Genomic DNA, 112,958 nt, shown 5'->3' on the forward strand with positions numbered 1-112,958 from the left:
AGCAGGTTGCCATCATCGGCGGTGGCGTTATCGGGATGGCCAGTGCCTATGCGCTGGTTCGGGCCGGGCATCAGGTGACCCTGGTCGAGAGGCAGACGCAGCCCGGCCTGGAAACCAGCTTCGCTAATGGCGGCCAGCTCAGCTATCGCTATGTGTCACCGCTGCCGGACGCCGGCGTGCCGCTCAAGGCCATCGCCTGGATGCTGCAGGGCGCCAGCGCACCGCTACAGCTCCGTCCTCGCCTGTCGTCCGAGCAGTGGCAGTGGTGCCTGAGCTTCCTCGCTGCCTGCCGCCGTTCGGTGAATCGACGCAATGGCGGTCATTTACTGCGCTTGGCGCTCTATAGCCAGGCGGTGCTGCAGCAGTGGCGAGAGCAGGATGGCCTTGACGGCTTTGCCTGGAAGCGCAACGGCAAGCTGGTGGTCTATCGCTCGTCGACCACTTTCGCCGCTGCCGCTGGCAAGATCGCCTCAGGCGATGAGCAACGGGCACTGTCGGTCGACGAGTGCCTGGCGCTGGAGCCCGCGCTCGGCGATGTGGCCGACAAGCTGGCGGGCGGCATCTTCAGCGCCTCCGACGAGACCGCCGACTGTTACCTGTTCTGCCAGGTACTGGAGCAACGCCTGCAAGCCAGCGGCCATTACCGGCGCCTGCACGATCAGGTCACGAATACCCACCGCGAAGGTTCTCGCATCAAGGCATTGAGCCTGGCCAGCGGGTCGGCGTTGGCGGCGGACGAGATCATTCTCGCTGCCGGCAATGGCAGCCAGGCGATCGCCACGCCGCTGGGCATCAAGCTGGGCCTGTACCCGCTGAAGGGTTACAGCCTGTCGCTGCCTGCTGCCAACGGCGCTGGCTGCCCTCGGATCAGCGTGACCGACTTCGATCGCAAGATGGTCTACGCCCGCCTTGGCGGTCAGTTGCGCGTGGCAGCGATGGTCGACATCGGCGCTCGCGACGCCGGCATCGACCCACGGCGCATGCGCGTCCTGCGTGCCCATTGCCAGGACACATTCCCACGCGCGGGTCATTATCCGGATGCGCGCGAGTGGGCCGGCCAGCGCCCGTCCACCGCCACCGGTACGCCGTTGCTCGGCGCCACACCCTACGACAATTTCTGGCTCAACGTCGGCCACGGCAGCCTGGGTTTCACCCTCGCCTGCGCCAGCGGACAGATCCTCGCCGAGCTGATCGGCGGCGCAGCCAGCCCCATCGACCTGACCGGCCTGCGTGCCGGTTGAACCTTGCCCACCCAGAGGAACACCCCATGAGTATCCAGCGTATCGACACCAATCCCCGCCTCAGCGGCGCCGTGGTCCATGGCGGGTTGGTCTACCTGTCCGGCCAGGTGCCCACCGATCGCAGTCTGGACTGCGCCGGGCAGACCCGCGAAGTGCTGGCCAAGATCGACGACCTGTTGGCCCGCGCCGGCACCGACAAGACCCGCCTGCTCAGCGCGCAGATATGGCTGAAAGATATTGCGACAGACTTTACGGCCATCAACGAAGTATGGACCGCCTGGTTGCCGCAAAATGGTGCACCTGCCCGCGCCACCCTACAGGCTCCGCTGGTATCCGCGGATGTCCGGGTGGAAATCATGCTGACCGCCGCCCTCCAGGGCTGACACCGAGACTCCTGGGAGTTTCGTATGCCAACGGCTGCTCATGAAGCAGCAGTACTGAAGGGCAACCGGCGTTGAGCAGGGTTGAGTGGTGTGGCGATAGTCATTGGAGAGGCAAGGCTCGTGGTTTGGGCCGAGTACAACAATCGAGTAGAAGAACAGGACGCATCCCATGAAGAAATTCGCGATTCCCGGTGTAATCACCACCGTGGCAGCGGCGTTGGCCCTGTCCGCCACCAGTTCGCTTAGTCACGCGCAGGAGCGCTTCGTCACCATCGGCACTGGCGGCCAGACAGGCGTCTACTACGTTGCCGGGCAGTCCATCTGTCGCTTCGTCAACCGCCTGGGCACCGACCAGGGCGTGCGTTGCAACGCACCGTCCACCGCTGCCAGCGTGTACAACATCAACGCCCTGCGCACGGGCGAGTTCAACTTTGGTTTCATCCAGTCCGACCACCAGTACAAGGCCATGAACGGCCTGGCGCCGTTCGACAAGCAAGGCCCGATGGAAGAGATGCGCAGCGTGATGTCGATGCAGACCGAGGTGCTGACCATCCTCGCCAGCGTTGCGTCCGGCGTGGAGAGCTTCGATGACCTGGCCGGCAAGCGCGTCAACATCGGCGTACCAGGCTCGGGTAGCCGCGACACCTTCGAAGAGGTCATGCAAGCCAAGGGCTGGACGCGCTCCAGCTTCGCTCTGGCCGCTGAGCTGCGCCCTGCTGAAATGGCATCGGCCATGGCCGATAAACGCCTGGACGTGATGACCTACGTGGTCGGCCACCCCAACGGTGCGATCCAGGAAGGCTTGAGCGTGGTCTCCGGCAAACTGATTCCGGTGCAAGGCCCGGACATCGATAAATTCCTTGAAGAAAAAACCTATTACATCAAGACCGAGGTGCCCGGTGGCCTCTATCCGGGCGTCGACCAGCCGGTACCGTCGCTGGGCGGCAAGGCGCTGCTGGCGGCCAGCAGCAAGACCGATCCGGAGTTGGTCTACCTGGTGGTCAAATCGATCTTCGAAAACTTCGACCGCTTCAAGCGCCTGCACCCGGCCTTCGCCAACCTGGAAGAGAAAGAGATGATCTCCGTCGGCCTGAGTGCACCACTGCACGAAGGTGCCGAGCGTTACTACAAGGAGCGTGGCTGGCTCTGACAGAGCCGCCATCCCGCCTGCTGCGGCCTGCGCCGGGCAGGCGGAGAGACCGCTCGCTGGCGCGAGTGGTGCTCGCGTCACCGAGATTACCGGCCGGTCCTGAAGGGCCGGCCGTTTGATTTGGAGCTGCACCCATGAATCAACAGAGCGCTGCCGAACTCGCTGCCCAGGAAACCGGTGCTCGTTCCCCCGGCGGGGTTATGGCCTGGCTGATCGCTGCTCTTGCCCTGAGCTGGTCGCTGTTCCAGCTATGGCTGGTTTCACCCCTGCCGTTCATTTTCAGTTTTGGCATCTTCAATGATGCCGAAGCCAGAGCCATCCACCTGGCATTCGCCTTGGCCCTGGCCTTTCTGGTCTACCCTGCCTTCAACCGTTCACCGCGCAGCCAGGTGCCTTGGCACGACCTGCTGTTCGCCCTGCTGGCTGGCGCGGCGGTGCTCTACCTGTTCATCTTCTACCGCGAACTCGCTAGCCGGCCAGGCACACCGACCGATCTCGACCTGCTCACCGCGCTGATCGGCATTCCGTTGCTGCTGGAGGCCACCCGGCGCAGCCTTGGCCCTGCGCTGGCGGTGATCGCCCTGGTATTTCTCGTCTACTCCGTCGCCGGCCCCTGGATGCCAGGCATGCTGTCGCATCGCGGTGTGTCCTTGGAAGCGCTGGCCAACCACCAGTGGTTGAGTAGCGAAGGCGTATTCGGCGTCGCATTGGGGGTGTCCACGGCCTTCGTCTTTCTCTTCGTGCTGTTCGGCGCCATGCTCGACCGCGCTGGCGCCGGCCATTACTTCATCCAGCTGGCGTTCTCCATGCTCGGCCACATGCGGGGCGGGCCAGCCAAAGCCTCGGTGATCGGCTCGATGCTGACCAGCCTGATGTCCGGTTCGTCCATCGCCAATGTGGTCACCACCGGCCCCTTCACCATTCCGATGATGAAGAAGGTCGGCTATCCCGGTACCAAGGCCGCCGCCATCGAAGTGGCCGCCTCGACCAATGGCCAGATGATGCCGCCGGTAATGGGCGCTGCGGCCTTCCTGATGATCGAGTATGTCGGCATTCCGTATGTCGAAGTGCTCAAGCACGCCCTGCTGCCAGCGACCATCTCCTACATCACCCTGCTCTGGCTGGTGCACCTGGAGGCCGTCAAGTTGGGCATGGCCGGCCTGCCGCGGCCGACGCCCAAGCCCATTCTGCTGCGTCTGATGACCTTGAGCTTCGGCATCGCCCTGGTCAGCGCCCTGGCTTTGGCCGTGTACTACGGCCTTGGCTGGCTCAAGCCGCTGTTCGGCGACTATGCCAGTTGGGTGATCGCCGGGCTGATCGCCGTCGCCTACCTGGTGCTGATTCGCATTTCTGCCGGGGTCGAACAGCTCGCCGCGGAAGACCCGGAAACCGCCCTGACCCAGTTGCCGGACACTCGCAAGGTGTTCCTCTCCGGCCTGCACTTCCTGCTGCCGATGGTGATCCTGGTCTGGTGCCTGATGGTCGAGCGCCTGTCCCCCGGCCTGTCGGCCTTTTGGGGCGTGCTGTCGCTGATCGCCATCCTCGTCACTCAGCGCCCGCTGCTCAACCTGATGCGCCGCGACCCGCTGCGCCGCGCCGGCACTCTGCGCAATGGTCTGTACGACCTTTACGCCGCACTACAGGCTGGTGCCCGCGGCATGATCGGCATCGGCGTGGCCACCGCCACCGCCGGCATCGTGGTCGGCGCCATCTCGCAGACCGGCGTCGGAATCGTTCTCGCCGACCTGGTGGAAACCCTGTCGATGGGTAACCTGCTGCTGATGCTGGTGCTTACCGGGGTATTTTGCGTGGTGCTGGGCCTCGGCCTGCCGACCACAGCCAACTACATCGTGGTGTCGTCGTTGATGGCACCGGTGATCGTTTCGCTAGGCCAGCAGCATGGTCTAGTGGTGCCGCTGATCGCGGTGCACATGTTCGTTTTCTATTTCGGCTTGCTGGCCGACTCCACGCCTCCGGTGGGGCTTGCCTCGTTCGCGGCAGCGGCGATCGCCAGAGACGACCCGATCAAGACCGGAATCCAGGCTTTCATCTACGACGCACGCAGCATCGTGTGGCCGTTCATGTTCATCTTCAACACTGACCTGTTGCTGATCGACGTGACCGTCACCCAGGGCATAATCACCTTTTTCAGCGCTACGCTGGCGATGCTGGTGTTCGCCTCGGCCACCCAGGGCTGGTTCATCACCCGCAACCGCTGGTTCGAACTGCCGTTGCTGTTACTGATCTCCTTTACCCTGTTCCGCCCGGATTTCTGGCTGGATCGCGTCATCGCGCCTTACCAGGGCGAGCCACCGGCACGTTTCGCCGAAGCGCTGCGCGAGGCTGATCCCGGCGACGATCTGCGCCTGGTAGTGCGTCAGGAAGAAGTGGATGGCAGCACCCGTGACCTGACGGTGATGTTCAAGGTGCCGGACAGCGTGCCCGAAGAGCGGCTGGAGGCCCTGGGCCTGACGTTGTACGAGGAAGGTGAGCGCACCCTGATCGATGCGGTGGGCTTCAGATCGGCAGCCGAGCGCGCCGGCCTGCAGTTCGACCAAGAGGTTCTCGAACTGCAAATGGAAAGCCATCGTCCTCCCAAGGAAATCATGTGGATCCCAGCGGTTCTGCTTCTTGGTCTGTTGGGTTGGCTGCAACTGCGGCGGGCAAAGGCGCAGCAACTGCCGCAGACCCTGTTCTGAGTGAAGGAGACCTCGTGCTGCAGGCCGTGTGAGCAAAGCGAAGCTCGGTCATGCAGCGTTAAGATCCGGCTGTGCTAAGCATCCAGGTGGCGTGTAACCTTACCTGACCGGTCTGCCTACCAGAGGAAACGTATCCATGCTCAGGCTCCATGGTTTTGCCGTCAGCAACTACTACAACATGGTCAAACTCGCCCTGCTGGAGAAGGGTTTGCCGTTCGAGGAAGTGCAGGTCTTCGCCTCCCGCGACGAAGCCTTCCTGGCGATCAGCCCGCGCGGCAAGGTGCCGGTGTTGCAATGCGAGCACGGCTACATCAGTGAAACGTCGGCGATTCTCGAATACATCGAGGCGCTGGGCCAGGGACCGTCGCTGCTGCCCAAGGGGGCCTACGAGCAGGCGCGGGTGCGCGAGCTGGCCAGGCACATCGAGCTGTATATCGAACTGCCGGCGCGCGCCTGTTATGCCCAGGCATTCTTCGGTCTGCAGGTCGACCCGGCGATCCAGGCCAAGACCCGTGAAGAACTGTTGGCCGGTATCGACTCGCTGAAGCGCCTCGGCACCTTCTCGCCCTACGTGGCGGGCGACAGCCTGAGCCTGGCCGACCTGTATTTTCTGTACAGCGTCGACCTTGCTGCCGCCGTGGCTCACAAGGTGTTCGCCATCGACCTGCTGGGCGACTTCCCTCAGGCCAGGGCGCTGCTCGAACGCTTCGCCGAGAACCTCCATGTGCAGCGCATTGCGGCCGACAAGGACGCGTTGATGGGGCCGTTCCTGGCCCACATGAAAGCGCGTTTCGGCGGCTGATCAGCCGGCGGCGAAGCTCGTCAGGGCTTCGCCGGTCAGGCGGTAGCCGATCCACTCGTTCTGCGGCTTGGCGCCGATGGAGTCGTAGAACTCGATGGCCGGCGTGTTCCAGTCCAGCACCGACCATTCGAAGCGACCACAACCGCGCGTCACCGCCAGCTTGGCCAGATGGCGCAGCAGCGCCTTGCCGGCACCGACGCCGCGCTGCTGTGGGGTGACGTAAAGGTCTTCCAGGTACAGGCCGTGCTTGCCCAGCCAGGTCGAGTAATTGAAGAAATACACGGCGTAGCCGATCGGCTCGCCGTTCAGTTCGCAGATCAGCCCGTGGGCCGTGCTGCCTTGACCGAACAGGCTGTTCTCGATGCCGGCGACATCGGTTTTCACCTCGTGCTCGGCCTTCTCGTAGATGGCCAGGTCGGTGATGAAACGCAGGATCAGGGCAGCGTCTTCGCGTACGGCAGGGCGGATGTGGATCGACATGATGGTCTCCTGAATCTATCGGGTTGGCAGCGTGGCCAGAAAATCATTGATGGCCTGGCGTGAAGCGAGGCGTAGGTAAGGGCGATGGGGTGGGGCGTCGCGCATTTCCTCGGCATAACGCGCGCGATACTTGCCGTGACGCGTCCACGACCAGGCCAGAATCGATTGCTCGGGTTTGAGGCTGAACAGGTTGGCCCAGCGTTCGCGGTTGCCGTTCCACAGCTCCTGGCTTTGCAGCAGGCGGCGCAGTGTGCGCCACAGCACCTGGCGCATCACGGCGTGGCGCGGCAGATCCAGCCAGATCACCAGATCCGCCTGTTCGAGAATCTGCGTGCGTACTGCCGAATAGTTGCCTTCCACCACCCAGCCATCGCCTCTGGTGGCTTGCGCCACCGCCTGCCGGAAAGCATCGACCGGCAGGGGCTGCCAGTCGGGTTGGTGGTACAGCGCATCGAGTTCGATATGCCGGTAGCCCAGCTGCAGTGCCAATTGGCGCGACAGTGTGGTCTTCCCCGCCCCGGAGCAGCCGACCACCGAAATACGGCGGCCGGGAACGCTCATCGTGTGGCCAGCAGGTTCTGGCCGCGCGCCACCGCCGCACGCACCTGAGCCGGTGCGGTACCGCCGATGTGGTCACGGGCATTCACCGAGCCTTCCAGAGTCAGCACGGCGAATACGTCCTGCTCGATCTGGTCGCTGAACTGGCGCAGCTCGTCGAGGCTCATTTCGGCCAGGTCCTTGCTGCTGTCGACGCCGTACTTCACCGCATGGCCGACGATCTCGTGGCAGTCACGGAACGGCAGGCCCTTGCGTACGAGGTAGTCGGCCAGGTCGGTGGCGGTGGAGAAACCGCGCAGCGCCGCTTCGCGCATGATGGCGTGCTTGGGTTTGATCGCCGGGATCATGTCGGCGAAGGCGCGCAACGAATCACGCAGGGTGTCGGCGGCGTCGAACAGCGGTTCCTTGTCTTCCTGGTTGTCCTTGTTGTAAGCCAGCGGCTGGCCTTTCATCAGGGTCAACAGGCCGGTCAGGGCGCCGAACACGCGGCCGGTCTTGCCGCGTACCAGCTCGGGTACGTCGGGATTTTTCTTCTGCGGCATGATCGAGGAGCCGGTGCAGAAACGATCCGGCAGATCGATGAACTGAAACTGGGCGCTGGTCCACAGCACCAGCTCTTCGGAGAAGCGCGACAGGTGCATCATCGCCAGCGACGCGGCGGCGCAGAATTCGATGGCGAAGTCGCGATCCGACACGCCGTCCAGGGAATTGCCGCCCACCGCGTCGAAGCCCAGCAGCTCGGCGGTGATCTCGCGCTGTATCGGGTAGGTGGTGCCGGCCAGCGCAGCGCTGCCCAGTGGCATGCGGTTGGTGCGCTTGCGGCAGTCGACCAGGCGCTCGTAGTCACGCGAAAGCATTTCGAACCAGGCCAGCAGATGATGGCCGAAGGTTACCGGCTGGGCGGTTTGCAGGTGGGTGAAGCCGGGCATGATGGTCTCGGCTTCGCGCTCGGCCTGTTCCAGCAGGCCCTGCTGCAGGCGGGTGATTTCGGCCAGGATCAGGTCGATCTCGTCCCGCAGCCACAGGCGGATGTCGGTGGCCACCTGATCGTTGCGCGAGCGGCCGGTGTGCAGCTTCTTGCCGGTCACGCCGATGCGGTCGGTCAGGCGCGCCTCGATGTTCATGTGCACGTCTTCCAGGTCGACGCGCCAGTCGAAGCTGCCCGCTTCGATCTCGTTCTGGATCTGCTTGAGGCCATCGATGATCGCATCGCGTTCGGCGTCGGTCAGTACGCCGACCTTGGCCAGCATGGTGGCGTGGGCGATGGACCCGATGATGTCGTGACGGTACAGGCGCTTGTCGAATTCCACCGAAGCGGTGAAGCGGGCGACGAAGGCGTCGACGGGTTCGCTGAAGCGGCCGCCCCAGGACTGATTGGTTTTTTCTTGGCTCATGAATGTGGCTCGGCTGTAGGCGTGTTCGGACGGATCAAGGCTGCCCGTCATGGCGGAAAAGTGTGCCGATGATAACAGACCCGGCACTCTGCGCAGTGGCCGGCGCGAGTGTCGCCTGGGTCACAGTTTCGTCCCTTCGCCACGCGTTTACGCGGCCTAATTCGCCTGCCTGCCACAGGCTCTCTTGCCCGTTGCGCAGTGCCCGCCGAAACTGCAGCGATGAACGATAAACGCAAGACCTCGACCCCCCAGGCGCCGAACGATTTCTTCGTGCCGGAACTGTGCCAGCCCGAAGCGCTGCTCAGCACCGTGCTGCTCGCAGAACTGCTGGTGCTGGTGCTGGTGCTCGCCGAGCCGATGCTGCCCGGTTTCGACTGGGTGCGCCTGGCGCTGACCTCGCTGTTCGTGCAGTGGATCGTGCTGCTGTCCTCGGCATTGTTGTGCCGGTTCCGGCCGCTGCTCGCCAGGCTGCGGGCGATGTGGGCGGGGGCGGCCTGCAGTGCCCTGGTGGTCGGGCTGACACTGGGCTGTACGGCGGTGGCCGACTACTACGACCTGGGCGGGCCGCTGCCCCATGAGGGTGAGGTCAACCTGTACCTGCGTCATGCGCTGATCAGCCTGATCATGTCGGCCTTGTTGCTGCGCTATTTCTATCTGCAGAGCCAGTGGCGGCGTCAGGAGCAGGCCGAGCTGCGCGCGCGCATCGAATCGCTGCAGGCGCGCATCCGCCCGCACTTCCTGTTCAACAGTTTGAACAGCATCGCGAGCCTGGTTGTCACAGATTCTGCCAGGGCGGAACAAGCGGTGCTGGATCTCTCCGACCTGTTCCGGGCAAGCCTGGCCAAGCCCGGTAGCCTCGTCAGTTGGAGCGAGGAACTGGAACTGGCACAGCGGTACCTGTCGATCGAGCAATATCGGCTTGGCGAACGGCTACAGTTGCAGTGGGACGTCGACGATGTTCCCGCTGACCTGCCGATTCCCCAGCTGACCCTGCAGCCGCTGCTGGAGAACGCTCTGATCTACGGTATCCAGCCACGTATCGAAGGGGGACTGGTGCAGATATCAGCCACATACAACGATGGTGTATTCCATCTCAGCGTCTGCAATCCCTTTGATGAGGGCGGCGCACCCATGGCCTCGCGCGGCACGCACCAGGCGCTGGCCAACATCGATGCGCGGCTTGCGGCACTTTTCGGTTCGCAGGCCAATCTCAGTGTGGAGCGCCGCGATGGCCTTCACTACACCCGTCTACGCTACCCATGTGCAAGACCCATGCAGGAAGCCAGATCATTATGAATGTCTTGATCGTTGATGACGAACCCCTTGCCCGTGAGCGCCTGAGCCGAATGGTGGCCGCGCTGGACGGTTATCGTGTGGTCGAGCCCTCTGCGAGCAATGGCGAAGAGGCGTTGGCGCTCGTGGAGAGCCTCAAGCCCGACGTAGTGCTGCTCGACATCCGCATGCCGGGCCTCGACGGCCTACAGGCCGCCGCCAGGCTCTGCGAGCGTGAGGCGCCGCCAGCGGTGATCTTCTGCACCGCCCATGATGAGTTTGCCGTGGAGGCCTTTCAGGTCAGCGCGGTGGGCTATCTGGTCAAGCCCGTGCGCCCAGAACACCTTGAGGATGCACTGAAAAAAGCCGAGCGCCTGAATCGCGTGCAACTGGCCGCGCTCACCCGACCCGCAGCGGAAAGTGGCGTTGGCCCGCGTAGCCATATCAGTGCGCGGACCCGCAAAGGCATAGAACTGATTCCGCTGGACGACGTGATCTATTTCATCGCCGATCACAAATACGTGACGCTGCGTCACGAGGGCGGCGAGGTACTGCTCGACGAGCCGCTCAAGGCGTTGGAGGACGAGTTCGGCGACCGTTTCGTACGCATCCACCGTAATGCCCTGGTGGCCCGCGAGCGTATCGAGCGCCTGCAGCGCACCCCGCTGGGTCACTTCCAGCTCTATCTCAAGGGGCTCAATGGCGATGCGTTGGTGGTCAGCCGCCGCCACGTTGCGGGTGTGCGGAAGTTGATGAACCAGATCTAGCGAGTCCGTTGCCGCGTCGCGGGCAGTAGGGCGAAGGGTCGCAGCCGGCTTCGGGCCGGCGACCCGCGAGCCTGTTATCATTCGCGGCAACTGGTTTTCTGGAACATGCAAATGCCCCGCGAAATTCGCATCGCCACCCGCAAGAGTGCCCTGGCCCTGTGGCAGGCCGAACACGTCAAGGCTCGCCTCGAACAGGCCCATCCGGGCTTGCGGGTGAGCCTGGTGCCGATGGTCAGCCGTGGCGACAAGTTGCTCGATGCGCCGCTGGCCAAAATTGGTGGCAAAGGCCTGTTCGTCAAGGAACTGGAAACCGCGTTGCTGGAAGACCAGGCCGACATTGCCGTGCATTCGATGAAAGACGTGCCGATGGATTTCCCCGGAGGCCTGGGCCTGTTCTGCATCTGCGAGCGTGAAGACCCGCGCGATGCGTTCGTCTCCAATACCTACGACAGCCTCGACGCGTTGCCGGCCGGCAGCGTAGTCGGCACCTCCAGCCTGCGTCGCCAGGCTCAGCTGCTGGCGCGCCGCCCCGACCTGAAAATCCATTTCCTGCGTGGCAACGTCAACACCCGGCTGGCCAAGCTGGATGCCGGTGAATACGACGCCATCATCCTGGCGGCGGCGGGCCTGATCCGTCTCGGCTTCGAAGACCGCATCCGCGCCTCCATCGGCGTCGAGCACAGCCTGCCGGCTGGTGGGCAGGGCGCGGTGGGTATCGAGTGTCGGGTCGGCGATGCCCAATTGCAGCAACTGCTGGCGCCCCTCAACCACACCGAGACCGCATTGCGCGTGACGGCCGAGCGCGCCATGAACAAGCGCCTCAACGGCGGTTGTCAGGTGCCGATTGCCTGCTATGCGATTCTCGAAGGCGAGCAGCTGTGGCTGCGTGGCCTGGTCGGCGAGCCGGATGGCAGCCGCTTGCTGCGTGCCGAGCAGCGTGGCGCCGCCGAAGACGCCGAGGCGCTTGGCATCGAGGTCGCCGAAGCACTGCTGGCCCAGGGCGCGGGCGAAATCCTCAAAGCCATCTACGGCGAGGCCGCTGCCGAGTGAGTGCCTGGCGCCTGCTGCTGACCCGCCCCGAGCAGGAGTGCCAGGCACTGGCCCAAACGCTCGCCAGTGAAGGCATCCACGGTGCCTGCCTGCCCCTGCTGGGCATCGAGCAATTGCCGGAAACGCCTCAGCACAGTGCGACCATTTGCGACCTGCACCGCTACACGGCAGTGATCGTGGTGAGCAAGCCCGCGGCCCGCTTCGGCCTGGAGCTGCTCGATCGCTATTGGCCGCAGCCGCTCGCCGACCAGCCCTGGTTCAGCGTCGGCGCCGGCACCGGACAGATTCTCGCCGACTACGGCCTGGCGGCGTTCTGGCCGAAACACGGCGATGACAGCGAAGCCCTGCTGGATCTGCCCGAGCTGCAGGCGCCGCTCAAGGATGCGATGTTTCCGCGGGTGCTGATCATCCGCGGTGAAGATGGCCGCACGCTGCTGGCCGAGCGCTTGCAGGCCCAAGGCGTCGAAGTGGACTATCTGCCGGTCTACCGCCGCGTGCTGCCAGCCTACCCTGCCGGTACGCTGCAGCAGCTGATACAGGTGGAACGCTTGAATGGCCTGGTGGTCAGCAGTGGGCAGGGCCTGACGCATCTGCGGCAACTGGCGGCGGATGACTGGCCCACGCTGGCGCAGCTACCCTTGTTCGTGCCCAGCCCGCGCGTCGCCGAAATGGCCCGCGAGCTGGGTGCGGTTGATGTTGTGGATTGCCGTGGTGCCGACACCGCGGCGTTGTTGGCGGCCTTGCGTGCGCAGGCTTCGCCCGACTCTTGAAGCAAAGGATGGATACGTGAGCGAAGCGACTCCCCCCAAAGAGCAGGAACAGCCTGTGCAGACCGCCCCCGAATCGTCCCCAGCCGCTGCCGAGGCCAAACCGGCTGCGCGCGGCTCGGCGATTGCCGCCGTGGCCCTGCTGGTCGGCGCCATCGGTGTCGGCGTCGGTGGCTGGAGTGCCTGGCAATTGCACGCACTGCAGAGCGAAGCGCAGCAGCAGTCCGCTCAGCTCGAGCAGGCGCGCAGTCAGGCCCAGGCGTTGACGCAGCGCACCGAAAGCCTGAATGGCCGTTTCGAGCAACTGCCCAGCGCGCAGGAGCTCGAGGAGCGTCGCCAACTGGTGGCGCAACTGCAGGGTGACCAGCAACTGCTCAATCGCCGCCTGGAAACCGTCCTGGGTGCCAGCCGTCAGGACTGGCGCCTGGCCGAGGCCGAGCACCTGCTGCGTCTGGCCAGCCTGCGCCTGTCGGCGTTGCAGGACATCAACAGTGCCACTGCACTGGTCCAGGCGGCCGATGAAATCCTCCGTGACCAGGACGACCCGGCAGCCTTCGCCGCCCGCGAGCAACTGGCCAAGAGCCTGGAAGCCTTGCGCGCCACCGACAACCCCGATCGCACCGGCCTGTTCCTGCAGCTCGGCGCTTTGCGCGAGCAGGCTTCGCAGCTCAACTCATTGAATCCCAAGTTCGTCGCTGACGGTGGCGTACTTGGCGAGCTGGCGGCCGAAAGTGAACCTGGCACCTGGTGGGGCCAGAGCCTGCACAAGCTCTCCCAGTATTTCCGCCTCGATTTCAACGCCGATCAGAACGTGCGCCCGCTACTGGCCGGGCAGAGCCTGACGCAAGTGCGTCTGGCCCTGAGCCTGGCGCTCGAGCAGGCACAATGGGCCGCGCTGCATGGCCAGACCCAGGTCTATCGGCAGGCGCTGCAGCAGGCAGCCGAGGTGCTGGACGCCAACTTCAATCGTGACAATCCCGACAGCCGCGCCCTGCGCGCCCGCGTCGGCGAACTGGTCGACCAGCCCATCGAGGTCAAGGCGCCTGAGCTCGGCGAATCGCTCAACGCCGTTCAGGCCTATATCGAGCACAAGCAGTCGGCGCGCGAACGCCTCAAGAATGCACCCGGCCAGGACAGTGCGGAGGAGCGCCCATGAAGCGCGTTTACCTGCTGTTACTCACCGTGCTGGTGATCGGCGGGCTGGCGCTGCTGGGCCTGGCCATTTCCGAGCATCAGGGCTACGTACTGTTCGCCTACAAGGGGTTTCGCTACGAATCGACCTTGTGGGCCTTCGTGCTGCTGGTCGTTGCGATCGTCCTGGCGCTATGGCTGCTGCGGATTGTGATTCGAGCATTGCTGGTGTCGGTCGGGCTGATCAACCCCTGGTCGAGACTGCACCGCGAGCGCCGCGTGCGTAGCGCCTCCGAGCACGGTTTCCAGGAGCTCATCGAAGGTCGTTGGAGCAAGGCGCAGACGCACCTGAGCCGCATCGCACGCAACGAGCCGCGGCCCCTGATCCATTACCTGGGCGCCGCCCGTGCCGCTCACAACCTCGAGCATTACCAGGAAAGCGACGCCCTGCTGGAAGAGGCGCTGCAGCGCCAGCCCAACGCCGAGCTGGCGATCGCCCTGACCCACGCCGAGCTACAACTGGCGCGTGGTGAAATCGATGACGCCCAACAAACCCTGCAGGTGATGCACGAACGCCATCCGCACAACCCGCAGGTGCTGCGCCAACTGCAGCAGCTCTATGCAACCCGTGGTGACTGGCAGGCGGTGCTCAAGCTGCTGCCGGTGCTGCGCAAGGAAAAGGCCCTGGCGCCGGCCGAGCTGATGGCGCTGGAGCGACGCGCCTGGCGTGAATACCTGCTCGGCCTGGACTTCAATGAGGCAGGCGATGGCGCGCTGCCGTCGCTGGCCCAGGCCTGGGAGCGCTTGTCTCCCAACTTGCGTGGCGAGCCCGAGCTGCTGGCGGTATATGCCGACCGCCTGCGTGCGCTTGGCGCCGAGCCGGGCGCCGAGGAGTTGCTCAACAAGGCCTTGAACCGCGAGTACGACAGCCGCCTGGCGCGCCTTTACGGCTTGCTGCGTGGCCGTGATCCGGCCAAACAGCTGCAAGCGGCCGAAGGCTGGCTCAAGCAGCATCCCGATGATGCCGGGCTGTTGCTTACCCTGGGCCGCCTGAGCCTGCACAACCAGCTGTGGGGCAAGGCCCGTGATTACTTCGAGGCCAGCCTGACGCTCGAACGCCATCCTGAAACCTGCGCGGAGCTGGCGCGCCTGCTGGCGCAACTGGGCGAAGTGGAGCGCAGTAACCGCTTGTTTCAGGAAGGCTTGAGTCTGCTCGACCGTCGCCTCAGCGGCCAGGCGGTCGTAGCCACCACCGTTGAGCCTGCGCGCACGCCGCCGCTGGGCTGAGCTGCATCCGTGTGCGTCGGCTCGAGGCCGGCGCCGCTTTGATCCCCCTTGAAGGGTGATTAGAGCAGGCATAACCTCAGACGAAATGAGAGGTCGGACTGCACGCAGAATCATGCTAGTGTCCGGACTCGGCTGCACGTTCAAGGATCGACTCGTGGTGCGTTGCCGTCGCTGCCTGCCATGGCCCGCAGCGACTTCCGGCCAGTGGGATGCTGCCAGGTGACCAGCCAACTTCCGATTCGCGGCGAAGACAGGTTGAACGATGGTCTGAGCCCGGATGCCTACAGGACTTAACTCATAAGGGAGCGGATCACCATGCTCGAAAGTTGCCAGAATGCGCAGGAGCGGTGGGGCGGCGTACACCTGATGATCGATCGTTGGCTGCAGGAACGTGCCGAACTGATCAAGACCTACGTGGCCATCGATGACGTGAGCGACAAGGTGGTTATGCAGCGGTTCTGCGAATACCTCGTCGACTACGTCTCCGCCGGACATTTCGAGGTTTACCAGCAGCTCACCGACGAGGCCCGGGCGTTTGGTGACCAGCGTGGTCTCGAGCTGGCCAAGCAGATCTACCCACGAATCGAGGTGATCACCGAAGCGGCCCTGGCCTTCAACGACCGTTGCGATGAAGGCGATTGTGGCGACGTAGACTCGGTGAGCGCCGAGCTCAAGCGCCTGGGGCAGATGCTGCACGAGCGCTTCGAACTCGAGGATTGTCTGATCGAGGTTCTGCACACTGCCCACAAACAGCAGGCCACCGCCGCCGCTGTATGAGCCACGACGCCGCGATCATCCGCGGCGTCGTCGTTTCAGGCCCCCGCCAAGCATGCGCAGGTGCTTGCAAAGCGCCTCTGGCGGGCGCAAATTTCACCCACCTATGTATGGCTTTATCCCATCCGCCTGGAGGCGCGTCATGCCGGCCACAAAAAACCTGAAGAAGAAATCGGTCACCACCCCTTTGCATCTGCTGCAGCAACTGTCCGGAAGCTTGCTCGAGCACCTCGAGAATGCCTGCTCGCAAGCGCTGGTAGACGCTGAAAAGATTCTCGCCAAACTGGAAAAGCAGCGCGGTAGCGCGCAGGAAAAACTGCACAAGGCCCGTGGCAAGCTGCAGTCGGCAGTCGCCGATGGCAAGGCCAAGGCGCAGTCCAAGGCCAAGGCCGCGGTGGATGAGCTGGAAGGCGCGCTCGATGCGCTGCAGGCTCGCCAGACCGAGACCCGCCAGTACATCGTGCAACTCAAGCGCGATGCTCAGGAAAGCCTGAAACTGGCCCAGGGCGTCGGCAAGGTACGTGAGGCCGCCGGCAAAGCCCTGACCAGTCGTGACAAGGCACAGGCCAAGCCGGTTGCCAGCAAGGCTGCAGCCAAGCCAGTGGCTGCCAAACCAGCCGCCAAGGCTGCTGCAAAACCTGCTGCTAGCAAACCTGCGGTCAAAGCCGCAGTGAAACCGGCGGCTCGCGCTGCTGCCAAGCCGGCGACCAAGGCCGCAGCCAAACCCGCAGCCAAACCGGCCACCAAGGCAGCCGCTAAGCCTGCTGCCAAACCAGCCGCTCAAGCTGCCGCGAAACCGGCTAGCGTCAAGCCAGCTGCCAAACCTGCAGCAACCAAGACGGCGGCCAAGCCAGCAGTAGCCAAGTCGGCTGCCAAAGCGGCTGCGAAACCCGCTACCGCCAAGCCAGCGGCCAAGGCCGTCGCGAAGCCAGCTGCCAAGCCGGCTAGCCAGGCCACTGCCAAATCGGCCGCTGCCAAGCCCGCAGCTAAACCGGCTGCCAAGCCAGGTGCCAAAGCTGCCGCCAAGCCTGCCACCCCGGCGGCGGCGAAACCGGCTGCTGCCAAGCCGGCGACCAAGGCTGCCGCCAAACCTGCAGCTGCCAAAGCCGCGGCCAAACCTGCAGCCAAAGCCACGGCTGCAAAGCCGGTGGTCAAGCCTGAAGCCAGCAAGCCTGCCGTTGCATCGGCGAGCGAGCCAGCTCCTGCGTCCACGCCTGCCACCAATGCTGCCAACGGTGCAACGCCGCCAGCCAGCAACTGATCGGCCTCTGAGCCTGCGAGCCTTGCGCTCGCAGGCTCGACCCTCACTCCTTTCGATTATCCGCATGCTCTCGTGCGATCTCCGCGTCGATTAGTATGCGTTTTCTAGTTTTGCCCTTTACGTTGTCTGGTAAGCCTGTGTCGTGCAGGCCATCTCCCAAACCACTGTGAGGTGCACCATGTCGAACGCTACCGTCAGCAAGAAACCACTTGTCTCCGCTCGCCGCTCTGCCCTGGGCGATCAACCGTCGCGAATCAGAAAGTTGTGGCTCGCCGGTCTGGGTGCTTATGCGAAGGTTGGTCAGGAAGGCCTGGAATATTTCCAGACGCTGGTGCACCTGGGGGAGCAAGCGGAACAGCGCGGCAGGAAACAGGTCAATGAACAAGTCGAGGCGGCCAATGGCCAGATCGACGAAGCCAGAAGCAGAGTGTCCGTTGTGAAGAACCAGGTCGCCGCGCGTATCGAAAAGATCGAGCAGGCCTTCGATTCACGCGTGGCTGGCGCACTGAACCGTCTTGGTATTCCCGCCCGACAGGATATCGAAGCCCTGTCTGCTAAGCTGGATGAGCTGAGCGCGTTGCTCGAGCGTGTCGCGCGTACTCAATAAGGAGAGCAGGATGGCTGTCAAAAAGAAAACCGAGAAACAGACCAGCTCGTGGATCGGCGAGGTTGAAAAGTACTCGCGGCAGATCTGGTTGGCAGGCCTGGGCGCATATTCCAAGGTCAGCAAGGACGGCACCAAGCTGTTCGACACGCTGGTCAAGGATGGCGAAAAGGCCGAGAAAGCCGCCAAGAGCAACGTCGATAAGCAGGCCGATGCGGTGAAGTCGTCGGTGGATTCGTCCGTCAGCAGTGCGCGTTCGCGTGTCGACGAGGTGAAGGGCAAGGCGATCGGCAAGTGGAGCGAGCTCGAGGAAGCGTTCGACAAGCGTCTCAACAATGCGATCTCGCGGCTGGGTGTACCGAGCCGCAACGAGGTCAAGGCGCTCAATGACAAGGTCGATCTGCTGACCCGTCAACTGGAGACGCTGACGGGTGTATCCAGCAAATCCACCGCCAAGCCTGCGGTGAAAAAAGCCGCGGCCAAGCCGGCCAGCAAACCGGCGACCGCGAGTAAGGCGCCGGCCAGCAGGGCAGCCAGCACGGCAGCGGTGAAGCCAGCCGCCAAGCCGACTGCGGCTAAACCTGCAGCAGCCAAGAAAGCGCCGGTGAGCAAGGCGGCGGCGAGTAAGCCAGCCTCTGCCGCGAAAACCCCGGCAAAGGCCGCAGCTAAACCAGCTGCCAAGCCCGCGGCCAAACCGGCAGCTAAACCAGCCGCCAAAGCCGCCAGCAAACCAGCGGTGAAGAAACCGGCAGCCAGCAAGGCCACTACGGCACCGGCGGCACCGGTAACCACGCCAGCGGCCTCGACGACGCCGGCCGTGAGCCCCTCGACCTCTTCCGGCACGCAGTCCTGAGTCGGTAAGTCGCCTCTAAAACGCCCGATCCCGTATCGGGCGTTTTCGTTTTCAGCCGGCGCTCTCGTGCAGGTAACTGTGAGCCAGCAGCACAGTGGTGTGGCGCGCTTCGTCCTGCAGATGCGGGGCGACCAGCATCATCACGTGGTAAACCACCAGGCGGCTGTCGGCCGGCTGAGCAACGATACGCTGGTAATCCTGGGCGAACAGCAGGGTCAGCACGATTTGTTCGACCAGCTGCTGCAAGGCCTTGTCCTCACTGATCAGCACCCGCCGGCCCTTTAGATGCGCCAGCAGAGCCGTGAGCGTATGTCGCAGCCTGGCAAGCCAGTGGCGCATGCCGGCGGCCAGCTTGGGCAGGCGTCCGCTGAGGTTGGAGAGATCCTGAAACAGGAAGCGATAGGCCGACATGCCTTCGGCAATCAGGTGCAGGAACAGCCAGTAGTCCTGGGCGTCGAGCTCGGCGTCGTCAGGTGGGGTAAGCAGTGGCGCCAGTGTCGTTTGGAACTGCTCGAAAAGCGCCAGGGTCAGCGGTTCCTTTCCGTGAAAATGGTAATAGAGATTGCCCGGGCTGATGTTCAGTTCATTGGCGATTTCCAGGGTCGAGACGTTGGGTTCACCACGCTCGTTGAACAGCTGCAGGGTCGCAATGAGGATGCGTTCGCGGGTCTTCATGGGGCCGACGCATCCTCACCCATTGCCATGCGCCTGACCGTCAGAGTTGCCCACGGGTCGCCGTCACGTTGTACGGATGCATGACAGCCGGCTGCCGCTCTTCGGCGAGGAACTTCATGATGATGGGCGCCACCACCTCGGCACGGGTCACCAGGAACAGGTGGCCGTCGTCGATCACGTGCAGCTCCGAGTTGGGGATGCGCCAGGCCAGCAGGCGCATGTTGAGCAGGGGGATGATCGGGTCGTCGTCGCCGGCCAGTACCAGGGTCGGTTGGCGGATCTTGTGCAGCCAGTGAATGCTCGTCCAGCCCATGCCGGCGAACAGCTGCCAGTAGTAGCCGAGCTTGCCACCCGAGCGCACCTTGCTGGCGTGGGACAGGGCGAGCTTGGGATCCCGGCGGAAGGCCCCTCCATAGATGTCGGCGGCGATATGCACGCCGTAGGAGGGCTGCAGATAACGGCGCGGGCTGGCCATGCGCCAAAGCACCTTGGGCTTACCCGGAATCATCACCGCGCCTGCCGAGGTCGCGGCCAGCACCAGTTTCTTGCAGCGCTCGGGGTAGTCACGGGCGAACTGCTGCGCCAGGGCGCCGCCCCAGGACACGCCGATGGCGTTGACCTGGCCGTAATCCAGGTAATCGAGCATGCGCGCCGCCAGCTTGGCCAGGCCGGGAAAGCGATAGGGGATGCTTGGCGTGGAGGAGCCGCCGACGCCCGGCACATCGAATGCGATGATTTCCTGGTCCTTGTCCAGAGCGTTGACGAAGGGCATCACCAGTTCCAGGTTGGCGCCGATGCCGTTGAAGATCAGCAGTGGCACCCTGTCCGGGCTGCCGGGGCGCACGGCGGTGCGGATCGTCTGTTGATCCAGGACGATGGTGCGAAACACGAAGGCTGATGACATGTGGCGCCCCTGTCGGTGGTCGTCGCGCGCTTAGCGCTCGTGCACGTAGGTGCCCGGTGCCGCCTCGGCCGCCGGGTAGCGCTTGTTGCCCAGCTTGGCGGGCGCCTTCTTGCTCTCCCCGGAGCGAGCGGTCAGCCATTTCTGCCAGTGCAGCCACCAGGAATCGGCGTGCTTGGTGGCGTCCTCCTGCCAGGCCTTCGGATCGGCCGGCATCTCGGGGTTGGTCATGTAGCGTGCCTTGGGGTTGCCCGGCGGGTTGAGGATGCTCTGGATGTGCCCGCTGCTGGACAGCACGAACTCGCACTGGCCACCGAACAGCCGCGCCGACTTGTAGCAGGACGTCCAGGGCGTGATGTGGTCGTTGCTGCCGGCCACCACGTAGTAGTCACAGGTGACCTGACTGAGGTCGATGGGCGTGCCGCAGACTTCCAGCGCGCCTGCGCGGGTCAGTGGGTTGGTCTGGAACATCTCGATGAATTCGCCGTGCAAGGCGGCGGGCAGGCGGGTGGTGTCGTTGTTCCAGTAAAGAATGTCGAACACCGGCGGCTCGTTGCCGAGCAGGTAGTTGTTGACCCAGTAATTCCAGATCAGGTCGTTGGGGCGCATCCAGGCGAACACCTTGGCCATGTCGCTGCCTTCCAGCACGCCCGCCTGGTAGGAACGGCGCTTGGCCGCTTCCAGGGTCTGCTCGTCGGCGAACAGCGCGTACTGGCTGTCCAGCTGAGTATCCAGCACGCTGACCAGCAGCGTCTGGGCATGTACTTTCTGTTCGCCGATGGCTGCGTAGTGGCCCAGCAGCGAGGCGGTGGTCGCGCCGCCGGAGCAGGCGCCCAGCACGTTGACATCGCTGCTGCCGGTGATCGCGCAGACCACCTCGACGGCTTCCTTGAGCGCTTCGATGTAGGTCGACAGGCCCCATTCGCGCTGGGCCTTGGTCGGGTTGCGCCAGCTGACGATGAAGGTCTGCACCTGACTGCGCAGGAGAAAGCGCGCCAGGCTCTTTTCCGGGGACAGGTCGAATACGTAGTACTTGTTGATCTGCGGGGGCACCACCAGCAGCGGGCGCTTGAAAACCTGCTCGGTGACCGGGGTGTACTGGATCAGCTCCAGCACCTCGTTGCGAAACACCACGGCGCCTTCGGTGGTGGCGACGTTGCGACCCACCTCGAAGGCTTTCATGTCCACCTGGCTGGGCATTCCACCGTTGTTCAGCAGGTCTTTGGCCATGTGCGAAAGACCGTCGAGCAGGCTCTTGCCTCCGGTATCGAAGATGCGTTTGAGCGCTGCCGGGTTGGCCAGGCTGTTACTCGGCGCCATCGCCTCGGTCATCAGGTTGATGATGAAGTGGCCGCGGCTGACGTCCTGCTCGGACAGCGAGCTGTGCTCGACCCAGTCGTGCAACTCCTTGCGCCAGGCCAGGTAGGTTTGCAGGTAGCGGCGATAGAGCGGGTTCTGGCTCCAGGCCGGGTCGTTGAAGCGGCGGTCGTTGTCCTCGGGCTGCAACGTGGACTGGCCGAGCAGCACGTTCTTCATTTCCAGACCGAAGTGGGCGACGTGCCGGGCGCTGTGCAGCGGCTGGCGAATGGCCTGGGTCATTACCAGGCGGGCGGAAGTCAGCAGATCCCTGCCACGTATACCGATGACCGGGTTGACCCCCATGGTGCTCTTGGTGGGTTTGTATTTCAGGTCATCGTTCTGCTTTTCACTCATCGACAACGCTCCCTTTGCCAGCGGCAGGAGGCCATTGATTGCGGGCAATGGCGCTGATTCTGTCGAGGCTTGCGATTGGCAGTGGTAGTGGCGCTTGCGGCATCCAGAGATGGCGGGTGAACCTGAAGTGCTCTGGTTACCCGAGTTTAGACGTTAGCGCAAGATCGGCCAGGCGGGAGCCGCGATCGATGGGGGGTCAGAGCATCAGCCGCACGACCGACTCGTCGGGGTCGCGCGATTGGCCGGCGGCGGCCAGGGCGTCCAGGTAATCACGCCACAGTTCGTCTTGGCGCAGGGCCAGTTGCTGCAGGTAATCCCAGCTGAACAGCCCGCTGTCGTGGCCGTCGTCGAAGGTCAGCTTGAGGGCGTAGTTACCCGCCGGCTCGATACCGACCAGGGCGACGTTGAGTTTGCCGGTTTGCAGAATCGGTTTGCCGTGGCCCTGCACTTCGGCAGAGGGCGAATGCACGCGCAGGAATTCGGCAGGCAAGCGGTAGCTGTCGCTGCCGTAGTGCAGCTCCAGAATGCGCGATGCCTTGTGCAGCTTGATCGAGGTGGGGATGAGCACGGCGGGCTCCAGGCGAATCTGAAAGACTGCGCGGCGAGCGCCGCGCAGTTGCAGGCTATCAGAGAATGTAGCGCGACAGGTCTTCGTCCTGCGCCAGCTCGCCCAGGTGGCTGTTCACGTAAGCCGCGTCGATGCGGATGGTTTCGCCGCCCTGTTGACCGGCCAGATCGCCGGCGCTGAACGACACTTCTTCGAGCAGGCGCTCGAGCAGCGTGTGCAGGCGACGAGCACCGATGTTCTCGGTCTTCTCGTTGACCTGCCAGGCGATCTCGGCGATACGCTTGATGCCCTCGTCGACGAACTCGACGCCCAGGCCCTCGGTCTGCAACAGCGCCACGTACTGCTCGGTAAGCGACGCATGGGGCTCGCTGAGGATGCGCTCGAAGTCTTGCGGGCTCAGCGCCTTGAGCTCGACACGAATCGGCAGGCGGCCCTGCAGCTCCGGCACCAGGTCGCTCGGCTTGCTGAGGTGGAAGGCACCCGAGGCGATGAACAGGATATGGTCGGTCTTGACCATGCCCAGCTTGGTGTTCACGGTGCAGCCCTCGATCAGCGGCAGCAGGTCGCGCTGTACGCCTTCGCGAGACACGTCAGCGCCGCCAGCATTGGCGCGCTTGGCCACCTTGTCGATCTCGTCGATGAACACGATGCCGTGCTGTTCGACGGCTTCCAGGGCCTTGGCCTTGAGCTCTTCCTCGTTGACCAGACGCCCGGCTTCCTCGTCACGCACCAGTTTCAGGGCGTCCTTGACCTTGAGCTTGCGGCTTTTCTTCTTGCCCTTGCCCATATTGGAGAACAGGTTCTGCAACTGGCTGGTCATTTCTTCCATGCCAGGCGGGGTCATGATCTCGATGCCGGCCGGGCTGTCGGCCACTTCGATGTCGATTTCCTTGTCGTCCAGCTGGCCTTCGCGCAGGCGCTTGCGGAAGAGCTGGCGGGTGTTCGAGTCGCTGCTCGACGCTGCTTCCTCGGCGAAGCCGCTGCGTGCCGGTGGCAGCAGGGCATCGAGGATGCGGTCTTCGGCGGCGTCTTCGGCGCGATGGCGCACACGGATGATTTCCTGCTCGCGCAGCATCTTCAGCGCGGCATCGGCGAGGTCGCGGATGATCGACTCGACGTCACGGCCGACATAGCCGACCTCGGTGAACTTGGTGGCTTCGACCTTGAGGAACGGCGCGTTGGCCAGCTTGGCCAGGCGGCGGGCGATTTCGGTCTTGCCGACGCCGGTTGGGCCGATCATCAGGATGTTCTTGGGCGTGACTTCGGCGCGCAGCTCGGCCGGCAGTTGCATGCGCCGCCAGCGGTTGCGCAGGGCGATGGCCACGGCGCGCTTGGCGTCATCCTGGCCGATGATGTGGCGGTTGAGTTCGTGAACGATCTCGCGGGGTGTCATGGACATGAGCGGGCTCCGATCCGGACTGACCTCAAAGGGCCGAGTCCAGCTCCTCGATGGTCAGGTTCTGGTTGGTGAACACGCAGATCGAGCCGGCGATGTTCAGCGCGGTTTCAGCGATCTCGCGGGCGCCCAGTTCGTCGCCGCCTTTCTGCAGCAGCGCCAGCGCCGCGGCCTGGGCGAAGCCGCCACCGGAACCCATGGCGATCAGTCCGTGCTCGGGCTCGACCACGTCACCGTTGCCGGTAATGATCAGCGAGGCGTCCTTGTTGGCCACTGCGAGCATGGCTTCCAGGCGGCTCAGGGAACGATCGGTACGCCAGTCCTTGGCCAGTTCGACGGCGGCGCGCACCAGATGCCCTTGGTGCTTCTCGAGCTGCGCTTCGAAGCGCTCGAACAGGGTGAAAGCGTCGGCGGTGGCACCGGCGAAACCGGCGATGACCTGACCGTGGTAGAGGCGACGAACCTTCTTGGCGTTGCCTTTCATCACGGTATTGCCGAGGGAAACCTGGCCGTCGCCACCCATGACGACTTTGCCATGGCGGCGGACTGAAACGATGGTGGTCAAGGGAGAGTCTCCACGCTGCGGGGCGAAATGGCCCTGATGACTCTCAGATGGGGGCCCGCCGTGGTTTTTCAACCGACGGCGGGCGAAAGGGGGATCAGCGTAGCTGGCGCTGCTGTAATAACAGGTTGCCGAACCCCCCGGCTGCCAGGGTCTTCTGGGCGCCGGCCAGTTGCTCGCGATTGGCAAAGGGGCCGACCAGCACGCGGTGCCAGGTCTTGTCCTGCACGGTGCCGGATTCCACGCGCACGTTCTGGCCGAGCAGGATGATCTGCGCGCGCATGCTTTCGGCCTTGTCCTTGCTGGGGAACGAGCCGGCCTGCAGGAAAAACTGCGTGGTCAGCGGCGCCTGGGCGGCTTCGGCCGCTTTGGCAACGGGCGGTGCGGGTGGCGGGGTTTCGCCATTGAGCGCGGCCTGGGCGCGAGCGGCATCGATCTTGGCCGCCTCCTCTGGAGTGACCGGCTTCTGCTCGGGCGTGGGCGTCGGTGGCGTGGGCAGGGCATCCGGCGGCACGATCACTTCCGACTCGGGGAGCAGGGTGTAGAAATCGTATTTGGGTTTGCCCGGCTCCTGGTTGGTGGACGAGGGCGTCGGTTTGGGCGTGGTGCTGGCGCGCTCCGGCTGTGGCTTGTCGCGCTTGACCGCCTCGTCGCCCGGCTTGAGATTGAGCAGCAGGGTGACGAAAACGCCCACGGCCAGGCCGCAGGCGAGCCAGATCCAGCCGGGTACCGGGCGCTTGCTCGGGGCCTTGTAGCGGCTGGCGCCGCGCTTGGGTGCTGGCTTCTTGCGGGCGGCCACTTACATGCGCTCCAGGGTTTCCAGGCCCAGCAATTCCAGGCCTTGCTTGAGGGTGCGGCGAGTCAGTGCGGCAAGGCGCAGGCGGCTCTGGCGAGTGCCTTCGTCCTCAGCGCCAAGCACCGGGCAATGCTCGTAGAAGCTGGAGAACAGCCCGGCCACGTCGTAGAGATAAGCGCACAGCAGGTGCGGCGTGCCCTTGTCGGCCACGCTGCTCAGCACTTCACCGAACTGCGCCAGCTTGCCGGCCAGTTCGATTTCCTGGGGCGCGTGAAGTTCGATATGACCGCCGATCTCCTCGATGCCCTTGCCCAGCTTGCGAAAGATGCTCGCGGTGCGCGTGTAGGCGTACAACAGGTAGGGCGCGGTGTTGCCCTCGAAACTCAGCATCAGTTCGAAGTTGAAGCTGTAGTCGCTGGTGCGGTGCTTGGAGAGGTCGGCGTACTTCACCGATGCGATGCCAACAACTCGCCCGATCTGGCGTAGCTCAGCTTCTTCGAATGGTGTTTCACCCTTCGCAGCACGTTGGTCGTTGCGCTCCTTGACCAGCTCGTAGGCACGCGACTCGGCTTCGTCGAGCAGGTCGATCAGCTTCACGGTGCCGCCATCGCGGGTCTTGAAGGGGCGGCCGTCGGCGCCGTTCATGGTGCCGAAGCCCATGTGCTCCAGGTCCATGCCCTCGTGCACGAAACCGGCGCGGCGGGCGACTTCGAAAGCCATCTGGAAGTGCAAGGCCTGGCGCTGGTCGACGAAGTACAGCGCGCGGTCGGCCTTGAGCACCTGGCTGCGGTAACGCATGGCCGCCAGATCGGTGGTCGAGTACAGGTAGCCGCCGCCGGCCTTCTGCACGATCACCGGCAGCGGGTTGCCCTCGGCGTTCTTGTACTCGTCGAGGAAGACGCACTGGGCGCCGTTGTCTTCGGTGAGCAGGCCCTTGTTGCGCAGATCGGCGACCACGTTGGCCAGGTCGGCGTTGTAGGCGCTTTCACCCTTGACGTCGGCCGGGGTCAGCTTCACGCCCAGGCGGTCGTAGGCCTTCTGGCAATGGCTCAGGGAAATGGTGTTGAAGCGGTTCCACAAGCGCATGCATTCCGGCTCGCCGGCTTGCAGCTCGACGACCAGCGCGCGGGCCCGCTCGGCGAATTCCGGAGACTCGTCGAAGCGCTTCTTGGCGGCGCGGTAGAAGCCTTCCAGGTCGGCCAGCTCGCTTTCCGCGGCGGCCGGGTTCTCTTCCATGAAGGCCAGCAGCATGCCGAACTGGGTGCCCCAGTCGCCGACGTGATTCTGACGAATCACCTCGTCACCGAGGAACTCCAGCACTCGCGCCACGGCGTCGCCGATGATGGTCGAGCGCAGGTGGCCGACGTGCATTTCCTTGGCCAGGTTCGGCGAGGACAGGTCGACGACCACGCGCTGCGCCGGGCCATTCTTGCGCACGCCGAGGTGCTCGTCGGCCAGAGCCGTTTCCAGGCGCTCGGCCAGGGCGTCGCTGTTCTGGAAAAAGTTGAGAAAGCCGGGGCCGGCGATCTCGACCTTGCTGATCTGCGCATCGGCAGGCAGTGCGTCGATGAGCTTCTGGGCCAGGTCGCGGGGCTTCATGCCAGCTGGCTTGGCCAGCATCATGGCGATGTTGCTGGCGAAGTCGCCATGGGTCTTGTCCCGGGTGTTCTCCACCTGGATCGTCGGGCTCAGGCCGTCGGGCAGCACGCCTTCGGCGGTCAGGCGGGTCAGGGCTTGCTGGATCAGGTGGCGAATGCTGTCTTTCATGGTCTGCTCGTTCGGCCGCGAGGTGCGGCGCCGCTCGAAAGCGTGGGTGGAAAACTGCGCATTATAAAAGCAGCCGCAGGTCGCAGGCCACCGGCGGCAAGGAAAAGCGCGCGGCAGTTGTCTCTGGATGCGAGCCGGGTACTCAGAACAGGTCGATCGGGTCCACATCCAGCGACCAGCGCACCGCGCGGCCGCTGGGCAGGCTTTCCAGGATCAGCAGCCAGTGCGCCAGCAGCTTGTGCAGCGGCGCCCGGGCGTTGCCCTGCAGCAGCAATTGCGCGCGGTAGCGCCCGGCTCGGCGCTCCATGGGCGCGGGCACCGGGCCCAGCAGTTCGATGCCGCTCAGCGCCAGTTCGTTCAGCAAGTGCTCAGCCTCGCTGCAGGCCTCGTCGAGAAAACCTTCCGCCTGGCCGGGCTTGTGCGCTTCGGCACGCAGTAGCGCCAGGTGGCAGAACGGCGGCAGGCCGGCAGCGCGGCGTTCGCTCAGCGCCTGGTCGGCGAAGGCGAAATAACCTTGTTCGGTCAGCTGTACGAGCAGCGGGTGGTCGGCCAGATGGCTTTGAATGATTACCTTGCCCGGCTCCTCGGCGCGGCCTGCGCGGCCGGCGACCTGGACGATCAACTGGGCCATGCGTTCGCTGGCGCGGAAGTCGGCGGAAAACAGTCCGCCGTCGGCATCGAGGATCGCCACCAGGGTGACGCGTGGAAAATGGTGCCCCTTGGCGAGCATCTGGGTGCCGACCAGAATGCACGGCTCGCCGCGCTGTACGGTGTTGAACAGCGTATTCATCGCCTCCTTGCGCGAGGTGCTGTCGCGGTCGACACGCAGCACCGGCACGTCCGGAAACAGAATCTCCAGGCGTTCTTCGGCGCGCTCGGTGCCAGCGCCCACCGGGCGCAAGTCGACGTTGTTGCAGCTCGGGCAGTTGCTGGGCTGGCGCTCGGCGTGGCCGCAATGGTGGCAGCGCAGCTCGCGGCTGCGCTGGTGCACGGTCATGCGTGCATCGCAGCGCGGGCATTCGGACAGCCAGCCGCATTCGTGGCACAAGAGCGTCGGCGCGAAGCCGCGGCGGTTGAGAAACACCAGCACCTGCTGGCCGGCTGCGAGGGTCTGGGTGATGGCCTGCTGCAGCGGCGGCGACATGCCGGCATCGAGCGGCCGGCTCTTGATGTCCAGGCGCAGGAAGCGTGGCGGCTGGGCGCCGCCGGCGCGCTGGTTCATGCGCAGCAGGGCGTAGCGGCCACTGTGGGCATTGTGCAGGCTCTCCAGCGAGGGCGTGGCCGAACCGAGCACGATCGGCACGTCTTCCTGGTGGGCGCGCACCACGGCCAGGTCGCGGGCGTGGTAGCGCAGGCCTTCCTGCTGCTTATAGGAGGCGTCGTGCTCCTCGTCGATGATGATCAGCCCCGGACGCTTCATGGGCGTGAACAGCGCTGAGCGCGTGCCGATGATGATGTCGGCCTCGCCGTCGCGTGCTGCCAGCCAGGCGTCCAGACGCTCGCGGTCGTTGACCGCCGAGTGCAGCAGGGCGATGCGTGCGTTGAAGCGGCGCTCGAAGCGCGCCAGGGTCTGTGGGCCCAGATTGATCTCGGGAATCAGTACCAAGGCCTGCTTGCCGGCTTCCAGGGTCTCGCGAATCAGCTGCAGATAGACCTCGGTCTTGCCGCTGCCGGTCACGCCGGCCAGCAGAAAGGCGTTGAAGCCATCGAAGCCGGCGCGCACCGCCTCGGCCGCGGCGCGCTGCTCGGCATTGAGTGGCAACTCAGGCTGGGCCAGCCAGTTGGCGTGGCGCTCCGGGCTGCTCAGACGGCGCACTTCGACGCGCACCAGGCCCTTCTCCTGCAGCAACTGCAGGCTGTCGCGGTTGATCTGCAGCTGGCTGAGCAGTTGGTGGGCGACGCCGTGAGGGTGCTGGGCGATGGTTTTCAGGGCCTCGCGCTGGCGCGGCGCGCGGGCCAGGCGGGGATCATCCAGGTGGGCGTCCTTGGCGATCAGCCAGAAGCGCTCCTGGCGCGCTTCGGCGGCTTCGCCCTGGCGCAGCAGCACCGGCAGCGCCCAGCTCAGCGTATCGCCCAGGCTGTGCTGGTAATACTGGGCGGTCCATTGGCACAGGCGCATGAGTGCAGGCGGCACCGGGGCTTGTAGATCGAGCAGTTGCAGCGCGGGCTTGAGTTTGCTGGCGGGTACGTCGCTTTGGTCTGTGATCTCGATCAGCACGCCGATCATCTCGCGGCGGCCGAAGGGCACGCGCAACCGTGCACCGGGCTGCAGGTCGCGGGCCGACACGCCGGGTGGAGCGAGGTAGTCGAACAGCCGGCGCAGTGGCGAGGGCAGGGCGAGTCGCAGGATGACGTCGGGCACGCAGAGGCTCCAGGCAGGCGAGGCGCAATAGTAACAGGCCATGTGCGACGGCCGGTAACAGCGAGTTGGTTGCATCATGGGCCGGCTCTGGTATGATCCGCGGCCAACCTAAGTGCGGTACCTGACAATAGTGTCGGGTGGCGGCACAAAACCTGAGGAAGAATCATGAAAGCCGATATCCATCCGGAATACGTCGCCATCGACGCCACCTGCAGCTGCGGTAACGTCATCAAGACCCGCTCCACTCTGGGCAAGCCCCTGAGCCTGGACGTCTGCTCCGAGTGCCACCCGTTCTACACCGGCAAGCAGAAGGTGCTGGACACCGGCGGCCGTATCGATCGCTTCAAACAGCGTTTCGGTGTGTTCGGCGCCAAGTAAGCGACCGAGCAGCGAAAGAGGCCCACATGGCTGTTTTCGCATCATTGAAAAAGGCGTCCCTGGTGGGCGCCTTTTTCGTTTCTGTCTTTTGCCTGCCTGCCCACGCGCTGTGCCCAGCGCCCGGCAAGTTGCCGCAGGTCAAGGTGCAGCGTGTGGTCGATGGTGATACGGTGCGCCTAGCCGATGGCCGCAACGTCCGCCTGATCGGCCTCAATGCCCCCGAGCTGGCGCGCAAGGGCCGGCCGGCCGAGCCATTCGCCGAAACTGCCCGTGAGCGGCTTGCCGAGCTGGTGGCTGCCAATGGCGGGAGGGTGGGCGTGCAGGTGGGCGAGCAGAAACAGGATCGCTACGGCCGTACCCTGGCCCATCTCTACGATGGCGCTGGCAACAATCTGGAAGCGCAACTGCTCTCCGAAGGGCTTGGCCAACTGGTGGCGATCACGCCGAATGTGGCGTTGGTCGTCTGTCATCGTGAGGCCGAGCGTCAGGCACGTGGTGCTCGGGCCGGCCTCTGGGCGCAGCTTCGACCGCTGCCGGCCCGCGCGGTACGCAGCGGTGGTTTCGTGCTGCTCGAAGGGCAAGTGCAGCGTGTCGAGCGCAATCGTGGTGGCGTCTGGATCGAGCTGGGCAATTCGGTGGTGCTGCGTATTGCGCCGCAGGTGCTGGATACCTTCGCCGCGGCGGATCTGCGCGATCTTCAAGGCAAGCGGATCGAGGCGCGGGGCTGGATGATCGACCGCTCCCGCGGCGGCGGCCTCAAGGCTGGCCAGGCCCGCTGGATGTTGCCCCTGACCCATGGCGCCATGCTGGAGGTGCTGCGATGAGGTTGTGTTTGTTGGTTCTGATGCTGGCGACCCTGGCGGGCTGTGCGGTGAATCCGGCCACCGGGCGCACCGACTTCGTGATGATGAGCGAGGCCCAGGAGCTGTCCATCGGCCGTGATGCCCATCAGCAGATACTCAAGCAATACCCGCGCTACCCCGATGAAGCCCTGCAGGCCTACGTGCAGCAAGTCGGCGAGCGCGTGGCGCGGCACAGTCACCGCGGTCAGCTGGATTATCACTTCACCGTGATCGACAGCCCGGACATCAACGCCTTCGCCCTGCCGGGCGGCTACATCTATATCCATCGCGGGCTGATGGCTTACCTGAGTTCAGAGGCCGAGCTGGCGGCCGTGCTCGGTCATGAGGTCGGCCACGTGACCGCCCGCCACGGCGTGCGCCAGCAAAGCCAGTCGACCGCCTGGGGAATTCTCGGCCAGGCGGTGGCCATGGGCACCGGCGTCGGGGCCGCCGCCGACGTGACGGGTGTGCTGGGCAATGCCGTGGTGCGCGGTTACGGTCGCGACATGGAGCTGGAGGCCGATGGCCTTGGCGCCCAGTATCTGGCTCGCGGTGGTTACGACCCGCAGGCGATGATCGAGGTGGTCGAGGTGCTCAAATTGCAGGAAGACTTCGCCCGTGACCAGGCCGCTGCGCGCGGTGAGCAACAGCCGGTCGGCAGCTACCATGGCCTTTTCGACACTCACCCGGATAACGACCGTCGCCTTCAGCAGGTGATCGGCCCGGCCCGAGCCCTGGTAGGCGGGCAGCAGGTGGTCAACCGCGACGCATTTCTACAGCGCTTGCAGGGTCTGCCGTTCGGTGATTCGGCCGAGAGCGGTATTCGTCGCGGCGAGCGCTTCTATCACCGTGACCTCGATTTCACCCTGGCATTCTCCAAGGGCTGGAGCATCGTCAACCAGCCGCAGCAGCTGGTCGGCCAATCGCCGGACAAGCAGGTGCTCGTTGCCATGACCCTGGAAGACAACCCGCGCGGTCTCGACGCCGCAACCCTGCTCAAGCAGCGCATCGGCGGTCGGCGCCTGCTTGGTGGCGAGGCGCTGCAGCAGGCCGGGCTGCAGGGTTATACCGGACTGATCGAGGGCAACGTACCGCGCCGGGTGGCGGCGATTCTCAAAGGCGACAAAGCCTACCTGTTCGTCGGTGCGGTCAAGGGTCGCGCCGCCAGCGCCACGGAAGATGCCCAGATGCTCGCCGCCATCGGCAGTTTCCGACCGCTGCAGGCGGCCGAGCGCAAGCTGGCCGAGCCGCTGAGGTTGCAACTGGTTCGCGTGGCGGCAGGGCAGAGCGTCCGGTCGCTGGCGGCTGCCAGCGGCTTGCCGGATGACGCCGAGGCGACGCTGCGACTGCTCAACAATCTTTATCCACAGGGCGAGCCTCGCCCCGGTGATTGGTTCAAAACGGTTCGCTGAGGCACGTTTGCAGGCTGACTGCATAGTCTTGTGCAGGCCCCCGCAGATTGCGTATCCTCGGCCGCCTGCCAGTCAATAGCCCAAAAAAGCGGAAATGCCACTATGTCTGATCTGAAAACTGCCGCTCTCGAATACCATGAGAAGCCCCGTCCGGGTAAGTTGAGCGTCGAGCTCACCAAGCCCACCGCCACTGCCCGTGACCTGTCGCTGGCCTACAGCCCGGGTGTTGCCGAGCCAGTGCGCGAGATCGCTCGCGATCCGGAGCTCGCCTACCGTTACACCGGCAAAGGCAACCTGGTGGCAGTTATTTCCGACGGCACCGCGATCCTCGGCTTGGGCGACCTCGGCCCGCTGGCCTCCAAGCCGGTCATGGAAGGCAAAGGCGTGCTGTTCAAGCGCTTTGCCGGCGTCGACGTGTTCGACATCGAAGTCGATGCCGAAAGCCCGCAGGCCTTCATCGACACCGTCAAGCGCATCTCCATCACCTTCGGTGGCATCAACCTGGAAGACATCAAGGCGCCCGAATGCTTCGAAATCGAGCGCGCCCTGATCGAGCAGTGCGACATCCCTGTTTTCCACGATGACCAGCACGGTACCGCGATCGTCACCGCAGCCGGCATGCTCAACGCCCTGGAAATCGCCGGCAAGACCCTGCCGCAAGCCAAGATCGTCTGCCTGGGTGCCGGCGCTGCAGCCATCTCCTGCATGAAGCTGCTGGTGAGCATGGGCGCCAAGGTCGAGAACATCTACATGATCGACCGCAAAGGCGTGATCCACGCTGGCCGCGATGACCTGAACCAGTACAAGGCGGTATTCGCCACCGAAACCGACAAGCGCACCCTGGATGACGCGCTGACCGGCGCTGACGTATTCGTCGGCCTGTCCGGCCCGGATCTGCTGAGCGCCGAAGGCCTCAAGCTGATGGCGCCGAACCCGATCGTGTTCGCCTGTTCGAACCCGGATCCGGAAATCAAGCCGGAGCTGGCCCACGCCACCCGCAACGACGTGATCATGGCCACCGGTCGTTCCGACTACCCGAACCAGGTCAACAACGTATTGGGCTTCCCGTTCATCTTCCGTGGTGCGCTGGACGTTCGCGCGACCCGCATCAACGAAGAAATGAAGATCGCTGCGGCCAACGCCCTGCGCGAGCTGGCCAAGCTGCCGGTTCCCCAGGACGTATGCGACGCCTACGGCGGTATCAAGCTGGAGTTCGGCCGCGAGTACATCATTCCGAAGCCGATGGATGCTCGCCTGATCAACGTGGTGTGCGATGCCGTTGCCAAGGCGGCCATCGAGAGCGGCGTGGCGACCCTGCCGTATCCGAAGCACTACCCGCTGCAATCGGTCAACGACGTGTTCAAGGGCTGAGTCGTTCAGCCGGCAATGAAAACCCGCTTCGGCGGGTTTTTTATTGGGCGCGTTTCGAGCTGTTGATGCGTGCTGCAGGGTATCGCCGGCTAGAGCCTGTTCACGATCTTTATGCGCATGAAGCGACAGCTACAAGGCAGGAGCAGACACTCAAGCCAACCTGTGGGAGCCCCGACCTCGGGGCGAAACGATTGCAGCCTGACTGCCTATTTCGGCGGTGCCTGAGCGATTCGCCGCGAGGTCGCGGCTCCCACGATGGATCGGATAACGGCCGCTCCCGCCACTTTGCAGTCAAAATCGACGAGCCTGGGCTGAAAGATTATGAACGGGGCTTAGAACAGATCGATCGGTGCGCTCTCGTCTGCGGGCAGCGGGCTGTTCGGTGCGCCCATGCCTGGGTCGAATTCGTTCATCGGCGGCGGTGAGTCTTCGCTCTTGAACAGTTCGAAATACGCGTCTGGCGTTCCTGGGGCTGCAGCACGGCCGCTGCGTGGATCGACGCGCAGGGTGAGAATGCCATCCGGCTCGGCGGGGGTATGGCTGGGCTTGTCCTTGAGTGCGGCGCCCATGTAGTTCATCCAGATCGGCAGGGCAACGGTGCCACCGTATTCATGGCGGCCGAGGCTTTCCGGCTGATCGAAACCGGCCCATACGGTGGTCACGAAATCGGCGTTGTAGCCGGAGAACCAGCTGTCCTTGGATTCGTTGGTGGTACCAGTCTTGCCAGCCAGATCGGTGCGGCCCAGGGCCATGGCCCGGCGCCCGGTGCCGCGCTTGATCACATCCTGCAGCATGCTGGTCATGATGTAGGCGGTGCGCTCATCGAGGATACGCTCGGCGGCGGCCGGCTCCGGCGCATCCGGCAGTTGCTCGGGCGCCGCCTCGGCGGTGCTCATCACGCCTTCCTCGTTGACCGGCGGCGGTACCTCTGGCTTGGCTGCGTTGGGCACGGTCGGCGGATTGGCGATGAACAGTGGGTCGCCATGGCGGTTGTCGATACGCTGGATCAGGTAAGGCTGAACCTTGTGGCCGCCGTTGGCGAAGGCCGTCCAGCCGGTGGCGATTTCCATCGGCGTCAGGTTGGCGGTGCCGAGTGCCAGGGACAAGTTGCGGGGCAGGTCCTGGCGATTGAAGCCGAAGCGCTCGATGTAGTTCAGCGTGTTCTCGATGCCCATGGCCTGCAGCAGGCGGATCGATACCAGGTTGCGCGACTTGTACAGCGCTTCACGCAGGCGGATGGGGCCAAGGAAGGTGTTGGTGTCGTTCTTCGGTCGCCAGACCTGGTCCATGTAGTCATCGACGAACACGATCGGCGCGTCGTTGACCAGGCTGGAGGCGGTGTAGCCGTTGTCGAGCGCGGCACTGTAGATGAAGGGCTTGAAGCTCGAGCCGGGCTGGCGCTTGGCCTGTACGGCACGGTTGTAGTTGCTCTGCTCGAAGGAGAAGCCGCCGACCAGGGCGCGGATGGCGCCGTTCTGCGGGTCGAGCGAGACCAGGGCACTTTGCGCACTGGGCAGTTGCGCGAAGCGCAGGCTGCCATCGTCCTGGCGCTGCACGCGGATCAGGTCACCGATCTGCGCTACGTCCGCCGGTTGCTGCGGACGCGGCCCCAGGCTGTTGGTATTGAGGAACGGGCGGGCCCATTTCATGCTGTCCCACGACACCGCTTCTTCGTCGCCGCGACGGGTCAGCACCAGAATGCCGCTCTTCTCGACCTGGGTGACGATCGCCGGCTCCAGGCCGCCGCGCAGGCCTTGCTTGCTCAGTTCGGTCTGCCAGGTTTCCCGGGTCATGCCGGGCAGGCGGCTTTCCGGGCCGCGATAGCCGTGGCGTTGGTCGTATTCGATCAGGCCATCGCGCAGGGCCTTGTTGGCCATGACCTGCAGGTCGCTGGGTACCGTGGTGGTGACGTTGAAACCCTGGGTGTAGGCGTCGCTGCCGTAGCGGCCGACCATTTCGGCGCGGGCCATCTCGGCCACGTAGGGTGCGGGTACTTCGGGTGTGGGCACGTGATAGCTGGCGTCCACCGGCTCGGCCAGGGCGGTTTCGTAGCGCGCCTGGTCGATACGGCCCAGGCGATACATGCGGCCGAGAATCCAGTCGCGGCGCTCTTTGGCTCGGGTCGGGTTGGTCAGCGGGTTGAAGGCCGAAGGTGCTTTGGGAAGACCGGCTATCGTCGCAAGCTGCGAGAGGCTCAAGTCTCGGATGGATTTGCCGTAATAGACTTGGGCGGCGGCCTCGATGCCGTAGGCGCGGTGACCCAGGTAGATCTTGTTGACGTACAGCTCGAGGATTTCGTTCTTGCTCAGCTCGCGCTCGATTTGCAGGGCGAGCAGAATCTCGGTGATCTTGCGCGAGAAGCTGCGCTCGCTGGTGAGGAAGAAGTTCTTCGCCACCTGCATGGTGATGGTGCTGCCGCCGGATTGAATTTGACCTGTTTTCAATAATTGCGTGGCAGCGCGCATCAGGCTCGTAAGATCAACGCCATAATGGTTTGCGAAGTTATCGTCTTCGGCAGCCAGCAACGCGCTGGTGAAGTCGGGCGGTATGTCGGCGAAGGCGATGGGCGAGCGGCGCATCTCCCCGAATTCGGCGATGAGTTTTCCGTCGCTGCTGTACACGCGAAGCGGGATCTGCAGCTCTATACTGCGCAAGGCATCGACAGAGGGTAGGGTCGGGCTCAGGTAGAGGAAGGCACCACTGACGGCGAGTACCAGCGCACAAAAAACGGCGATGACGGACCAGCAGAAAAACTTCAGCAAACGCATCAAGATTTTTGGATTTCCAGATAAAAGAATGAGTTAAGCGGAAGACAAAATGAAAAGGCAAAAGCTGATCACATTATAAGCGTTTTTTTTGCTGGGGAGCCATTTGCGCTTCTGTCAAGTCTGCTATTTAATGTGGAAAAACATAAATCATCCGTAAGTTATGGATGTGAATAGGAAATCGGTCGTGCTAGGGCTCTTCAGTAAAAAAGCGAATACGCTTTTGGGGATCGATATAAGTTCGACCTCCGTCAAGCTCCTCGAATTGAGTCGCTCAGGTAGCCGCTACAAGGTAGAGGCCTACGCTGTCGAGCCACTCCCCGCCAATGCCGTGGTCGAAAAGAACATCGCCGAGCTCGAGGGTGTCGGCCAGGCCCTGTCGCGCGTTCTCGCCAAGGCCAAGACCAGCGTGCGCTCGGTTTCCGTGGCCGTTGCCGGCTCCGCGGTGATCACCAAGACCGTCGAGATGGAAGCGGGCCTGTCGGACGACGAGCTGGAGAACCAGCTCAAGCTCGAGGCCGATCAGTACATTCCTTACCCTCTTGAAGAGGTGGCGATCGACTTCGAAGTTCAGGGCATTTCGCCTCGCAACCCCGAGCGGGTCGAAGTGCTGCTTGCAGCTTGCCGCAAGGAAAACGTCGAAGTTCGCGAGGCCGCCCTGGCCCTTGCCGGCTTGACCGCCAAGGTAGTGGATGTCGAGGCCTATGCCCTCGAGCGTGCCTATGACCTGCTGGCCGAGCAACTCGGCGGCGTGCACGACGAGCTGACCGTCGCGGTCGTCGATATCGGCGCGACCATGACCACGCTCAGCGTGCTGCACAATGGTCGCACCATCTACACCCGCGAACAGCTGTTCGGTGGCCGCCAACTGACCGAGGAAATTCAGCGTCGTTACGGCCTCTCCGTCGATGAGGCCGGGCTTGCCAAGAAACAGGGCGGCCTGCCCGACGATTACGAAAGCGAAGTGCTGCAGCCGTTCAAGGACGCCTTGGTACAACAGGTGTCCCGCTCGCTGCAGTTCTTCTTCGCCGCCGGCCAGTACAACGATGTGGATTACATTCTGCTGGCTGGTGGAACCGCTTCCATCCCGGATCTCGATCGCCTCATTCAGCAGAAGATCGGTACCCAGACCCTGGTTGCCAACCCCTTCGCGGACATGGCCCTGAGCGGCAAGGTCAACGCGGGAGCGTTGGCCAGTGATGCACCGGCGCTGATGATTGCCTGCGGCCTGGCGATGAGGAGTTTCGACTGATGGCGCGCATTAACCTCCTTCCCTGGCGCGAGCAGCTTCGCGAAGAGCGCAAGCAGCGCTTCCTGGTGTCGCTGGGCGGCCTGCTGGTCGCCGCAGCGGCATTGATCTTCCTGGGCGACCAATACCTCAACGGTGAGATCGAGAATCAGCAGGCTCGTAACGACTTCGTGCGCAAGGAAATTGCCGTGCTCGACACCCGCATCGCGGAAATCAGCGAGCTGCGCACCCGCCGCCAGCAGTTGCTGGAGCGGATGAAGATCATTCAGGACCTGCAGGGCAACCGCCCGATCATTGGCCACGTGTTCGACCAGTTGGTAAGAACGCTGCCTGATGGTGTGTATTTCACCGGGGTGAAAATGACCGACAAGACCATCGCCATCGTTGGCGCGGCCGAGTCGAACAGCCGAGTTTCCAAACTGATGCGTGATATGGATGCCTCCGACTGGCTGACCGCACCCAACCTGACCGAGGTCAAGGCGGTTACCGCCGGTGCAGTGGATCAGGCCAATACCTTCCAGCTGACCGTGCAGCAATCCAAGCCCGTCAAGGAAGAAGCGGAGGTCAAGCCATGAGCCTGAATGATTCTCTGGCCAGCCTGCGCAAGGTCGACATCAACGATCTCGATCTGAACAACATCGGCTCCTGGCCCGCTGCGGTCAAGGTGATCGCCGGTATTCTGGCCGTCGTGCTGGTTCTGGTGCTCGGCTACAACTTCCACCTGAAGGATCTGCAGGCCACGCTGGATCAGCAGCGTCTGGACGAGCAATCCCTCAAAGAGCAGTTTTCCACCAAGGCGTTCCAGGCGGCTAACCTCGAGGCCTACCGTGAGCAGATGAAGGAAGCTGAAATTTCCTTCGGTGCTCTGCTCAAGCAACTGCCCAGCGATACCGAGGTGCCGGGTCTGCTCGAAGACATCACCCGTATTGGCCTAGACAGCGGTCTGGAGTTCGAGGAGATCAAGTTGCTACCGGAAGTCACGCAGCCTTTCTATATCGAACTGCCTATCCAGATTCAGGTGGTCGGCGGCTATCACGACCTGGCGACCTTCGTCAGCGGCGTCGCCAGCCAGCCGCGAATCGTCACGCTGCACGATTTCGAGTTGGTGCCGGCCGAGCAGGGCAGTACCTCCAAGCTGCGCATGAAGGTTCTGGCCAAGACCTATCGCTACAACGACAAGGGGGCACACCAATGAAACGTGTCCTTGTACCTGGCTTGTTGCTGGCGACCCTGAGTGGTTGCGGCGGCGGTGACTTCAGCGACCTGCAGGCCTATATGGATGAAGTGCGGGCGCGGCCGAAGGGCCAGATCGAGCCCTTGCCGCAACCTGAACCCTACGAAAGCTTCACCTACAGTGCTGCCGCTTTGCGTAGCCCATTCCAGCCGCCCGTGAAGATCGATGTGGTCGCTCGGGCGAAAGGCAGCAAGGAAATCAAACCCGACGAAACGCGCGTGAAGCAGTTCCTCGAAGGGTTCAATATCGAGCTGTTCGAGATGGTCGGCACGCTGGCCAATGACAATGGTTCGTTCGCTCTGGTGAGCGGTGCGGGCGGCGTACATCGCGTCAAGGTTGGGGATTACCTGGGACGCAATGAAGGCCGCATCGTCGCCATCGACAGCGCCAAGATCGACGTGGTCGAGATCGTCCCGGACGGTGATGGCGGCTGGCTCGAGCGTCCTCGTACCCTCACTCTGAAGGAACGCTCCTGAGGAGCGAGGTGAACCATGAACAGAAATAACCGGTCTGCCAAACGGAACCCAAGCATGAACAGCTCTCTCTCTCGCCTAAGCATTTCGCTGCTGGTGGCAATGCTCTCTCCTGCCGCTCTGGCCGCCAACCTGCAGGCGCTGGACGTGGCGGCTCTGCCGGGCGACCGCGTCGAGCTGAAACTGTCCTTCGATGAGCCGGTGGCGGCGCCGCGCGGCTATACCATCGAGCAGCCGGCGCGTATCGCGCTGGACCTGCCAGGGGTGTCCAACAAGCTGGGCGTGAAGAACCGTGAACTGGGCATGGGTAACGCGCGCAGCGTCACCGTGGTCGAGGCCAAGGATCGTACGCGGTTGATCATCAACCTGACCAATCTGTCGCCCTACAACACCCGCACCGAAGGCAATAACCTGTTCGTGCAGGTCGGTACCGGCGTAGCCACTTCGTCAACTACCACGGCAGCTGCGCCGGTGAGTGCGCCTGCGCCAGCAGCGGCCCGCCCGGCTCAGGCGGCAACGCCTGTTGCGGCGCCGGCAGCACCGAAGGTATTCGGCGCGGTTAACAAGTCGATCAGCAATATCGACTTCCAGCGCGGCGAGCAGGGTGAGGGTAACGTTGTCATCAACCTGTCCGATGCGTCTGTCAGCCCTGATATTCAGGAGCGTGGCGGCAAGATCATCCTGAATTTCAACCGCACCCAGCTGCCTGAAGCCCTGCGTGTGCGCCTGGACGTCAAGGACTTCGCGACCCCGGTGCAGTTCGTCAGTGCCAGTGGCACCGGCGATGACGCCAGCATCGTCATCGAGCCTGTTGGGGCTTTCGATTACCTGGCCTACCAGACCGAGAACAAGCTGACCCTCAGCGTCAAGCCGCTGACCCAGGAAGATGCCGACAAGCGTCAGGCCGAGCGTTTCGCCTATACCGGCGAGAAGCTGTCGCTGAACTTCCAGGATATCGACGTGCGCTCGGTGCTGCAGCTGATCGCCGATTTCACCGACCTGAACCTGGTCGCCAGTGACACGGTAGCCGGCAACATCACCCTGCGCCTGCAGAATGTGCCTTGGGACCAGGCGCTGGATTTGGTGCTGAAAACCAAGGGTTTGGACAAGCGTCAGGTCGGCAACGTATTGCTGGTTGCGCCGGCAGAAGAGATTGCCGCCCGTGAGCGTCAGGAGCTGGAGTCGCAGAAACAGATTGCCGAGCTGGCCCCATTGCGTCGTGAGCTGATTCAGGTCAACTATGCCAAGGCAGCTGATATGGCGAAGCTGTTCCAGTCGGTGACTAGTGCAAACGGTGGTGTGGCTGATGACCGTGGCTCGATCACTGTCGATGAGCGCACCAATAGTATTATTGCTTATCAGACTCAGGAACGGTTGGATGAGCTGCGTCGCATCGTAGCCCAGTTGGATGTAGCGGTTCGTCAGGTAATGATTGAGGCGCGTATTGTTGAAGCTAACGTCAACTACGATAAAGCGCTCGGAGTTCGCTGGGGCGGCGGTGCTAGAAATGGGGGGTGGGATATTAGCGGTAAAGATGGTGTCCAGGCGTTCGACGAAGATACTGGTCAGCGGATAAATGTGGGGACTGATCGGATTGGTCAGAACTTTACGCTTGATGACGGGCTCGCGCGTCTGCCTTTCGTTGATATGGGAGTTGCCGGCAGTACCTCTGGTATCGGTATTGGTTTCCTCAGTAATAACGTTGTACTAGATCTACAATTGTCGGCTATGGAAAGCTCGGGTAACGGTGAAATCGTCTCACAGCCGAAGGTTGTTACTTCTGATAAGGAAACGGCAAAGATCCTCAAGGGGCAAGAGGTTCCTTACCAAGAGGCTAGCTCTAGTGGTGCAACATCAACTTCTTTTAAAGAAGCAGCGCTCTCTTTGGAGGTTACTCCGCAGATTACCCCGGACAATCGAATAATCATGGAGGTCAGGGTTACTAAGGATTCGGCAGATTATCAGCGTGCGATCAATGGCGGGGCACCGCCGATCAATAAAAATGAGGTCAATGCTAAGGTTCTGGTTGCCGACGGCGAAACTATCGTCATCGGCGGTGTATTTGAAAATACGCAAAGTAAGGCGGTCAGCAAAGTGCCATTCCTCGGAGACGTGCCTTACCTAGGCCGTCTGTTCCGTCGCGATATCGTGCAGGACAACAAGACCGAGTTGCTGGTTTTCATCACTCCGCGCATCATGAACACCTCTGCGGTGGCCGTGAGTCGGTAATTTGTGCGTAATCTGATCCTTGTCGGCCCGATGGGTGCTGGAAAAAGTACTATCGGGCGTTTGCTTGCCAAAGAGCTGCGGTTGCCATTCAAGGACTCCGACAAGGAGATCGAACAGCGTACCGGTGCCGATATACCCTGGATTTTCGATGTCGAGGGTGAGCAGGGTTTCCGCGAGCGCGAGCAGGCGGTGATCTGTTCGTTGTGCGAATCCGATGGTCTGGTGCTGGCTACTGGCGGTGGTGCGGTTTTGCGACCACAGAACCGCCAGGCACTGCGCGACAGTGGCCGGGTTGTCTATCTGCATGCCTCCGTGGAGCAGCAGATCGACCGTACCGCCCGTGATCGCAACCGGCCTTTGCTGCGTGCCCCCAATCCGGGGCAGGTACTGGCAGATCTGCTCGCCATCCGTGATCCGCTCTATCGGGAAATCGCTGACGTGATCATCGAGACCGACGAGCGTCCGCCGCGAATGGTGGTTCAGGAAATTCTCGAGCGGCTGGAAGCGCTGGCGCCCCGTTAATGACAGGGCAGAACTGCGCTATCCTAGAGCCCTTTTTCAATCGGGGGCTCCATGCAAACACTTCATGTTGATCTCGCTGAGCGCAGCTACCCCATTCATATCGGGGCTGGCCTGCTGAGCCGCGCCGACTTGCTGGCGCCGCACATCGTCGGGCGCCAGGTGGCGATCGTCACCAACGAGACCATCGCGCCGCTGTATCTGCAAGCGCTGCAGGACACGCTCGCCGATTACCGCGTCACCCCGATCGTGCTGCCCGATGGCGAGGCGTTCAAGAACTGGGAAACCCTGCAGAGCATTTTCGATGGCCTGCTCGGCGCGCGCCATGACCGGCGCACTACAGTCCTGGCCTTGGGCGGCGGGGTGATCGGCGATATGGCCGGTTTCGCTGCAGCTTGCTATCAGCGTGGCGTGAACTTCATCCAGTTGCCGACTACGCTGCTGTCCCAGGTCGATTCCTCCGTAGGTGGAAAGACCGGTATCAATCATCCGCTGGGCAAGAACATGGTCGGTGCGTTCTACCAGCCGCAAGCCGTGCTGATCGATACGCGCAGCTTGGACACCCTGCCGCCGCGTGAGCTGTCGGCGGGCCTGGCCGAAGTCATCAAGTACGGGCTGATCTGTGACGCGCCGTTTCTCGACTGGCTCGAGGAGAACATGGCCGCATTGCGCAGCCTGGATCAGGCCGCCTTGACCGAGGCCATCGAGCGCTCCTGTGCGGCCAAGGCCCGGGTGGTCGGTGCCGACGAGAAGGAAACCGGCGTGCGCGCCACCCTGAATCTGGGGCATACCTTCGGTCACGCCATCGAGACGCAGATGGGCTATGGCGTCTGGTTACATGGTGAGGCCGTGGCGGCAGGAACGGTGATGGCCCTGGAGATGTCTCATCGCCTGGGCTGGATCGATGCGGACGAGCGCGATCGTGGTATCCGTCTGTTCCAGGCTGCCGGCCTGCCTGTGGTGCCGCCGCAGGATATGACGCCTGCGCAGTTCCTGGCGCACATGGCCGTGGACAAGAAGGTGCTGGATGGTCAATTGCGCCTGGTGCTGCTGCGCTCGCTGGGCGAGGCGGTGGTGACCAGCGATTACCCGGCAGACATATTGAGTGCCACCCTGGCCGCCGATTACCCGGCGCTGGTGGTCCGGCTTAACAATCAGTGAGTATTCAATGACCAGTTTGCACGCCGACGAAGCATTTCTCGATCACTACCAGTTCACCCACGACCCGTTCGCGGCGCGGGTACCTGGTTTCAAGTTCTTCCCGGCGCAACGCAAGCCGGTGCTTGGGCAGCTGCATCACCTGGCGCGCTATAGCCAGTTGCTGCTGGTGGTCACCGGCCCAGAGGGCAGCGGCAAGACCCTGCTGCGTCAGGCGCTGGTCGCCAGCACCAACAAGCAGGCCGTGCACAATGTGGTGGTTTCGGCTCAGGGCGCTGCGGATCCTGCGACCCTGATGCGCCACATCGCCCAGGGTTTGAATACGCAGCAGACCGATCGTGCCTCACTACTCGGTCAGGTCGGCCAGCTGTCGCTGACCGGGCAGGAGGTCTACCTGCTGATCGACGACGCCGAGGAGCTCAGCGACGCGGCGATCGACGAGCTGCTGATACTGGCCCAGGGCAATGCAGAGGGGCGCCCTCACGTCTTCCTGTTCGCCGACACCGATCTGATCGCCCGCCTGGATGCCCTGAGCAACGGCGAAGAGTCGTTCCACGTCATCGAACTGGAACCGTACAGCGAAGACGAGACCCGTGAGTACCTGGCCGTACGCCTGGATGGTGCGGCCCAGGGCATCGAGCTGCTGTCCGATGAGCAGGTCGAGCTGATTCACGAGCGTTCTGGCGGTTGGCCTGGTGAGATCAACCGGGTCGCGCGCGAGGTGCTGATCGACGCCATGGCCGCCCGCCGTGGCGCGGTGAAGGGTGGTGGTTTCGCCTTCAAGCTACCCAAGAAGCATCTGTTGGCGCTTGGCGTGGTGGCCGTCGGCGTGGCGGCAGCCCTGTTGATGCAAGGTCGCTCGGAGTCCACCGATGCACCGGCTCCGACCCAGGCTCAACTGCCCATGGACAGTGCGCCGCCGCCTCAAACGGCGCCAGGCGCTCCGGCTGGTGCCGAGCAGGGCGCTGATGGCAAGCCACCGATCGAGTTCGCCGGCAGCAATCAGCCATTGCCGTTGCCCCTGGTAGGTCAATCCCAGCCGGTCATCCGTCAGCCGCTGGCCCAGGCCGCGGGTGAGACCGAAGGTGAGGCGAACGTGGAGCTGCCGGAGTCCACGCCGACCGCGCCGGTCACCGTGCCGCCGACTGCCGCGCAGAACGTGCCTGCACCGACGCCTGCTCCGGCGCCGCAAGTCGCCACGCCGGCTGCGCCGCAGCCCAAGCCAGTTGAACAACCCAAGCCCGTTCAGCAGCCGAAACCGGCAGAGCAAGCCAAGCCGGCGACGCCACCTGCTCAGGCAACTCGGCCCGCACCAGCGACCCAGGCGCCGGCGACGGCGGGCGGCTCGCAAGCCAATGCCTGGTATGCAGCGCAGAACAAGAGCCATTACACCCTGCAGGTGCTGGGTACCAGCACGGAAGCCAGTGCGCGCTCGTTCGTCAGCCAGAACGGTGCCCAATACCGCTACTTCAAGAAGATGCACCAGGGTAAGCCACTTTTCGTCATCACTTATGGTAGCTTTGCCAGCCGCGATGCCGCCCAGGCTGCCGTGAAGACCTTGCCTGCCAAGGTTCAGGCCGGCAAGCCGTGGCCGAAGACCTTCGCCAGCGTCACCCAGGAAATGGCCAACTGATCGAAAGAGCCCGCTACGCACAAACTGACGTAGCGGGCTCTTTCGTTTTTGCGACATTTTATTCCTGTTTTTCGTCACATTGTTCTTTGTGACGTCTATCTCGCTATGTACAATGCCCTCCGTTTGCCTGCGCAACGCGGCGTCTAGACCTGCGCGCGGATTAGAGAAAACGCCTGAAAAAGGCTGTCTGGTGAGAGTCCCTTATGAAAGCAGGTTTGTACCGTCCTGATGAGTTCAAGGATAACTGCGGCTTCGGCCTGATCGCCCACATGCAAGGTGAGGCCAGCCATCACCTGTTGCAGACGGCGATCGAAGCACTGACCTGCATGACCCACCGCGGTGGTATCAACGCCGATGGCAAGACCGGTGACGGTTGCGGTTTGCTGATTCAAAAGCCCGATCTGTTCCTGCGCGCCATCGCCAAGGACACCTTTGGCGTCGAACTGCCCAAGCAATATGCCGTTGGCATGGTCTTCCTCAATCAGGATGACGCCAAGGCCAGCGCTGCCCGCGAGAACATGAACCGCGAGATCCAGGCCGCGGGCCTGAACCTGGTCGGCTGGCGCAAGGTACCGCTGGATACCAGCGTGCTCGGCCAGCTGGCGCTCGAGCGTTTGCCGCAGATCGAGCAGGTGTTCATCGGCGGTGAAGGCCTGAGCGATCAGGAATTCGCCATCAAGCTGTTCTGCGCCCGTCGCCGTTCCTCGGTGGCCAATGCCGCCGACACCGAGCACTACATCTGCAGCTTCTCGCACAAGACCATCATCTACAAAGGCCTGATGATGCCGGCCGACCTGCAGCAGTTCTACCCGGACCTGGGTGACGAACGCCTGCAGACCGCCATCTGCGTGTTCCACCAGCGCTTTTCCACCAACACCCTGCCGAAGTGGCCACTGGCTCAGCCGTTCCGTTTCCTGGCCCACAACGGCGAGATCAACACCATCACCGGCAACCGCAACTGGGCCCAGGCGCGCCGTACCAAGTTCGAGAACGGCCAGATCCCGGCCCTCGACGAACTCGGCCCGCTGGTCAACCGCGTCGGTTCCGACTCCTCGAGCATGGACAACATGCTCGAGCTGATGGTCACCGGCGGCATCGACCTGTTCCGCGGCGTGCGCATGATCATTCCGCCGGCCTGGCAGAACGTCGAGACCATGGACGCCGACCTGCGCGCGTTCTACGAATACAACTCCATGCACATGGAACCCTGGGATGGTCCGGCCGGCGTGGTGCTGACCGACGGTCGCCATGCCGTGTGCCTGCTCGACCGCAACGGCCTGCGCCCGGCGCGCTGGGTGACCACCACCAATGGCTACATCACCCTGGCTTCGGAAATCGGCGTGTGGAATTACCAGCCCGAGGACGTAGTCGCCAAAGGCCGTGTCGGCCCGGGCCAGATCCTCGCCGTGGACACCGAAACCGGTCAGGTGCTGACCACCGACGACATCGACAACCGCCTCAAGTCGCGTCACCCCTACAAGCAGTGGCTGCGCAAGAGTGCGTTGCGTGTGCGCGCGACCATGGAAGACAACGACCATGGCTCGGCCTTCTACGAGGCCGATCAGCTCAAGCAATACATGAAGATGTTCCAGGTCACCTTCGAGGAGCGAGACCAGGTGCTGCGCCCGCTTGCCGAGCAGGGCCAGGAAGCGGTCGGCTCCATGGGTGACGACACGCCGATGGCGGTACTGAGCCAGCGCGTACGCTCGCCGTACGACTATTTCCGCCAGCAGTTCGCCCAGGTCACCAACCCGCCGATCGACCCGCTGCGTGAAGCCATCGTCATGTCGCTGGAGATCTGCCTCGGGGCCGAGCGCAATATCTTCGAGGAATCGCCCGAGCACGCCATTCGCGTCATCCTCAGCTCGCCGGTGATCTCTCCGGCCAAGTGGCGCACCCTGATGAACCTGGACCGCCCGGGCTTCGAGCGGCAGATCATCGACCTCAACTACGACGAGTCGATCGGCCTGGAAGCGGCCGTGCGCAACATGGCAGATCAGGCCGAAGAAGCCGTGCGTTCCGGCAAAGTGCTGCTGGTGCTGACCGACCGCCATATCGCGCCGGGCAAGCTGCCGGCCCACGCCGCACTGGTCACTGGCGCGGTGCACCACCGCCTGACCGAGACCGGCCTGCGTTGCGACTGCAACATTCTGGTGGAAACCGCCACCGCCCGTGACCCGCACCATTACGCGGTGCTGATCGGTTTCGGCGCCTCGGCGGTTTACCCGTTCCTGGCCTACGAAGTGCTCGGCGACCTGATCCGCACCGGCGAAGTGCTGGGCGATCTGTACGAAGTCTTCAAGTACTACCGCAAGGGCATCTCCAAAGGCCTCTTGAAGATTCTCTCGAAGATGGGCATCTCCACCGTCGGCTCCTACCGCGGCGCCCAGCTGTTCGAAGCCGTTGGCCTGGCCGACGAGGTCACCGACCTGTGCTTCCGCGGCGTGCCGAGCCGCCTCAAGGGCGCACGTTTCGTCGATCTGGAAGCCGAGCAGAAGGCCTTGGCTGGCGAAGCCTGGAACAACCGCAAGGCGATCCAGCAGGGCGGTTTGCTCAAGTTCGTCTATGGCGGCGAATACCACGCCTACAACCCGGATGTGGTCAACACCCTGCAGGCCGCGGTGAAACAGGGCAGCTACGAGAAATTCAAGGAATACACCGCGCTGGTGGATACTCGCCCGGTGTCGATGTTGCGCGACCTGTTGCAGGTCAAGCTGGCCGACCAGCCGCTGAGCCTGGACGAAGTCGAGCCGCTGGAGTCGATCTTCAAGCGTTTCGACGCTGCCGGTATTTCCCTCGGCGCGCTGTCTCCGGAGGCCCACGAAGCGCTGGCCGAGGCGATGAACCGCCTGGGCGCGCGCTCCAACTCCGGTGAGGGCGGCGAAGACCCGGCGCGCTACGGCACCATCAAGAGCTCGAAGATCAAACAGATCGCCACTGGCCGTTTCGGCGTGACCCCGGAATACCTGGTCAACGCCGAGGTGCTGCAGATCAAGGTCGCCCAGGGCGCCAAGCCGGGCGAGGGCGGTCAGTTGCCAGGCGGCAAGGTCAATGGCCTGATCGCCAAGCTGCGCTATGCGGTGCCGGGCGTGACGCTGATCTCGCCACCGCCGCACCACGACATCTATTCCATCGAAGACCTGGCGCAGCTGATCTATGACCTCAAGCAGGTCAACCCCAGCGCCCTGGTCTCGGTGAAGCTGGTCTCCGAAGCTGGCGTCGGCACCATCGCTGCTGGCGTCGCCAAGGCCTACGCCGACCTTATCACCATCTCCGGCTATGACGGCGGTACTGGCGCGTCGCCACTGACCTCCATCAAGTACGCCGGTGCGCCGTGGGAACTGGGCCTGGCGGAAACCCACCAGACCCTGCGCGGCAACGACCTGCGCGGCAAGGTACGGGTACAGACCGACGGCGGCCTGAAAACCGGCCTGGACGTGATCAAGGCCGCTATCCTCGGCGCCGAAAGCTTCGGCTTCGGCACCGCGCCGATGGTCGCCCTGGGTTGCAAGTACCTGCGCATCTGCCACCTGAACAACTGCGCCACCGGCGTGGCCACCCAGAACGACAAGCTGCGCAAGGACCACTTCATCGGCACCGTCGACATGGTGGTGAATTTCTTCACCTATGTGGCCGAGGAAACCCGCGAGTGGCTGGCCAAGCTGGGCGTGCGCAGCCTCGGCGAGCTGATCGGGCGTACTGACCTGCTCGACGTGCTGCCAGGCGAAAGCGCCAAGCAGAACCACCTGGATCTGACCCCGTTGCTGGGCAGCGACCACATCCCGGCGGACAAGCCACAGTTCTGCGAAGTCGACCGCAACCCGCCGTTTGACCAGGGTCTGCTGGCCGAAGAAATGCTGTCGATGGCCAAGTCGGCCATCGATGGCGCCACTGGCGGCGAGTTCGAACTCGACATCTGCAACTGCGACCGTTCCATCGGGGCCCGCGTGTCTGGGGAGATCGCCCGGGTGCATGGCAACCAGGGTATGGTCAAGGCGCCGATCACCTTCCGCTTCAAGGGCACAGCCGGGCAGAGCTTCGGTGTGTGGAACGCTGGCGGCCTGAACCTGTACCTCGAAGGCGACGCCAACGACTACGTCGGCAAGGGCATGACCGCTGGCAAGCTGGTGATCGTGCCGCCCAAGGGTAGCCCGTTCGCCACTCAGGACAGCGCCATCATCGGCAACACCTGCCTGTACGGCGCCACGGGCGGCAAGCTGTTCGCCGCGGGCACCGCGGGCGAGCGTTTCGCCGTGCGCAACTCCGGCGCCCATGCGGTGGTCGAGGGGGTGGGCGACCACTGCTGCGAATACATGACTGGCGGTTTCGTCTGCGTGCTGGGCAAGACCGGCTACAACTTCGGTTCCGGCATGACCGGCGGCTTCGCCTATGTGCTCGACCTGGACAACAGCTTCTACGACCGCGTGAACCATGAGCTGGTGGAAATTCAGCGCATCAACAGCGAGTCCATGGAGGCCTACCGTAGCCACTTGGAGCGCGTGCTGGTCGAATACGTCGAAGAGACGTCGAGCGAGTGGGGCCGTAACCTGTTGGAAAACCTGGACGACTACCTGCGCAAGTTCTGGCTGGTCAAGCCCAAGGCCGCGAACCTCAAGTCGCTGCTCTCCAGCATCCGCGCCAACCCGCAATAAGCAGCTTCAAGCGGCGTGCCCTGACAGCAGGGCCGCCGCTCAACGTGATTGTCTCGCAGCTTTGGGCGTATCGCCCGGCGCTGCTGCTAAGAGGTTTATGACATGGCTGAACGTCTGAATAACGACTTCCAGTTCATCGAAGTCGGGCGTAAAGACCCGAAGAAAAAGCTGCTGCGCCAGCGCAAGAAAGAGTTCGTCGAGATCTACGACACCTTCAAGCCGGCCCAGGCCAGCGACCAGGCGCATCGCTGCCTGGGTTGCGGCAACCCGTATTGCGAGTGGAAGTGCCCGGTGCACAACTTCATCCCCAACTGGTTGAAGCTGGTATCCGAAGGCAACATCCTGGCCGCCGCCGAGCTGAGCCACCAGACCAACACACTGCCGGAAGTCTGCGGCCGCGTATGCCCGCAGGATCGTCTCTGCGAGGGCGCCTGTACCCTCAACGACGGTTTCGGCGCGGTGACCATCGGTTCGGTGGAGAAGTACATCACCGATACCGCTTTCGCCATGGGCTGGCGCCCGGACATGTCCAAGGTCAAGCCGACCGGCAAGCGCGTTGCGGTGATCGGCGCCGGCCCTGCTGGCCTGGGCTGTGCCGATGTACTGGTGCGCAACGGCGTGACCCCGGTGGTGTTCGACAAGAACCCGGAAATCGGTGGCCTGCTGACCTTCGGCATCCCCGAGTTCAAGCTGGAAAAGAGCGTGCTCAGCAACCGCCGCGAAGTGTTCACCGGCATGGGCATCGAGTTCCGCCTGAACACCGAAGTGGGCAAGGACGTCACCCTGCAGCAGCTACTGGATGAGTACGATGCCGTGTTCATGGGCATGGGTACCTACACCTACATGAAAGGCGGCTTCCCTGGTGAAGACCTGCCGGGCGTCCACGATGCTCTGGATTTCCTGATCGCCAACGTCAACCGCAACCTCGGTTTCGAGAAGTCGCCGGAAGACTTCGTCGACATGAAGGGCAAGCGCGTCGTGGTGCTCGGCGGTGGCGACACCGCGATGGACTGCAACCGCACCTCGATCCGCCAGGGCGCCAAGGCGGTGACCTGTGCCTACCGTCGCGACGAAGCGAACATGCCGGGCTCGCGCAAGGAAGTGAAGAACGCCAAGGAAGAGGGCGTGAAGTTCCTGTTCAACCGCCAGCCCATCGCCATCGTTGGCGAAGACCGGGTGGAGGGCGTCAAGGTGGTCGAGACCCGTCTCGGCGAGCCGGATGCCCGTGGCCGTCGCAGCCCCGAGCCGATCCCGGGCTCCGAGGAGATCATCCCGGCCGAAGCCGTGCTGATCGCCTTCGGCTTCCGCCCGAGCCCGGCGCCGTGGTTCGAGGAGTTCGATATCCGTATCGACACCCAGGGCCGTGTCGTCGCTCCGGAAAAGGCCACCTTCAAGCACCAGACCAGCAACCCGAAAGTGTTCGCCGGCGGTGACATGGTGCGCGGCTCCGACCTGGTGGTCACCGCCATCTACGAGGGCCGCAACGCCGCCGAAGGGATTCTCGACTACCTCGGTGTCTGAGTCCTTCGCCTCGTGACGAAGCCGGCCAAGTGCCGGCTTCGTCGTTTATGGCGCCGTGCTGACCTGGGGCAATGCGCCGTGCGATTGCTTGCCTCATCCTCCCGCGCCTGCGGCACGGCGTCCCACTCCGTGCCTTTTAAAGCCTGCTCTGCGACAATGTGCGCACTTTTTGCTCACCGCTTCTGCCCGGGAATACCCATGACTGCCCTGAAGAACGACCGCTTCCTTCGCGCCCTGCTCAAGCAGCCCGTCGACGTCACGCCGGTGTGGATGATGCGCCAGGCCGGTCGTTATCTGCCCGAATACCGCGCCAGCCGCGCCAAGGCCGGGGACTTCATGAGCCTGATGATGAACCCCGAGTTCGCCTGCGAAGTCACCCTGCAGCCCCTCGATCGCTACCCGCAGCTCGATGCCGCGATCCTCTTCTCCGACATCCTCACCATTCCCCATGCCATGGGCCAGGGCTTGTATTTCGAAACCGGCGAAGGCCCGCGTTTCAGGAAGGTGATCAGCAGCGCTGCCGATATCGACGCACTGCCGATTCCCGATCCGGAACAGGACCTGGGTTACGTGATGGACGCGGTGCGCACCATCAAGTCGGCCCTGAACGGCCGGGTGCCGCTGATCGGCTTTTCCGGCAGCCCCTGGACCCTGGCGACCTACATGGTCGAGGGCGGCTCGTCGAAGGATTTTCGCAAGATCAAGGCAATGCTCTACGACAATCCCGAAGCCATGCACGCTTTGCTCGACAAGCTGGCCCGCTCGGTGACCGCCTACCTCAATGGGCAGATTCGAGCGGGTGCCCAGGCCGTGCAGATCTTCGATACCTGGGGCGGCAACCTGTCGTCGGCGGCGTACCAGACGTTCTCGCTGGCCTACATGCAGAAGATCGTCGACGGGCTGATTCGCGAGCAGGATGGCCGCAAGATTCCGGTGATCCTGTTCACCAAGAATGGCGGTCTGTGGCTGGAGTCCATGGCGGCCACCGGCGCCGACGCGCTGGGCCTGGACTGGAGTTGCGACATCGGCGAGGCGCGCCGCCGCGTCGGCAGCCAGGTGGCCCTGCAGGGCAACATGGACCCGACCGTGCTGTACGCCAAGCCGGCAGCGATCCGCGCCGAAGTCGCACGTATCCTCGAAAGTTATGGCAGTGGCAGCGGCCACGTCTTCAACCTGGGCCATGGCATCACCCCGGAAGTCGACCCGGCTCACGCGGGTGCCTTCCTCGAAGCCGTTCACGAGCTGTCGGCCGCTTACCACAGCTGATTGCGGTCAGTCCGTCTGCGCCTTGCCGCGGGCTGGGTGCAGGCGGATGTCGACCAGCGTGTCGTCCTCGCCATGCTCGAATGCGGCGGCCCGGGGTTTGGGTTTGCCTTTGAGTAACGTGGGGTTGTTGGAAAAGCCAACAGGTTCCAGGGGGATGCCACGCGGGCTCAGGTCGAGGCGGCCGTTGCCGTTGCTGTCCTGGTAGAGTTGCAGGGCAAAACGCCCGGGTGGCACGTCCTTGAGGATCAATTGAGCACCTTCGCCGTGCAATTCGCGAAGCATCGGCTGCCAGTCGTCCTGGCTGGCATCCACCAGGGCGAGATACAGCCTGGCCGGGCTGTGGTTGCCCTCCACCCGTATCAACAGATCCCCGGCCTGGGCCGATAACGGGCCGAGCAAGAGAACCACTGCACAGCTCGTGCAGTGTTTGGTTACGATTTGAAGAAGTCTCTGTGGCATAATCCGCCTATTTTGCAGGGATTCGCTTTAAAAATGCGTCAGGTTCTCGTCGTTCACTTCTCACAGACTGGCCAATTGAACCGCCTGGTGCAATCGGTCTGTGCGCCCTTGCAGACGAGTGACGGCGTCCAGGTCGACTTTCTGGCCCTGCAACCGGCCCTGCCGTTCCCCTTTCCCTGGCCCTTTCTCGGCTTCTTCCGAATCTTTCCGGAAACCGTGCTGATGAAACCTCAGCCGCTGCTGCCGTTGGCCGTCGACGCTGACAAGCGGTACGACCTGATCATTCTCGCCTATCAGGTGTGGTTCCTGTCGCCCTCGCTGCCCTTCACCAGCTTTCTCGCCTCCCCCGAGGCCGCCTCGCTGCTCAAGGGGACGCCGGTGGTGACGCTGATCGGCTGTCGCAACATGTGGCTTATGGCCCAGGAGAAGGTCAAGGCACGCCTGCAAGCGCTGGGCGCGCGGCTGGTCGACAACGTGGTGCTGACCGATGCCTGCGGCACGGCGGCCAGCTTTCTGGCCACGCCCCTGTGGATGTTCACCGGTCGGCAGAAGCCCTACAGCTGGGTGCCGCGCGCCGGTATCGACGACGGCGAACTGGCGGCTGCCAGCCGATTCGGCGATGCCATGACGCGCCGCCTGCTGGCTGACGAGCGGCCCATCGAGCAGCCGATGCTCGCCGGCCTGGGCGCGGTGAAAGTGGATGAAAAGCTGATCGCCAGCGAGAAGGTCGGCAATCGCAGCTTCACCCTGTGGAGCCGCCTGCTGTCGGCGCTCGGGCCGCAGCAGAGCCGTCGCCGTGGTGCCGGGCTGGTCGTCTATATCGTTTTCCTGATCTGCCTGATCATCACCGTGGTGCCGATCACTGCGGTGCTGAAGAAGTTGCTGGCGCCGCTGTTCAAGGCGCGTATCCAGCGTGAAAAGGCCTATTTCGCCGGGCCCTCCGGCGAGTGAAGCGGGCCGAGGACAAGTTCATGGCAATACCCGTATTCATCAATCGCATCAGTGCCTGCCTGCCCCACGAGCCCGTGGGCAACGAGCAGATGGAGTCGCGCCTCGGCATGGTCGGCGGCAAGCCGTCGCGGGCGCGCAAGCTGATCCTGCGGCGCAATGGCATCCAGCAGCGCCACTACGTCATCGACCCGATCAGTGGCGAGCCGAGCATGAGCAACGCCCAGCTCAGTGCCGAGGCGATTCGCGGTCTGGCCGGCGATGGCTTCACCCTGGACGAACTGGAGTGCCTGGTCGCCAGCACCTCGTCGCCCGACCAGGTGATGCCCGGCCATGCAGTCATGGTGCACGGTGAGCTGGGCAACCCGCCCTGCGAGGTGGCGACCACCGCCGGTATCTGCGTATGCGGGATGACCGCCCTGAAATACGCCTGGATGAGCGTGGCCAGCGGGCAGAGCGGTAATGCCGTGGCCTGCGGCTCGGAAGTGGCTTCGGCATTGATGCAGGCGCGCAACTTCAACGCCGAATACGAGAGCCGCGTCGACGAGCTGGAGACGCACCCCGAGATCGCTTTCGAGAAGGACTTCCTGCGCTGGATGCTTTCCGATGGAGCGGGCGCCGTATTACTGCAGGACCGACCCAACCAGGCCGGCCTGAGCCTGCGCATCGACTGGCTGGATATCTACTCCTTCGCCGACCAGATGCCAGCATGCATGTACGCCGGTGCCGAGATGCAGGACGGTGCGCTGCGCGGCTGGAGCCGCTATGACGCCGACCAGCGCGCGCACCGCTCGGTGATGGCCATCAAGCAGGACGTCAAGCTGCTCAACGACAACATCGTCCGCTTCACCGTGGTCGAGGCGCTGCGCCGTATCATGGCGCGCCGCGAGTTGCGCGTAGCGGACATCGACTGGCTCCTGCCGCATTACTCGTCCGAGTTCTTCCGCGAGCGCCTGGCGGCTGGCCTGGCCGAGGTCGACCTGCCGATTCCCATGGAGCGCTGGTTCACCAACCTGACCAGCAAGGGCAATACCGGTGCAGCGTCGATCTTCATCATCCTCGAAGAGCTGTTCAATGGCGGGCACCTGCGCAGTGGCCAGAAATTGCTCTGCTACGTGCCGGAAAGTGGGCGTTTCTCCAGTGCATTCATGCATCTGACGGTGGTCGGCAATGAAGCTTGAAGACGTTCCCCAGGACCCGGATTCCGCCTACGGCGGGCACAGCAAGCTGCTTTACGCCGTCGATGACAAAGGGCATTACCAGGGGGCGCAGAGCGCCGGCTGGGAGCCCGAGTCCTATTCCACCCAACTGGCCGTCGCCGAGCTGCAGGCCCAGGAAGCCGAGGCCCATGCCGCCTGGCAGCGCGGCGAGGTGTCGCCGCTCAAGTGCCTGATGTATCGCTATCGCATGGACGAAGCGGCGCTCGCGCAGATCGCCGGGCTCTGGCAGTGGCGTGTGCGTCGGCATTTTCGACCCGAAGTCTACCGGCGCCTGAGCAATGCGCTGCTGGCCCGCTATGCCGAAGCCTTCGGCCTGAGCGTCGACGAACTGCGCCGTTATCAGAAGGAACTGCCATGACCGCCTTCGAGCACCGTCAGAGTGCCCACTGCGAAAGTGGCGTGATGGCCAGCTTGCTGACCCATGCCGGCCTGCCGATGAGCGAGCCGATGGCGTTCGGTTTGGCTTCGGGCCTGGCGTTCGCCTACTTGCCGATCGTCAAGCTTGGTGGCATGCCGCTGATCGCCTACCGCATGCCGCCGCGGCACCTGATCAAGACCCTCAGCAAGCGCCTCGGGGTGCGCCTGACCAGCCGTACGTTCAGCAATCCCGAGCAGGGCCGTACTGCGTTGAACGCAGCGCTGGACAGCGGGCGCCTGGCTGGCCTGCAGAGCTCGGTGTTCTGGCTGCCGTACTTTCCGCCGGAGATGCGCTTTCACTTCAACGCCCATAACCTGCTGGCCTACGGGCGCGAGGGCGACGAGTACCTGCTCAGCGACCCGGTGTTCGAGGCGCCGGTGCGCTGCGCCGCCGAGGACCTGCAAAAGGCCCGCTTCGCCAAAGGGGCGCTGGCGGCCAAGGGGCTGATGTATTACCTGGACGACGTGCCGCAGGAACAGGACTGGCAGCGGTTGATTCGCCAGAGCGTGCTGTCCACCTCGCGGATCCTCGACGGCATGCCGCTGCCCTGGATCGGCATCCGTGGCATTCGTCACCTGGCCAAATGCGTCGAGTCGCTCGACCCGGCCCAGAGCAAGTACAACCGCCTCTACCTCACCCACATCGTGCGCATGCAGGAAGAGATCGGCACCGGCGGCGCTGGTTTTCGCTTCATGTACGCCAGCTTCCTGCAGGAGGCCGGCGAGAAGATCGGCGACGCCACATTGTGCGAGGCCTCGACGCGTATGACCACCGTGGGCGACGACTGGCGCCAGTTCGCCTCGGCCTGTGTGCGCGCCAGCCGCAGCAAGGGCGAAGCGCCGGACTTCAGGCCGATTGCCGAGATGCTGCGGGGGATTGCCGATCAGGAGCGAGTGTTGATGAAAGAGTTGGGGGCTTGGGCCAAGCGTAGGGTCTGAGATAAGGCTGTAGGAGGGTCGGTGCGGAGCTTTTGTAGGATAGGCCGGGCGGCGATCCGCTTTAGCCTCGAGTTTTCTGAACAGCCCGCTTCACATGCTTGAGCTGTGATTTGCCAGAGTTATCGAATTGCTCTTGCGTTCGGTTCCGCTCTGACGAGCGGGTTACTTTTGGCATCGCCCCAAAAGTAACCAAAAGGTCTAGCCCCGACATTCGGCCCCGGCTTCGCCGGGGTTCCCTCACTCCATCGTTGTTCCGGGGGCCGGCCTGGAAGGGCCATCCATGGCCCATCAGGCCTCTCGCCGCATCCATGCGGCTCGTCCCCCTGCACAACGACTCCATTCGGCCTCCTGAAGGGGCGATTTGTGTCGCCTGTTATTCCCGTGTAGGAGAAACATCAAAAAGTTAGAGCCAGCCAAACGCCCGCTGCGTTACAGCTGCAACTGCAGCACATCGATTCCCGCCGTCAGCCCGGCAAAATCAGTTGTCTGGCTTGATCCCTCGATCAACACCGCCTGAGCCTCGAAGGCCTGGTCTTCATCGATCAGCACCAGCAGCGCCTGGCCGATCAGGCCGTCGGCTAGATCAAGCCCAGCCAATGCCTGCAGGTGCTTCCATACGTGCGGACCGGCGCCGATGAACAGGTTCGGCCCTTCCAGCTCCAGTTGCGCTGCGACGTGAAAGCCGGCGGCATTGCTGACGCTGTTGACGAACTCGAAGGGCTTGGGCTGCAGCTGGTGCACGCACACGCTGTCGAGCAGTGAGCCCATGGTGCCCCTCGCCGGGTGGCGCGAGGCCAGGTAGAGGCCGCAGTCACGGCGTATCTTGGCCTTGAGCGGTGCGGTGCACAGCAGGGCCTGCAGGATCAGCCGGTCGATCCGCCGTGGCGCACTCGGCAGCCAGTTGATCAGCGCGGCCTTGAGGTCCTTGTCGGTGTTTTCCAAATCCCCGCGTACGCTGCAGGCCGCGATGGTATGGCTCATGGTGCGTCTCCTGCGCAGCGTTGCAGCACCAGGCTGGCGTTGTTGCCGCCGAAACCGAAGAAATTGGCCAGCAGCAGGCTGCACTCGGCGACCGCCAGGGGCTGATCGGGCAGGGGCAGCAGGGCGTCCATGGCGTAGTCGCAGGCGGGCAGGTGGGCGAGGTTTTCCACCAACAGCAGGGTTTCGGTCAGGCCGCAGGCGCCCAGGGTATGGCCGAGCCAGGGCTTGAGCACACAGAGGGGCGGCAGCGCTTCGCCGAACAGCAGGCGCACCCCGTTGCTTTCGGCGCGATCGTTGGCGCCGGTGGCGGTGCCATGGGGTTTGACCAGGTCGATCTGCGCGGCGTCGATACCGGCGCTGCGCAAGGCTTCGCGCATCACCCACTCGATATGGCTGCCGTCTTCGCGGGTATTGGTCAGGCTGCTGGTGTCGCAGGCGCTGAAGCCGCCCAGCAGGCGGGCCAGTGGTGCCGGGCCCGGTTCGAGTGCCAGCAGCGTGGCCGCGTAGGCTTCACCCAACACCAGGCCATCGCGCTGCGGGTGGAAGGGTCGGTAATCGCCACTCGGCGAGACCAGGCCCAGGGCGCCAAAGCCTTGTTGGGCAATGGCACTGGGGGTTTCGAAGGCCAACACCAGAGCCCGGCGATAGAGCCCGGCGCCGAGCATTCGGGCACCGTAGAGCAGGCCGTTGGCGGCGCTGGTGCAGGCGGTGTTGAGGGTGAAGGCATCGGCGAAGCCGAAGCGCACGCGCAGCCGTTCGGCGAGCAGGTCGAGGGAGGTCGAGTGGCTCGGGTGGAAGCCGCCCTGCTGCGCGGCGAGCGCCTCCAGCTCGTCAATGTCCAGGCTGGTGCTGGCGACGATCAGCAGGCAGTCGTCCGTTGCGCCGGGGTCGCCGCCTAGGGTTTCGCGGAGCAGCCGGTCGAAATGCTCGTCTAGGCTTTCATCGCCGGCCACGGCAAGGTACGGGCGCGGTTCCTGCAATTCATGCAGCAGCACGGTACTGGCCTGCGGCTTCGCGCCGCTGCGCAGGGCTGTATTGGCGGCGCACAGATCGGCGCCGAGGGCGCTGTGCAGCGCGCCTCGCTGCAGGTAAACGGGCGTCACTGCTGCTGCCTGATGAAGGCCGCGATACTGGCGATGCTGTTGAGAATGCGCCGACCGTCCTTGGCCCCTTCGATGCGCACACCGTAGTGCTGCTGCAGCGCCAAGGAGACCTGCAGGGCGTCCAGGCTGTCCATCTGGATGCGGCTCTGCTGGCCGAACAACGGCTCGTCGTCTGCGATGCTTTGCCAGTCGATGTCGTCTTCCTTGTCGCACTCGCGAATCAGCAATTGCTTGAGCTTTTCTTCTAGTAGTGTGTGGTCCATTGCGTTTGCTGTACTCGTTTGTGGAACAGGAACAAGCCCCCGGCACCGGCCACCGCTGCAAACAGCAACAGGCGAGCGCACCACGGGGCTACGTCGTTCAGTGAGCCGTGGCCCACCAGCAGGGTAAGGAAGGCGTCCAGTGCCCAGCTCATCGGCGACACTTCCGCCAGCTGGCGCATGGCCTCGGGCATCACGCTCTTGGGCACCATGATGCCGCCGATGGCTGCGAGGATGATATTGATCCCGCCGCCAAGCAATAGGGCTTGTTCACTACTGCGCGCCAGAGCGGCCAGCAACAGGCCCAGGCTGCTGGTGGCCAGGGCGATGCTGACGGCCAGCATGGCGTAGGCGAGCAGGCTGCCGTTGAGTTCCAGCGCGGGCAGGCCGGCCAGTGGCAGCCCGTGCACGCCGATCGTCAGCAGCACCGCGAACTGCACCAGGTTGATGGCCAGGTACGGCAGCACCTTGCTCGCCGCCAGGGTGCCGAGCCCCATGCCCAGGCAGCGGAAGCGCAGCAGCGCGCCGCTTTGTTGTTCGCGCTGGAAGCTGCCGGCCATCGGCAGCACCACGAAGAACATGCCGAAGATCAGCCAGGCCGGCACGCTCATCTGTGTGGCGTTGGCCTGGGCGCTGAGGTCGCCGCTGGCCAGGCGTTCCTGCTCGTCGATGCGGCTCTCGGTGCGCTGCTGGACCAGTTCGAGCTGCTCATCGCGGGTGAGGCCTTGTTCCAGGGCGCCGCTGTCCTGCAGATACGCGAGCAGCCGGGTCTGCGCCAGGGCGATGGTTACCGCAGCGTGCAGGCGCTGGCGCGACAGGCGGTCGAACTGCGTCGGAAAGCTCAGCGCCGGGCCCTGGTGAGGGGTGTCCAGCAGCCTCTCGTCGAAGTCCGCGGGCAGGCTGATGCGCGCCATCTGCGCCGGCCCATCGTCCAGCAGCTGGCTGTCCGGCAGTTGCGCCTGCAGAGCGTCGTGAAAGAAGCGGCTCGACTCGCTGGGCTGCGGGGTTTGCAGCACCAGTTGCAGTGGCGGCAGGCGGTCCTGCAGGTAGCTGGACATGGCGCCGGCCATGATCACCAGGAACAGCGTCGGCATGATGAACAGCACGGCCAGCGCGTGGGGGTCGCGAACCAGCAGGAGAATTTCCTTGCGAACCAGGGCGCGCAGTCTCACAGGCGACCTCCGTTGAGGCGCAGGTAAAGCTGCTCCAGGGACGGCCGACCGAAGCGCAGCAGGCTGGGCGTTTGCGGCTGTGCGGCGATGAAGCGGGTGATCGCCAGCAACTGCTCCACGTTCAGCGCGGCGATGCGCAGGCCGTTGGGCGTGAACTCCGCGCTCAGGCGGAGCTCGGCCAACAGCGCCGGCAACGCCTCGGGCACGCGTTCGGGCCACTCCAGAAACAGCCCCGGCTGGTCACCGAGCAACTGGTGCGTATCGACATCCAGCTGCACACGGCCTTCGTGCAGCAGCAGAATGCGGTCGGCGACCTTTTCCACTTCGTCCAGGTAATGGCTGGTGTAAATCACCGCCTTGCCGTCGGCGGTCAGCTGCTGCACGGTGTCGAGCAGCAACTGCCGGCTGGCGGCATCGACGCCCACCGTGGCCTCGTCGAACAGGTACAGATCGGCCGGTTGCAACAGACCGATGGCGAAGTTCAGGCGCCGCTGCTCACCGCCGGACAGGCATTCGGCGCGGCGCTCGAGCTTGTCTACCAAGGCCGTGCTGGCGATGCAGCGTTCCAGGCGCTGGCGCCGCTCGCTGCCGCGCAATCGGTAAAGATCGGCGAACAGCGCGAGGTTCTCCCGCACCTTCAGCCCGGCGTAGAAGGCCAACTGCTGGGGCACCAGGCCCAGGCGCCGCTCGCCGTGCCAGGCGATCTGCCCATCCAGCGGCTGCAGCACGCCGCTGAGCAGCGACAGCAGGGTAGTCTTGCCGGCGCCGTTGCTGCCCAGCAGCCCTAGGCACTGGCCGGCATGCAGGTGCAGGTCGATGCCGTGCAGCGCCGGTTGCCCGGCGCCGGGGTAGCGATAAGCGAGGCGGCTGAGTTCAAGCACGGACGAGCACCAGCAGCAGCTTGCCATCCAGCAGCAGGCGCTCGCCTTCCTGCACGCTGAAAGCGTAGAGCGCGCCGGCCGGGCTCAGGGCTTCCTGGGTCGCGCTGACCAGCAGGGCGCCTTCACGCCGGGTGGGGTGATAGTGCAGCTGCAACTGGGAGAGTTTGCCGACCAGGGCCATTTCGATGGCGCTGTCGCTGCCGTATAAGGCACCATGCGCAGCGCACAACTGGGCAGCGGCCTCGAACAACAGGCTCGGCGAGGCGTTCTCGCCGAGGTTCTGCAGATGCTGCCAGCCGCTCAGGCCGCGAATGCCGGTGGCATCGTGGTCGAGCAGGGCATCCAGCCAGAGTGCCTGGCCCTGGTGCGGCAGCAGTGAGTGCAGTTGGGTGCGATCCATGGCGGGCGTCTGGCGGCGGGCTGCTAAGCGAGCGCAGCAGTGTAACAGAGGGTATTGGGGAGCAAGCGAGTGAGCGGTTGGCAATTACTGGTTTTCGTGGGGCTGAGCATCGCCCTGACGCTCGTCTCCTGGCGCTCGCTGGGCAACCCGCGCAGCCACGGCTTCTATCGCTACTTCGCCTGGGAGGTGATGCTGGTGATGCTGGTGCTCAACGCGCCGTTCTGGTTCGAGGACCGCGCCGCCGTGCATCAGCAGATTTCCTGGGTGTTGCTGACGTCCTCGCTGGCTGTGCTGTTCGCCGGCGTCTACCAGATGCGCCGCTTCGGGCGTGCCGACGAGCGCCGTCAGGACGACGAACTGTTCGCCTTCGAGCGTACCTCGCAACTGGTTACCAGCGGCATCTTCGGCTACATCCGCCATCCGATGTACTGCTCGCTGCTGCTGCTCGCCTGGGGTATCGCCTGGAAGCAGCCGACCACCCTCGTCATGCTGCTGGCAGTCGCGTCCAGCGTGCTGCTGTGGCTCGCCGCGCGCGTCGAGGAGCGTGAGTCGTTGGCCTATTTCGGCGACGCCTACCGCGACTACATGGCGCGCAGCCGGATGTTCGTGCCCTTCATCTTCTGAGCCGACGCGCCGCAAGGCTGTGCTTGCGGCGCATCACGGGCTTACTTGACGCTCGCGTATTTACCCTTCAGCGCAACGCCGGCCATGATGGCGCCGGCGTGGCATTCGTACTTGCCGCTGTCGCGGTATTCCTTGTTCTTGTAGTTGCTGGCCAGGTCGACCACGGCGTTGGCGCCTGCCGCCTTGGCCGAGTTCTGCAGTTTGATCAGCGCCGATTGCAGCGCCCAGCTGCAGGCGGCTTCGTCGGTCTTGTTGAAGGCGTTGGTCTTCTGGCTGGTGGTGACGTTGGCGTTGATGATCTTGGCGCCGGCCGGGGTCTTGTTCAGGTAGAACTTCACCGAGCCGTCGAGGCGACCGGCCTGGGTGGCTTCGTTGACCACCGACTGGAAGTCGAGGAAGTGGGCGGTGTCACGGGCCTGGCTGACGGCGGGTAGCAGGGCGGCGGTGAGCAGTGCAGCAGCGGTCAAGCGTTTCGCGTTCATCGGGTTTCTCCTGGGGTGTTACTGGGGCATGGGAAGGGAGGGGCTTTGCAGTTCCTGCTGGATACTGCGGTCGAGATTGCGGACCCACTTGTTGTAGTTGCGGTGGATCTTGCCTTTGCGGTAATCGAGGTTGTGGCTGTCGCGGTAGCGGATCGAGTAGCCCGACGCGCTGTAGGGAATGGTGATTTCGGCCTGATGGCTGCGGCGGGTGATCAGCGCCATGATCTGCCCGCGGTCGGCGCGCTCCACCGTCCACTGCCGGCGTTGCAGGGCGGTGAGGATCGCCCGGCGCATGTCGTCCTCGCTCTTCACTATGGCGGGCGGCGCACTGCTGGTGATATTCAGCACCGGTTTCGAGGTACAGGCGGTAATGCCCAGCAGCAGTGCGGCGAGCAGGGCGAAGCGGTTGAGGCGAGACATCATCCTTGGTCCTTGTCTTGAGAAAAATCAGCGCCAGCGGCGAAAGATCAGCGACGTATTGACCCCGCCAAAGGCGAAATTGTTGTTCATCACGTATTCGTGGCTCATCTCGCGGAACTCGCCGCGCAGGTAGTCGAGCTCGCCACAGGCCGGGTCGATGTGCTCCAGGTTGAGGGTGTGCACGTAACTGTCGCGGTTGAGCATTTCGATGCTGAACCAGGACTCCAGCGCGCCGCAGGCGCCCAGGGTGTGGCCGAAGTAGCTCTTTTGCGAGCTGATCGGCATGCGCGGGCCGAACAGGCTGCTGGTGGCCTGAGTTTCGGCGACGTCGCCCTGTTCGGTGGCGGTGCCGTGACCATTGACGTAACCAATGGCCTCGGGCGTCAGCGCGGCATCTTCCAGGGCCAGCTCCATGGCCCGGCGCATGGTGCTCTGCACCGGCTTGGTGGCGTGCTGGCCATCGGCATTGCAGCCGAAGCCGACGATCTCGGCGTGGATGGTGGCGCCGCGCGCCAGGGCGTGTTCCAGCTCCTCGAGCACCAGCATGCCGGCGCCTTCACCGATCACCAGGCCGTCACGGCCGCTGTCGTAAGGGCGCGGGCTGGTGTGTGGTGCGTCGTTCTTCAGGCTGGTGGCGTACAGCGCGTCGAACACCATAGCTTCGGTCGGGCACAGCTCCTCGGCGCCGCCGGCGAGCATCAGCGGCAGGCGGCCGAACTTGATCGCCTCGTACGCGTAGCCGATGCCCTGGCTGCCGCTGGTGCAGGCGCTGGAGGTGGGGATCAGCCGGCCGGTGAGGCCGAAGAAGATGCTGATGTTGGCCGCCGTGGTGTGCGGCATCATGCGGATGTAGGAGTTGGCGTTGAGGCCGTCGGCCACCGAATTGAGCAGCATGTTGCCGAACGCCTTGATCTCGTCGGTACTGCCGGTGGACGAGCCGCAGGCCACGCCCATGCGCCCATCCTTGATGCTTTCGTCTTCGAGCAATCCGGCGTGGGCCAGGGCGCGTTCGGCGGCGTACACCGACAGGCGTGACACGCGGCCCATGCTGCGCAGCTGCTTGCGGGTCCAGTGGGTGGGCACGACGAAGTCGTCGACCGGGCCGCCCAGGCGGGTGTTCAGCTCGCTGAAGCGATCCCACTCGTGCATCACGCGAATGCCGCTGCGGTTGGCGCGGAAGTTCGCCGCGATGCTGTCCCAGCTATCGCCCAGGGAGGTAATGCCGGCCATGCCGGTAACGACTACGCGTTTCATGCCACTTCGCTCTCTTTCAACACAGACCGCCGTTCACGGCGATCACCTGGCGGGTGATGTAGGCCGCCTCTTCGGACATCAGGAAATTCACCGTGCCGGCCACTTCTTCCGGGGTGCCCATGCGCGCGGCCGGTACCATCTTGAGAATCTCCTCGAGCGGTACGTGCTCGTCGAGAATCTCGGTGTCGATCAGCCCAGGGGCCACGCAGTTGACGGTGATCTTGCGTTTGCCCAGCTCGATTGCCAGGGCCTTGGCGGCACCGATGATGCCGGCTTTCGAGGCGCTGTAGTTGACCTGGCCGCGGTTGCCGATCAGCCCGGAAACCGAGGTGATGCAGACGATACGCCCTGGCTTGCGACGACGCACCATCGGCATCGTCAGTGGGTGCAGCACGTTGTAGAAACCATCCAGATTTGTGCGCAGCACCACATCCCAGTCCTCCTCGCCGAGTGCCGGGAAGGCGCCGTCGCGAGTCAACCCGGCGTTGCACACCACGCCGTAGTAAGCACCATGGCTTTCCACGTCGGTTTCCAGTGCGTTGCGGCAGGTTGCCCGGTCGGCCACGTCGAACTGCAGGATGCGCGCCTTCTGGCCCATGGCCTCGATCTCGCGCTGTACCGCTTCGGCCTCGTCGCGGCGCGAGCGGCAGTGCAGCACAAGGTCGAAACCGGCGCGCGCCAGGCGCAGGGCGATGGCACGGCCGATACCGCGGCTCGATCCGGTGACCAGAATGGTCTCGCTCATTGGGACGGCTCCTGAAGTGGGGGTTCTTGGATATAGGTGGACACGTCACGGGGCTGGAACACGTTGAGCCGCGCTTCGACCAGGATGTCCGGGCCTTCGAGGCGGCATTCGAACACGCACATGCCGTTGTCGTCCTGCAGCGACCGATTGGCGTGGATCAGCAGGGTGCTGCCAGCCGGGAAACGGTCCACGTTGCAGGTGAAGTTGCGGGTGCCGAGCAGAAAGCCGAGTTCCACCGGCAGGCCTTGTTCACGGGCGTGGCAGCCGGCGAACGCGGCCACGCTCTGGGCCATCAGCTCGATGCCCACCGCAGCCGGCAGGCTGCCGTCGGCTTGGCTGAACAGGCCGCCAGGGCGTACCACCAGGCGGGTGTCGATATGGTCGGCGCCGAACGCCAGCACCTCGTCGATCAGAATCATGTCGCCAGCGTGGGGCACCAGCTCGGCGACGGGCCAGACACTCACGAAAGGTCTCCCAGGATCAAGGAAATGTTGTTGCCGCCAAAGGCGAACGAATTGCTCATCAGATAACGCCGGCCGGGGCTTGGCAACTGTCGGTTGGCGTTTGCGCTGACCAGATCGAGTCGCGGCAGGTGCGCTTCGGCCTGGCCGTCCCAGATGTGCGGCGGCAGGCGATTGGCGGTGTTGTAGGCCGACAGGGTCAGCCAGCAGAAGGCCGCCTCCAGAGCGCCGGCAGCGCCCAGGGTGTGGCCGGTCAGCGGTTTGCTCGACGAACAGGCCACGCCCGCCGGGAACAGCGCCTGCACGGCCAGGCTTTCCATGGCGTCGTTGTGCGTGGTGGCGGTGCCATGCAGGTTGAGGTAGCCGATCTGTTCGGCGGCCACCCCGGCGGCGGCCAGTGCCTGGCGCATCGCCTGCTGGGCGCCGAGGCCCTCGGGGTGGGGGGCGGAAATATGGTGGGCGTCGGAGGTGGCGCCGCCGCCGAACAGGCCGATGCCGGGGCCCTGCTCCGCGCGGGTCATCAGGAACAACGCGGCAGCCTCGCCGATATTGATGCCGTGCCGGTTGACCGAGAACGGGTTGCAGCGCTCGTCGGATACCGCCTCCAGGCTGGCGAAGCCGTTCAGGGTCAGTTTGCACAGGCTGTCCACGCCGCCGCACAGCACCGCGTCGCACACGCCCATGCGCAGCAGGCGCTGGGCGGCGAGCAGGGCGCGGCCGCTGGAGGTGCAAGCCGTGGACTGGCAATAGACCGGGCCGCTGAGGTCCAGCCAGTCAGCCAGGAAATTGGCTGGCGCGGCGATCTCCTGGCGGCTGTAACGGTAGGCGGCCGGCAGCTCGCCGTCGTGTACGTACTCGGCGATGTGCTCGCCGGCTTCGGCGATGCCCGAGGTGCTGGTGCCGAGCACCACGGCGATGCGGCTGGCGCCGTAGCGGGCGATAGCGGCGCGGATGTCGTCCTCGATCTCCCGGGCGGCGGCGAGCAGCAGGCGATTGTTGCGGCTGTCGGCGTGCTCGAGGCCGGCGGGGATCTCCGGCAAGGGCGTCTCGACCGCGCCAACGGTCACGCTGCGCTCGGGAATCCAGCCGGCCTGGCGGCGCATGCCGCGGGTGTCGCCGGCGAACAGAGCATCGGCCACCGCCTGCTTGCCCTGGCCGAGGGCGCAGATCACGCCGAGGGCGTCGAGTCGAGCGATCATGGTTGCGTCTCCAGCGGGCGCACGCGGTACTGCTGCGTGGCATTGCTCAGTTCGATGGCCTGCCCGGCGCCATAGCGGATACGCCAGTCAGGGGCCAGCTGGCGCCCCTCGGCGCCTTGTCGCCAGCCTTTATCGGCATAACTGCCGGCCAGTTGAGCGTCCGGGGTGAGGGCGAACAGCAGGGCGGCGAACAACTCGCGGGCCGCGGGGTTGGGTGGCAGCAGGCCGTCATTGTGCCAGGCGCCGCCTGCCAGCGATTGCCGGGCCAGCGGGACGCCAAGGGGGTCGAACAACGACCAGCGCAGGGCCTCGCCCTCGGCCTGGATCACCAGCAGCCAGTCCTGGCCATCGGCGGTGCTGACCTGCAGCGACATCGGCAGCGGCTGCGCCAATTGCGGCGTGGTGGCGGGCAGCGGCGTGCGGGCGGCGCAGGCCGTCAGCAGCAGGATGCAGGCAAGGGTCAGCAGGTGTTTCATGCCGGCTCCAGCGGTTTGCGCACCGCGGCGTTGACCAGGGTCTCGTTGCGCTGGCCGAACGGCTTGGCCTTGCGGATGCCCCAGCGCTCCAGCAAGCCGAAATCCTCCGAGCGACTCCACCATAGGTACGGATAGGAGACGTTGCGTTCGCTGAATTCGAAGCCCTGCTGGCGCAGCATGGCCAGGTATTCAGCGGCGCTCTTCTGCACCTCCATGGGGTGGCGGAACAGCCAGCGGATCACCCAGGTGTCGATGTAGTACTTGGTCGACTCGGCGAACAGCAGCAGGCCGCCGGGCTTGAGCACGCGCCAGAACTCGGCCAGCGCCTGCTCCTGCTCGACCAGATGATGAAAGGTCTGATGGCAGAAGAGCATGTCCACGCTGGCATCGGGCAACTGGATCGCCGCGCAGTCGCTGGCGATCAGTTGCACGTCGAGGCCCAGGCGCTGAGCTTCGGCGCGCGAGCAGTCGAGGCTGTGCGGGTCGGCGTCCAGGCCGATGATCCGCGCCGGCGCGAAGGCACGTTGCAGCAGCGAGAACGACTTGCCCTGGCCGCAGCCGGCATCCAGCACCACCGGTGCGACGGGCAGCGGGCCGTCGATCAGCCCGCGCAGGTCGTCGACGGCCACGCGCAGCACATGGTGCTGCCACACGTGGCTGCGCAGGAACCAGAAACCGAAACCGGTTTCTTCGACGTAGGTGGACGCGGCGCGATCCATCGCAATCTCCTTAGGCACTGGCGCACAACTCGGCGAGCACCCGCAGGCGACGGCGAGGTTCGGCCACATAGGGGTTGTGCGCGTCCCACGCATAACCGGCGAGGATGGAGCTGATCATGGCGCGGATCTCGGGCGAGGCATTGGGGTAGTAGATGACGTCCTGGAAGCTGCCGTCGTACCAGCCCTCGACATACACGCGGAAGGTGTCGACGCCGCGTTTGAGCGGAATCGCGAAGTCTTGTTCCCAATCCACGGTTTCGCCGCTCAGCTGGCGATGCAGCAGGTTGGCGGCCATGCTCGCCGAACGCATGGCGATGGTCACGCCCGAGCTGAATACCGGGTCGAGGAATTCGGCAGCGTTGCCCAGCAGCGCGAAGCCCTTGCCGTGCAGGGCCTTGACGTTGGCCGAGTAACCTTTGATCTCGCGCACCGGGGTGTCCCACACGGCATTGCCCAGCACCTTGGCCAGGCTTGGCGTTTCGGCGACGAACTGCTTGAGCGCGGCGTCCATGTCCTCGGGGGAGCCGTCGAAGCGCTCGGCCAGGCCGACCACGCCGAGGGAGCAACGGCCGTTGCTGAACGGAATGGTCCAGAACCACACGTCGCGCAGGCTGGCGTGGGTGGTGATGAGGATCTTCTCGCGGTCGAAGCCTGGGTGGTCGATGCGGTCTTCGATATGGGTGAACAGCGCCTTGCGCATCGGCAGGTTGGACGGCAGTTCGAGGTCGAGCAGGCGCGGCAGCAAGCGGCCGTAGCCGCTGGCGTCGAGCACGAAGGTGCAGCGCACCTGGTACTCGTGGCCGTCGGTCAGGCGGCGTACCGACAGCAACGGCTGCTCGCCGCTGAAGTCCACGGCGACGATTTCCTCTTCGTAGCGGATGGTCACGCCCTGGCGCTCGGCTTCGTCGGCCAGCACCTTGTCGAAATCGGCGCGCTGCACCTGGTAGGTCGAGCCGAAGCTTTTGGTGAAGGTCTCGCGGAAATCGAAGTCGGTGTAGCGATCACCCCAGGCGAAGGCGGCGCCGTGCTTGGTCTGGAAGCCCGCCGCCCGCACCGCGTCGATCATCCCGGCTTCCTCGACGAAATCCAGGCAGTGCGACAGCAGGCTCTCGCCGATCGAGAAGCGCGGGAAGCGCTGGCGTTCGAGGATCAGCACCTCGTGGCCCTTGCGCTTGAGGATGGCGGCGGCAATCGCGCCGGCCGGGCCGGCACCGGCTACGACGATCTGATGCTGTTGGACTTCAGGAGACTTCATAGCGGCTCTTTGCCTCGAGTTTGGTTGATCTGCGCAGGGTCGCCGGCAGCAAGGTGCACAGCAGCCCCATGAGCATCAGGGCGAAATACAGTTGGGTGCTGATGATCTGCTGATGTAGCAGCAGGTTGAGAAAGACGATCTCCGTCAGGCCGCGAGTATTGAGCAGAATGCTCTCGCGCCATTTGCTCTGGCTCAGCTCCAGGCCACCTGCCGCCCACGAAAGCCCCAGCCAGCTACCGGCGAGTTTGCTGATCGCTGGCAATGCAAGCAGCGCGATGAATTGCGTGGCAGTGAAACCGAAGTCTGCGGCCAGGCCGTGCCAGTCGATCTGCAGCAGGCCGTAGGCAAGAATCAGCGGCACGGCGAGCCAGGTCTGCAGCGCCGTGAAGGCCTTGGCCGGCAGCGGCAAGCGCAGCGGTAAACGCAGAGCGGCAGCCAGCAGCAGGTAGGCGATACCGAACACCAGCACGTTGTAGCCCAGTTGCTGGAGGAGCAGTAGCAGGCCAAGAAACAGACTGCCGTTGAGCACGGCGTGGCGCAGACCGAGCAAGCGCAGCACCAGCGGGCTGGCCGCTGCCAGCAGCGGCCACAGCAGGCTGCTGGGGTCGCGGCTGCCCTGGGCGAGGGCGAAGATCGACCAGCACAGCAAGTCCATGAGAATCGCCGCCTGCATCAGCGTGCGGGTGCGCGCAGCGGGGTAGGCGAGATCCTGCAGATACAGAAACAGCACCGGAATCGCCGTCAGCGCGAACAGCAGGCCGATGGCGATGGATGTCAGGCTGTCCAGCGGTGGCAGCAGCCACAGTGCGCAGACCAGGCCGCAGAAGAACGGTACGAAGAAGCTCGGTAGGGCGATCTTCAGGCTGGCCGCCTGTAGGTCGAGGTCGATCACGTCGCTGAGAATATGCGCCAGCAGCAGGCTGAAGGCGATGCCATAGAGCGGCTTGAGCCAAGCCGGGGCGAGCAGTTGCTCGGCGCCGACGCCCAGCGGCGTGCTCCAGTACAGCAGCAACGGCAGGGCGAAGGTACCCAGCAGCAATTGGCTGACGATGGCGATCAGACCCAGGCGTTTGCCCAACCAGGTGGTCAGCGCGAACAGGCCGATCAGCGCGAGCCAGCAAAGGGCGATCGTCATTCCTTCACCTCATGCTGTTGCGTGCCGGCCCACGGCGAGAGCAGGAAGCAGAACATCAGGCCCAGGCTGATGGCCAGGCCGAAGTTGGCGATGGCGGGCGTCTGGCTGATCAGCAGCAGGCCGAACGACAGCCAGCTGGAGACCGCCGATAGCAGCGTGCCGAGTAGGCTGACCGCCGGCCCGCCGATGTTCTCGCGCATCAGGATGGCGTAATCGACGCCGATGGCGGTGATCAGCAGCAAACCGAACAGGCTGAACAGCGTCAGCGGCTGTCCCAGCCAACCCAGGCAGGCCAATGCCGCCAGCGCAGCCAGCAGCGGCAGGCAGACCACCCGCAAGGCGCCGCCGAGGCCGAACGGAATGCACAACAGCAGCACGATGGCCAGGCAGGAGATCAGCTTGAGTTCGGCGGCGCTGACCTGGGTGGCGGCGAACAGGCCGTTCAGCTCGCCCAGGCGGTCGACCAGTTGCACACCGTCCAGGCCATCCGCGGCGCCTTGCAGCACGGCGCTGTCGGTCTGCCCCTGCAGGCTGACGATGGCGGCCACACCCTGTTCGTCACGGCCCAGCCACAGCGCCCGCCAGGGCTCGGCCAGCGGGCTCGCCAGGGCCTGCTCCAGGCTTGCCTGAGGTTGTGCCAGTAATTGCTGCAGCTCGGCCTGTAAGGTTTCGGCGGGAATGCCCAGCGCCAGGAGCGGCTGCCAGTGGGCGGGCAGCGCACGCAGCGCTTCGCGGGATGCCTGCAATTGGTCGGCGGGGGCGAGCAGTTGATTAAGAGACAGGTAGCTGCGCAGTTGGCCGCTGCTGGCGAGCGCGTCGAGCCGCGCGCCGAGCGTCTGCTGGCGCTGCAGCAGCTGTGCTTCGTCGTTGGCGCGCACCAGGAAGAACTGGCTGGTGGGCTGCTGGCCGGTGAGTTCGACGATGCGTTGCGACTGGGCGAACAGCGCGGGGTCCTTGCCCAGCCACTGACGCAGGTCGTTCTGGCTGTGCAGCTGCCAGATGCCGGCGGCGCAGAACGCCAGGAACAGCGCCAGCAGCCAGTAGGTGCCGCTGCCCTGGCGCAGGCGACCGTGCCAGCTCATCGCGCGCTTCGCGACGGCCAGCAGGCGTGGCGCCGGGCGCAGGCGCATGCCGTTCAGCCAGGCAGGCAACAGGCACACGGAGCACAGGTAGGCGCCGATCAGCCCGGCTGCGGAGAACGCGGCGATCTGGGTCAGCGCCGGAAACGGCGTGAAAGCCAGCGCCAGGTAGCCGATCAGGTTGGTGCCCAGGCTCAGGCTCAGGCCCGGCAGGGTGCTGCGTAGCGCGCTCCAGCTGCGCCATTCGGCGTGGCCCCAGCTCTTGCTCAGGTAGTGCAGCGGGTAGTCGGCGGCCACCCCGATCAGGCTGGCGCCGAGCACCAGGGTCAGGGCGTTGATCTGCCCGAAGATCAGCACGCAGGCGGCGCAACCGGCTACCAGCGCGACGCCGATGGGCAGCAGGCTGAGCAGCACCCGCGGGCGGCGGAAGCCGATCAGCAACAGCAACAGGGTGCCGAGGCTGGCCGCGCCGCCGATCAGGGTCATCTCGCTCATGGCCTTGTTCTGGCCGGCGGCGGCATACAGCGCGCCGCCAGTGGCGAGCAGCTGGCCGCCATCGGCCTCGACGGTCTGGCGGGCCGCGTCGATGCCCTGGGCGATGACCAGTGGCGCCTGCATGTCGAAGGCGTCGCCACGGCTGCGCAGGTGCAGCACGGCCCAGCTCATGCCGGGCTCGTTGACCAGCAGGGTGCCGCTGGCCAGATCCGGCTGCACCCGGCCGCCGAAATTGAGTGCCTGCTGGGCGCGGGCGCCCAGGCCGAGCCAGTCCTGCTCCGGCGGCAGCAGGCTGAACGAGGCGAAGGGGTCGAACAGCGCTGCGGCGCGTTGCTCGATGAAGGCGTCCGGTCGCTCGATCAGCAACTGCCGGTCGGCGGCAGGCAGCAGGTTCAGGCGGCTTTCGCGCAGGTGCTGGCGCAGGGCATCGAGGTCGCTGTCGAGCTGCCAGCGCACTTGCTCGAAATGGCCGCTGGCCTGCCATTGGCGACCCAGTTCGGCCGCCAGGGCAACCGCGCGCTCGCGCTGCGGGTGGCCGACCAGCACCAGCAGGTCGTGCTGAATCGGTTCCTGCATGCGTGCCTCGGCCTGTTGCAGGCGTGCGTCGCCGGCGCCGCTGGGCAGCAGGGCGAGCATGCTGGCCGCTACCGGCGGGCCGTTGCGCCATTGCCAGGCGGTCAGCGCCAATAGCGCCACCAGCAGCACGGCGAACAGCCGCGGCAGGCGGCGTTCGATCAGGGTGTGCTCAGCGCGCAAAATCGCTGCGCTCCTGTTCGCTCAGGGCGTCGCCGGCGATGCTGGCGGGCATGCGCAGCAAGGTGCGGTCACCCTGGGTTTCGTGCAGTTCGATGCGCTCGACCAGTTCGCCACCGCCGATGTCGATGCGCCTGAACACCTGCTTGAGCAGCAGCGAGGTCGGCGTCAGGGTCAGGGTCCAGGCCTTGGCGTCGCCACTGAGCTGCAGCTCGAAATTGCGCGCCAGGCCGCTGTGGTTGCCCTTGAGCACGTCGAGAAACAGCTTGCTCTGCTGGGCCGCCACGTCACGCCCGGGTTGCATCTGCCAGCCGTCGGCGGTGCGCTTGGCGATGCCGTTGGCGTCGATGCGGTAATCCTGCTTGAGCGGTTTTTCCAGCTTCCACAACAGGCCGGCGTCGGCGGCCAGCACGAAGGTGCCGCTGCTGGTCAGCGGTTGCGGCAGGGCGCGCAGGTGCTTTTCCTGCACGAACGGGCCGCGCACCACGGGGTGTTGCGACAGTTGCTGGCTCAGTTGATCCAGGGTCAGTGGCTCGGCCTGGCTGTTCAACGCGGTGAGCAGCAGGCCGAATAGTAGGGAGAAACGCGCCAGGGCTTTCATCCAATCACCCGCTGCACGGCATCGATGAAGACCTTGGGCGAGGCCAGCTGCATTTCGCGGCTGGCGATCTCCACCGCGACCTGCACGCTGCTGCCGCGGGTCATGCGTTCGCCGGTGGCGGTGTCGCTGATCAGGTAGTGGATCTTCAGGCGGTTCTCCCATTCCACCAGGTCGGCGCACACGCTGATGCGCTGGCCGAAGGTGGCGCCACGGATGTAGCGCAGCTGCAGGTCGATCACCGGCCAGGCGTAGCCGCTGTCGCGCATTTGCGGGTAGCCGTGGTCGAGCTTGTCGAGCAGGGCGCATCGGGCCTGCTCGAAGTATTTGACGTAGTGGCCGTGCCAGACGATTTCCATCATGTCCACGTCGAAGAACGGCACGAGGATTTCCACCTCGGCCTGCAGAACGCCTTTAGCGCGCATGGAGAGCGTCCTCGAGAGCGATGGCTATCTCTGTGGGAGCGGGCCATGCCCGCGAATCGCGGGCATGGCCCGCTCCCACAGGTTTGCCGGCACGAAGCGAATTACGCATACAGGCTCCAGTGCTGTGCACGGATACGTTGCAGGCACAGGCGCAGTTCGCCTTCCAGGGCGCGATCCTCGATCAGCGGCGCGAAGTCCTCGCTCAGTTGCCCGTGCATATCGGCCAGGGCCGCGGGCAGTACGGTGGCTTCGGCGCGCTGGCGCAGCCAGACGCCCTGGTTGGCGGCGATCAGCGTGGCGGCCGCGACCTGCTCGGCCAGCTCCAGGCTGCGCAGGGCGTCGCGAGCGGCGATGGTGCCCATGCTCACCTTGTCCTGGTTGTGGCATTCGGTGGAGCGCGAGAACACGCTGGCCGGCAGGGTGTTCTTCAGGGCTTCGGCAGTCCAGGCGCTGGCGCCGATCTGCACGGCCTTGAAACCGTGGTTTATCATCGCGGTTTCCACGGGGGCGCCGGACAGGTTGCTCGGCAGGCCGTGGTTGTAGCGGGTGTCGACCAGCAGGGCGAGTTGGCGGTCGAGCAGGTCGGCGAGGTTGCCGATGAGGTTCTTCAGGCTGTCCATGGCGAAGGCGATATGCCCGCCGTAGAAGTGCCCGCCGTGCAGAACGCGTTCCTCATCGGGGTCGATGAGCGGGTTGTCGTTGGCGCTGTTCAGTTCGTTCTCGATGAACTGGCGCAGCAGCCCCAGGCTGTCGGCCAGCACGCCGAGCACGTGGGGCGCGCAGCGGATCGAGTAGCGATCCTGCAGGCGATGCAGCGGCGCGGTCGGCGCGTCGATGGCCAGGTCCTGACGGATCCACGCGGCGACCTGGTTCTGGCCAGGGTGCGGCTTGGCGGCGAACAGGCGCTCGTCGAAGTGCTCCGGGTTGCCCTGCAGGGCGATCACGTTCAGCGCGGTGATGCGCGTGGCCAGCTTGAGCAGGTAATCGGCGCGGGAATAGGCCTGGCAGGCCAGGGCGGTCATCACCGCGGTGCCGTTCATCAGCGCCAGGGCTTCCTTAGGGCGCAGCACCAGCGGCGTCCAGCCCAGTTCGGCGTGTACGTCAGCGGCGCTGCGGCGCTCGCCGCGATACATGACTTCACGCTCGCCACACAGGGTCGCGGCGATGTAGGACAGCGGCGTCAGGTCGCCGCTGGCGCCCACCGAACCTTCTTCCGGGATCAGCGGCAGCACATCGAATTCGATGAATGCCTGCAGGCGCTCGAGCAGCTCCAGGCGCACGCCGGACATGCCCTGGCACAGCGACTGCAAACGCGCGGCCAGTACCGCGCGGGTGGCCGGCGCGTCGAGCAGCTTGCCCAGGCCGCAGCCATGGAAGGTGTACAGATGGCGCGGCAAGGCCTCGACCTGATGCAGCGGCACGGCCACCACGCAGGAGTCGCCGTAGCCGGTGGTGATGCCGTAGATCATGCCTTCACGGTCTAGCAGGCTGTCGACGAAACGCGCACCGCGGGCGATGCGGTCGCGCCACGCGGGGCTCTCGTCCAGCGCGCCGCGCGCGGTGCGCTGGGCCAGGCTGACGATCTGTTCGAGACGCAGTGGCTGCGCGCCGAAGGTCACGGTTTCAGGCTGCTGTGTTGTCATGGTCGTTCCAGAACGGATAGAAGTTGAACCACTGCTGCGGGGCTTGCAGGCAGCGTCCGGCTAGGTGATCGGCATAGCGTTGCGCCCAACCCTGGATCACCGCTTCGCGCTCGCTGCGTTTCCAGCGCACGGCATCGGTGAAGGGTTGCAGCATGACCTGATAGCGGCCGTCGATCTTCAGGCAGTCGATCAGGTTGACCGGGCATTGCAGCAGCCCGGCCAGTAACCAGGGGCCTTGGGGCAGGGGCGCCGAGTGGCCGAGAAAATTCACGTCGACGGTGCGTTCACCGTGGAGCGGCACGCGGTCGCCGGCGATCGCCAGCCACTCACCGCGTTCCAGATATTCGGCCAGGCGCATCATCACTGCCGGGTCCAGCTCGCTGACCTGAATCAGCCGCAGGTTGTTGGCGCCACTTTCCTTGAGCAGGCGATTGAACTGCTCGGCATGACGGGTATGCACCAGCACGTTCATGCGCACCTGGGCGCTCAACTCGGCCAGGGCGCGGCACACTTCGAGATTGCCGAGGTGGGCGCCGACCAGCAGTTGCCCGCGGGTGCCGCTCATCTGCCCGTGCAGGCCGTGTGGGTCGATGAGGTCGACGTCGCTCAGGTGCAGGCGGCCGCTCCACACGTCGAGCTTGTCGAGCAGGCTGTCGGCAAAGGCCATGAACTGGGCGAACACCGAGCGGCGGGTCGGGCGCAGCCCAGGCCGCCCGCTCCAGCTCGCCAGGTTCTGCTGGTATTGGCCGATGGCACGCCGCGCCTTGGCGCCGAACAGAAAGAAGTAGGCGACGATCAGGTACAGCAACGGGCTCAGCGCCCGGCGGCCCAGGTAACGGGATGCCAGGGCGGTGAATTTCATCGCCGCGAAGCTGCCACGCTCGCGCTGGCCGGCCCAGTGCCTGCTCTGATCCATCAGCGCCACCGCCGGTAGAGCAGCACGGGCGCACGGCAGAGCATGCCGAAGAACAGTCTGGCGTGCATTTTCGAGATCAGCACGTTGTCCTGCCAGAGCCGGAAGTGCGAGACGCCGTCCTCAGGGTAGTGCACCCGGGTCGGCAGCCAACGCATCGGTTGCCCGCGCCAGGACAGGCGCACGAGGATCTCCGAGTCGAAATCCATGCGCTTGCCCAGTTTCGCCGAGTCGATCAGCGCCACGCTGGCGGCCAGTGGGTAGACCCGAAAGCCGCACATGGAGTCGCGAATCTCCAGCGACAGGCTGTTGATCCACACCCACACGTGGGTTAGGTAGCGGGCGTACAAGCGGCCTTTGGGGACGCTGGCGTCGTACTGCGGGTAGCCGCAGACGATGGCGTCGGGGTGGGCGCGGGATTCGTCGAGAAAGGCGTGTACCGACTGCAGATCGTGCTGGCCGTCGGCGTCCACCTGCAGGGCATGGGTGAAACCCAGGCGCTGGGCTTCACGCAGGCCGGCCATCACCGCGCCGCCCTTGCCCTGGTTATCCGCCAGGCGCAGCAGGTGGGTGTCGGCCTCGCCGGCCAGGCGGTCGATCACCGCGGCGCAACTCGGGCCGGAGGCGTCGTCGACCAGCAGGCATGGCAAGCCGGCGGCCAGTAAGCTGGCGACCACGCCGGGCAGCGGCCCTTCGTGGTTGTACACCGGGATCAGCGCACAGGGGCGGTGTTGCGCGGTAGTCATGGCGCCGCCTTGAGCAGGATGCGCCCGGACGAGCAGTTGGCTTCGCCGCTGCGGAAGGTGAAGTACAGTTTGTCGCGTTCGGCATCGAAGCGCAGGGTCAGTTGCAGGCGGTCGCCGGGGCGCACCAACTGCTGGAACTTGAGCACTTCCATGCCGCCGAACAGCGGCGGCAGTTCGGTAATCAGCTCGCGAGCCAGTTGCTGGGCCCAGTCGATCTGCACCACACCGGGCAGCACGGGAGTGCCGGGAAAGTGCCCGCTGAAGTGGGCCAGATCCAGCGGCACGTCCAGCTCCAGATGCCACTCGCCGTTTTCTTCACGGGCGCTGGCCGGCTCTACGCGGGTCGGGCGGGCGGCTGTCAGCAGCTCATTGACCTGCGCCTGGCCGAGCTTGCCCTGGCTGCTGTACGGCAGATGCGCCATCAAGCGCCAGCGGCGTGGCAGGGCGATGGCTTCGCAGTGGCCGGCCAGGTGACGGCGCAGGCCTTCGGTGAGGTGGCGGCGGCCCTGGTTGCGCAGTACGTGCAAGCCTTCGGGGGACAGGGCCACCAGAGCGCCGAGAAAGGCGCGGCCCTGCTGCAGCACGCCCAGGCGTGCCTCGCTGACCCAGTTGTGCTGGGCCAGGGCCTGTTCGAGCAGGGGCAGGGAGATACGTTTTTCTTCGAGTTTGACGATGCGGTCCAGACGCGCGCCGAGGGTGAAGCGCCCGTCAGCGTCGATCTGCACAGCGTCGGCCATCTGCTCCCAGTGCCCGAGCGGTAGATAGGGCGAACTCAGGCGCAGGGCGCCTTCTTCGTTGACGTCGAGCTGCACATCGGCGAACGGCTGCCAGTGCTCACCGCCCTGGCGCCAGGCGATGCCGCCAGTTTCCGAGCTGCCATAGATTTCCGTCGGCCACTGGCCCAGGCGCTGCTGTACCGAGGCGGCGGCCTCGGCCGGCAGTGCGCCGCCGGAAGAAAACACCTGGCGCACGCGGCTCAGCGCCGGCCAGTCCAGGTTGTCGCCCATGCGCTTGAGCAGCGCCGGGCTGGTGATCCAGGCGAAGGCCGGGTGGGGCAGGCTGGCCAGTTGCAGGTCTTCAGGGAACGGCAGTGCTTTGGGCAGAAATACCCGTCCGGCGCACAGTGGCCAAAGCACGCGGAACAACAGCCCGTAGATGTGCTGAGCGGCCACGCTGCCGATGATCAGGGCATCGCCGAGTCGCTCGCCCCACAGCGCTTCCAGCGCCTGCACTTCGTTGGCCAGTTGGCCGAGGCTCTTGTCGATCAGCTTGGGTTCGCCGCTGGAGCCGGAGGTGCACAGGGTCAGGCGACAGCGCTCGCGATCCAGCGCTCTGGCCTCGCGCGGCGTTGCGATCATCGAATCGTCGAGCTGCTCGACCCACAGGTCGACCTGGGCGCCCAGGCGCTGGCGGGTCTGCGGCTGCGCATCGGCGGGCAGCAGCACGTGGATGTCGGCTTGCCAGGCGGCGAACAGGGCGATGGCCAGCTCGGAAGCATCCTGCAGGTGCAGGGCGACGCGCTGCACCCCGGCCGCCTGCCAGTGAGCGGCCAGGCTCAGGGCGCGCAGGCAGAGCTCGGCATGGTCGAACTCGGGCGTCACCTGGCGGCTGGCATCGGGGGCCAGCAGCAGGTCTTCGAGGTTCAGCCAGCTCATGCGGTTCTCCTTACACGTTGACGTACCAACCATTCGCCGGCGAATAGCAGGCCCATCAGGAGGTAGGAAATCAGCCCGGTGTACAGCGCCCACCAGGACAGCGGTGCCCACAGGTTCAGCGCCACCACCAGCAAGCCGTTGGTGAGCATGAACGCGGCCCAGACTTCGGTGACGCGGCGGGTATAGCGCACCGCCACCGGTGGCAGCTCGGGTTCGCGCAGGCGGGCCAGGCGCTCGGCCATCGGCATGCCGATCTTCAGGCTGCTGGCGAACAGCAGGCCGAGCAGCACGCTGACCAGCACCGGATACCAGCGCAGCAGTGCCGGCTCATCGGCCAGCACCAGCAACAGGCAGAACACCAGCACCGCACCGGTCATGCGCCGGCTGTTGCGGTCACCCGGGTTGCTGAGCAACCGCGCCAGCCACAGGCCGCCGAGCAGGGCGGCGAAGAGCGTTGGCGACAGGTGGCCGGCGCCGAAATACACGGCGAACGGGTAGGCCACGCTGACCAGCGCGACCAGCAGGCCGAGCAGACGGCTCATAGCGGTTGCGCGTTGACCATCTGATACACCGCCTCGACCACGTCGCCGACGGTGCGCACCGATTTGAACGCTTCGGCGGCAATCTTCTTGCCGGTCTGGCGCTTGATGTGATCGATCAGGTCGACGGCGTCGATGCTGTCGATTTCCAGGTCTTCGTACAGGTTGGCGTCCAGGCTGATGCGCTCGGGGCTCAGTTCGAACAGCTCCACCAGGGCGTCGCGCAAGGTGTCGAAGATTTCCTCACGGGTTTGCATGCTCATCGTCCTCAGGCTGCCTGGCGGCTGGCAACGAAGGCTGCCAGGCTGGCCACGTTGGCGAAATGGGTGCGGGTGTCCTTGGCTTCGGCGTCGATCTTGATGCCGAAACGCTTCTGGATGGCCAGGCCGAGCTCCAGGGCATCGACCGAGTCCAGGCCCAGGCCTTCACCGAACAGGGTCATGTCGTCGTCGATGTCCTGCGCGGTGACGTCCTCGAGGCCGAGGGAGTCGATGATCAGGTTTTTGATCTCAAGCTGTAGAGCGCTCATCTTTGGCGAGCTCCTGTATGAAATGCTGATGCAGATGATCGTTGAGTTTGCGCGACGCGACCGGCGCCGCGCCCATGGCGACGAAGTGCGCCGGGTCGATGTCTTCGCCGACGCGCAGGCGGATGTGGAAGCGCCGCGCGGGAATGCGGTACCAGGGCTCGGCCTTGGTCAGAGTGGTGGGCGATACGCTGATCACCACCGGAGTGATGATTCGCGCGCCGCGCAGGGCGATGGCCGCGGCGCCACGGTGAAACTCCGGTGCATGGCCGGGCGTGGTGCGCGTGCCTTCCGGGAAGATCACCAGGGTCTGGCCCTGCTGCAGTGCGCCGGCGGCTTCGTCGAGCATGTCCATGCTGCCGCTGTTGCTGATGTAGCCGGCCGAACGGATCGGCCCGCGCATGCAGGGGTTGTCCCACAGGCTTTGCTTGACCACGCAGTTGGTGTCGCGGGTGAAGGCGATGGTCACCACCACATCGATCAGCGAAGGATGGTTGGCGATGATCATCTGCCCCGGGCGGCCCAGGCGCTCGGCACCCTCGACCTCATAGGTGAGCACGCCGCTGCGGTACATGAATTCGACGAAGGTGCGAAAGGTCAGGCTGACCACGCGCCGTGCGCGGCGCTGGTGGGCGGCGGCATCGCCAGGCAGCAGGGACAATACCGGGAACACCAGAATGCGCAGCAGCACGCCGCCGATGCCGAACAGCGTGAAGCTGGCCGCCGTGGCGATCAGCCGCCACCAGTAGGGCGGGCTGTAGGGTTTCACAGGCTTTTGCGTGACCAGGTCCATTGGCGCTCTTTCCAGGTGTGTTGGAGGGCTGCGCTGTGCAGGCACAGGCCCTGGATCAGGCTCAGCGGGTGCGGCCAGGCGCTGCGCGAGCCTGGCGCGTTGTTCAGCTCCAAACTCCAGTCGTCACCGGGCTTGAGCAGCAGAGCCAGCGCATAGGGGAACGGCACGTCATCGATGAACGGCGCGTAGGGCTCTGGCTGGGCTTCCTCGCCGATCACCAGCAGCACGGCCGGCGCACCCTCGTCCAGAAAGCTCAGGGCCTCGAGCATGGCCATTTCCAGGCCGTCGCCTTCGCCGGCCAGAGCGGTCATCTCGCTAGTGTCGCCACGCATGATCGACCATTGGCCGATAATCGCGTTGTGCACGGAAAGGCTGAACTGTGTCGGCGACAGCGGTTCTTTAACTGCAAGGTCCTTTAGGATCGCCAGGTTGCGCGGCGTTTCGCCATGCCGCGAAACGAACACGAGGGGCAGCGCCGAGTGGCCTTCGGCCAATGGCCAGGCAACCTGGAACACCATGCGTGCCAGGCGGCTCAGACGGCGGCGTTGCAGGGCAGGCAGAAAGCCGACGTCGGGCTGCTGTCCGCCATCGGGCAGGCGTTCGGGCGCCTTGCTCCAGGCGAGCCAGTCATCCGTACTGTCCAGGCCGGGAGCCCAGGCACGCCATTGATCTATCCTGAAATGCATTTCTAGATGAAACTCTGCTTGGCCCGCCGGGCATTTCCTTGTCTGTACGACTGTCCTGTGCGACAAGAGCCTTGTCGATGGGGGAGCGATGCTGCGCGGGCATTATCCGGGGGATGGCAAGACCCCGCAAACATTAAGTAGCGATTTTCTGATGGATGACGCGTTTCGCTTGTCACGTATGACTGTCACGAGGTTTTGCCTAGTATCAATGTACTAGTGGAGAAGGGAGATTCGAATGAGGCGCGTGGTATTCAACCAGAAAGGTGGCGTGGGCAAATCCAGCATTGCCTGCAATCTGGCCGCGGTCAGTGCGTCGCAAGGGTACCGAACGCTGCTGGTCGATCTCGATGCCCAGGCCAATTCATCCCATTACCTGACCGGGCTGACGGGCGACGACATTCCCATGGGCATCGCCGATTTCTTCAAGCAGACGCTCTCCAGCGGGCCGTTCGCCAAGAAGGGCAAGGTGGATATCTACGAGACGCCCTTTGAGAACCTGCACGTGATCACCGCCACGCCCGAGCTGGCCGAGCTGCAACCCAAGCTCGAGCAGAAACACAAGATCAACAAGCTACGCAAACTGCTCGAGGAATTGTCCGAGGACTATGAGCAGATCTACCTGGATACGCCGCCTGCGCTGAATTTCTATACGGTATCTGCATTGATCGCAGCTGATCGCGTACTGATTCCCTTCGATTGCGACACCTTTTCGCGCAATGCCCTGTACGGTCTGCTGCGCGAGATCGACGAGTTGAAGGAAGACCACAACGAAGCGCTGCAGGTCGAGGGCATCGTGGTCAATCAGTTCCAGCCCCGCGCCTCGCTGCCGCAGCAACTGCTCGACGAGCTGGTGGCCGAAGGCCTGCCGGTGCTGCCGGTGAACCTGATGAGTTCGGTGAAGATGCGCGAATCCCACCAGGCCTGCATGCCGCTGATCTACCTCGACCCGCGCCACAAGCTGACCCAACAGTACGTCGAGTTGCACGACCTGCTGCAGCGCAGCTGATCCAAGCATCCCTGGGTATCGCTGCGCTCAACCGCAGGCTAGGGCCTTATCCCTTCCGTAGCCCGGTGTTGAGCGCAGCGATACCCGGGTTCGTGACTAGCGCACCACGAACACGTCGCACGGCGCCTTGTGCAGGAAGTGCTGGGCCAGGCTGCCGAGTAGCGCCTGGCTCAGCGCGCCGCGACCATGGCTGCCGAGTACCAGCAGGTCGCTGCAGCGGGCCCTGAGCTGCTCCTGCAGGCAGCGCAGGATGCCGCCCTGATGCACGGCGTGGCTGATCGTCGGGCCGGCCGCCGGCAGTTTCTGCGCTTCGTCCGTCAACAGTTGGTCGATCAGTGCCTGCTGAATCTGCAACTGGTTGTCGACCTGCTCGCGGCTGCCCTTGTCCGGCTCGAACACGTGAACGGCGTGCAGCTCGGCGCTTTGCGGGAGTAGCTCGTGGGCGCCGGCCAGGGCGCTGCAGGCGCACAGCGAGAAGTCTATGGCCGCCACCGCCTGCCGATAGGGGCCTGAACTCGGGTGGGCGACCAGTAACAGTGGCACTGGGCAGTTGCGGGCAATGCGATCCAGGCTGGTGCCGGAAAAGAACTCGTGGCGTTCCAGATGCCCGCCCAGCACCAGCAGGTCGTAGTCGTTTTCCTGCAAATGCTGCAGCACCACTTCCGAAGGCTTGCCACTGCGCAGGTGCAGGGCGCTGCCCGGTGGCGCGTATTGGCTGATGCTGGCGTCCAGCACCTGTCGCGACTGGTCGTGGGCCTGCTCGCTCGCGGCGGGGTCAAGTACGTGCAACACGCTCAGACGCGCGCCGTGCTGCTGCGCCAGTTGCGCCGCCCGGCGCAACGCCAGGTCGGCCGTGCCCCGCAGGTCATGGGCGATCAGAATGTGCTTGAGCATGGCGCCTCCTGCCGTGTTGTTACCGGGCTTTACGCCACGATGATCCTTCCTTGGATTAGTCGGCTTTTTGACCGGTGGCAAGGTCAGGTGTCAGCCGGCTCGCTGCGGCTCACTCAAACGCCCTGGGCGTTCAGCCAGGCGAGCAGTTGCGGCAGGGGCAGGGCGCCGCTTTGCCTGGCGACTTCCCGGCCGTCGCGAAACAGGATCAGGCTGGGAATCGAGCGGATGCCCAGCTGCGCAGACAACTGCGGATTGGCTTCGCTGTCCAGCTTGCCCAGGCGGCAGCGGGTACGCAGTTCGCCAGCCGCCTGCGTGAAGGTCGGCGCGAAGCTGCGGCACGGGCCGCACCAAGCGGCCCAGACATCGACCAGCAGCGGCAGGTCGCCCTTGAGTTGGCTGGCGAAGTTGCCCTGGTCGAGTTCGAACGGTGCGCCCGGCAGTACCTCGGTTTTGCAGCGGCCGCAGCGCGGTGCTTCGCCCAGGCGCGCCACGGGAATGCGGTTGAGGCTGCTGCAACTGGGGCAGGGGATGATCGCTGAGTCACTCATGACGGGCTCCGAACGCAAGGATGTCGGCCCGAAGCCTATGGGCTATGGCGCGCCATCGCAAGGTACGCACAATGGCGGACGGTGCCAGCGTTTTTGCCGGGCGGGGGTTATGATGAGTCGTTTGCGGCGGCCCGGGAGGCGAGCATGAAGGCGGTGAAAAGAGGGCTGCGCCTGGGCGGCCTGGTGGTGGCGGTGATCGCGCTGACGTTCTTCGGTCTGCGTATCTACGACGCCCACAACAAACCGGATCTAGGCGCCTGGCACACCTTCGTGCCGCGGGAGCTGAGCGCCGATGAGCTCGATGCCGCCAGCTGGCAGGATTATCTACTCGCCGAACAGGCCCTGTTCGCAGCGCTGCCCGGCAATGTCTACCAGCGCCTGGACGATGCCGAGCGAGTGCCGGACAACCGCTATTTCGCCGACAGCCCGCTCAACGCCTCGCGTTTCGAGTGGGACTGGAACCGTTCCTACGTGCTCGAGCCCGAGGGTAAGCCCAAAGGTGCTGCGGTGATGTTGCACGGGCTGACCGACTCGCCCTACAGCCTGCGGCACATCGCCCGGCTGTATCGCGATGCCGGTTTCGTGGTGGTCGGGCTGCGCCTGCCCGGACATGGCACCACGCCCGGGGCGCTGACCCGTGTGACCTGGCAGGACTGGCTCGCTGCGACCCGCCTGGCAGTACGCGAAGCGGCGCGACTGACCGCGCCGGGCGACGAGTTGCAACTGGTCGGCTATTCGGCCGGAGGCGGCCTGGCGCTCAAGTACGCTCTCGATGCCCTGGGCAATGAGGAGCTGGCCCGCCCGACACGCCTGACGCTGATTTCGCCGATGATCGGTGTGGCCGGCTACGCCCGTTTCGCCGGGCTGGCCGGCTTGCCGGCGGTGTTCCCGGCATTCGCCAAGGCGGCCTGGCTGGATGTGCTGCCCGAGTACAACCCATTCAAATACAACTCCTTCGCCCTCAATGCGGCGCGGCAGTCGTACCTGTTCACCTCCGCGCTGCAGGAACAGATCGCCGTGCTCGCCGGGCGCAATGCCCTGAGCGAGCTGGCGCCGGTGCTCACTTTCCAGTCGCTGGTCGATTACACCGTGAGCACCCCGGCCGTGGTCGATTCTCTGTATGCACAGCTGCCAGCCAATGGCAGCGAGCTGGTGCTGTTCGACCTCAACCGTTTCGTCGATTTCGGGCCGCTGCTGGGCGCCCATGCCAAGTCGCCAGAGGACCTGCTGCCGGCTGCGCCGCGGCGCTATCGCACCACGCTGATCGGCAATGTGTCACCCGACACCCTGGATGCTGCCGCGCGGACCCTCGAGGCTGGCGCCACCGAGGAGCAGCTCAGGCCCATCGGCCTGGCCTTCCCGCGTGAGGTGTTCTCGCTGTCCCACGTCGCCCTGCCATTTCCGCTGAGCGATTCGCTGTATGGGCTGCAGCCTGACGAGCCGGAGGATTACGGCGTGCACCTCGGCGCGCTGTCGGTGCGTGGCGAGCGCGGTGTGCTGCTGGTGAGCATGGAGGCGCTGCAGCGGGTGACCTCGAACCCGTTCTATCCCTACATGATCGAGCGGCTGCGCGAGCATGGGGGATTGCGGGCGTATTAGCTGATTTATGGAGAAATGCGCTCCCGCAATTACAGCGTTAACCTCGTCTCCCGCATTCAGCCATTTATCTGTGCCCTAGAGCGGGGTATCAGACGTTCGGCTGCTCCTCGGCCGCATCGCCCTTGTCCTTCTTCTCCTTGACCACGAAATAGAACTCTTCGCCGTGCTTCACCGCGCCGTAGAGCACGGCCTTTTCGATCAGCTCGCTGCCGCGCAGGTCGCGCAGCATCATCGGGTCCTTGCGCAGGTCGCGGTACAGGGCGATGCAGAGCAGGGCCATCACCACCACGAAGGGCAGCGCCACCACGATGGTCAGGTTCTGCAGGCCGGTGAGGGCCGCGCCCGGATCGCTCGGGTCGCCGATGGCCAGCATGATCGCGGCCACCGCGCCGGTCAGCGCACCCCAGAAGATCATGGTGCCGCGCGAGGGCTCGGTGGTGCCGTGTTCGGACAGCGTGCCCATCACCAGCGACGCCGCGTCGGCGCCGGAGACGAAGAAGATGCCCACCAGGATCATCACCAGCACCGAGCTGATGGAGATGAACGGGTAGCTTTCCAGCAGCTCGTACAGGGCGATGTTGCTGTCTACCGCGCCGTTGGTCAGGGTGAACACGCCTTCGCGCAGCGCGTCGATGCCGGCGCCGCCGAAGATCACGAACCACACCAGGCTGACCAGGCTCGGCACCAGCAGCACGCCGGTTACGAACTGGCGAATGGTGCGGCCGCGGCTGATGCGGGCGATGAACATGCCCACGAACGGCGTCCAGGAAATCCACCAGGCCCAGTAGAACACGGTCCAGCTGGACAGCCAGCTGTCCATGCTGTCGCCGCCGCTGGCGTTGGTGCGCGCCATCATTTCCGGAAGCATGTTGATGTAGTCGCCCAGGGAGGTCGGCAGCAGGTTGAGCATCAGCAGGGTCGGGCCGGCGACGAACACGAAAGCGGCCAGCAGCAGGGCCAGCACCATGTTGGTGTTGGACAGCCACTGGATGCCCTTGTCGATGCCCGACACCGCCGAAGCCACGAAGGCGACGGTCAGCAGGGTGATCAGGCCGATGTAGAACAGCTTGCCGGGTTCCTCGACCCAGCCGTTGTACTCCAGCCCACCGGCGATCTGCAGGGCACCGAGGCCCAGCGAAGCGGCCGAACCGAACAGCGTGGCGAAGATCGCCATCATGTCGATGGCGCGGCCGATCGGGCCGTTGGCGTGCTCGCCCATCAGCGGCCTAAAGGCTGCGGAGATCAACTGCGAGCGGCCGCGGCGAAAGGTGCCGTAGGCGATCGCCAGGCCGACGATGGCGTACATCGCCCAGGGATGCAGGCTCCAGTGGAACAGCGTGGTCGCCATGGCCACCTGCATGGCGGCGTTGGTCTGCGCCTCGGCGGTGCCCGGCGGCGGGCTGACGTAATGGGACAGCGGCTCGGCCACGCCAAAGAACATCAGGCCGATGCCCATGCCGGCGCTGAACATCATGGCGATCCACGAAGTGGTGCGAAATTCCGGCTCTTCGCCGTCTTTGCCGAGGGGAATCTTGCCGTAGCGACTGGCCGCCAGCCACAGCACGAAGACCACGAAGATGGTCGAGGTGAGCACGAAGAACCAGCCGAAATTGACGATGACCCAGCTCTGCGCCGTGGCGGCGCTCTTCGCCAGGCTGGCCTGGTTGAGAAAGCCCCAGGCCACGAAGGCCAGGGCCAGCAGGCTGGTAAAACCGAACACGATCCAGTCCAGCTTGCCTTCCAGGTAACGGTCTCGCCTGGCTTCCTCCGTCTGTGACGGGTCGGTGATACCAAGCTCCGGTGTTTCATTGCCTTGGGTTGCCATGGCTGCTGAGTGCCCTCTATGGGTTCTTGTTGGTCTCGTCACGCAAGTTGAGGCATGCCCTGGCCTGTCGCGCTTGCACGGTGCGCGCGAGTTCGCGTGGACGATGATGCGTACCCACCACTCGCCGCCCCTGTCTGTTAACGCCCCGCGCCGTTCTTGTAACGACCTTTTGCTGTCGCAAAAACGAAGAAAGCACCCGAAGGTGCTTTCCTGTTGACGCTCGAGGCTGCGCTTATCCGCTGGCCAGGCCGGCCGCCCTGGCGCGCGCCGCGTGCAGCTTCTTGTAGCTGTCGATCAGGCGCTGGTGCTTGTCCAGGCCCTCCAGTTTCATGCTGGTGGGCGTCAGGCCGAAGAAACGCACGCTGCCGTTCACCGAGCCGATCGCGGCATCGATGCGCTCGCTGCCGAACATGCGCCGGAAGTTGTGCTCGAAGTTGGCCAGTTCCAGCTCGTCGTCCAGTTGCACTTCCAGTACGGCATTGACCGCCTGGTAGAACAGGCCGCGCTCGACGGTGTTGTCGTTGTACTGCAGGAAGGCCTCGACCAGCTCCTTGGCGTCGTCGTACTTGCTCAGCGCCAGGTTGATCAACAGCTTCAGCTCGAGAATGGTCAACTGGCCCCACACCGTGTTGTCGTCGAATTCGACGCCGATCAACGTGGTGATGTCGGTGTAGTCGTCGACCTCGGTGTTGTTCAGGTTACGCAGCAGCGACTTCAGTTCGCGGTCGCTCAGGGCGTGCAGATTGAGGATGTCCTTGCGGAACAGCAGGGCCTTGTTGGTGTTGTCCCAGACCAGGTCCTCGACCGGGTAGATCTCCGAGTAGCCCGGCACCAGGATGCGGCAGGCGTTGGCGCCGAGCTCATCGAAGGTGGCCACGTAGACTTCCTTGCCCATGTCTTCGAGGATGCCGAACAGGGTCGCGGTCTCCTGTTCATTGGAATCAGCACCCTCGCCGGAGAAATCCCACTCGACGAATTCGAAGTCCGGCGTGGCGCCGAAGAAGCGCCAGGAGACCACGCCGCTGGAATCGATGAAATGTTCGACGAAGTTGTTCGGCTCGGTCAGCGCCAGGCTGTCGAAGGTCGGTTGCGGCAGGTCGTTGAGGCCCTCGAAGCTGCGGCCCTGGAGCAGTTCGGTGAGGCTGCGCTCCAGCGCCACTTCCAGGCTCGGATGGGCGCCGAAGGAAGCGAACACGCCGCCGGTGCGCGGGTTCATCAGGGTCACGCACATCACCGGAAATTCACCGCCGAGGGAGGCATCCTTGACCAGCACCGGGAAGCCTTGCTCCTCCAAGCCCTGAATGCCAGCAACGATGCTCGGGTACTTGGCCAGCACGTCCTGCGGCACGTCCGGCAGGCACAGCTCGCCTTCGAGAATCTCGCGTTTCACCGCCCGCTCGAAAATCTCCGACAGGCACTGCACCTGGGCTTCGGCCAGGGTATTGCCAGCGCTCATGCCGTTGGAAAGGTACAGGTTCTCGATCAGGTTGGACGGGAAATACACCGTCTCGCCATCGCGCTGGCGCACGAAGGGCAGCGAGCAGATGCCGCGCAGGGTGTTGCCCGAGTTGGTGTCGTACAGGTGCGAGCCGCGCAGCTCGCCATCCGGGTTGTAGATCGCCAGGCAATGTGCGTCGAGGATCTCTTCGGGCAGCGCGTCTTTCGGGCCCGGCTTGAACCAGCGCTCGTTGGGGTAGTGGACGAACTCGGCGGCGGCGATGTCCTCGCCCCAGAACTGGTCGTTGTAGAAGAAGTTGCAGTTCAGTCGCTCGATGAACTCGCCCAGCGCCGAGGCCAGGGCGCTTTCCTTGGTTGCCCCCTTGCCGTTGGTGAAGCACAGGTTCGACTGTGCGTCGCGAATGTGCAGGGACCAGACGTTGGGCACGATATTGCGCCAGGAGGCGATCTCGATCTTCATGCCCAGGTCCGCGAGCAGGCCCGACATATTGGCGATGGTCTGCTCCAGCGGCAGATCCTTGCCCGGGATATGGGTGGTGGTATCGGTCACCGGCATCAGCAGCGCCTGGGCATCGGCGTCGAGGTTTTCCACTTCCTCGATGATGAACTCGGGGCCTTGCTGCACCACCTTTTTCACGGTGCAGCGGTCGATGGAGCGCAGAATCCCCAGGCGATCCTTCTCGGAAATGTCCGCCGGCAGCTCGACCTGGATCTTGAAGATCTGTGCGTAGCGGTTTTCCGGGTCGACGATGTTGTTCTGTGACAGGCGGATGTTCTCGGTGGGGATGTCCCGCGTCTGGCAGTACAGCTTGACGAAGTACGCCGCGCACAGCGCCGAGGAGGCCAGGAAATAGTCGAACGGCCCCGGCGCCGAGCCGTCGCCCTTGTAGCGGATCGGCTGATCAGCGATCACCGTGAAGTCATCGAACTTGGCTTCGAGGCGAAGGTTGTCGAGAAAGTTGACCTTGATTTCCATGGGGCGGCACCGGCAAGCAAAACGAATGGCCGGCATTATCCGGGTTTTGGCCAGGAAGTCTCGTGCGGGGCCTGGATGGCGGCTGAGTGGTGGCCGCTTGGCCGAATGCCTTGAAAAGCCGCTTTACCGAGAATGCTTGTGCGCATAGATTGTGCGCATTGCCCGGCAAGGAAATTTTCATGCTGCCTTCATACGATCTCAATGCCCCGAAACGAGCGGCCAACCTTCGCATCAATGAAGATCTGCTCAACAAAGCCAAGTCCCTCGATATCAACCTCTCTGCCACGCTGGAGAAAGCATTGGCCCAGGCGCTGAAGGAAAAGCAACGTGAGCAATGGTTGGCAGAGAACCGTCAGGCCATCGCTGCTTACAATGAGCATGTAGAGGCCAATGGCGTGTTCAGCGACGAATTGCGGAGCTTCTGATGGCGCAGTTTGCCGTGCACGAGAACATCAATGCTGCCACCAGGGCTGCCGTGCCCCTGCTGCTCGATGTACAGAGCAACCTGCTCGCCGAACTCGGCACGCGGGTCGTGGTGCCGCTCTACGCGGCGAGCACCCTGCAGGGAAAAATGCTGAAAACTCTTACGCCTGTTTTCGAGGTCGATGGTGAGGCTTACGTAATGATGACGCCGCAAATGGCCGGTATTGCCAACAAACAGCTGGGGCCCATGGTGGCGGATTTAACTGCGCGGCGTGACGAAATCATTGCGGCGCTCGATCTGCTCATCACTGGCATCTGAGCGAAGTGCGCGATGTAGAAGCCGTGTGGGCTGAGGCCTCGATCCGCGTGACCAGGTGGTTCACGGTGAACCACGGATTACGCCACCGGCCAATCCATCGGCTGATCGTCAGCCCTGCTTGAGTACCGCCGGCTCGGCCAACGGTGCCTGCCATAGCTGCACAAGGTAGTGATCCTCTCCGTCGAGCCCGTCTTCGGAAAGCGTATCGGCGCCGGAAATGGACAGCCGCACCCGGTAAATGCCCGGAGCCAGGGCGAAGCGCGCCGCGTCCGGGAAATAATCCGTACAGCCAGCGACCACCAGGGTGCCGCTGCGTGCGTCGAGCGATCCCTCGACGACATGATCGAAGCCGGCAGTATCCGAGGCCGGCGGCTCCTCCAGCATTTCAAGCGTCACGCCAACCTGCATATTGCGTAGCGTTCCGAAACCCACGACGCCATCGGCCACGGCCAGCATCCGTTCGACGGCTTCGGAGCTCCAGGCTTGGGACAGGTCGCCAGAGGCCGTTTCGTCCTGCAGATAGAACTGGTGATAGTCGGCGAACAGGGTGAGTTGATGGCAGTGCATGGCATTGACCTGCTGGGCGATGGATGAAACAGCTGGGTGGACAGGTGTTCGGGCGCGGACTCAGCGCTGGCGATCGTTGCGCGGCGCCTTCTCCAGCGCTGACAGGTCCTGCACCCAGGGCAGCGCCGCTTCGCACCACTTCTGCCAGGTCGGCCGCAATTGCTGCGACTCGGCCAGCACACCGACACGCAGGCCGTAGGCCGTCGGGTTATCGGCGTCATAGGTGAACAGCTGCGAACCACAGTCGCCGCAAAACGCCTGTGCCCGCCGCGAACCGCTCTCCGCCACCTTCACATACACCTTGGGCGTGCCCCGCAGCAGCGAAAACGTACCGGGCAGCGCCGGCGTTGACACCCGAAACGCCGTGCCGGTGAGCTTCTGGCAATCATGGCAATGGCACACGCTGGTGAGTTGCGGGTCCGTTTCCGCGACGAAGGCAATGGCGTCGCAGTGGCAGCTACCGTGGACGTTCATGATTGTCACCTGTGGGCGGATGCGAGAGGTCAATTCTGCTGTTTACCGGGCGAGCATGGAAAGGGCATGCCGATGTTGCGTGTGCCTTAACCCTATTCACACTCACACCGTAAGGAGGATTGGAGTTAGATGTGTATGGCGTGTTAAACAAGGTCGTGATCAACGACTCTGACCCTATCGATTATGATTTTCACCTAACGTTTGGTTAAGGGGCGGCGGCACGCAGTCCCAGTGAGCGTAGCGAACGATTTAAACCACTTGTTAGGCGTTCCGCTACTCATCTGATGTTCTCCAGCTCTTGAGGCAGTGCATGCACTGTTTGGCACGCCACGTTCGGAGTTGACCATTGCAGAATGGGCAATAAGCGACTTTTATTTGGCACTTAGAGTACATGCGATGATCCGCGTACTCCGTGAGGATGCTTCGATCAACCCCCTCAATTTCAATGATTTTCTCCAGCGTAGTTTCTTTGCTTGAAATATTGAACTTACTAAGATGTGAGAATGTTTCAGCCGCAGGACAATATGCAGTAATTAGTTTCCCACATCTATTACATATCCTTCTGCCGTACTCTCGCTGCATTTGGTTGCCTAACGTTTGGTTAAGGGGCGAGCTTTAGCCCGTCCAGTGAGCAGAGCGAACGATTTGAACGACTTGTTATGTAAAGAGCTTACCTTGCATTTAAAGAAAATTTATTTTGATCAAACAAATATCAGAAGCTAAGCACTCAGATTCGTACTTTGTTAGTTTCGTCCTGGCCTTATCAAGGAAAATCTCATTATTTAGTAGCTCGCGTGCCTTATGGCCAATATAGTTCAAATCCCAACTCAACTTATCAATACCTCTTTCGAGGGCTGTCTTAAGAAGAAGAACATAAAAGCACAGCTGCCAAGTCGTGTCACTTGTGTTCCAAGGAAAATATTCTTCCTCTATAAAGCAAAGAGATTGTCCAGGTGAAAATCCTCTCTCCGATTGGCAGTCATCAAAAAGTGAATTTATAGCATTTTTTGTATCTTCGTATGAGCGCATATTTTTTACATAACGCTTGGTTAAGGGGCGGGCTTTAGCCCGTCCCAGTGAGCGAAGCGAGCGATTTGAACCACTGGTTAGCCTAGTGCTCATGTATCACTAGCAGCAACATGGATGAAAAGCTCAAGCGAGCCTTCCACTAGCAACGGCGAGTGGCCTTGATTTGAGTAGGTTAGAAAAAACAAAGCGCCCTGTGGGGTGCCTGATGGCATAGAAAAGTAAGTGTAGAGGCGATTTTTTACAAACTCGGAATAGCTGATATTAATTTTGTAACCTTCAATTTGGATGTTGGAGAGTTTGCCGTAGCACTCTGTTTGCAATGAGGAAAATAAAGAGTTTTCACTACACAGCTCAAAAGATGATGATGCGCCGTGCCTGCCTCTATGGATCGAGCGGGCTACAGCATTCAACTCCGAAGTACTGCCGTGAAGATGCAACTCCTTGTCTTTCAACTCTGCAAACATGATCTCCCCCTGGCTATAGCTTTAAGACTTCGGCAGCTAACGTTGCGCTCACCCGCGGATTGTAAGTGGCGCGTTGCGATAAACTTCGCGCAGCGATATTGGAAAAGCGCTACTTACAATGCGTCAGGTGCAATGCTTTATTAGAACTATTTGATAATTTGACGGAAAGTTAAACTGATACGCTCGCCACTAGCACCAACTTTAGGTATTGCATGAAGCCAAAGCTCTTGCATTTCTTGTGACATATAAAGCAATGAACCACTCTCTAGCGGGCAGAAAAACTCTACAACCGGTTCCAGCTTTGAACGATATGCTATTTCACGCACAGCTCCGAGAGAAACAATTGCTACACCAGTGCCTTTTGCTAACTCCTCACTAGAGTCAGAATGAAAACCCATTGAAGAGTTTTCATCAAGATAATAATTTAGAAGACAATTATTTGGACGAAAACCAAGCTCTAGTTCAATAAGTTCACAAATACTTTCTAATTCAGGCAGCATTTTTACTTGCTCATAAGATATTTGCGAATAATTATAGGAAACGCCAAAGCTAGCAGTTTTTCTCGCTCTCATACGTTCGTCCCAAGTAATTGAATCACGAAGGAACGTGAACAACTCTCTAGGATATGAGATGAATTTTGATTTTAAATATATTGGTGGTCTTTCCATATTCTGAAGTTCTAACAGTGATTAGATGGAATTCTTCATTGATGCGTTATGGCGGAATTCCGCATAACGCGCGTGCCTCATTAACGATGCAGGCTGAATTTCCATAGGAAACAATAAGTTGACACGTGAATATGCAGTGCCCTGTGTATTCGCGCGACTTGTATTTCGCACAGCATTTCTACCCGGCGATGAAGGCGGCGAGGTCGGGGCGGAGGTACGAAGGTAGGCGAGGTGCACTGCAAGTTCCTTTTAGCAATGGTTTACGCGTGCGGGTATCCAGCCGCAGAGGGTTTCGACGATAAGAGGTCGCCTGACAAACAGCAAGTGCATGCCCGGCAATATGCTGCACCGAGCAGAGTTATGCGTGCAGACGTGTTGGCGGATTACACCTTTGGCTAATACGCCCTACGTTGCTCAGCGGGTGTCCCATGCGGCTTTCTCTTTACCGAACTGCAGGCTCACTTGTTCCCCACGCCGATAAGACATAACGAAAGAAGACCAGTCCTCGTCGCGTCGCCGCGCGTTCGCCTGCAGCTGCCTGACTAGTTCGTTCAGCACTGCGTGATTCAGCTCATGACGAGCTTGGGCGTTCTGTACATCGCTCAGTTCAGTCGTCAGTTGAGTATCTATATAACCCTTGCCAACGATGCAGCTAAATGTAAAAGCGTCGTACTCCTCGAGAATCCCGTCGTCGATAAGAGTGAAAAGCTGCTGTGCTAGAGGAAAGTCCTCAGTGATCATCGCGATGTAGCTCCCTTGATCTCAATTGGCATTCACGACGAACAACTGATCTCCAGATGCTTGCCCCAGTCTGGCGGCCGCTGCGCGTAATGCTCCTTGCCCTCCTGTTCCTCGAAGGGGCGGGTCAGCACCTTATGCAGTTCCCGTACGGGCCCATAGTCGCCCTGTTCGGCAGCAGCGATGGCTTCCTGGGCGAGGTAGTTGCGTAGCACGTAGAGCGGGTTGACGGCGTGCATGCGCGCCTGGCGGGCTGCCTGATCGCTGCCTTCGCGGTTGCTGCGGGCCAGGTAGTCGGCGCTCCAGGCGTCGAAGCCGTTGAGGTCGACGAAGTCGTTGCGCACCACTTTTAGCGCCTCGGCTGGCGCCTGGTCACCCAGGTGGCGGAAGAACAGCGAGTAGTCGGTGGCCTTGCCGGCCTGCATCTGGGTCAGCAGGCGCTGGATCAGCTCTTCGTCGCCATCTTCAGCGCTGGTGAAGCCCAGGCGTTTGCGCATCAGGTCGTGGTAGTGGGCCTGGTAGATCGGCAGGAACAGGTCGAGGGTTTCGCGCAGGGTGTCGACCTCCACCAGGGGCGTCAGCGCCTGGGCGAGGGCCGAGAGGTTCCAGTGGGCGATGGGTACCTGGTTGCTGAAGCTGTAGCGGCCGGTGTCGTCGGAGTGGTTGCAGATGTGCTTGGCGTCGAAGTCGTCGAGAAAGGCGTAGGGGCCGAAGTCGAAGGTGATGCCGAGAATCGACATGTTGTCGGTGTTCATCACGCCGTGGCAGAACCCATAGGCTTGCCACCAGGCGACCATTTCCGCGGTGCGTTCCAACACGGCGTTGAGCAGGGCCGCGTAGGGCTGCGGCTGCTCGAGGCATGCCGGGTAATGATGTTCGATCACATAGTCGGCCAGTTGCTTGAGCTGCTCGTGCTGGCGCGTGTAATAGAAGTATTCGAAGTGGCCGAAGCGGATATGACTGGGCGCCAGGCGCACCAGCATGGCGGCGGTTTCCTGCTTCTCGCGCCACACCGGTGTGTTCGATCCCGTCACGCACAGGGCTCGCGAGCTGGGAATGCCGAGGGCATGCAGCGCTTCGCTGGCGAGAAACTCGCGAATCGACGAGCGCAGTACGGCGCGGCCATCGCCCATGCGCGAGTAGGGCGTCATGCCGGCGCCCTTGAGGTGCAGGTCCCAGTGTTCGCCGGCATCGTTGAGCACTTCGCCGAGCAGCAGGCCGCGGCCATCGCCGAGGCGCGGCGAGTAGCCGCCGAACTGGTGACCGGAATAGACCATGGCGCGCGGCTCGGCGTCGCTCCACAGCTGGTTGCCGGAGAACAGTTCGGCGAACACCTCGCGCTGCGCCTCGCGCGGGTCAAGGTCGAGCAGGGCCAGGGCGCTTTCGCTGGCTACCACCAGGCGCGGCTCGGCGATGGGCTCGGGCAGTATGTGCGTTGAAAACCCGTCACCCAGGCCGGCGAAGCGATTGTCGAAGGTCAGGGTGTCGAGGGTTTTCACGGTTTGGCCTCGTCTTTTTTCTCGGCGTGCTCGGCGCTCGCCAGTTGCTCGTCGTCGAGCTTGAGCGTGTCGTGGGGCGCGGCGGCGCGGCTGAGCACGATGTCCATCTTCGGTGTGCTGGACAGGTTGATGTCATTGTCGGCGAACAACTGGTCGATGCGGCGGTTGAGCTCATCGGTCGCGGTACCGCGGTCGCCCAATTCCTTGACGTAGAACTTCAGCTCGTGGGTCAGGCCATCCGGTGCGTACAGGCTGAGCTGGGCCGTCGGTGCCGGGTCGCGCATCACTCGGGAGTTTTCCTGGGCTGCCTGCAGCAGCAAGGTGCGCACCTTCTCCAGGTCGGCGCCGCGGTTGACCTTGAAGGTCAGCACGATGCGGGTCACGGTATCGGTCAGGGTCCAGTTGATCAACTGGCTGGTGACGAAGGTCTTGTTCGGCACGATCACTTCCTTGCGATCACTGTCGATGATGTGCGTGGCGCGAATATGGATGCGCTTCACCGTGCCAGTCACGCCGCCGATGGTCACCAAGTCGCCGATGCGTACCGGGCGCTCGAACAGGATGATCAGGCCGGAGATGAAGTTGGCGAAGATCTCCTGCATGCCGAAACCGATACCCACCGACAGGGCGGCGACCAGCCATTGCAGTTTGTTCCAGCTCACCCCCAGGGTCGACAGGGTGACCACGATGCCGGTGCCGAAGATCACGTACGACAGCAGCGTGGTGGTGGCGTAGGCGCTGCCTTGGGCCAGGCGCAGGCGTGACAACACCAGCACTTCCAGCAGGCCCGGCAGGTTGCGCCCGAGGGCCATGGTGATGGCGGCGATGATCAGCGCGTACAGGGCGTCGAGCAGGCTGATCGGGATCAGCGACGCGGCGCTGCCCGCCACGGTGCTGCTGTTGTATTCGTACAGGGTGATGTTGTCGAGGTAGGCGAACACCGAGATCAGGTCGGCCCACACCCAGTACATCGCGGCGATGAAGCTGCCTAAAAGGGTCAGGCGTATCAGGCGCAGGGACTGCTGGTTGACCTGCTCGATGTCCAGGCGCGGGGTTTCCAGCTGGATTTCGGTACCCTCACCGTCCTCGGTGGTCTGCGCTTCGCGCTTGGCAGTGGCGCGCTGGTAGGCCAGGCGCCGCGCGGCGACCGCCAGGCCGCGCACGAACACCGCTTCGACCACCAGCCAGATCAGCAGCAGGTAAAGGGTGTCGATAAGCCGGTCGCTGAGCTTCAGGGCGGTGTAGTAGTAGCCGAAGCACACCGCCAGGAACAGGCCCAGCGGCAGCATGCTGAACAGCACGCCGATGAACATGCGGAAAGTCGAGGCGTTCTCCCGGGCCGGGCCGCGCAGCAGCAGTTTCTGCAGCAGCCAGATCATCAGGCCGTAGCAGGTCAGTACCACGGCGATGCCGATGACGTCGTCGGACAGGCTCGATGGCTGGTGCTCGGCGACGGTGACCACTGCCACCAGCGCCATCACCACCACGCCCAGCCAGCGGATCTGCCGGTGCAGGTAGGCGACGTGGGCGCGCGCCCAGTGGAAGTGCAACTCGGCCACGCCGCCCGGCGTGAAGATGCGGTACACGGTGTAGAACACCAGCCAGGCCTGGGCCATGCCGAGGAAGGCTGAACCGAGGTTGACGTTCAGGCCGCGGGCGTCCATCTGCAGGGCGAAGCCGCACAGCGCCAGCAGCAGCGTGCCGGGCAGGGCGAGCAGCACGTTGAGGAGAATCGCCACCGGCGTGTGCAGCTGGCTGTCGCGCTTGAAGTGGCCGATGTCCTTGTGCAGGTCGGTGAGCTTCTGGCTCAGGTAGCGGCGCTTGTAGAGCAGCAGGCCCATCACCAGCAGCAACGGCAGGAACAAAAGCGGCCGCTCGATCAGGCCGGCACCGAGCTGGCTGATGTTGTCGAGCCAGGGCAGGTCGGATATCTGCCGCTGCAGCTGGGCTGGCGCGGTCTTGAACCAGTCGAGGTTGAGCGGGTTGTTGCTGGGGATCCAGAACATCTGCTCATCGAGGGTCGCGCGCAAGGCGGTGGCGGTGTCCTGCAACTGCTTCTGGTTGAGCTGCAGGGTGATCGATTCGTTGAGCAGTGCATTGAGTTCACGGTTCAGCCGGTCGTGCAGAGCACGACGGGTGTCGATCAGGTCCAGCAGCGATTCGCGCAGCTCCGGCGTCACGCTTTCCGGCGGCTGGGTGGCCAACTGTTTATCGACGTAGGCGCCTGGATTGGAAATCTGCTCGCGCTGCTGGTTGAGCTCGAACTGATAGAGGCGGATGTCGGCGATCTCGTCGGCCAGCCCGCTGTCGAGCTTGAGCTTGGGCAGCGACTGCTTCTGCTTGTAGAGGATCTTGGACAGCAGCAGGCTGCCCTGCAGCACGCTGATCTGCTCGTCGAGGGCCTGGTCGGTCTGGTTCAGGGTGTCGAGCTGCTGCTGGGTGCGCAGGTTCAGCTGGGTCAGCTCGTTGAGACGATCGGTGCCGCGCAGCAGGTAGTCGGACAGCTTGAGGTTCAGCGCACTCTCGCGTGACAGCAGGGTGTCGGAGCCGCCGACCTTCTGCGCCTCCATGGATTGTTCAGCGACGGTGCGTTCGGACTGGTCGCGGCGCTTTTCATTGATCAGGTTCTGCAGGTCCTGCAGCTCGACGTCCAGGCGCTTGATGCGCTCGTCGAGCAGGTCGCGCTGGGCGCTGCCCAGATCCTGCAGCACGCTGTTGCCGGCCATTTCCTGGCGGCGCAGTTGAGTCAGGGTGCCTAGCTGGCCCAGTTCGGCCTTGAGCTGGTTGACGCGCTCGGCGCTCAGCGCCTTGCCGTCCTCGCGGCCGTTCTTGAGCAAGGTGTTGATCTGCTGGGCACGGGTCTGGTTGCCGCTGATTTCGGCCTGGGCTCGCTCCGGGCGCGTCTGTGCGGTGATGATCAGGGTGTTGGCGTCGTTGATCTGCTTCTGCCAATCGCTGAGCTGGGCGCTGCGCTCGCTGAGAATCTGCTCCAGCTGGGCCACGCCAGTGTTGGCGTAGCGTTGGGCGACGGGCACCACATTGCTGGCCTTGAGCTTCTCCAGTTCCCGGTGGGCGTCCTGGGTCTGGCGTGGCGCCAGGGTCAGCTGTTTCTCCAGGGCGGCGAGCTTCTGCTGGCTATCGGCCTGGGCATTGAGCGCGTCCAGGGTCTTTTCCAGCGTCTGGCGCACCTGGGTCTGCTCCGGCTCGACCAGTTTGCGGTCGGCCAGGGTGTCCAGGCTGCGCTGCACGTCGGCGGCGGTCGGGTTGGCGTCGGCCCAGGCGGGCGAATTGGCCAGGCACAGGCCCAGCAGGAAAACGGCAAGCAAACGACGGAAAGAGTGCATGGTCATGATCGCGGGGGTGGAGTCCTGCTGAGTCTACAGACTGGTGAGAAGACCTGCGCGGCGATCTGTCACGAGCTGCCGCGCATCAGCCCCACCGGCTCGGTAGGGCGCTGCAAGGCGCGCTATTGGGCGGCTGTCAGAACGACAGGCCAGGGCCCGGGCGGACGCCTTCGGGGAATCTGACGCCGACCTTGCGAATCTTGTTCCCGTCCATCTCGGCAACCGTCCAGGTCAGGCCCTGCCACTCGACCTGATCGCCAACCACCGGCCCGCCGCCGATCTGCTGGTTGATGAAGCGGCCCAGGGTCAGCGCAGGGTCCACGTCGTTGGTGGCCAGGCCGTAGAGCGCGGCGATAGCACCCAATTGGGCATCGCCTTCGAGCACGAAGTCACCGAAGAAGCGCAGGTCCATGCCACGTTGCGGCGCCTGGCTGAACAGCTTGCCGAGGGCCGGCAGGTCATGCTCGTGGCCGATCACGCAGAGCATGTCGCCGGCCTCCAGCACCGTGCTGCCGGAAGGGTGCAACAACTGATGATTGCGAAACAGTGCGGCGACGCGGGTGGAATCCGGCATCTTCAGGTCGCGCAGCGGCGCGCCGATGCACCACTTTTCCGCGCCCAGGCGATAGACGAACAGCTCCCACTGGCTGGTCGGGTGCACTTCCAGGCCGGCGCGGGAGATCGGCACAGGGTCGGGTGGTACCGTTACCTTGAGCACCTTGGCGACCCACGGCAGACTGGCGCCCTGCAGCAGCAGCGACACCAGCACGATGAAGAACGCCAGGTTGAAATACAGCTGGGCATGGGGGAGCCCGGCCATCATCGGGAACACGGCGAGAATGATCGGTACCGCGCCGCGCAGGCCGACCCAGGCGATGAACACCTTCTCCTTGGTATGGAAGGCGCGAAACGGAATCAGCCCGACCAGCACCGACAGCGGCCGCGCGAAGAGGATCATCCACAGCGCCAGGCCCAGTGCAGGCAAGGCGATGGGCAGCAGGTCGTGGGGTGTGACCAGCAGGCCGAGTACCAGGAACATGCCGATCTGCGCCAGCCAGGCCATGCCGTCGAGCATGTGCAGGATGCCGTGGCGCGAGCGAATCGGCCGGTTGCCCAGCACCAGGCCGCACAGATAAACGGCCAGGAAACCGCTGCCATGCAGGGCGTTGGTCAGGGCGAACACCAGCAGACCGCCACTGACCACCAGCAGCGGGTACAGGCCATGGGCCAAGTGCAGGCGGTTGATGATCTTCAACAGCAGCCAGCCGCCGCCCAGGCCCAGCACCGACCCGATGCCGAATTCCTGCACCAGATGGCCGAGGAAGCTCAGGTGGAACTCGCCCTGGCCCTTGGCGAGCATGTCGATCAATGTGACGGTGAGAAACACCGCCATCGGGTCGTTGCTACCGGATTCGATCTCCAGAGTGGCGCTGACACGCTCGTTGAGGCCTTTGCCGCCGAGCAGCGAGAATACTGCGGCCGCATCGGTGGAACCGACGATGGCGCCGATCAAAAGACCCTGCATCAGGCTCAGGCCGAACAGCCAGGCGGCGGCCATACCGGTGAGCACCGTAGTGATCAACACGCCGACCGTGGCGAGCGACAGGGCTGGCCACAACGCCACCCGGAAACTGCCGACACGGGTGCGCACGCCGCCGTCGAGCAGGATCACCGCCAACGCCAGGTTGCCCACCAGGTAGGCGGTCGGGTAGTTGTTGAAGATTATGCCGCCGCCATCGACGCCTGCGACCATGCCGACGGCGAGAATGATGACCAGAATCGGGATGCCGAGGCGCGAGGACAGCGAGCTGACCATGATGCTCGCGCCGACCATGAGGGCGCCGACGAGCAGGAGGCTGTTGATGGTGCTGGCATCCAAGGCGGCAAGACTCCACGGGCAAAAAAAGCGAGCCCGATTCTAGCCTGCACGTCTGCGCCGCTGTCAAAAATAGTTACAAAGCCCGTCAGGTCCGCGCAGTGCGCGGCTTGGCGGGCCGCCACCGGCCTCGCTCGAGGTACCGAAACGGGTTTTCATAGCTTGGTGCGCACCTGCCTAGGCGTCAGGCCGAACTGGCGCTTGAATGCCGTGGCGAAGTTGGCGGCGCTGCCATAGCCCGCTCGCCAGGCGGCCTCGGTGACACTGATGCCCTCGCGTTCGAGGGCTTCGCGGGCCTGTTTGAGCTTGCGCACGCGCTGGTACTCGAACAGCGTCATGCCCTGGCTGGCCTGGAACTGGCGTTGCAGGCTGTTGATGTTGATACCGGCCTCGCGGGCGATGGCATCGGTATTCCAGTCATCGGCCTGGCCGCTGTCGAGCAGTTCCAGCACGCGGCGGATGCGCTGGTGTTCATGGGGGCGCAGGCCCTGCAGTGGCTGCGTGCCCTGCCGGCTGATCATCGCCAGGGCTTCGCTGGCGATCTCCAGGCTGCGGCTTTCCAGGTATAGGTTCTCCAGCAGCGGGTTGTAGCCCGGCGGGTTGAGGATCTGCTCGGCCAGGGTGCGCAGTCGCGCCGAGGGTTGCCAGCGCAGCATGGCCAGGTGCTGGCGGCTGAAGCGATCGATCGCCGCGCATTCGTTCTGGCCATCCAGGCCACCGGCCTCCAGCCACTGCGGGGAGAGGCTGATCACCAGCTTGCGGATGTGGCTGCCGCGCCGTGCCTGGCGCGAGAACAGCACTGGTTCGGCCAGCGACATCGCGATGCCTTCACCGCGCCCGTGCTCGCCGCCGAAGCGCACTGCGCGGTCGTCGTAGCGCACGTCGCTGTGGCCGTCGAGAAACAGCACGAAGTTCAGCCGCGGCTCGATCTGCAATTGCGTGCTGAAGGTGCTCAGCTCAAGGCAGTCGCTGCAATGCAGCGACAGGCCTGAGCGCAGGTGCAGCCAGCGCAGCTTGCCGCGAAACAGATTGGCTTTTGAGGACTCATTGTCGATCAGGCGCAAGTGCGGGCCCAGGTCAGGGCCGATCTGCCGGATCAGTTCCTGAGGATGAAGGACGGTGTTCATGATCGAGGCCTCGCGGCTGGCGTGACGGCTGAGGTGGGCGTGGGTGTAACAGCAGCACGAAGAGGGGCTGGCGCGAGTCCGAGTACCCGCTTGTGGCGGGCCAGGTGCCGATCACGAACCATGGATGGATTCGACTGCACCCTGATCGGAAACGCCTGGAAAGCCTAACGCCGGCTACCGTCTAAATGCAAATCATTCCTAAGCGTAAATGCCTGGCGGTTTGATCTGGCGCAAACATCTTCATTGTTTGCGCAAACCTTTCGGTCGCGCTGACATGGAAAAATCCACTTATGCAAATACGAATCGATTGCGTATTTATTTTGGGGAGGAAGCAGTTCATGAATGCAGGTCACGGGGTTTGGGCGCTCAATCGGCTGGCACTGGCCGTTTTGCTGGCGGGCAGCGCGGTGGCGGGGGTTCAGGCCGAGCAGCTCGATCAGGCTGTGGAGCTCGAGGAAACGCGGGTCATGGCCACGGCCCAGGAAGAGCTCAAGCAGGCGCCCGGGGTTTCGGTCATCAGTGCCGAGGACATCCGCAAGGCGCCGCCGGCCAATGACCTGGCCGACATCATTCGCAAGCAGCCCGGCGTCAACCTGACCGGTAACAGCGGATCTGGTGCACGCGGCAACAACCGGCAGATCGACATCCGCGGCATGGGACCGGAGAACACCCTGATTCTGGTGGACGGCAAGCCGATCAGCTCGCGCAACGCGGTACGCTATGGCTGGCGCGGCGACCGTGACACCCGCGGCGACACCAACTGGGTGCCGGCCGAGCAGGTCGAGCGCATCGAGGTGCTGCGCGGCCCGGCGGCGGCGCGCTATGGCAGCGGCGCAGCGGGCGGGGTGATCAACATCATCACCAGGAAGGCCGACCTGGAGCACCACGGCAACCTCAGCCTGTATGCCAACGCGCCGCAACACAGCGAGGAGGGTGCCACGCGGCGCTTCAATTTCGGCCTCAGCGGGCCGCTGGCCGAGAACCTGTCGTACCGCCTCTACGGCAACCTGAACAAGACCGACGCCGACGACGAGGACATCAACAGCGGCCATACCATCGACCCCACCGCGCGCGCCACCGCGGGTCGCGAAGGCGTGCGCAACAAGGACGTCAACGGCCTCTTGTCCTGGCGCCTGAACGACGAACAGAGCCTCGACTTCGAGGCTGGCTTCAGCCGCCAGGGCAACATCTACGCCGGAGACAGCATGAACAACAGTGCCTCGGCGGCGCTGGCCGGTTTTCGTTCGCCCTGGCTGGGCCGCGAAACCAATGTGGTCTACCGCGAGAACTACGCCGTCACCCACCACGGCGACTGGGAATTCGGCACCACCCTGAACTACCTGCAGTACGAAAAGACCCGCAATCGCCGCTTGCAGGAAGGCCTGGCCGGCGGGCCGGAAGGCAATATCAACGGCAGCCTGTTCGGCACCATCGAGCTGCAGAGCACCACGGCCCACAGCGAGATCAACTTGCCGCTTTCCGGCGCGCTGGAGCAGGTGCTGACGCTCGGCGCCGAGTGGAGCGAGCAGCGCATGGACGATCCGTTCTCCAATACCCAGACCACCACCGAGGCGGGCTCGGTGCCCGGCATCGGCGGCAGTTCGCGGCCCACCGATTCGTCGGCGCGCATCGCCTCGGTATTCATCGAGGACAACATCGAGCTGCGGCCCGGCACCACCCTGACGCCGGGCCTGCGCTTCGACCGTCACAGCGTGGTGGGCGGCAACTGGAGCCCATCGCTCAACCTGTCCCACGAACTCACCAGAGAACTGGTGCTCAAGGCCGGCATCGCCCGTGCCTACAAGGCGCCCAACCTGTTCCAACTCAACCCCAATTACCTGCTCTACAGCCGCGGGCAGGGCTGCTGGGGCGCCGGTGGCAGCTGCTACCTGCAGGGCAACGACGGTCTGGACGCCGAAACCAGCATCAACAAGGAGCTGGGCATCGAGTTCAAGCGTGATGGCTGGGTGGCCGGCATCACCTGGTTCCGCAACGACTACCGCAACAAGATCGAGGCCGGCAGAACCGCGGTCGGCAGCGCCACCGGTGGCAGCAATGCTGGCTATGCCAACGCCGACATCTTCCGCTGGGAGAACGTGCCCAGGGCGGTCGTCGAAGGCCTGGAAGGCACCCTCAACGTGCCGCTCAGTCCGGCGTTGGACTGGAGCACCAACTTCACCTACATGCTGCAGTCGACCAACAAGCAGACCGGCGAGCCGCTGTCGATCATCCCCGAGTTCACCGTTAACTCGACGCTCGATTGGCAGGTCAGCGAGCCCCTCGCACTGCAGGCGACAGTGACCTGGTACGGCCGGCAGACGCCTGGCAAGTACGACTATCAGGGCAACCTGCTGAGCGGCGATGCGCGCCGGGAAATATCACCCTACGCTCTGGCCGGCTTGAGCGGTACCTACCGGCTGGGCGACGGCTGGAGTGTCGGGGCGGGCATCAACAACCTGTTCGACAAGCGCCTGTATCGCGAAGGCAATGCCGTGCAGGCCGGCGCCTACACCTACAACGAGCCGGGGCGCACTTTCTACACCAGCCTGAGCTACGACTTCTGAGCCGCGCGGCGCGGGCCACGCGTTGCCCGCGCCGTTCCCGCGACACCCATAAGAAATGAACCGTGAGAGCCCTGCATGATCCGTTTTCAAGGCGCCGTGGCCACCGCCTCGGCCACGCTGTACATGACCAAGCTGTGCAAGCATTTTCGCCACAAGATCGCTGTCGAGTTCGACGAGCACCAGGCCTGGGCGGATTTTCCGTTCGGGTCGTGCCGGATGTATGCCGATGCCCAGGGCCTGCGCTTCGCCTGCGAAGCGCCGGATGAACACGCCGCAGCACGCATCCGCGCGGTACTCGACGATCACCTGCCGCGGTTCGCTCGCCAGGAGGGGCTGGTTATCGAATGGCAGCCCTCAGGCGCCTGATCCAGGCAACGCCATCAGCTGACGGTCAGGGTCATGTCGATGCGCTTGAGCCACTCGGCTTCGCTTTCGAAATCCGCCTGGGTCAGCGGGTTGGCGGCCAGCCAGCCCCGGGGGAACTCGATGGCCAGGCTGGAGGGGCCGACCTTCAGGTGCACGCTGGGCATGTTCTGACTGCCACGAATGTGGTGGAACAGGATGGCAAAGCGCAGCAACACGCACAGGCGCACCAACTTGACGCCCTCGGCGCCGAATTCGGTGAGCTTTTCCTTGGGAATGTTGCGGCGGTGGCCGCGCACCAGCAGGGCGAGCATCTGCTGATCCTGGCGCGAAAAGCCGGCCAGGTCGGAGTGTTCGATCAGGTAGGCGCCGTGCTTGTGGTACTGATAGTGGGCGATGTCCAGGCCGACTTCGTGAACCTTGGCGGCCCAGCTGAGCAGTTCGCGGTGCCAGTCGTCGGTCAGCTCCCAGTCCTTGGCGACCTTGTCCAGGGCCGACAACGCCTTGGCTTCAACCCGGGCGGCCTGCTCCTGATCGACGTGATAACGCTCCATGAATGCCGAGAGGGTGCGTTCGCGCACGTCTTCATGCTGATGACGGCCGAGCAGGTCGTAGAGCACGCCTTCGCGCAGTGCGCCTTCGGAATGGCTCATGCGATTCAGCTCGCAAGCATCGAAGATGGCTTCGAGAATCGCCAGGCCGGCCGGGAAGATCGGCCGGCGATCGGGCTTCACGCCCTCCAGGTCCAGGCGCTCGACATCGCCGAACTTGAACACCTTGCGCTTGAGCCAGGCCAGGCCTTCGGCGGTGACTTCACCGTTGTTGCTCAGCCCCGCGGACTGGATCGCCAGGCCGATGGCCTTGATGGTGCCCGAGGCGCCGACCGCATCTTGCCAGCCGAGGCGGGTCAGGCCGTGCTCGATGCCCATTATCTCCAGGCGCGCGGCGGTGTAGGCCTGGGCATAGCGGGCGGGGGTGATCTTGCCGTCCTTGAAATAGCGCTGGGTGTAGCTGACGCAGCCCATCTGCAGGCTTTCGCGCAGCAGCGGCTCGAAGCGCTGGCCGATGATGAATTCGGTACTGCCACCGCCGATATCGGCGACCAGGCGCTTGCCCGGCGTGTCGGCGATCGAATGGGACACGCCCAGGTAGATGAGGCGCGCTTCTTCGCGACCGGAGATCACTTCCACCTGATGGCCCAGCAGCGCTTCGGCCCGGCGGATGAACTCGGCGCGGTTGCGCGCCTCGCGCAGAGCGTTGGTGCCGACGATGCGCACCGCGCCCTGGGGCAGGCTGTTGGTCAGTTGGGCGAAGCGGCTCAGGCAATCGAGGCCGCGTTGCATGGCCTCTTCGCTGAGCTGGCGCTGTTCGTCGATGCCCGCCGCCAGCTGTACCTTGTCACCGAGCCGTTCGAGGATACGGATCTCGCCATGGTCGGCCTTGGCCAGCACCATGTGAAAGCTGTTGGAACCCAGGTCGATGGCGGCGACCAGCGGGAAGGACTCGGAATGGGTTTGCGGCATGATCAGTCAATCTCGATGCAGAACCCCGCCATCGTGCCACGATAGGCCGCGCACGCCAACGGATACGCACGTTGCAGGCATTGCGCCAGCTGCCTGCGGCGGTCGCGCGTGCGCTTCATCGGCGGGCTCGCCCATTGGCCGTGTCGATAGCCTCTATGGCTACGCTCAATGGCGGGCGCCTTCCTGTGTCACGCGAGCCGGGCTATCATGGCCGCCACTTTTATCGTTATTGCGTGCCAACACGGAGACTTCCCATGAGTGAATTCATCACCAATGTAAGCGATGCCAGCTTCGATCAGGACGTCATCCAGGCAGACGGGCCGGTGCTGGTCGACTATTGGGCCGAGTGGTGTGGTCCGTGCAAGATGATCGCTCCGGTGCTGGACGAGATCTCCAAGGAGTACCAGGGCAAGCTGAAGGTCTGCAAACTGAACATCGACGAGAACCAGGACACTCCGCCGAAGTACGGCGTGCGTGGCATCCCGACCCTGATGCTGTTCAAGAACGGCAGCGTCGAAGCCACCAAGGTCGGCGCCCTGTCCAAGTCGCAACTGGCTGCCTTCATCGACGCCAACCTGTAAGCGTCGCCGAAAAGCCCCGTAGACAACGGGGCTTTTTTCTGCCTGGAGGCTAGACGCCTTCGCAAAGCCGATGTTACATTCGGGGCCGTCGCTTTTCCTAAGTGACCCCCTGCACGCCGCTGCCGACGCATTCCTAATCGAACATTCGACAATAAAGCGGGCGCCTGTCGCCTCCTCGCGGTGCGGCCTCTCAAGCTCAATGCTTACCATTCCCTCCTCTTATAAATACGTCATTCCTATATGAATCTGACTGAACTCAAGCAAAAGCCGATTACCGAACTGCTGGAAATGGCCGAGCAGATGGGCATCGAGAACATGGCCCGCTCGCGCAAGCAGGACGTGATCTTCTCGTTGTTGAAGAAACACGCCAAAGGCGGTGAAGAAATTTCCGGTGACGGCGTGCTGGAGATTCTCCAGGACGGTTTCGGCTTTTTGCGCAGCGCAGACGCCTCCTATCTCGCCGGCCCCGATGACATCTACGTCTCGCCGAGCCAGATCCGCCGCTTCAACCTGCGTACCGGTGACACCATCGTTGGCAAGATCCGCCCGCCGAAAGAAGGCGAGCGTTATTTCGCCCTGCTCAAAGTCGACAGCATCAATTTCGACCGTCCGGAAAACGCCAAGAACAAGATTCTGTTCGAGAACCTGACGCCGCTGTTCCCCAACAAGCGCCTGACCATGGAAGCCGGCAACGGCTCCACCGAGGATATCACCGGCCGTGTGATCGACCTCTGCGCGCCGATCGGCAAGGGCCAGCGCGGCCTGATCGTCGCCCCGCCGAAAGCGGGCAAGACCATCATGCTGCAGAACATCGCCTCGAACATCACCCGTAACAACCCCGAGTGCCACCTGATCGTTCTGCTGATCGACGAGCGCCCGGAAGAAGTGACCGAAATGCAGCGCACCGTGCGCGGCGAAGTGGTCGCCTCCACCTTCGACGAGCCGCCGACCCGCCACGTGCAGGTTGCCGAGATGGTCATCGAGAAGGCCAAGCGCCTGGTCGAGCACAAGAAGGATGTGGTCATCCTGCTCGACTCCATCACCCGTCTGGCCCGTGCCTACAACACCGTGATCCCGAGCTCCGGCAAGGTGCTCACCGGTGGTGTCGACGCCCACGCTCTGGAGAAGCCGAAGCGTTTCTTCGGCGCCGCGCGTAACATCGAAGAAGGCGGCTCGCTGACCATCATCGCCACCGCGCTGGTCGAAACCGGCTCGAAGATGGACGAAGTGATCTACGAAGAATTCAAGGGTACCGGCAACATGGAGCTGCCCCTGGATCGTCGTATCGCCGAGAAGCGCGTATTCCCGGCCATCAACATCAACCGCGCCGGTACCCGTCGCGAAGAGTTGCTGACCGCAGAAGACGAGCTGCAGCGCATGTGGATCCTGCGCAAGCTGCTGCACCCGATGGATGAGATCGCCGCCATCGAGTTCCTGATCGACAAGCTCAAAGCTACCAAAACGAACGACGAGTTCTTCATGTCCATGAAGCGCAAGTAAGCGGATCTACTGCGCGAATGCCATGCTTCGTTGAAAACCGGCTCAAAATGCTCATGTACAAAAGTACACTCCGCTTTTTCGCCGGTTTTCGTGGGGGCGCCTAGCCCTCGCCTGACCTTCGCTCGCTACGATCCAGCATTTACTGGTGGTACAAAAAAGCCGGGGAAACCCGGCTTTTGTCTGTCTGTAGTATCGACTGTTCTGCAAGTCCGACTTCGGCGCTAAACTTTGCGCCCCGATTCAAGTGAGGTTCCAGCATGCAGTATCGCGATCTGCGCGACTTTATCCGCGGCCTGGAAGCGCGCGGCGAGCTCAAGCGCATCAAGGCGCCGGTATCGCCTATCCTGGAAATGACCGAAGTGTGCGACCGCACCCTGCGCAAAAGCGGCCCGGCACTGCTGTTCGAGAACCCCACCGGCCACAGCGTTCCGGTACTCGGCAACCTGTTCGGTACGCCCAAGCGCGTGGCGTTGGGCATGGGCGCCGAAGACGTTTCCGAGCTGCGCGAAATCGGCAAGCTGCTGGCCTTTCTCAAGGAGCCCGAGCCGCCGAAGGGGCTCAAGGATGCCTGGAGCAAGCTGCCGATCTTCAAGAAGGTCATCAGCATGGCGCCCAAGGTGCTCAAGGATGCGCCGTGCCATGAAGTGATCGAGGAGGGCGACGACGTCGACCTGAGCAAACTGCCGATCCAGCACTGCTGGCCGGGCGACGTGGCGCCGCTGATCACCTGGGGTCTGACCATCACCAAGGGGCCGAACAAGGAGCGTCAGAATCTCGGTATCTATCGCCAGCAGGTGATCGGCCGCAACAAGGTGATCATGCGCTGGCTCAGCCACCGCGGCGGCGCGCTGGATTACCGCGAGTGGTGCCAGAAGCATCCGGGCAAACCCTATCCGGTGTGCGTGGCCCTGGGGGCGGACCCGGCGACCATCCTCGGCGCCGTCACGCCAGTGCCCGACACCCTGTCCGAATACGCCTTCGCCGGCCTGCTGCGTGGTCATCGCACCGAGCTGGTCAAGGCCATCGGTAACGACCTGCAAGTTCCGGCCAGCGCCGAGATCGTTCTCGAGGGTGTGATCCATCCGGGCGAAACCGCGCCAGAAGGCCCGTACGGCGATCACACCGGTTATTACAACGAGGTCGACACCTTCCCGGTGTTCACCGTCGAACGCATCACCCGTCGTCGTGATCCGATCTATCACAGCACCTACACCGGCCGGCCGCCAGACGAGCCAGCGATTCTTGGCGTGGCGCTGAACGAAGTGTTCGTGCCGATCCTGCAGAAGCAGTTCCCGGAGATCACCGACTTCTACCTGCCGCCGGAGGGTTGTTCCTACCGCATGGCGGTGGTGACCATGAAGAAGCAGTACCCAGGGCACGCCAAGCGCGTGATGTTGGGCGTGTGGTCGTTCCTGCGCCAGTTCATGTACACCAAGTTCGTGATCGTCACCGACGACGACATCAATGCCCGCGACTGGAACGACGTGATCTGGGCCATCACCACGCGCATGGACCCCAAGCGCGACACGGTGATGATCGAGAATACACCGATCGACTATCTGGATTTCGCCTCACCGATCTCCGGCCTGGGTTCGAAGATGGGCCTGGATGCCACTCACAAGTGGCCGGGTGAAACCAATCGTGAGTGGGGCCGCGCCATCGTCAAGGACGAGGCGGTCACCAAGCGGGTCGATGAAATGTGGAGCCAGTTGGGAATCGATTGATGAAGGTCACCCTGCAACCCTCCGGCGCAGTGCTCGAAGTCGAAGCCGGCGAAGCCATCCTCGATGCAGCTAGGCGCCTGGGCTACACCTGCCCGCAAAGCTGCCGCAACGGCAATTGTCATGTGTGCGCCGCGCTGCTGATCGAAGGTCGCGTGCGCCAGAACGGCGCCGAACTGGACCATGGCGAGCTGTACGCCTGCATCGCCGAGCCGCTGCAAGACTGCGTGCTGCACTGGGACGGCGTGCTGCTGCCCGGCGAATTGCCGGTACGCAGCCTGGGTTGCCAGGTGGTGGACTGCATCGAGGCCGGCGGCGATGTGTGGCGCGTGCTGCTGCGGGCGCCGGCCGGCAAGCCGCCGCGCTACCACGCCGGCCAGTACCTGTTGATCGAACGCCAGGATGGCGAGAAGTCGGCTTTTTCCCTGGCCTCGGCGCCGCAGCAGGGCCGTGACCTGGAGCTGCATATTCTAGGGCGCGAAGCGAGTGCATTGAACCTGCTGCAGCAGCTGCGCGAGCAGGGCACGGCGCGGGTGCAGTTGCCATTCGGCGACGCCCACCTGGCCGAGCTGCCAGACGGGCCGCTTGTGCTGATCGCCGCCGGTACGGGCATGGCGCAGATGCACAGCCTGATCGAAGAATGTCGCTCGCGGGGGTTCCAGCACCCGGTGCACCTGTACTGGGGCGCGCGGCGTCCCGAAGATTTTTATCAACTGCCCCATTGGGACGAGTGGCAGGCGTTGCCCAACCTGTCTCTTCATCAGGTGGTCAGCGACCAGTGCGGCTGGCAGGGCCGCTGCGGCCTGCTGCACGAGGCGGTTCGAGAGGACTTCACGGATCTGCGTGCGCTGCACGTATATGCCAGCGGTTCGCCGAGCATGGTCTACGCCACCCTCGACGCCTTGGTCGAGTCCGGCATGGATGCCCATCAGATGCGCGCCGACGTATTCGCCTACGCGCCGCGGGGCTGAACGAAGAAAGCCGCCTCCGGCGGCTTTCTGTTTTAAGGAGCAGGCGCGCCCCGTCAGCGAACGGTCACCACCAGCTTGCCGACCGCCTTGCGCTGGCCGAGGGCGTCGATCGCCTCGCCGCCGCGCTCCAGCGGGAAGGTCTGCGACACCAGCGGCTTGAGTTTGCCCTCGGCATGCCAGGCGAACAGCTGCCGGAAGTTGTCGGCGTTGTCCGCCGGCTGGCGCTGGGCAAAGGAGCCCCAGAACACGCCGACCAGGGCAGCGCCCTTGAGTAGCGGCAGGTTGGCTGGCAGCGCCGGGATGCCACCGCCGGCGGCGAAGCCGACGACCAGGAAGCGGCCATTCCAGGCCATACAGCGAAACGCCTCCTCGAACAGCGGTCCACCGACTGGATCGTAGATCACGTCGACGCCCTGGCCGTTGGTGAGCTTTTTCACTTCGTCCTTGAGGCTCTGCTCGCTGTAGTCGATCAGCTCGTCGGCGCCAGCGTTGCGCGCCACTTCCAGCTTCTCTGCACTACTGGCTGCGGCGATCACCCGGGCGCCCATGGCCTTGCCAATTTCCACCGCCGCCAGGCCGACACCGCCGGCGGCGCCCAGCACCAGCAGGGTTTCACCCGGTTTGAGGCCTGCGCGCTGCCTAAGTGCGTGCATCGAAGTGCCGTAGGTCATGCCGAAGGCGGCTGCCGTGGTCAGGTCCATGCTCGCGGGCACCGGCAGCACGTTGTAAGCGGGCGCGGCTACCTGTTCGGCAAAGCCGCCCCAGCCGGTTAGGGCCATCACCCGGTCGCCTGCCTTCAGGTTCGCGATCTTGTCGCCCACCGTGCTGACTACGCCGGCTACTTCGCCACCGGGCGAGAACGGGAATGGTGGCTTGAACTGGTATTTGCCCTCGATGATCAGCGTATCCGGGAAATTCACGCCAGCGGCCTGCACCTCGATCAATACCTCGTTGCCTTTCGGGCTTGGGCTGTCGACGGCCTCCAGTACTAGCGTTTCGGCAGGGCCGAAGGCTTTGCAGAGCAGTGCTTTCATGGTGGTTTACCTTGAGGGGAGTCGCCCTGCAGTTTAGGTAAGCGGGCCTTACGGTCAACGAGCATGGCCTCGTCTGATAACCCGCCATAAGCATTGGGGTCTGCGCCAGGCGTTGCTATGCTTGCGGGCAACCCAACGGAGATCGCCCTGTGAAAACCCTCATCACGCTTCTGCTTGCCTGCGCACTGTCGATCCCGGCGTTCGCCAATGAAGAAAAGAAGGAAGGCGAGGGCGAGGGCGCCGCACCGCAGGTGATTTATCACAGCCTGACGCCGGCGCTGGTCGGCAACTTCGGTGCCGGGCCCAAGCTCAAGTACTACAAGGCTGACGTGGCGCTGCGCGTCACCGGCGCCGATGCCGAAGCCAAGGTCACCCACCACGAGCCGCTGATTCGCAACCAACTGGTGATGCTGTTCTCCCAGCAGACCGAAGAGAACTTGGCCACCCCCGATGCCAAGGAAAAGCTGCGCCAGGAAGCCCTCAAGCAGGTCCAGCAGGTGCTCACCGACGAGGAAGGCCAGCCGCTGGTCGAAGACCTGCTGTTCAACAACCTGATCCTGCAGGGCTGATCATTTCAGCAGCAGAATTGCCGTCCACTGCGCCTCGGTGACGGGCATCACTGACAGGCGGCTGCCTTTTTGCACCAGCGCGAGTTCCGCCAGCGCCGTCTGTGCCTTCAGTTCGGCGAGCGGGATGACCTGCTTGAACGCCTCCACGAAACTCACGTCGATGGCCGTCCACGGATTCTTCTCGGTGCTGGCTTTGGCGTCGAAGTAATGGCTCTGCGGATCCAGCGCAGCGGGATCCGGGTAGGGTGCCCCGTCGATCCGGGCGATGCCGGCAACTCCCGGTTGCGGGCAACTGGAGTGATAGAACAGGAATTGATCGCCCGCCTGCATGCTGCGGATGAAGTTGCGCGCCTGGTAGTTGCGCACGCCATCCCAGCGCGTCTTGGCCAGGCGCTGCAGGTCATGGATGGACAAGTCGTCGGGTTCGGATTTCATCAGCCAATAGGGCATGAACTTTGCTCTCTGAGTCGGTGCGCTGCAGGTGCTGCGTGACGGGGGATTCGGTAGGGAGTGGTGATATGCGGCGCAAGCCTGATCTGTTGTGGATGCTGGTACTGGTATTCGGCCTTGGCATGGTGACCACGGGCTACACGCAAAGCCAGTGGCAGCAGGGTAAACCAGTTACTGAGGCGGTTCGAGCCGAGCGTTAAGCGCGGCGTGTTAATACCAGCCGCCATCGGTCACGGTGGCATCCAGTGGTACGTCCCAGTTGGCCATGCTCAGCCGGTCCACCTGCTGGCAGCCGTGGGCCAGCCCGAGCAGGGTCGGTTTGTGCCAATTTTTGCGCCGTGCGCGATACGCCAGGCTGCGATCGTAGAAGCCGCCGCCCATGCCGAGGCGACCGCCGTGCTGGTCGAAGCCCACCAGGGGCAGCAGGATCAGATCGAGCGTCCAGATCTTGCGCTGGCGCTTGCCGTTGCGGCGGGGTTCGGGGATGCCGAAGCGATTGGCAGCGAGCTTTTCGTGCGCGTCCAGGCGCTGG

General features: G+C 63.9%; 105 protein-coding genes (2 of these 105 running past the window's edge). 46 read left to right on the forward strand and 59 right to left on the reverse strand.

What is annotated here, in order from left to right:
- The 5 genes from BVH01_RS01030 to BVH01_RS01050 all read left to right on the forward strand — a co-directional run.
- Positions 1-1,241, forward strand: the 3' portion of a protein-coding gene (locus tag BVH01_RS01030) for a D-amino acid dehydrogenase (RefSeq protein WP_075928553.1). 7 nt of this gene lie to the left of the window's left edge; the window shows 1,241 of its 1,248 coding nt (coding positions 8-1,248); its start codon lies off the left edge, out of view; it ends in the stop codon at positions 1,239-1,241.
- A 26-nt stretch (positions 1,242-1,267) separates the two neighbouring features.
- A complete protein-coding gene (locus BVH01_RS01035) occupies positions 1,268-1,624 on the forward strand; it encodes a RidA family protein (protein ID WP_075928554.1) in 357 nt (118 codons plus the stop codon).
- Positions 1,625-1,793: 169 nt separating this feature from the next.
- The gene (locus BVH01_RS01040; protein WP_075928555.1) at positions 1,794-2,774 is read left to right on the forward strand and encodes a TAXI family TRAP transporter solute-binding subunit; all 981 of its coding nucleotides are present in this window, start codon (positions 1,794-1,796) and stop codon (positions 2,772-2,774) included.
- Positions 2,775-2,908: 134 nt separating this feature from the next.
- A complete protein-coding gene (locus tag BVH01_RS01045) occupies positions 2,909-5,473 on the forward strand; it encodes a TRAP transporter permease (protein WP_075928556.1) in 2,565 nt (854 codons plus the stop codon).
- Between the two features lie 136 nt (positions 5,474-5,609).
- A complete protein-coding gene (locus tag BVH01_RS01050) occupies positions 5,610-6,275 on the forward strand; it encodes a glutathione S-transferase (protein ID WP_075928557.1) in 666 nt (221 codons plus the stop codon).
- On the opposite strand, the gene BVH01_RS01055 is transcribed toward BVH01_RS01050, so the two are convergent.
- Genes BVH01_RS01055 through argH form a run of 3 tightly spaced genes read right to left on the reverse strand, consistent with a single transcriptional unit; the run spans position 6,276 to position 8,707 of the window.
- Positions 6,276-6,755 carry a GNAT family N-acetyltransferase gene (locus BVH01_RS01055; protein WP_075928558.1) on the reverse strand — a complete coding sequence of 160 codons (480 nt, stop codon included), beginning with the start codon at positions 6,753-6,755 and terminating at the stop codon, positions 6,276-6,278.
- A 15-nt stretch (positions 6,756-6,770) separates the two neighbouring features.
- Positions 6,771-7,316: an AAA family ATPase gene (locus BVH01_RS01060; RefSeq protein WP_075928559.1), complete on the reverse strand. Its 546-nt coding sequence runs from the start codon at positions 7,314-7,316 to the stop codon at positions 6,771-6,773.
- On the reverse strand, positions 7,313-8,707 hold the full coding sequence (argH, locus tag BVH01_RS01065) for an argininosuccinate lyase (protein ID WP_075928560.1): 1,395 nt from the start codon (positions 8,705-8,707) through the stop codon (positions 7,313-7,315). Before argH ends, BVH01_RS01060 begins: the two co-directional genes overlap by 4 nt.
- A gap of 219 nt (positions 8,708-8,926) precedes the next feature.
- Here argH and BVH01_RS01070 point away from each other — a divergent pair, with 219 nt between their 5' ends.
- The 10 genes from BVH01_RS01070 to BVH01_RS01115 all read left to right on the forward strand — a co-directional run bounded on the left by BVH01_RS01070 (position 8,927) and on the right by BVH01_RS01115 (position 18,473).
- Positions 8,927-10,003, forward strand: coding sequence for a sensor histidine kinase (locus BVH01_RS01070; RefSeq protein ID WP_075928561.1), 1,077 nt, complete (start codon positions 8,927-8,929; stop codon positions 10,001-10,003).
- Positions 10,000-10,746: a LytTR family DNA-binding domain-containing protein gene (locus BVH01_RS01075; RefSeq protein WP_075928562.1), complete on the forward strand. Its 747-nt coding sequence runs from the start codon at positions 10,000-10,002 to the stop codon at positions 10,744-10,746. Before BVH01_RS01070 ends, BVH01_RS01075 begins: the two co-directional genes overlap by 4 nt.
- Positions 10,747-10,857: 111 nt before the next feature.
- Entirely contained in the window at positions 10,858-11,796 is a 939-nt protein-coding gene (gene hemC / locus BVH01_RS01080; RefSeq protein ID WP_075928563.1) for a hydroxymethylbilane synthase, read from the forward strand.
- On the forward strand, positions 11,793-12,566 hold the full coding sequence (locus BVH01_RS01085; RefSeq protein ID WP_075928564.1) for a uroporphyrinogen-III synthase: 774 nt from the start codon (positions 11,793-11,795) through the stop codon (positions 12,564-12,566). The genes hemC and BVH01_RS01085 overlap by 4 nt, the downstream gene beginning before the upstream one ends.
- Positions 12,567-12,582: 16 nt before the next feature.
- Positions 12,583-13,719, forward strand: a complete 1,137-nt coding sequence (locus BVH01_RS01090) for a uroporphyrinogen-III C-methyltransferase (RefSeq protein ID WP_075928565.1) — start codon at positions 12,583-12,585, stop codon at positions 13,717-13,719.
- Positions 13,716-14,981: a heme biosynthesis HemY N-terminal domain-containing protein gene (locus BVH01_RS01095; RefSeq protein ID WP_075928566.1), complete on the forward strand. Its 1,266-nt coding sequence runs from the start codon at positions 13,716-13,718 to the stop codon at positions 14,979-14,981. Before BVH01_RS01090 ends, BVH01_RS01095 begins: the two co-directional genes overlap by 4 nt.
- A 315-nt stretch (positions 14,982-15,296) precedes the next feature.
- Positions 15,297-15,758, forward strand: a complete 462-nt coding sequence (locus tag BVH01_RS01100; protein WP_075928567.1) for an Rsd/AlgQ family anti-sigma factor — start codon at positions 15,297-15,299, stop codon at positions 15,756-15,758.
- Between the two features lie 139 nt (positions 15,759-15,897).
- Entirely contained in the window at positions 15,898-17,016 is a 1,119-nt protein-coding gene (locus tag BVH01_RS01105) for an AlgP family protein (RefSeq protein WP_075928568.1), read from the forward strand.
- Between the two features lie 178 nt (positions 17,017-17,194).
- Positions 17,195-17,623, forward strand: a complete 429-nt coding sequence (locus BVH01_RS01110; protein WP_075928569.1) for a phasin family protein — start codon at positions 17,195-17,197, stop codon at positions 17,621-17,623.
- Positions 17,624-17,633: 10 nt separating this feature from the next.
- Positions 17,634-18,473 (forward strand): phasin family protein, encoded by an 840-nt coding sequence (locus BVH01_RS01115; RefSeq protein WP_075928570.1) that lies wholly within the window; start codon positions 17,634-17,636, stop codon positions 18,471-18,473.
- A 51-nt stretch (positions 18,474-18,524) separates the two neighbouring features.
- Here BVH01_RS01115 and BVH01_RS01120 read toward each other — a convergent pair whose 3' ends face one another.
- The 9 genes from BVH01_RS01120 to BVH01_RS01160 all read right to left on the reverse strand — a co-directional run bounded on the left by BVH01_RS01120 (position 18,525) and on the right by BVH01_RS01160 (position 29,213).
- Entirely contained in the window at positions 18,525-19,148 is a 624-nt protein-coding gene (locus tag BVH01_RS01120) for a TetR/AcrR family transcriptional regulator (RefSeq protein WP_075928571.1), read from the reverse strand.
- Between the two features lie 40 nt (positions 19,149-19,188).
- Positions 19,189-20,052: a poly(3-hydroxyalkanoate) depolymerase gene (gene phaZ / locus BVH01_RS01125; RefSeq protein WP_075928572.1), complete on the reverse strand. Its 864-nt coding sequence runs from the start codon at positions 20,050-20,052 to the stop codon at positions 19,189-19,191.
- A 30-nt stretch (positions 20,053-20,082) separates the two neighbouring features.
- A complete protein-coding gene (gene phaC / locus BVH01_RS01130; RefSeq protein ID WP_075928573.1) occupies positions 20,083-21,762 on the reverse strand; it encodes a class II poly(R)-hydroxyalkanoic acid synthase in 1,680 nt (559 codons plus the stop codon).
- A 196-nt stretch (positions 21,763-21,958) separates the two neighbouring features.
- The gene (locus BVH01_RS01135) at positions 21,959-22,330 is read right to left on the reverse strand and encodes a gamma-butyrobetaine hydroxylase-like domain-containing protein (protein WP_075928574.1); all 372 of its coding nucleotides are present in this window, start codon (positions 22,328-22,330) and stop codon (positions 21,959-21,961) included.
- Between the two features lie 58 nt (positions 22,331-22,388).
- Positions 22,389-23,729: an HslU--HslV peptidase ATPase subunit gene (gene hslU / locus BVH01_RS01140; RefSeq protein ID WP_075928575.1), complete on the reverse strand. Its 1,341-nt coding sequence runs from the start codon at positions 23,727-23,729 to the stop codon at positions 22,389-22,391.
- Between the two features lie 25 nt (positions 23,730-23,754).
- Entirely contained in the window at positions 23,755-24,291 is a 537-nt protein-coding gene (hslV, locus tag BVH01_RS01145; RefSeq protein ID WP_075928576.1) for an ATP-dependent protease subunit HslV, read from the reverse strand.
- Between the two features lie 94 nt (positions 24,292-24,385).
- Positions 24,386-25,087, reverse strand: coding sequence for an SPOR domain-containing protein (locus tag BVH01_RS01150; protein ID WP_075928577.1), 702 nt, complete (start codon positions 25,085-25,087; stop codon positions 24,386-24,388).
- Positions 25,088-26,851, reverse strand: a complete 1,764-nt coding sequence (argS, locus tag BVH01_RS01155) for an arginine--tRNA ligase (RefSeq protein WP_075928578.1) — start codon at positions 26,849-26,851, stop codon at positions 25,088-25,090.
- 142 nt (positions 26,852-26,993) lie between these two features.
- On the reverse strand, positions 26,994-29,213 hold the full coding sequence (locus BVH01_RS01160) for a primosomal protein N' (RefSeq protein WP_075928579.1): 2,220 nt from the start codon (positions 29,211-29,213) through the stop codon (positions 26,994-26,996).
- 165 nt (positions 29,214-29,378) lie between these two features.
- On the opposite strand from BVH01_RS01160, the gene rpmE reads away from it, so the two are divergent.
- The 4 genes from rpmE to BVH01_RS01180 all read left to right on the forward strand — a co-directional run bounded on the left by rpmE (position 29,379) and on the right by BVH01_RS01180 (position 33,216).
- Positions 29,379-29,591: a 50S ribosomal protein L31 gene (gene rpmE, locus BVH01_RS01165; RefSeq protein ID WP_070885964.1), complete on the forward strand. Its 213-nt coding sequence runs from the start codon at positions 29,379-29,381 to the stop codon at positions 29,589-29,591.
- Between the two features lie 26 nt (positions 29,592-29,617).
- Positions 29,618-30,415 carry a thermonuclease family protein gene (locus BVH01_RS01170; RefSeq protein ID WP_075928580.1) on the forward strand — a complete coding sequence of 266 codons (798 nt, stop codon included), beginning with the start codon at positions 29,618-29,620 and terminating at the stop codon, positions 30,413-30,415.
- A complete protein-coding gene (locus tag BVH01_RS01175) occupies positions 30,412-31,845 on the forward strand; it encodes a M48 family metalloprotease (RefSeq protein WP_075928581.1) in 1,434 nt (477 codons plus the stop codon). The genes BVH01_RS01170 and BVH01_RS01175 overlap by 4 nt, the downstream gene beginning before the upstream one ends.
- A gap of 102 nt (positions 31,846-31,947) precedes the next feature.
- Positions 31,948-33,216, forward strand: coding sequence for a malic enzyme-like NAD(P)-binding protein (locus BVH01_RS01180; RefSeq protein ID WP_075928582.1), 1,269 nt, complete (start codon positions 31,948-31,950; stop codon positions 33,214-33,216).
- Between the two features lie 332 nt (positions 33,217-33,548).
- Here BVH01_RS01180 and BVH01_RS01185 read toward each other — a convergent pair whose 3' ends face one another.
- A complete protein-coding gene (locus tag BVH01_RS01185) occupies positions 33,549-35,987 on the reverse strand; it encodes a penicillin-binding protein 1A (RefSeq protein ID WP_075928583.1) in 2,439 nt (812 codons plus the stop codon).
- A gap of 181 nt (positions 35,988-36,168) precedes the next feature.
- Between BVH01_RS01185 and BVH01_RS01190 the strand changes: the two genes are divergently transcribed.
- From BVH01_RS01190 to hemE, 11 genes are all read left to right on the forward strand, one after another.
- Positions 36,169-37,233 carry a pilus assembly protein PilM gene (locus BVH01_RS01190; RefSeq protein ID WP_075928584.1) on the forward strand — a complete coding sequence of 355 codons (1,065 nt, stop codon included), beginning with the start codon at positions 36,169-36,171 and terminating at the stop codon, positions 37,231-37,233.
- Complete coding sequence (locus BVH01_RS01195) at positions 37,233-37,805, forward strand: PilN domain-containing protein (protein ID WP_075928585.1); 573 nt, start codon at positions 37,233-37,235, stop codon at positions 37,803-37,805. The genes BVH01_RS01190 and BVH01_RS01195 overlap by 1 nt, the downstream gene beginning before the upstream one ends.
- Positions 37,802-38,425 (forward strand): type 4a pilus biogenesis protein PilO, encoded by a 624-nt coding sequence (gene pilO, locus BVH01_RS01200; RefSeq protein ID WP_075928586.1) that lies wholly within the window; start codon positions 37,802-37,804, stop codon positions 38,423-38,425. Before BVH01_RS01195 ends, pilO begins: the two co-directional genes overlap by 4 nt.
- Positions 38,422-38,940 (forward strand): type 4a pilus biogenesis lipoprotein PilP, encoded by a 519-nt coding sequence (gene pilP / locus BVH01_RS01205; protein WP_075928587.1) that lies wholly within the window; start codon positions 38,422-38,424, stop codon positions 38,938-38,940. Before pilO ends, pilP begins: the two co-directional genes overlap by 4 nt.
- 54 nt (positions 38,941-38,994) lie before the next feature.
- Complete coding sequence (gene pilQ, locus BVH01_RS01210) at positions 38,995-41,166, forward strand: type IV pilus secretin PilQ (RefSeq protein ID WP_075928588.1); 2,172 nt, start codon at positions 38,995-38,997, stop codon at positions 41,164-41,166.
- Positions 41,167-41,169: 3 nt separating this feature from the next.
- A complete protein-coding gene (aroK, locus tag BVH01_RS01215; protein ID WP_075928589.1) occupies positions 41,170-41,688 on the forward strand; it encodes a shikimate kinase AroK in 519 nt (172 codons plus the stop codon).
- A gap of 51 nt (positions 41,689-41,739) precedes the next feature.
- Positions 41,740-42,846, forward strand: a complete 1,107-nt coding sequence (aroB, locus tag BVH01_RS01220) for a 3-dehydroquinate synthase (RefSeq protein WP_075928590.1) — start codon at positions 41,740-41,742, stop codon at positions 42,844-42,846.
- 7 nt (positions 42,847-42,853) lie between these two features.
- On the forward strand, positions 42,854-44,476 hold the full coding sequence (locus BVH01_RS01225; RefSeq protein ID WP_075928591.1) for an AAA family ATPase: 1,623 nt from the start codon (positions 42,854-42,856) through the stop codon (positions 44,474-44,476).
- Between the two features lie 203 nt (positions 44,477-44,679).
- Positions 44,680-49,128, forward strand: coding sequence for a glutamate synthase large subunit (gltB, locus tag BVH01_RS01230; protein WP_075928592.1), 4,449 nt, complete (start codon positions 44,680-44,682; stop codon positions 49,126-49,128).
- A 102-nt stretch (positions 49,129-49,230) separates the two neighbouring features.
- On the forward strand, positions 49,231-50,649 hold the full coding sequence (locus BVH01_RS01235) for an FAD-dependent oxidoreductase (RefSeq protein ID WP_075928593.1): 1,419 nt from the start codon (positions 49,231-49,233) through the stop codon (positions 50,647-50,649).
- A gap of 198 nt (positions 50,650-50,847) precedes the next feature.
- A complete protein-coding gene (gene hemE, locus BVH01_RS01240; RefSeq protein WP_075928594.1) occupies positions 50,848-51,915 on the forward strand; it encodes a uroporphyrinogen decarboxylase in 1,068 nt (355 codons plus the stop codon).
- A gap of 6 nt (positions 51,916-51,921) precedes the next feature.
- Here hemE and BVH01_RS01245 read toward each other — a convergent pair whose 3' ends face one another.
- Positions 51,922-52,323 carry a DUF2141 domain-containing protein gene (locus BVH01_RS01245; RefSeq protein ID WP_075928595.1) on the reverse strand — a complete coding sequence of 134 codons (402 nt, stop codon included), beginning with the start codon at positions 52,321-52,323 and terminating at the stop codon, positions 51,922-51,924.
- A gap of 84 nt (positions 52,324-52,407) precedes the next feature.
- On the opposite strand from BVH01_RS01245, the gene BVH01_RS01250 reads away from it, so the two are divergent.
- The 4 genes from BVH01_RS01250 to BVH01_RS01265 are packed head-to-tail and all read left to right on the forward strand — an operon-like array spanning position 52,408 to position 55,898.
- On the forward strand, positions 52,408-53,325 hold the full coding sequence (locus tag BVH01_RS01250; RefSeq protein ID WP_075928596.1) for a hypothetical protein: 918 nt from the start codon (positions 52,408-52,410) through the stop codon (positions 53,323-53,325).
- 20 nt (positions 53,326-53,345) lie between these two features.
- Entirely contained in the window at positions 53,346-54,503 is a 1,158-nt protein-coding gene (locus BVH01_RS01255; RefSeq protein WP_075929108.1) for a beta-ketoacyl-ACP synthase III, read from the forward strand.
- Positions 54,493-54,900 (forward strand): hypothetical protein, encoded by a 408-nt coding sequence (locus BVH01_RS01260; protein WP_075928597.1) that lies wholly within the window; start codon positions 54,493-54,495, stop codon positions 54,898-54,900. Before BVH01_RS01255 ends, BVH01_RS01260 begins: the two co-directional genes overlap by 11 nt.
- Positions 54,897-55,898 carry a BtrH N-terminal domain-containing protein gene (locus BVH01_RS01265; protein WP_075928598.1) on the forward strand — a complete coding sequence of 334 codons (1,002 nt, stop codon included), beginning with the start codon at positions 54,897-54,899 and terminating at the stop codon, positions 55,896-55,898. Before BVH01_RS01260 ends, BVH01_RS01265 begins: the two co-directional genes overlap by 4 nt.
- 429 nt (positions 55,899-56,327) lie before the next feature.
- Here the strand turns inward: BVH01_RS01265 and BVH01_RS01270 are convergent, their stop codons facing one another.
- From BVH01_RS01270 to BVH01_RS01295, 6 genes are read right to left on the reverse strand one after another with little or no spacing between them, the layout of a single operon-like run.
- Positions 56,328-56,879, reverse strand: a complete 552-nt coding sequence (locus BVH01_RS01270) for a hypothetical protein (RefSeq protein WP_075928599.1) — start codon at positions 56,877-56,879, stop codon at positions 56,328-56,330.
- On the reverse strand, positions 56,876-57,982 hold the full coding sequence (locus BVH01_RS01275) for a beta-ketoacyl synthase N-terminal-like domain-containing protein (protein ID WP_075928600.1): 1,107 nt from the start codon (positions 57,980-57,982) through the stop codon (positions 56,876-56,878). The genes BVH01_RS01270 and BVH01_RS01275 overlap by 4 nt, the downstream gene beginning before the upstream one ends.
- Positions 57,979-58,245 carry an acyl carrier protein gene (locus BVH01_RS01280; protein WP_075928601.1) on the reverse strand — a complete coding sequence of 89 codons (267 nt, stop codon included), beginning with the start codon at positions 58,243-58,245 and terminating at the stop codon, positions 57,979-57,981. The genes BVH01_RS01275 and BVH01_RS01280 overlap by 4 nt, the downstream gene beginning before the upstream one ends.
- Complete coding sequence (locus tag BVH01_RS01285) at positions 58,227-59,414, reverse strand: ABC transporter permease (RefSeq protein WP_075928602.1); 1,188 nt, start codon at positions 59,412-59,414, stop codon at positions 58,227-58,229. Before BVH01_RS01285 ends, BVH01_RS01280 begins: the two co-directional genes overlap by 19 nt.
- Entirely contained in the window at positions 59,411-60,295 is an 885-nt protein-coding gene (locus BVH01_RS01290) for an ABC transporter ATP-binding protein (protein ID WP_075928603.1), read from the reverse strand. Before BVH01_RS01290 ends, BVH01_RS01285 begins: the two co-directional genes overlap by 4 nt.
- A complete protein-coding gene (locus BVH01_RS01295; RefSeq protein WP_075928604.1) occupies positions 60,288-60,695 on the reverse strand; it encodes a beta-hydroxyacyl-ACP dehydratase in 408 nt (135 codons plus the stop codon). Before BVH01_RS01295 ends, BVH01_RS01290 begins: the two co-directional genes overlap by 8 nt.
- 69 nt (positions 60,696-60,764) lie before the next feature.
- Here BVH01_RS01295 and BVH01_RS01300 point away from each other — a divergent pair, with 69 nt between their 5' ends.
- The gene (locus BVH01_RS01300) at positions 60,765-61,319 is read left to right on the forward strand and encodes an isoprenylcysteine carboxylmethyltransferase family protein (RefSeq protein ID WP_075928605.1); all 555 of its coding nucleotides are present in this window, start codon (positions 60,765-60,767) and stop codon (positions 61,317-61,319) included.
- Between the two features lie 41 nt (positions 61,320-61,360).
- Here the strand turns inward: BVH01_RS01300 and BVH01_RS01305 are convergent, their stop codons facing one another.
- The 22 genes from BVH01_RS01305 to BVH01_RS01410 form a co-directional block, all read right to left on the reverse strand.
- Entirely contained in the window at positions 61,361-61,801 is a 441-nt protein-coding gene (locus tag BVH01_RS01305) for an excinuclease (protein ID WP_075928606.1), read from the reverse strand.
- A gap of 18 nt (positions 61,802-61,819) precedes the next feature.
- Positions 61,820-62,221: a hypothetical protein gene (locus tag BVH01_RS01310; protein ID WP_177344589.1), complete on the reverse strand. Its 402-nt coding sequence runs from the start codon at positions 62,219-62,221 to the stop codon at positions 61,820-61,822.
- A gap of 27 nt (positions 62,222-62,248) precedes the next feature.
- Positions 62,249-63,475: a beta-ketoacyl-ACP synthase gene (locus tag BVH01_RS01315; RefSeq protein ID WP_075928608.1), complete on the reverse strand. Its 1,227-nt coding sequence runs from the start codon at positions 63,473-63,475 to the stop codon at positions 62,249-62,251.
- 16 nt (positions 63,476-63,491) lie between these two features.
- The gene (gene fabG / locus BVH01_RS01320) at positions 63,492-64,220 is read right to left on the reverse strand and encodes a 3-oxoacyl-ACP reductase FabG (RefSeq protein WP_075928609.1); all 729 of its coding nucleotides are present in this window, start codon (positions 64,218-64,220) and stop codon (positions 63,492-63,494) included.
- The gene (locus BVH01_RS01325; protein ID WP_139315717.1) at positions 64,217-64,684 is read right to left on the reverse strand and encodes a hotdog family protein; all 468 of its coding nucleotides are present in this window, start codon (positions 64,682-64,684) and stop codon (positions 64,217-64,219) included. The genes fabG and BVH01_RS01325 overlap by 4 nt, the downstream gene beginning before the upstream one ends.
- On the reverse strand, positions 64,681-65,880 hold the full coding sequence (locus BVH01_RS01330; protein ID WP_075928610.1) for a beta-ketoacyl-[acyl-carrier-protein] synthase family protein: 1,200 nt from the start codon (positions 65,878-65,880) through the stop codon (positions 64,681-64,683). Before BVH01_RS01330 ends, BVH01_RS01325 begins: the two co-directional genes overlap by 4 nt.
- Complete coding sequence (locus tag BVH01_RS01335; RefSeq protein WP_075928611.1) at positions 65,877-66,356, reverse strand: DUF3261 domain-containing protein; 480 nt, start codon at positions 66,354-66,356, stop codon at positions 65,877-65,879. The genes BVH01_RS01330 and BVH01_RS01335 overlap by 4 nt, the downstream gene beginning before the upstream one ends.
- The gene (locus BVH01_RS01340; protein WP_075928612.1) at positions 66,353-67,075 is read right to left on the reverse strand and encodes a class I SAM-dependent methyltransferase; all 723 of its coding nucleotides are present in this window, start codon (positions 67,073-67,075) and stop codon (positions 66,353-66,355) included. The genes BVH01_RS01335 and BVH01_RS01340 overlap by 4 nt, the downstream gene beginning before the upstream one ends.
- 10 nt (positions 67,076-67,085) lie before the next feature.
- Positions 67,086-68,330 (reverse strand): NAD(P)/FAD-dependent oxidoreductase, encoded by a 1,245-nt coding sequence (locus tag BVH01_RS01345; protein WP_075928613.1) that lies wholly within the window; start codon positions 68,328-68,330, stop codon positions 67,086-67,088.
- Positions 68,317-69,465: a sodium:proton antiporter gene (locus BVH01_RS01350; protein ID WP_075928614.1), complete on the reverse strand. Its 1,149-nt coding sequence runs from the start codon at positions 69,463-69,465 to the stop codon at positions 68,317-68,319. The genes BVH01_RS01345 and BVH01_RS01350 overlap by 14 nt, the downstream gene beginning before the upstream one ends.
- Complete coding sequence (locus BVH01_RS01355) at positions 69,462-71,795, reverse strand: MMPL family transporter (RefSeq protein ID WP_075928615.1); 2,334 nt, start codon at positions 71,793-71,795, stop codon at positions 69,462-69,464. The genes BVH01_RS01350 and BVH01_RS01355 overlap by 4 nt, the downstream gene beginning before the upstream one ends.
- Complete coding sequence (locus tag BVH01_RS01360) at positions 71,785-72,393, reverse strand: outer membrane lipoprotein carrier protein LolA (RefSeq protein WP_075928616.1); 609 nt, start codon at positions 72,391-72,393, stop codon at positions 71,785-71,787. The genes BVH01_RS01355 and BVH01_RS01360 overlap by 11 nt, the downstream gene beginning before the upstream one ends.
- Entirely contained in the window at positions 72,390-72,815 is a 426-nt protein-coding gene (locus tag BVH01_RS01365) for a thioesterase family protein (RefSeq protein ID WP_075928617.1), read from the reverse strand. Before BVH01_RS01365 ends, BVH01_RS01360 begins: the two co-directional genes overlap by 4 nt.
- 101 nt (positions 72,816-72,916) lie before the next feature.
- Positions 72,917-74,458: a histidine ammonia-lyase gene (hutH, locus tag BVH01_RS01370; protein ID WP_075928618.1), complete on the reverse strand. Its 1,542-nt coding sequence runs from the start codon at positions 74,456-74,458 to the stop codon at positions 72,917-72,919.
- Entirely contained in the window at positions 74,439-75,374 is a 936-nt protein-coding gene (locus BVH01_RS01375; RefSeq protein WP_075928619.1) for a glycosyl transferase, read from the reverse strand. The genes hutH and BVH01_RS01375 overlap by 20 nt, the downstream gene beginning before the upstream one ends.
- Complete coding sequence (locus tag BVH01_RS01380; RefSeq protein WP_075928620.1) at positions 75,374-76,117, reverse strand: glycosyltransferase family 2 protein; 744 nt, start codon at positions 76,115-76,117, stop codon at positions 75,374-75,376. Before BVH01_RS01380 ends, BVH01_RS01375 begins: the two co-directional genes overlap by 1 nt.
- Entirely contained in the window at positions 76,114-77,772 is a 1,659-nt protein-coding gene (locus tag BVH01_RS01385) for an acyl-CoA synthetase family protein (RefSeq protein ID WP_075928621.1), read from the reverse strand. Before BVH01_RS01385 ends, BVH01_RS01380 begins: the two co-directional genes overlap by 4 nt.
- Positions 77,769-78,314 (reverse strand): hypothetical protein, encoded by a 546-nt coding sequence (locus BVH01_RS01390; protein WP_075928622.1) that lies wholly within the window; start codon positions 78,312-78,314, stop codon positions 77,769-77,771. Before BVH01_RS01390 ends, BVH01_RS01385 begins: the two co-directional genes overlap by 4 nt.
- Complete coding sequence (locus tag BVH01_RS01395; protein WP_075929110.1) at positions 78,311-78,568, reverse strand: acyl carrier protein; 258 nt, start codon at positions 78,566-78,568, stop codon at positions 78,311-78,313. Before BVH01_RS01395 ends, BVH01_RS01390 begins: the two co-directional genes overlap by 4 nt.
- An 11-nt stretch (positions 78,569-78,579) precedes the next feature.
- Positions 78,580-78,840: a phosphopantetheine-binding protein gene (locus tag BVH01_RS01400; RefSeq protein WP_075928623.1), complete on the reverse strand. Its 261-nt coding sequence runs from the start codon at positions 78,838-78,840 to the stop codon at positions 78,580-78,582.
- A complete protein-coding gene (locus BVH01_RS01405; protein WP_177344590.1) occupies positions 78,821-79,630 on the reverse strand; it encodes a 1-acyl-sn-glycerol-3-phosphate acyltransferase in 810 nt (269 codons plus the stop codon). Before BVH01_RS01405 ends, BVH01_RS01400 begins: the two co-directional genes overlap by 20 nt.
- Positions 79,603-80,316: a beta-ketoacyl synthase chain length factor gene (locus BVH01_RS01410; RefSeq protein WP_075928624.1), complete on the reverse strand. Its 714-nt coding sequence runs from the start codon at positions 80,314-80,316 to the stop codon at positions 79,603-79,605. The genes BVH01_RS01405 and BVH01_RS01410 overlap by 28 nt, the downstream gene beginning before the upstream one ends.
- A 235-nt stretch (positions 80,317-80,551) precedes the next feature.
- Between BVH01_RS01410 and BVH01_RS01415 the strand changes: the two genes are divergently transcribed.
- Positions 80,552-81,322 carry a ParA family protein gene (locus BVH01_RS01415; protein WP_075928625.1) on the forward strand — a complete coding sequence of 257 codons (771 nt, stop codon included), beginning with the start codon at positions 80,552-80,554 and terminating at the stop codon, positions 81,320-81,322.
- 96 nt (positions 81,323-81,418) lie between these two features.
- On the opposite strand, the gene BVH01_RS01420 is transcribed toward BVH01_RS01415, so the two are convergent.
- Positions 81,419-82,216, reverse strand: a complete 798-nt coding sequence (locus tag BVH01_RS01420) for a universal stress protein (RefSeq protein WP_075928626.1) — start codon at positions 82,214-82,216, stop codon at positions 81,419-81,421.
- Between the two features lie 113 nt (positions 82,217-82,329).
- On the reverse strand, positions 82,330-82,764 hold the full coding sequence (gene trxC / locus BVH01_RS01425) for a thioredoxin TrxC (RefSeq protein WP_075928627.1): 435 nt from the start codon (positions 82,762-82,764) through the stop codon (positions 82,330-82,332).
- Between the two features lie 144 nt (positions 82,765-82,908).
- Here trxC and BVH01_RS01430 point away from each other — a divergent pair, with 144 nt between their 5' ends.
- Positions 82,909-84,363 carry a carboxylesterase gene (locus BVH01_RS01430; RefSeq protein WP_075928628.1) on the forward strand — a complete coding sequence of 485 codons (1,455 nt, stop codon included), beginning with the start codon at positions 82,909-82,911 and terminating at the stop codon, positions 84,361-84,363.
- A gap of 88 nt (positions 84,364-84,451) precedes the next feature.
- Here the strand turns inward: BVH01_RS01430 and BVH01_RS01435 are convergent, their stop codons facing one another.
- The gene (locus tag BVH01_RS01435; protein ID WP_075928629.1) at positions 84,452-86,188 is read right to left on the reverse strand and encodes a BCCT family transporter; all 1,737 of its coding nucleotides are present in this window, start codon (positions 86,186-86,188) and stop codon (positions 84,452-84,454) included.
- A 232-nt stretch (positions 86,189-86,420) separates the two neighbouring features.
- Positions 86,421-88,622 carry an OsmC domain/YcaO domain-containing protein gene (locus tag BVH01_RS01440; protein WP_075928630.1) on the reverse strand — a complete coding sequence of 734 codons (2,202 nt, stop codon included), beginning with the start codon at positions 88,620-88,622 and terminating at the stop codon, positions 86,421-86,423.
- 179 nt (positions 88,623-88,801) lie between these two features.
- Here BVH01_RS01440 and BVH01_RS01445 point away from each other — a divergent pair, with 179 nt between their 5' ends.
- Both BVH01_RS01445 and BVH01_RS01450 read left to right on the forward strand, forming a co-directional pair.
- Complete coding sequence (locus BVH01_RS01445) at positions 88,802-89,047, forward strand: type II toxin-antitoxin system CcdA family antitoxin (protein ID WP_075928631.1); 246 nt, start codon at positions 88,802-88,804, stop codon at positions 89,045-89,047.
- A complete protein-coding gene (locus tag BVH01_RS01450) occupies positions 89,047-89,364 on the forward strand; it encodes a CcdB family protein (RefSeq protein WP_075928632.1) in 318 nt (105 codons plus the stop codon). The genes BVH01_RS01445 and BVH01_RS01450 overlap by 1 nt, the downstream gene beginning before the upstream one ends.
- Positions 89,365-89,472: 108 nt before the next feature.
- Here BVH01_RS01450 and BVH01_RS01455 read toward each other — a convergent pair whose 3' ends face one another.
- The 9 genes from BVH01_RS01455 to BVH01_RS01495 form a co-directional block, all read right to left on the reverse strand.
- Complete coding sequence (locus BVH01_RS01455; protein ID WP_075928633.1) at positions 89,473-89,931, reverse strand: hypothetical protein; 459 nt, start codon at positions 89,929-89,931, stop codon at positions 89,473-89,475.
- A gap of 60 nt (positions 89,932-89,991) precedes the next feature.
- Positions 89,992-90,405: a GFA family protein gene (locus tag BVH01_RS01460; protein WP_075928634.1), complete on the reverse strand. Its 414-nt coding sequence runs from the start codon at positions 90,403-90,405 to the stop codon at positions 89,992-89,994.
- Positions 90,406-91,523: 1,118 nt separating this feature from the next.
- Entirely contained in the window at positions 91,524-91,898 is a 375-nt protein-coding gene (locus tag BVH01_RS24195) for a hypothetical protein (RefSeq protein ID WP_075928635.1), read from the reverse strand.
- Between the two features lie 146 nt (positions 91,899-92,044).
- Complete coding sequence (locus BVH01_RS01470; protein ID WP_075928636.1) at positions 92,045-92,566, reverse strand: alpha-ketoglutarate-dependent dioxygenase AlkB; 522 nt, start codon at positions 92,564-92,566, stop codon at positions 92,045-92,047.
- Positions 92,567-92,980: 414 nt separating this feature from the next.
- Positions 92,981-93,307 carry a hypothetical protein gene (locus BVH01_RS01475; RefSeq protein WP_075928637.1) on the reverse strand — a complete coding sequence of 109 codons (327 nt, stop codon included), beginning with the start codon at positions 93,305-93,307 and terminating at the stop codon, positions 92,981-92,983.
- Between the two features lie 32 nt (positions 93,308-93,339).
- Positions 93,340-94,803 carry a protein adenylyltransferase SelO gene (selO, locus tag BVH01_RS01480; RefSeq protein ID WP_075928638.1) on the reverse strand — a complete coding sequence of 488 codons (1,464 nt, stop codon included), beginning with the start codon at positions 94,801-94,803 and terminating at the stop codon, positions 93,340-93,342.
- A complete protein-coding gene (gene mscK, locus BVH01_RS01485) occupies positions 94,800-98,147 on the reverse strand; it encodes a mechanosensitive channel MscK (RefSeq protein ID WP_371915317.1) in 3,348 nt (1,115 codons plus the stop codon). Before mscK ends, selO begins: the two co-directional genes overlap by 4 nt.
- 136 nt (positions 98,148-98,283) lie before the next feature.
- Positions 98,284-100,026 carry a potassium/proton antiporter gene (locus BVH01_RS01490; RefSeq protein ID WP_075928640.1) on the reverse strand — a complete coding sequence of 581 codons (1,743 nt, stop codon included), beginning with the start codon at positions 100,024-100,026 and terminating at the stop codon, positions 98,284-98,286.
- A gap of 152 nt (positions 100,027-100,178) precedes the next feature.
- Positions 100,179-101,150: a helix-turn-helix domain-containing protein gene (locus tag BVH01_RS01495; RefSeq protein WP_075928641.1), complete on the reverse strand. Its 972-nt coding sequence runs from the start codon at positions 101,148-101,150 to the stop codon at positions 100,179-100,181.
- 338 nt (positions 101,151-101,488) lie between these two features.
- Here BVH01_RS01495 and BVH01_RS01500 point away from each other — a divergent pair, with 338 nt between their 5' ends.
- Together BVH01_RS01500 and BVH01_RS01505 are read left to right on the forward strand one after the other, a co-directional pair.
- A complete protein-coding gene (locus BVH01_RS01500; RefSeq protein WP_075928642.1) occupies positions 101,489-103,714 on the forward strand; it encodes a TonB-dependent siderophore receptor in 2,226 nt (741 codons plus the stop codon).
- 75 nt (positions 103,715-103,789) lie between these two features.
- Positions 103,790-104,080: a DUF2218 domain-containing protein gene (locus BVH01_RS01505; RefSeq protein WP_075928643.1), complete on the forward strand. Its 291-nt coding sequence runs from the start codon at positions 103,790-103,792 to the stop codon at positions 104,078-104,080.
- A 14-nt stretch (positions 104,081-104,094) separates the two neighbouring features.
- Here BVH01_RS01505 and ppx read toward each other — a convergent pair whose 3' ends face one another.
- Positions 104,095-105,600, reverse strand: a complete 1,506-nt coding sequence (ppx, locus tag BVH01_RS01510) for an exopolyphosphatase (RefSeq protein WP_075928644.1) — start codon at positions 105,598-105,600, stop codon at positions 104,095-104,097.
- A 254-nt stretch (positions 105,601-105,854) separates the two neighbouring features.
- Here ppx and trxA point away from each other — a divergent pair, with 254 nt between their 5' ends.
- From trxA to BVH01_RS01530, 4 genes are all read left to right on the forward strand, one after another.
- A complete protein-coding gene (gene trxA / locus BVH01_RS01515; protein WP_013789608.1) occupies positions 105,855-106,181 on the forward strand; it encodes a thioredoxin TrxA in 327 nt (108 codons plus the stop codon).
- A gap of 240 nt (positions 106,182-106,421) precedes the next feature.
- Entirely contained in the window at positions 106,422-107,681 is a 1,260-nt protein-coding gene (gene rho / locus BVH01_RS01520) for a transcription termination factor Rho (RefSeq protein ID WP_075928645.1), read from the forward strand.
- A gap of 257 nt (positions 107,682-107,938) precedes the next feature.
- Entirely contained in the window at positions 107,939-109,405 is a 1,467-nt protein-coding gene (gene ubiD / locus BVH01_RS01525) for a 4-hydroxy-3-polyprenylbenzoate decarboxylase (RefSeq protein WP_075928646.1), read from the forward strand.
- The gene (locus BVH01_RS01530; protein WP_075928647.1) at positions 109,405-110,373 is read left to right on the forward strand and encodes a CDP-6-deoxy-delta-3,4-glucoseen reductase; all 969 of its coding nucleotides are present in this window, start codon (positions 109,405-109,407) and stop codon (positions 110,371-110,373) included. Before ubiD ends, BVH01_RS01530 begins: the two co-directional genes overlap by 1 nt.
- A gap of 53 nt (positions 110,374-110,426) precedes the next feature.
- Here BVH01_RS01530 and BVH01_RS01535 read toward each other — a convergent pair whose 3' ends face one another.
- Positions 110,427-111,407, reverse strand: a complete 981-nt coding sequence (locus BVH01_RS01535; RefSeq protein WP_075928648.1) for an NADPH:quinone oxidoreductase family protein — start codon at positions 111,405-111,407, stop codon at positions 110,427-110,429.
- A gap of 149 nt (positions 111,408-111,556) precedes the next feature.
- Between BVH01_RS01535 and BVH01_RS01540 the strand changes: the two genes are divergently transcribed.
- On the forward strand, positions 111,557-111,976 hold the full coding sequence (locus BVH01_RS01540; protein ID WP_073262714.1) for a flagellar basal body-associated protein FliL: 420 nt from the start codon (positions 111,557-111,559) through the stop codon (positions 111,974-111,976).
- Here BVH01_RS01540 and BVH01_RS01545 read toward each other — a convergent pair whose 3' ends face one another.
- On the reverse strand, positions 111,977-112,426 hold the full coding sequence (locus BVH01_RS01545) for an EVE domain-containing protein (RefSeq protein WP_075928649.1): 450 nt from the start codon (positions 112,424-112,426) through the stop codon (positions 111,977-111,979).
- A gap of 210 nt (positions 112,427-112,636) precedes the next feature.
- Positions 112,637-112,958, reverse strand: partial view of a 5-formyltetrahydrofolate cyclo-ligase gene (locus BVH01_RS01550; protein ID WP_075928650.1) — the 3' portion only. 275 nt of this gene lie beyond the right edge of the window; only the last 322 of its 597 coding nucleotides appear in the window; its start codon lies beyond the right edge, outside the window — the gene reads right to left on this strand; its stop codon occupies positions 112,637-112,639.

It is taken from the genome of Pseudomonas sp. PA1(2017) (assembly GCF_001945375.1).
GTDB lineage: Bacteria > Pseudomonadota > Gammaproteobacteria > Pseudomonadales > Pseudomonadaceae > Aquipseudomonas.

Coding starts and splice junctions, on each gene's coding strand:
- BVH01_RS01035 (WP_075928554.1), top strand. CDS start 1,268: ATGAGTATCCAGCGTATCGACACCAATCCCCGCCTCAGCGGCGCCGTG.
- BVH01_RS01040 (WP_075928555.1), top strand. CDS start 1,794: ATGAAGAAATTCGCGATTCCCGGTGTAATCACCACCGTGGCAGCGGCG.
- BVH01_RS01045 (WP_075928556.1), top strand. CDS start 2,909: ATGAATCAACAGAGCGCTGCCGAACTCGCTGCCCAGGAAACCGGTGCT.
- BVH01_RS01050 (WP_075928557.1), top strand. CDS start 5,610: ATGCTCAGGCTCCATGGTTTTGCCGTCAGCAACTACTACAACATGGTC.
- BVH01_RS01055 (WP_075928558.1), bottom strand. CDS start 6,755: ATGTCGATCCACATCCGCCCTGCCGTACGCGAAGACGCTGCCCTGATC.
- BVH01_RS01060 (WP_075928559.1), bottom strand. CDS start 7,316: ATGAGCGTTCCCGGCCGCCGTATTTCGGTGGTCGGCTGCTCCGGGGCG.
- argH (WP_075928560.1), bottom strand. CDS start 8,707: ATGAGCCAAGAAAAAACCAATCAGTCCTGGGGCGGCCGCTTCAGCGAA.
- BVH01_RS01070 (WP_075928561.1), top strand. CDS start 8,927: ATGAACGATAAACGCAAGACCTCGACCCCCCAGGCGCCGAACGATTTC.
- BVH01_RS01075 (WP_075928562.1), top strand. CDS start 10,000: ATGAATGTCTTGATCGTTGATGACGAACCCCTTGCCCGTGAGCGCCTG.
- hemC (WP_075928563.1), top strand. CDS start 10,858: ATGCCCCGCGAAATTCGCATCGCCACCCGCAAGAGTGCCCTGGCCCTG.
- BVH01_RS01095 (WP_075928566.1), top strand. CDS start 13,716: ATGAAGCGCGTTTACCTGCTGTTACTCACCGTGCTGGTGATCGGCGGG.
- BVH01_RS01100 (WP_075928567.1), top strand. CDS start 15,297: ATGCTCGAAAGTTGCCAGAATGCGCAGGAGCGGTGGGGCGGCGTACAC.
- BVH01_RS01105 (WP_075928568.1), top strand. CDS start 15,898: ATGCCGGCCACAAAAAACCTGAAGAAGAAATCGGTCACCACCCCTTTG.
- BVH01_RS01110 (WP_075928569.1), top strand. CDS start 17,195: ATGTCGAACGCTACCGTCAGCAAGAAACCACTTGTCTCCGCTCGCCGC.
- BVH01_RS01115 (WP_075928570.1), top strand. CDS start 17,634: ATGGCTGTCAAAAAGAAAACCGAGAAACAGACCAGCTCGTGGATCGGC.
- BVH01_RS01120 (WP_075928571.1), bottom strand. CDS start 19,148: ATGAAGACCCGCGAACGCATCCTCATTGCGACCCTGCAGCTGTTCAAC.
- phaZ (WP_075928572.1), bottom strand. CDS start 20,052: ATGTCATCAGCCTTCGTGTTTCGCACCATCGTCCTGGATCAACAGACG.
- phaC (WP_075928573.1), bottom strand. CDS start 21,762: ATGAGTGAAAAGCAGAACGATGACCTGAAATACAAACCCACCAAGAGC.
- hslU (WP_075928575.1), bottom strand. CDS start 23,729: ATGTCCATGACACCCCGCGAGATCGTTCACGAACTCAACCGCCACATC.
- argS (WP_075928578.1), bottom strand. CDS start 26,851: ATGAAAGACAGCATTCGCCACCTGATCCAGCAAGCCCTGACCCGCCTG.
- rpmE (WP_070885964.1), top strand. CDS start 29,379: ATGAAAGCCGATATCCATCCGGAATACGTCGCCATCGACGCCACCTGC.
- BVH01_RS01170 (WP_075928580.1), top strand. CDS start 29,618: ATGGCTGTTTTCGCATCATTGAAAAAGGCGTCCCTGGTGGGCGCCTTT.
- BVH01_RS01175 (WP_075928581.1), top strand. CDS start 30,412: ATGAGGTTGTGTTTGTTGGTTCTGATGCTGGCGACCCTGGCGGGCTGT.
- BVH01_RS01180 (WP_075928582.1), top strand. CDS start 31,948: ATGTCTGATCTGAAAACTGCCGCTCTCGAATACCATGAGAAGCCCCGT.
- BVH01_RS01195 (WP_075928585.1), top strand. CDS start 37,233: ATGGCGCGCATTAACCTCCTTCCCTGGCGCGAGCAGCTTCGCGAAGAG.
- pilO (WP_075928586.1), top strand. CDS start 37,802: ATGAGCCTGAATGATTCTCTGGCCAGCCTGCGCAAGGTCGACATCAAC.
- pilP (WP_075928587.1), top strand. CDS start 38,422: ATGAAACGTGTCCTTGTACCTGGCTTGTTGCTGGCGACCCTGAGTGGT.
- pilQ (WP_075928588.1), top strand. CDS start 38,995: ATGAACAGCTCTCTCTCTCGCCTAAGCATTTCGCTGCTGGTGGCAATG.
- aroB (WP_075928590.1), top strand. CDS start 41,740: ATGCAAACACTTCATGTTGATCTCGCTGAGCGCAGCTACCCCATTCAT.
- BVH01_RS01225 (WP_075928591.1), top strand. CDS start 42,854: ATGACCAGTTTGCACGCCGACGAAGCATTTCTCGATCACTACCAGTTC.
- gltB (WP_075928592.1), top strand. CDS start 44,680: ATGAAAGCAGGTTTGTACCGTCCTGATGAGTTCAAGGATAACTGCGGC.
- BVH01_RS01235 (WP_075928593.1), top strand. CDS start 49,231: ATGGCTGAACGTCTGAATAACGACTTCCAGTTCATCGAAGTCGGGCGT.
- hemE (WP_075928594.1), top strand. CDS start 50,848: ATGACTGCCCTGAAGAACGACCGCTTCCTTCGCGCCCTGCTCAAGCAG.
- BVH01_RS01250 (WP_075928596.1), top strand. CDS start 52,408: ATGCGTCAGGTTCTCGTCGTTCACTTCTCACAGACTGGCCAATTGAAC.
- BVH01_RS01255 (WP_075929108.1), top strand. CDS start 53,346: ATGGCAATACCCGTATTCATCAATCGCATCAGTGCCTGCCTGCCCCAC.
- BVH01_RS01260 (WP_075928597.1), top strand. CDS start 54,493: ATGAAGCTTGAAGACGTTCCCCAGGACCCGGATTCCGCCTACGGCGGG.
- BVH01_RS01265 (WP_075928598.1), top strand. CDS start 54,897: ATGACCGCCTTCGAGCACCGTCAGAGTGCCCACTGCGAAAGTGGCGTG.
- BVH01_RS01270 (WP_075928599.1), bottom strand. CDS start 56,879: ATGAGCCATACCATCGCGGCCTGCAGCGTACGCGGGGATTTGGAAAAC.
- BVH01_RS01280 (WP_075928601.1), bottom strand. CDS start 58,245: ATGGACCACACACTACTAGAAGAAAAGCTCAAGCAATTGCTGATTCGC.
- BVH01_RS01295 (WP_075928604.1), bottom strand. CDS start 60,695: ATGGATCGCACCCAACTGCACTCACTGCTGCCGCACCAGGGCCAGGCA.
- BVH01_RS01305 (WP_075928606.1), bottom strand. CDS start 61,801: ATGAACGCGAAACGCTTGACCGCTGCTGCACTGCTCACCGCCGCCCTG.
- BVH01_RS01310 (WP_177344589.1), bottom strand. CDS start 62,221: ATGTCTCGCCTCAACCGCTTCGCCCTGCTCGCCGCACTGCTGCTGGGC.
- BVH01_RS01315 (WP_075928608.1), bottom strand. CDS start 63,475: ATGAAACGCGTAGTCGTTACCGGCATGGCCGGCATTACCTCCCTGGGC.
- fabG (WP_075928609.1), bottom strand. CDS start 64,220: ATGAGCGAGACCATTCTGGTCACCGGATCGAGCCGCGGTATCGGCCGT.
- BVH01_RS01330 (WP_075928610.1), bottom strand. CDS start 65,880: ATGATCGCTCGACTCGACGCCCTCGGCGTGATCTGCGCCCTCGGCCAG.
- BVH01_RS01335 (WP_075928611.1), bottom strand. CDS start 66,356: ATGAAACACCTGCTGACCCTTGCCTGCATCCTGCTGCTGACGGCCTGC.
- BVH01_RS01340 (WP_075928612.1), bottom strand. CDS start 67,075: ATGGATCGCGCCGCGTCCACCTACGTCGAAGAAACCGGTTTCGGTTTC.
- BVH01_RS01345 (WP_075928613.1), bottom strand. CDS start 68,330: ATGAAGTCTCCTGAAGTCCAACAGCATCAGATCGTCGTAGCCGGTGCC.
- BVH01_RS01350 (WP_075928614.1), bottom strand. CDS start 69,465: ATGACGATCGCCCTTTGCTGGCTCGCGCTGATCGGCCTGTTCGCGCTG.
- BVH01_RS01360 (WP_075928616.1), bottom strand. CDS start 72,393: ATGAAAGCCCTGGCGCGTTTCTCCCTACTATTCGGCCTGCTGCTCACC.
- BVH01_RS01365 (WP_075928617.1), bottom strand. CDS start 72,815: ATGCGCGCTAAAGGCGTTCTGCAGGCCGAGGTGGAAATCCTCGTGCCG.
- hutH (WP_075928618.1), bottom strand. CDS start 74,458: ATGACAACACAGCAGCCTGAAACCGTGACCTTCGGCGCGCAGCCACTG.
- BVH01_RS01375 (WP_075928619.1), bottom strand. CDS start 75,374: ATGGATCAGAGCAGGCACTGGGCCGGCCAGCGCGAGCGTGGCAGCTTC.
- BVH01_RS01380 (WP_075928620.1), bottom strand. CDS start 76,117: ATGACTACCGCGCAACACCGCCCCTGTGCGCTGATCCCGGTGTACAAC.
- BVH01_RS01385 (WP_075928621.1), bottom strand. CDS start 77,772: ATGAGCTGGCTGAACCTCGAAGACCTGCTGCTGGCCCCCGATGCCAGC.
- BVH01_RS01390 (WP_075928622.1), bottom strand. CDS start 78,314: ATGAGCCGTCTGCTCGGCCTGCTGGTCGCGCTGGTCAGCGTGGCCTAC.
- BVH01_RS01395 (WP_075929110.1), bottom strand. CDS start 78,568: ATGCAAACCCGTGAGGAAATCTTCGACACCTTGCGCGACGCCCTGGTG.
- BVH01_RS01400 (WP_075928623.1), bottom strand. CDS start 78,840: ATGAGCGCTCTACAGCTTGAGATCAAAAACCTGATCATCGACTCCCTC.
- BVH01_RS01405 (WP_177344590.1), bottom strand. CDS start 79,630: ATGGACCTGGTCACGCAAAAGCCTGTGAAACCCTACAGCCCGCCCTAC.
- BVH01_RS01410 (WP_075928624.1), bottom strand. CDS start 80,316: ATGCATTTCAGGATAGATCAATGGCGTGCCTGGGCTCCCGGCCTGGAC.
- BVH01_RS01415 (WP_075928625.1), top strand. CDS start 80,552: ATGAGGCGCGTGGTATTCAACCAGAAAGGTGGCGTGGGCAAATCCAGC.
- BVH01_RS01420 (WP_075928626.1), bottom strand. CDS start 82,216: ATGCTCAAGCACATTCTGATCGCCCATGACCTGCGGGGCACGGCCGAC.
- trxC (WP_075928627.1), bottom strand. CDS start 82,764: ATGAGTGACTCAGCGATCATCCCCTGCCCCAGTTGCAGCAGCCTCAAC.
- BVH01_RS01430 (WP_075928628.1), top strand. CDS start 82,909: ATGAAGGCGGTGAAAAGAGGGCTGCGCCTGGGCGGCCTGGTGGTGGCG.
- BVH01_RS01435 (WP_075928629.1), bottom strand. CDS start 86,188: ATGGCAACCCAAGGCAATGAAACACCGGAGCTTGGTATCACCGACCCG.
- BVH01_RS01440 (WP_075928630.1), bottom strand. CDS start 88,622: ATGGAAATCAAGGTCAACTTTCTCGACAACCTTCGCCTCGAAGCCAAG.
- BVH01_RS01445 (WP_075928631.1), top strand. CDS start 88,802: ATGCTGCCTTCATACGATCTCAATGCCCCGAAACGAGCGGCCAACCTT.
- BVH01_RS01450 (WP_075928632.1), top strand. CDS start 89,047: ATGGCGCAGTTTGCCGTGCACGAGAACATCAATGCTGCCACCAGGGCT.
- BVH01_RS01455 (WP_075928633.1), bottom strand. CDS start 89,931: ATGCACTGCCATCAACTCACCCTGTTCGCCGACTATCACCAGTTCTAT.
- BVH01_RS01460 (WP_075928634.1), bottom strand. CDS start 90,405: ATGAACGTCCACGGTAGCTGCCACTGCGACGCCATTGCCTTCGTCGCG.
- BVH01_RS24195 (WP_075928635.1), bottom strand. CDS start 91,898: ATGTTTGCAGAGTTGAAAGACAAGGAGTTGCATCTTCACGGCAGTACT.
- BVH01_RS01470 (WP_075928636.1), bottom strand. CDS start 92,566: ATGGAAAGACCACCAATATATTTAAAATCAAAATTCATCTCATATCCT.
- BVH01_RS01475 (WP_075928637.1), bottom strand. CDS start 93,307: ATGATCACTGAGGACTTTCCTCTAGCACAGCAGCTTTTCACTCTTATC.
- mscK (WP_371915317.1), bottom strand. CDS start 98,147: ATGCACTCTTTCCGTCGTTTGCTTGCCGTTTTCCTGCTGGGCCTGTGC.
- BVH01_RS01495 (WP_075928641.1), bottom strand. CDS start 101,150: ATGAACACCGTCCTTCATCCTCAGGAACTGATCCGGCAGATCGGCCCT.
- BVH01_RS01500 (WP_075928642.1), top strand. CDS start 101,489: ATGAATGCAGGTCACGGGGTTTGGGCGCTCAATCGGCTGGCACTGGCC.
- BVH01_RS01505 (WP_075928643.1), top strand. CDS start 103,790: ATGATCCGTTTTCAAGGCGCCGTGGCCACCGCCTCGGCCACGCTGTAC.
- ppx (WP_075928644.1), bottom strand. CDS start 105,600: ATGCCGCAAACCCATTCCGAGTCCTTCCCGCTGGTCGCCGCCATCGAC.
- trxA (WP_013789608.1), top strand. CDS start 105,855: ATGAGTGAATTCATCACCAATGTAAGCGATGCCAGCTTCGATCAGGAC.
- rho (WP_075928645.1), top strand. CDS start 106,422: ATGAATCTGACTGAACTCAAGCAAAAGCCGATTACCGAACTGCTGGAA.
- ubiD (WP_075928646.1), top strand. CDS start 107,939: ATGCAGTATCGCGATCTGCGCGACTTTATCCGCGGCCTGGAAGCGCGC.
- BVH01_RS01530 (WP_075928647.1), top strand. CDS start 109,405: ATGAAGGTCACCCTGCAACCCTCCGGCGCAGTGCTCGAAGTCGAAGCC.
- BVH01_RS01535 (WP_075928648.1), bottom strand. CDS start 111,407: ATGAAAGCACTGCTCTGCAAAGCCTTCGGCCCTGCCGAAACGCTAGTA.
- BVH01_RS01545 (WP_075928649.1), bottom strand. CDS start 112,426: ATGCCCTATTGGCTGATGAAATCCGAACCCGACGACTTGTCCATCCAT.